At 71.4% G+C, this 102,434-nt stretch carries 82 protein-coding genes (1 of these 82 cut by a window edge); 38 read left to right on the forward strand and 44 right to left on the reverse strand.

All coding sequences use genetic code 11. The features are described 5' to 3' along the window. The 5 genes from AWX74_RS17040 to AWX74_RS17060 form a co-directional block, all read right to left on the reverse strand. A protein-coding gene (locus tag AWX74_RS17040) for an Hsp70 family protein (protein WP_091277765.1) crosses the window boundary here: on the reverse strand, window positions 1–1,487 show its 5' portion. It extends 1,015 nt beyond the left edge of the window; the window shows 1,487 of its 2,502 coding nt (coding positions 1–1,487); its start codon is at window positions 1,485–1,487; its stop codon lies beyond the left edge, outside the window. Next, window positions 1,484–2,074 (reverse strand): hypothetical protein, encoded by a 591-nt coding sequence (locus tag AWX74_RS17045; RefSeq protein WP_091277768.1) that lies wholly within the window; start codon window positions 2,072–2,074, stop codon window positions 1,484–1,486. Before AWX74_RS17045 ends, AWX74_RS17040 begins: the two co-directional genes overlap by 4 nt. Next, window positions 2,067–3,725: a hypothetical protein gene (locus tag AWX74_RS40770; RefSeq protein ID WP_091277769.1), complete on the reverse strand. Its 1,659-nt coding sequence runs from the start codon at window positions 3,723–3,725 to the stop codon at window positions 2,067–2,069. The genes AWX74_RS17045 and AWX74_RS40770 overlap by 8 nt, the downstream gene beginning before the upstream one ends. 4 nt (window positions 3,726–3,729) lie before the next feature. Next, the gene (locus tag AWX74_RS17055) at window positions 3,730–4,794 is read right to left on the reverse strand and encodes a serine/threonine-protein kinase (protein ID WP_091277770.1); all 1,065 of its coding nucleotides are present in this window, start codon (window positions 4,792–4,794) and stop codon (window positions 3,730–3,732) included. 226 nt (window positions 4,795–5,020) lie between these two features. Continuing rightward, on the reverse strand, window positions 5,021–5,728 hold the full coding sequence (locus tag AWX74_RS17060; RefSeq protein ID WP_091277772.1) for a hypothetical protein: 708 nt from the start codon (window positions 5,726–5,728) through the stop codon (window positions 5,021–5,023). 230 nt (window positions 5,729–5,958) lie between these two features. Here AWX74_RS17060 and AWX74_RS40040 point away from each other — a divergent pair, with 230 nt between their 5' ends. Next, window positions 5,959–7,815, forward strand: a complete 1,857-nt coding sequence (locus tag AWX74_RS40040; RefSeq protein ID WP_091277773.1) for a serine/threonine-protein kinase — start codon at window positions 5,959–5,961, stop codon at window positions 7,813–7,815. 22 nt (window positions 7,816–7,837) lie between these two features. On the opposite strand, the gene AWX74_RS17070 is transcribed toward AWX74_RS40040, so the two are convergent. The 3 genes from AWX74_RS17070 to AWX74_RS17080 form a co-directional block, all read right to left on the reverse strand. Then, window positions 7,838–8,836 carry an NAD(P)-dependent oxidoreductase gene (locus AWX74_RS17070; RefSeq protein WP_242666278.1) on the reverse strand — a complete coding sequence of 333 codons (999 nt, stop codon included), beginning with the start codon at window positions 8,834–8,836 and terminating at the stop codon, window positions 7,838–7,840. Window positions 8,837–8,978: 142 nt separating this feature from the next. Then, entirely contained in the window at window positions 8,979–9,236 is a 258-nt protein-coding gene (locus AWX74_RS17075) for an acyl carrier protein (RefSeq protein WP_076824793.1), read from the reverse strand. 14 nt (window positions 9,237–9,250) lie between these two features. Beyond that, window positions 9,251–10,063, reverse strand: a complete 813-nt coding sequence (locus tag AWX74_RS17080; RefSeq protein ID WP_091277775.1) for a ferritin-like domain-containing protein — start codon at window positions 10,061–10,063, stop codon at window positions 9,251–9,253. Window positions 10,064–10,311: 248 nt separating this feature from the next. Between AWX74_RS17080 and AWX74_RS17085 the strand changes: the two genes are divergently transcribed. After that, on the forward strand, window positions 10,312–11,886 hold the full coding sequence (locus AWX74_RS17085) for a long-chain-fatty-acid--CoA ligase (RefSeq protein WP_091277777.1): 1,575 nt from the start codon (window positions 10,312–10,314) through the stop codon (window positions 11,884–11,886). Window positions 11,887–12,003: 117 nt separating this feature from the next. On the opposite strand, the gene AWX74_RS17090 is transcribed toward AWX74_RS17085, so the two are convergent. Then, window positions 12,004–13,626: an esterase-like activity of phytase family protein gene (locus AWX74_RS17090; protein WP_242666279.1), complete on the reverse strand. Its 1,623-nt coding sequence runs from the start codon at window positions 13,624–13,626 to the stop codon at window positions 12,004–12,006. A 759-nt stretch (window positions 13,627–14,385) separates the two neighbouring features. Between AWX74_RS17090 and AWX74_RS17095 the strand changes: the two genes are divergently transcribed. The 5 genes from AWX74_RS17095 (at window position 14,386) to AWX74_RS17115 (ending at window position 21,010) form a co-directional block, all read left to right on the forward strand. Then, window positions 14,386–15,735 (forward strand): ABC transporter substrate-binding protein, encoded by a 1,350-nt coding sequence (locus AWX74_RS17095; RefSeq protein ID WP_054567696.1) that lies wholly within the window; start codon window positions 14,386–14,388, stop codon window positions 15,733–15,735. Window positions 15,736–16,082: 347 nt separating this feature from the next. Then, window positions 16,083–18,029: a PhoX family protein gene (locus tag AWX74_RS17100; protein WP_091277781.1), complete on the forward strand. Its 1,947-nt coding sequence runs from the start codon at window positions 16,083–16,085 to the stop codon at window positions 18,027–18,029. Window positions 18,030–18,256: 227 nt separating this feature from the next. Then, window positions 18,257–18,559, forward strand: a complete 303-nt coding sequence (locus AWX74_RS17105; RefSeq protein WP_091277784.1) for a putative quinol monooxygenase — start codon at window positions 18,257–18,259, stop codon at window positions 18,557–18,559. A 63-nt stretch (window positions 18,560–18,622) separates the two neighbouring features. After that, window positions 18,623–19,375, forward strand: a complete 753-nt coding sequence (locus AWX74_RS17110; RefSeq protein ID WP_091277785.1) for a helix-turn-helix domain-containing protein — start codon at window positions 18,623–18,625, stop codon at window positions 19,373–19,375. A gap of 324 nt (window positions 19,376–19,699) precedes the next feature. Beyond that, window positions 19,700–21,010, forward strand: a complete 1,311-nt coding sequence (locus AWX74_RS17115; RefSeq protein ID WP_226930831.1) for a beta-ketoacyl-[acyl-carrier-protein] synthase family protein — start codon at window positions 19,700–19,702, stop codon at window positions 21,008–21,010. Between the two features lie 10 nt (window positions 21,011–21,020). Here the strand turns inward: AWX74_RS17115 and AWX74_RS17120 are convergent, their stop codons facing one another. From AWX74_RS17120 to AWX74_RS17145, 6 genes are all read right to left on the reverse strand, one after another. After that, complete coding sequence (locus AWX74_RS17120; protein WP_091277787.1) at window positions 21,021–21,812, reverse strand: TetR/AcrR family transcriptional regulator; 792 nt, start codon at window positions 21,810–21,812, stop codon at window positions 21,021–21,023. A 19-nt stretch (window positions 21,813–21,831) separates the two neighbouring features. Then, on the reverse strand, window positions 21,832–22,974 hold the full coding sequence (locus AWX74_RS17125; RefSeq protein WP_091277788.1) for an RNA-guided endonuclease InsQ/TnpB family protein: 1,143 nt from the start codon (window positions 22,972–22,974) through the stop codon (window positions 21,832–21,834). A gap of 156 nt (window positions 22,975–23,130) precedes the next feature. After that, entirely contained in the window at window positions 23,131–24,099 is a 969-nt protein-coding gene (locus AWX74_RS17130; RefSeq protein WP_091277790.1) for an ABC transporter ATP-binding protein, read from the reverse strand. Between the two features lie 363 nt (window positions 24,100–24,462). Then, complete coding sequence (locus AWX74_RS17135) at window positions 24,463–25,230, reverse strand: SDR family NAD(P)-dependent oxidoreductase (RefSeq protein WP_091277792.1); 768 nt, start codon at window positions 25,228–25,230, stop codon at window positions 24,463–24,465. A 6-nt stretch (window positions 25,231–25,236) separates the two neighbouring features. Next, window positions 25,237–26,268: a phosphotransferase family protein gene (locus AWX74_RS17140; protein ID WP_091277794.1), complete on the reverse strand. Its 1,032-nt coding sequence runs from the start codon at window positions 26,266–26,268 to the stop codon at window positions 25,237–25,239. Beyond that, window positions 26,265–27,548 (reverse strand): acyl-CoA dehydrogenase family protein, encoded by a 1,284-nt coding sequence (locus AWX74_RS17145; protein ID WP_091277797.1) that lies wholly within the window; start codon window positions 27,546–27,548, stop codon window positions 26,265–26,267. Before AWX74_RS17145 ends, AWX74_RS17140 begins: the two co-directional genes overlap by 4 nt. Window positions 27,549–28,249: 701 nt before the next feature. Between AWX74_RS17145 and AWX74_RS17150 the strand changes: the two genes are divergently transcribed. From AWX74_RS17150 to AWX74_RS17160, 3 genes are all read left to right on the forward strand, one after another. Continuing rightward, window positions 28,250–29,395, forward strand: coding sequence for an acyl-CoA synthetase family protein (locus AWX74_RS17150; RefSeq protein WP_091277799.1), 1,146 nt, complete (start codon window positions 28,250–28,252; stop codon window positions 29,393–29,395). Then, window positions 29,395–30,810, forward strand: coding sequence for an aldehyde dehydrogenase family protein (locus AWX74_RS17155; protein ID WP_091277801.1), 1,416 nt, complete (start codon window positions 29,395–29,397; stop codon window positions 30,808–30,810). The genes AWX74_RS17150 and AWX74_RS17155 overlap by 1 nt, the downstream gene beginning before the upstream one ends. Before the next feature lie 226 nt (window positions 30,811–31,036). Then, complete coding sequence (locus tag AWX74_RS17160) at window positions 31,037–31,618, forward strand: TetR/AcrR family transcriptional regulator (RefSeq protein ID WP_006538301.1); 582 nt, start codon at window positions 31,037–31,039, stop codon at window positions 31,616–31,618. Between the two features lie 892 nt (window positions 31,619–32,510). Here AWX74_RS17160 and AWX74_RS17165 read toward each other — a convergent pair. Next, complete coding sequence (locus tag AWX74_RS17165) at window positions 32,511–33,725, reverse strand: CaiB/BaiF CoA transferase family protein (protein ID WP_091277804.1); 1,215 nt, start codon at window positions 33,723–33,725, stop codon at window positions 32,511–32,513. A 244-nt stretch (window positions 33,726–33,969) separates the two neighbouring features. Here AWX74_RS17165 and AWX74_RS17170 point away from each other — a divergent pair, with 244 nt between their 5' ends. The 8 genes from AWX74_RS17170 to AWX74_RS17205 all read left to right on the forward strand — a co-directional run bounded on the left by AWX74_RS17170 (window position 33,970) and on the right by AWX74_RS17205 (window position 41,501). Continuing rightward, on the forward strand, window positions 33,970–35,196 hold the full coding sequence (locus AWX74_RS17170) for an acyl-CoA dehydrogenase family protein (protein WP_091277806.1): 1,227 nt from the start codon (window positions 33,970–33,972) through the stop codon (window positions 35,194–35,196). Further along, the gene (locus AWX74_RS17175) at window positions 35,193–36,473 is read left to right on the forward strand and encodes an acyl-CoA dehydrogenase family protein (RefSeq protein ID WP_091277808.1); all 1,281 of its coding nucleotides are present in this window, start codon (window positions 35,193–35,195) and stop codon (window positions 36,471–36,473) included. The genes AWX74_RS17170 and AWX74_RS17175 overlap by 4 nt, the downstream gene beginning before the upstream one ends. 152 nt (window positions 36,474–36,625) lie before the next feature. Beyond that, window positions 36,626–37,852 carry a cytochrome P450 gene (locus AWX74_RS17180; RefSeq protein ID WP_091277810.1) on the forward strand — a complete coding sequence of 409 codons (1,227 nt, stop codon included), beginning with the start codon at window positions 36,626–36,628 and terminating at the stop codon, window positions 37,850–37,852. A gap of 10 nt (window positions 37,853–37,862) precedes the next feature. Next, the gene (locus AWX74_RS17185; protein ID WP_091277812.1) at window positions 37,863–38,279 is read left to right on the forward strand and encodes a nuclear transport factor 2 family protein; all 417 of its coding nucleotides are present in this window, start codon (window positions 37,863–37,865) and stop codon (window positions 38,277–38,279) included. Continuing rightward, a complete protein-coding gene (locus AWX74_RS17190) occupies window positions 38,279–38,680 on the forward strand; it encodes a nuclear transport factor 2 family protein (RefSeq protein WP_091277814.1) in 402 nt (133 codons plus the stop codon). The genes AWX74_RS17185 and AWX74_RS17190 overlap by 1 nt, the downstream gene beginning before the upstream one ends. Before the next feature lie 143 nt (window positions 38,681–38,823). Beyond that, on the forward strand, window positions 38,824–39,663 hold the full coding sequence (locus AWX74_RS17195) for an LLM class flavin-dependent oxidoreductase (protein WP_242666280.1): 840 nt from the start codon (window positions 38,824–38,826) through the stop codon (window positions 39,661–39,663). A gap of 6 nt (window positions 39,664–39,669) precedes the next feature. Beyond that, window positions 39,670–40,575, forward strand: coding sequence for a MaoC/PaaZ C-terminal domain-containing protein (locus AWX74_RS17200; protein WP_207550348.1), 906 nt, complete (start codon window positions 39,670–39,672; stop codon window positions 40,573–40,575). After that, complete coding sequence (locus AWX74_RS17205) at window positions 40,548–41,501, forward strand: PaaI family thioesterase (protein ID WP_091277816.1); 954 nt, start codon at window positions 40,548–40,550, stop codon at window positions 41,499–41,501. The genes AWX74_RS17200 and AWX74_RS17205 overlap by 28 nt, the downstream gene beginning before the upstream one ends. Window positions 41,502–41,553: 52 nt before the next feature. Here AWX74_RS17205 and AWX74_RS17210 read toward each other — a convergent pair whose 3' ends face one another. From AWX74_RS17210 to AWX74_RS17230, 5 genes are all read right to left on the reverse strand, one after another. Then, window positions 41,554–42,288: an ABC transporter ATP-binding protein gene (locus AWX74_RS17210; protein ID WP_091277818.1), complete on the reverse strand. Its 735-nt coding sequence runs from the start codon at window positions 42,286–42,288 to the stop codon at window positions 41,554–41,556. Continuing rightward, the gene (locus AWX74_RS17215; protein ID WP_091277820.1) at window positions 42,285–45,392 is read right to left on the reverse strand and encodes a branched-chain amino acid ABC transporter permease/ATP-binding protein; all 3,108 of its coding nucleotides are present in this window, start codon (window positions 45,390–45,392) and stop codon (window positions 42,285–42,287) included. The genes AWX74_RS17210 and AWX74_RS17215 overlap by 4 nt, the downstream gene beginning before the upstream one ends. 155 nt (window positions 45,393–45,547) lie before the next feature. Then, window positions 45,548–46,831 (reverse strand): ABC transporter substrate-binding protein, encoded by a 1,284-nt coding sequence (locus tag AWX74_RS17220; RefSeq protein WP_091277822.1) that lies wholly within the window; start codon window positions 46,829–46,831, stop codon window positions 45,548–45,550. A gap of 847 nt (window positions 46,832–47,678) precedes the next feature. Beyond that, window positions 47,679–48,701 (reverse strand): aldo/keto reductase, encoded by a 1,023-nt coding sequence (locus AWX74_RS17225; protein ID WP_091277824.1) that lies wholly within the window; start codon window positions 48,699–48,701, stop codon window positions 47,679–47,681. A 125-nt stretch (window positions 48,702–48,826) separates the two neighbouring features. Continuing rightward, a complete protein-coding gene (locus tag AWX74_RS17230) occupies window positions 48,827–49,471 on the reverse strand; it encodes a TetR/AcrR family transcriptional regulator (RefSeq protein WP_091277826.1) in 645 nt (214 codons plus the stop codon). A 211-nt stretch (window positions 49,472–49,682) separates the two neighbouring features. Between AWX74_RS17230 and AWX74_RS17235 the strand changes: the two genes are divergently transcribed. Then, window positions 49,683–50,546 carry a thioesterase family protein gene (locus tag AWX74_RS17235; RefSeq protein WP_091277828.1) on the forward strand — a complete coding sequence of 288 codons (864 nt, stop codon included), beginning with the start codon at window positions 49,683–49,685 and terminating at the stop codon, window positions 50,544–50,546. Between the two features lie 51 nt (window positions 50,547–50,597). On the opposite strand, the gene AWX74_RS17240 is transcribed toward AWX74_RS17235, so the two are convergent. From AWX74_RS17240 to AWX74_RS17260, 5 genes are all read right to left on the reverse strand, one after another. Next, entirely contained in the window at window positions 50,598–52,397 is a 1,800-nt protein-coding gene (locus AWX74_RS17240) for a cholesterol oxidase substrate-binding domain-containing protein (RefSeq protein WP_091277830.1), read from the reverse strand. A gap of 281 nt (window positions 52,398–52,678) precedes the next feature. Beyond that, window positions 52,679–53,482 (reverse strand): SGNH/GDSL hydrolase family protein, encoded by an 804-nt coding sequence (locus AWX74_RS40045; RefSeq protein ID WP_165615666.1) that lies wholly within the window; start codon window positions 53,480–53,482, stop codon window positions 52,679–52,681. Window positions 53,483–53,856: 374 nt separating this feature from the next. Further along, window positions 53,857–55,854 (reverse strand): TolB family protein, encoded by a 1,998-nt coding sequence (locus AWX74_RS17250; protein ID WP_091277832.1) that lies wholly within the window; start codon window positions 55,852–55,854, stop codon window positions 53,857–53,859. Window positions 55,855–56,018: 164 nt separating this feature from the next. Next, window positions 56,019–57,422: a sensor histidine kinase gene (locus AWX74_RS17255; protein ID WP_091277834.1), complete on the reverse strand. Its 1,404-nt coding sequence runs from the start codon at window positions 57,420–57,422 to the stop codon at window positions 56,019–56,021. Further along, a complete protein-coding gene (locus AWX74_RS17260; protein WP_091277836.1) occupies window positions 57,419–58,075 on the reverse strand; it encodes a response regulator transcription factor in 657 nt (218 codons plus the stop codon). The genes AWX74_RS17255 and AWX74_RS17260 overlap by 4 nt, the downstream gene beginning before the upstream one ends. A 213-nt stretch (window positions 58,076–58,288) precedes the next feature. Between AWX74_RS17260 and AWX74_RS17265 the strand changes: the two genes are divergently transcribed. The 3 genes from AWX74_RS17265 (at window position 58,289) to AWX74_RS17275 (ending at window position 61,400) form a co-directional block, all read left to right on the forward strand. After that, window positions 58,289–58,693 carry a nuclear transport factor 2 family protein gene (locus AWX74_RS17265; RefSeq protein ID WP_054567666.1) on the forward strand — a complete coding sequence of 135 codons (405 nt, stop codon included), beginning with the start codon at window positions 58,289–58,291 and terminating at the stop codon, window positions 58,691–58,693. A gap of 307 nt (window positions 58,694–59,000) precedes the next feature. Then, window positions 59,001–60,212: a metal-dependent hydrolase family protein gene (locus AWX74_RS17270; protein ID WP_091277838.1), complete on the forward strand. Its 1,212-nt coding sequence runs from the start codon at window positions 59,001–59,003 to the stop codon at window positions 60,210–60,212. Window positions 60,213–60,401: 189 nt separating this feature from the next. Then, entirely contained in the window at window positions 60,402–61,400 is a 999-nt protein-coding gene (locus AWX74_RS17275) for a 2-hydroxyacid dehydrogenase (RefSeq protein ID WP_091277840.1), read from the forward strand. A 119-nt stretch (window positions 61,401–61,519) separates the two neighbouring features. Here the strand turns inward: AWX74_RS17275 and AWX74_RS17280 are convergent, their stop codons facing one another. The 4 genes from AWX74_RS17280 to AWX74_RS17295 all read right to left on the reverse strand — a co-directional run bounded on the left by AWX74_RS17280 (window position 61,520) and on the right by AWX74_RS17295 (window position 66,438). Then, window positions 61,520–62,842 carry a zf-HC2 domain-containing protein gene (locus AWX74_RS17280; protein WP_242666281.1) on the reverse strand — a complete coding sequence of 441 codons (1,323 nt, stop codon included), beginning with the start codon at window positions 62,840–62,842 and terminating at the stop codon, window positions 61,520–61,522. After that, window positions 62,839–63,471 carry an RNA polymerase sigma factor gene (locus AWX74_RS17285; RefSeq protein WP_226930832.1) on the reverse strand — a complete coding sequence of 211 codons (633 nt, stop codon included), beginning with the start codon at window positions 63,469–63,471 and terminating at the stop codon, window positions 62,839–62,841. Before AWX74_RS17285 ends, AWX74_RS17280 begins: the two co-directional genes overlap by 4 nt. A gap of 67 nt (window positions 63,472–63,538) precedes the next feature. Beyond that, entirely contained in the window at window positions 63,539–65,221 is a 1,683-nt protein-coding gene (locus AWX74_RS17290; RefSeq protein ID WP_091277844.1) for a HoxN/HupN/NixA family nickel/cobalt transporter, read from the reverse strand. Then, the gene (locus AWX74_RS17295) at window positions 65,218–66,438 is read right to left on the reverse strand and encodes a tetratricopeptide repeat protein (RefSeq protein ID WP_242666282.1); all 1,221 of its coding nucleotides are present in this window, start codon (window positions 66,436–66,438) and stop codon (window positions 65,218–65,220) included. The genes AWX74_RS17290 and AWX74_RS17295 overlap by 4 nt, the downstream gene beginning before the upstream one ends. A gap of 434 nt (window positions 66,439–66,872) precedes the next feature. Between AWX74_RS17295 and AWX74_RS17300 the strand changes: the two genes are divergently transcribed. From AWX74_RS17300 to AWX74_RS17310, 3 genes are all read left to right on the forward strand, one after another. After that, window positions 66,873–68,333, forward strand: a complete 1,461-nt coding sequence (locus tag AWX74_RS17300) for a DUF4331 domain-containing protein (RefSeq protein WP_091277847.1) — start codon at window positions 66,873–66,875, stop codon at window positions 68,331–68,333. A 14-nt stretch (window positions 68,334–68,347) separates the two neighbouring features. Further along, the gene (locus tag AWX74_RS17305; RefSeq protein ID WP_091277849.1) at window positions 68,348–68,779 is read left to right on the forward strand and encodes a hypothetical protein; all 432 of its coding nucleotides are present in this window, start codon (window positions 68,348–68,350) and stop codon (window positions 68,777–68,779) included. Window positions 68,780–69,119: 340 nt separating this feature from the next. After that, the gene (locus AWX74_RS17310; protein WP_242666283.1) at window positions 69,120–69,587 is read left to right on the forward strand and encodes a hypothetical protein; all 468 of its coding nucleotides are present in this window, start codon (window positions 69,120–69,122) and stop codon (window positions 69,585–69,587) included. 30 nt (window positions 69,588–69,617) lie between these two features. On the opposite strand, the gene AWX74_RS17315 is transcribed toward AWX74_RS17310, so the two are convergent. Further along, on the reverse strand, window positions 69,618–70,286 hold the full coding sequence (locus AWX74_RS17315) for a histidine phosphatase family protein (protein ID WP_091277853.1): 669 nt from the start codon (window positions 70,284–70,286) through the stop codon (window positions 69,618–69,620). A gap of 634 nt (window positions 70,287–70,920) precedes the next feature. Here AWX74_RS17315 and AWX74_RS17320 point away from each other — a divergent pair. Beyond that, window positions 70,921–72,246, forward strand: coding sequence for an HNH endonuclease signature motif containing protein (locus AWX74_RS17320; protein ID WP_091277855.1), 1,326 nt, complete (start codon window positions 70,921–70,923; stop codon window positions 72,244–72,246). 248 nt (window positions 72,247–72,494) lie between these two features. Here the strand turns inward: AWX74_RS17320 and AWX74_RS17325 are convergent, their stop codons facing one another. Next, window positions 72,495–73,004: a winged helix-turn-helix transcriptional regulator gene (locus tag AWX74_RS17325; RefSeq protein WP_091277856.1), complete on the reverse strand. Its 510-nt coding sequence runs from the start codon at window positions 73,002–73,004 to the stop codon at window positions 72,495–72,497. Window positions 73,005–73,058: 54 nt separating this feature from the next. On the opposite strand from AWX74_RS17325, the gene AWX74_RS17330 reads away from it, so the two are divergent. From AWX74_RS17330 to AWX74_RS17360, 7 genes are all read left to right on the forward strand, one after another. Further along, complete coding sequence (locus AWX74_RS17330; RefSeq protein WP_091277860.1) at window positions 73,059–74,495, forward strand: MFS transporter; 1,437 nt, start codon at window positions 73,059–73,061, stop codon at window positions 74,493–74,495. Between the two features lie 151 nt (window positions 74,496–74,646). Beyond that, window positions 74,647–76,371 (forward strand): N-acyl-D-amino-acid deacylase family protein, encoded by a 1,725-nt coding sequence (locus AWX74_RS17335; RefSeq protein WP_091277861.1) that lies wholly within the window; start codon window positions 74,647–74,649, stop codon window positions 76,369–76,371. Between the two features lie 16 nt (window positions 76,372–76,387). After that, window positions 76,388–77,614: an amidohydrolase family protein gene (locus AWX74_RS17340; protein WP_091277863.1), complete on the forward strand. Its 1,227-nt coding sequence runs from the start codon at window positions 76,388–76,390 to the stop codon at window positions 77,612–77,614. 180 nt (window positions 77,615–77,794) lie between these two features. Further along, window positions 77,795–78,199: a GNAT family N-acetyltransferase gene (locus AWX74_RS17345; RefSeq protein WP_226931673.1), complete on the forward strand. Its 405-nt coding sequence runs from the start codon at window positions 77,795–77,797 to the stop codon at window positions 78,197–78,199. Between the two features lie 383 nt (window positions 78,200–78,582). Continuing rightward, window positions 78,583–79,893, forward strand: coding sequence for an ABC transporter substrate-binding protein (locus AWX74_RS17350; RefSeq protein ID WP_091277934.1), 1,311 nt, complete (start codon window positions 78,583–78,585; stop codon window positions 79,891–79,893). 37 nt (window positions 79,894–79,930) lie between these two features. Continuing rightward, a complete protein-coding gene (locus tag AWX74_RS17355; RefSeq protein ID WP_091277865.1) occupies window positions 79,931–82,849 on the forward strand; it encodes a branched-chain amino acid ABC transporter permease/ATP-binding protein in 2,919 nt (972 codons plus the stop codon). A gap of 5 nt (window positions 82,850–82,854) precedes the next feature. After that, window positions 82,855–83,568 (forward strand): ABC transporter ATP-binding protein, encoded by a 714-nt coding sequence (locus AWX74_RS17360; protein WP_091277936.1) that lies wholly within the window; start codon window positions 82,855–82,857, stop codon window positions 83,566–83,568. Between the two features lie 88 nt (window positions 83,569–83,656). Here AWX74_RS17360 and AWX74_RS17365 read toward each other — a convergent pair whose 3' ends face one another. Continuing rightward, a complete protein-coding gene (locus AWX74_RS17365; protein ID WP_091277867.1) occupies window positions 83,657–84,145 on the reverse strand; it encodes an SRPBCC family protein in 489 nt (162 codons plus the stop codon). A 156-nt stretch (window positions 84,146–84,301) separates the two neighbouring features. Next, on the reverse strand, window positions 84,302–84,895 hold the full coding sequence (locus AWX74_RS17370; RefSeq protein ID WP_165615667.1) for a TetR/AcrR family transcriptional regulator: 594 nt from the start codon (window positions 84,893–84,895) through the stop codon (window positions 84,302–84,304). Between the two features lie 246 nt (window positions 84,896–85,141). Between AWX74_RS17370 and AWX74_RS17375 the strand changes: the two genes are divergently transcribed. Continuing rightward, the gene (locus AWX74_RS17375) at window positions 85,142–85,966 is read left to right on the forward strand and encodes a PaaI family thioesterase (protein ID WP_091277872.1); all 825 of its coding nucleotides are present in this window, start codon (window positions 85,142–85,144) and stop codon (window positions 85,964–85,966) included. A 5-nt stretch (window positions 85,967–85,971) separates the two neighbouring features. Here AWX74_RS17375 and AWX74_RS17380 read toward each other — a convergent pair whose 3' ends face one another. Next, window positions 85,972–87,111 carry a CapA family protein gene (locus AWX74_RS17380; RefSeq protein WP_242666284.1) on the reverse strand — a complete coding sequence of 380 codons (1,140 nt, stop codon included), beginning with the start codon at window positions 87,109–87,111 and terminating at the stop codon, window positions 85,972–85,974. 577 nt (window positions 87,112–87,688) lie between these two features. Between AWX74_RS17380 and AWX74_RS17385 the strand changes: the two genes are divergently transcribed. After that, entirely contained in the window at window positions 87,689–88,444 is a 756-nt protein-coding gene (locus tag AWX74_RS17385; protein WP_091277876.1) for an NPP1 family protein, read from the forward strand. Window positions 88,445–88,487: 43 nt separating this feature from the next. Next, a complete protein-coding gene (locus tag AWX74_RS17390) occupies window positions 88,488–89,156 on the forward strand; it encodes a Maf family protein (RefSeq protein WP_311983543.1) in 669 nt (222 codons plus the stop codon). Between the two features lie 82 nt (window positions 89,157–89,238). Here AWX74_RS17390 and AWX74_RS17395 read toward each other — a convergent pair whose 3' ends face one another. The 4 genes from AWX74_RS17395 to AWX74_RS42060 form a co-directional block, all read right to left on the reverse strand. After that, a complete protein-coding gene (locus AWX74_RS17395; RefSeq protein ID WP_091277880.1) occupies window positions 89,239–90,510 on the reverse strand; it encodes a patatin-like phospholipase family protein in 1,272 nt (423 codons plus the stop codon). Between the two features lie 258 nt (window positions 90,511–90,768). Next, window positions 90,769–91,137, reverse strand: a complete 369-nt coding sequence (locus tag AWX74_RS17400; RefSeq protein ID WP_054567922.1) for an FKBP-type peptidyl-prolyl cis-trans isomerase — start codon at window positions 91,135–91,137, stop codon at window positions 90,769–90,771. A gap of 10 nt (window positions 91,138–91,147) precedes the next feature. Then, the gene (locus tag AWX74_RS17405) at window positions 91,148–91,897 is read right to left on the reverse strand and encodes an HAD family hydrolase (protein ID WP_226930834.1); all 750 of its coding nucleotides are present in this window, start codon (window positions 91,895–91,897) and stop codon (window positions 91,148–91,150) included. A gap of 170 nt (window positions 91,898–92,067) precedes the next feature. Next, window positions 92,068–93,687 (reverse strand): helix-turn-helix domain-containing protein, encoded by a 1,620-nt coding sequence (locus AWX74_RS42060; RefSeq protein ID WP_091277882.1) that lies wholly within the window; start codon window positions 93,685–93,687, stop codon window positions 92,068–92,070. 575 nt (window positions 93,688–94,262) lie between these two features. Here AWX74_RS42060 and AWX74_RS17415 point away from each other — a divergent pair. Further along, window positions 94,263–95,384, forward strand: coding sequence for a winged helix DNA-binding domain-containing protein (locus AWX74_RS17415; RefSeq protein WP_091277885.1), 1,122 nt, complete (start codon window positions 94,263–94,265; stop codon window positions 95,382–95,384). 20 nt (window positions 95,385–95,404) lie between these two features. Here the strand turns inward: AWX74_RS17415 and AWX74_RS17420 are convergent, their stop codons facing one another. From AWX74_RS17420 to AWX74_RS17440, 5 genes are read right to left on the reverse strand one after another with little or no spacing between them, the layout of a single operon-like run. Further along, on the reverse strand, window positions 95,405–95,908 hold the full coding sequence (locus AWX74_RS17420) for an SRPBCC family protein (RefSeq protein ID WP_091277886.1): 504 nt from the start codon (window positions 95,906–95,908) through the stop codon (window positions 95,405–95,407). Between the two features lie 53 nt (window positions 95,909–95,961). After that, window positions 95,962–97,389 carry a flavin monoamine oxidase family protein gene (locus tag AWX74_RS17425; RefSeq protein WP_091277888.1) on the reverse strand — a complete coding sequence of 476 codons (1,428 nt, stop codon included), beginning with the start codon at window positions 97,387–97,389 and terminating at the stop codon, window positions 95,962–95,964. Continuing rightward, entirely contained in the window at window positions 97,386–98,399 is a 1,014-nt protein-coding gene (locus AWX74_RS17430) for a carbohydrate kinase family protein (protein ID WP_091277890.1), read from the reverse strand. The genes AWX74_RS17425 and AWX74_RS17430 overlap by 4 nt, the downstream gene beginning before the upstream one ends. Then, entirely contained in the window at window positions 98,396–99,139 is a 744-nt protein-coding gene (locus tag AWX74_RS17435; RefSeq protein ID WP_226930835.1) for a class II aldolase/adducin family protein, read from the reverse strand. The genes AWX74_RS17430 and AWX74_RS17435 overlap by 4 nt, the downstream gene beginning before the upstream one ends. Next, the gene (locus tag AWX74_RS17440; protein ID WP_091277892.1) at window positions 99,140–101,341 is read right to left on the reverse strand and encodes an MFS transporter; all 2,202 of its coding nucleotides are present in this window, start codon (window positions 101,339–101,341) and stop codon (window positions 99,140–99,142) included. It abuts the gene before it with no gap. A 170-nt stretch (window positions 101,342–101,511) separates the two neighbouring features. Between AWX74_RS17440 and AWX74_RS17445 the strand changes: the two genes are divergently transcribed. Beyond that, a complete protein-coding gene (locus AWX74_RS17445; RefSeq protein WP_207550350.1) occupies window positions 101,512–102,165 on the forward strand; it encodes a TetR/AcrR family transcriptional regulator in 654 nt (217 codons plus the stop codon). The last annotated feature ends 269 nt before the right edge of the window (window positions 102,166–102,434 follow it).

Consider the following 102,434-nt stretch of genomic DNA (forward strand, 5'->3'; position numbering starts at 1 on the left):
CCGGACAGACCCACCCCGATCGAGTGGGTGAGGGTGGCGGCCGGCGCGACGACACCGAGGGTGTAGGTCAGCTCCGAGGGCTGGATCCGCTCCCCGCCGCCGGTCGGGCTCTCCAGCACGATGCTGTAGACGTTGCGGCGCTCGGGCTCGGCGCGCAGCGTGGTGACGAACGAGCCGGTGGCCGGAAGTGTGATCTTCCCGCTGCGCCACGGCGGGCGGGCGTCGGCGTTGACGAGCTCGATGGTGAAGCCCTCCAGGCTCCGTCCGGACGGCCCCCGGACGACCCCGCCCACCAGCGGCGTCGGGTCGGAGCCGATCGGCTTGTACTCGAGGTCGACGGTGAAGGAGACGTCGGGGCGGGTCGGCCCGACCGGCAGGCGCTGCGTTCCGGCGAAGATGGCCGCCCCGCGGGCCACCACGGTCATCGGGTCCTGGCTGACGTCCAGCTCGATGCCGAGGCCCTCGGCGAGGCGCCGACGCAGGTACGGCATGAGGGTGGGGCCGCCGACGAGCAGCACCCGGTCGATCTTCTCCGGCGCGAGCTGGCTCTCGGCCAGCGCGGCGTGGCAGATGTTGACCGCACGGGCGACGAACGGCTCGGTCAGCGCCTCGACGTCCGCGGCGTGCAGCTCGTGGACGAACTCGACCGGGTTCCCGTCCGCGTCGGTGCACAGCGGCGGCTCGCTGATGTCGATCAGCGCCGTGGGTGACGAGGAGAGCTCGATCTTCGCGTTCTCCGCCGCCGCCTTCAGCTTCGCGATCGCCTGGGCCCAGGTCGGCTCACCACGGCCGAAGCCAGGCAGTGAATGCTGCCGGAGCAGCGCCGGAATCAGCAGCTGCTCGACGATGGCCCAGTCGATGAGCTTTCCGCCGAGGAAGTTGTCGCCGCGGTGGTTGACGATGTCGAACTCGCCGTCGCGGATATGCACGATGGACGCGTCGAACGTGCCGCCGCCCAGGTCGAAGACGAGTCGGTAGATGTTGTCCTCGTCGCGCTGGAAGCTGTAGGCGAGGGCGGCCGCGGTCGGTTCCTGCAACAGCGGTGACAGCTCCAGGCCGGCCGCCTCCGCGGCACGCCGGGTGGCGTCGGTCTGGTTCAGCTCGAACGCGGCCGGCACCGTGATGACCGCGGCCCGGATCTCCTCGCCCATCTGCTGTGTCACGTTCGCCCGCAGCGCGCGCAGCACATGCGCGGAAAGCTCCTCCGGGCTCAGCGCGAGGCCGCTGTTGGCGAAGCTCTTCGCCTGGTCGCGCAGCCCCATCCGCAGCTTGAACTCGGCGGCGGCGTTCGCCGGGTCGGACTCGACACGCTCACGTGCCCGGGCACCCACATGAATGCGCCCGGTGCGGTCGGCGAACACCGCCGACGGTGTCGTGTCGTGACCGAAGGCGTTCTTGACGATGCGGGCATCGGTGCCGTCCAGGACCGCGATCGCGCTGTTGGTGGTGCCCAGGTCTATGCCGAAGTCCATCGTCGAGCGCGTCATCGTTCCTCCGGTCCGCTGGAAGGTTCCTCAACAGGGGTGCCGACGACGACCTCACCGGTCTGCACCCGCTGGCCGTGCAGATAGACGGTGGGCCGCAGGGTTTCCAGGACGGTCTCGCCGGTCAGCCCGGTGGTCCGCTGGAACTCCAGGACCTGCAGGTCGAGCCCGGAGTCGTACGGGATGCGGTCGTGGTCCTGGACCTCGACACCCGCCGCGCCGAGGGTGCTCCACAGGGAGTCGAGCTGCCGTTGCAGCCGGCGGGTGTCACCCGACCGGCCCCCCGCCGGGCCGGCACCGGCACCGGCACCGGCCGCGGCCGCGGTCGCGTCGAGACGGCGGCGCAGCCGCCACAGCCCGGTGGCGAGCTCGGCCACCGCCGAAGGTCGCAGCGTGCCCGCGGCAGCCGCACCTTCCGACTGCGCCACGGCGGGTGGCTCCGGTGCCGGCTGCTCGGCGGACGCGGGTCCGTCCTGCAGGGAAGCCCACAGCGCGTCGGCCCATTTCTCCGGAATCGACGGCGGGGCGATGCGGAAGGCACGCGGATGGCGCCACTGGCGCAGACCGTCGGGCCACCGGCTGTCAGACATTGCCAATCCCCAGAGGTTTCTCGCCGCGGTTCCAGCCGCGGGCAGTCAGGTCCTTCAGGACGGGAAAGGAGTCCAGCCGCGCTTTCTCCCGGCGCCCGGCGGGCGCGACCGCGGCGAGCACGTCGACGAGGAGCGCGGCGAAGGCGGCGAACACGGCGAGGGCGATGAAGCCGCCGCCGGAGCCGGGGAAAAGCATGGTGGGAATGCTGATCGCGACCAGGAGGTAGAGGGCGCAGCGCAGCACGGCCGCACCCTGCCGACGCGTGGTCCGGCTCTCGCAGGACGAACAGCGCGGCACCGTGACCTTCGTGTTGCGCCAGCTCACCCGCGGATAGGTCCGGGTGATGTCGCCGTGCATCCAGATCTCCATCGCCGCGGAGACGCCCGGCTCCTTCTCGCAGAACCAGCACGTGAACGACTGCGTGGCCGCCTCCAGGATCCGGCGGTTCTCGGCCAGCCGTTCCCGGACCGTCTCCGACGCCGCGACCCCCTCGGCGCGGACGGTCGCCGCGGACATCCGCTGCTGGTCGCGGACAGAGCTCTCCGTCGGGGGCTCCGGCCGGTCCCGGGCCTGGTCGAACGCGAGCAGGCAGGTCAGGGTCTCGACGGCCACCCGGTCGCGGGTGCGTACCCGTGACGACTCGTCAGCGGGCAGCAGCAGGTCCAGTCGCTCGAGTGCGCCCGTGGACTCGGCGAGGATGCGCTCCGCCTGCGCCAGGCCCTCATTGCGGGTGCCGTTGGCCACCCCCACGGCGCTGTCGCACAGCCGGTCGATCTCGTCGGCCCACGGTGCGCCGGCCGTGCGCAGGGCGGCGCCCAGGGTCTCCTCGGCGTCGCTTCCCAGCCGCGCGCCGCGCATGGCCGCCAGCTGCCGCTCGGCCCGGTCACGCTCGCCGGCGGCGATGGCCTCCGCCGCCAGCCCGGCACCGATCGACAGCAGCGCGGCGGGCAGCCCGGTGCGGATGGTGTCGGCCAGGTCAGGGTCGAGCCGGGCGTCCGCGGCGCGGCGGATACGCTCCTCAAGACCGCTCCATACCTGGTGGTCGCGCAGGACGTCCCCCCAGCGGCGGTAGACCAGGACCCAGTCGGGTGGTTCCGAGCCCGGGGTCAGCTCGGCGTCCAGCGCCTGCAGGTGACCGAGCACCGCGACGTTGTGCAGCGCGTTCGCGGCGTCCGGTGCGGGTACCTGCCGATCACTGTTCTCGGCCGTGGCGGCCCACAACCTGGCCGCCGCATGGGTGTCACCGGCGGCCAGGGCGGCCAGCGCCGGATCCTCGCCGGTGCCGGTGCCGGTGCCGGTGCCGGTGCCGGTGCCGGTGCCGGTGCTGCGGCCGTCGCCGTCGCCGGAGCTGCCGCCGCCGCCAACCGGCCAGAACCAGAAGAACTCGTCGACAAGCCGCTGGCGCGGATCAGCGAGCCGGTCGAGAGCGGCCCGGATGTCCGCACTGGACGGCTCGGGCCGCAGCGGCAGAATGTCCGGTACCGGCAGGGGTGCCCCGGTCTTCTCCAGGATGGCGAGCATGTCCGACTGCCGTCTGATGTCGCGGGCCGTGGCCGACAGCGGGACGCCGGTGAGGCGGAACGCGTTCTGGCGGTAGAGCTGGGCGGACACCCGCCGCAGCGGGGCGAGGTCGGTGCCGTGCGTGGTCATGGCGTCAGCCCCCTGTGTTCTTGCCGGCGGCGATCTCCCCGGCCGGCCCCGGTTCCCGCCCGCGTTGCCGCGGCCGGTCTGCGCGTGGTGTGTCCGCGTGTCGGCTGTCGCGCCCGGTGCCTGTGGGTCCGCTGTCCGTGGGTCCGGTGTCCGCGGGAGGCGGGTCCTTGGGCGGCACATGCCGAGGTGGCCCGTCCTGGCGGGGCGGGTTCTGGCGTGCTGGCCAGGCCTCGAGGTCGGCGAGCATCTCGGCCGCGGACGGGTAGCGCGTCGCGGTGTCGAAGGACAGCGCCCGGACGATGATCGCGTTGAGCAGGTCGTCGACCGCGTACCGCACCTGGTTCGGCGGCACGAGCGCCGTGGTGTCCCAGGCGGCCGTGATCGGATCGCCGGCGGCGCGCCGCGGGTAGGGGAACTCGTCGGTCAGCAGGAGGTAGAACACCGCGCCGAGGGCCCAGACATCGCCCGGCATCGACGCCAGATGGGGGTGCAGCAGTGTTTCCGGCGCCATGAACGCGATGGTTCCCTGCGAGCTGGCCAGCAGCGTCAGCGCGCTGACCTTCCGGGCGAGCCCGAAATCGCTGATCCGGGCCCGGGGCCCGTCCCGGTCGTAGCCGACCAGAATGTTCTGCGGGGTGATGTCGCGGTGGACGATCGGTGGTGATTCCCGATGGGCGACCGCCAGCCCACGGGCGACCTGGCGCATGACGTCGACCGCGACGGGAATGGGCACGAACGCGTCACCGAACGACTGCCGGAAACCGGTCAGTGTGCCGCCGTTGACATATTCCATGGTGAAGTACGCATGGCCGCCGCTGTCCGCCTCGACGGTGTTCGCCTCAAAGACGCGAACGATGTTCGGGTGACCCATCCTGGAGAGCAGCATTGCCTCACCGAGTGCGTCCCGCACCTGCTCCGCGGACATTCCCTCCTGCCGGAACACCTTCATCGCCTGCCGGCCCAGATAGCGGTGCTCGACCCGGTAGACCTCGGCGAAGGCGCCGCGGCCCAGCAGCCGTTCGACGGTGTAGGTATCGCGTATCACCTGCCCGACGCTTAACAGGGCCATACCGCTGTGACCTCCGAGGGCACCACCAGGGTGTTCTTTTCGGCAGGTCGGCGTCGACCGCCGACTTCGGAGAACCTAGATGACGAGCCTGCGGCCGGGTAGTGGAGCGCTACACCCCATGGCCGCACCGGGTCCGGGGGTGGTCCGTGGACCTGTCCGTGCCCTGCGGGCGGCCGCATGGACGGGATCGCCCGGCGTGCGCCCGGCGTGCGGCCGGCGCTCCTGGCTACTGCTGGGCGGGCGGGCCGAGGTCGTCCTCGGTGACCACCCGGTTGAGGATCATCCAGTGGGCCAGAGACTCCCAGTCCGTCAGCTCGGGGACGCCGCGTCGGCTCAGCTCCTGCCGGATGTCGGTGATGACGTTGCGCACATACCTTGGGCTCAGGTTCAGCCGTACGCCGATCTCCTGGTAGGTGGCCGGGCGGGCGTCGCTTCCGCAGCGGGTCAGCAGCGGCCGGCACAGCTCGACGATGATGTCCCGCTGCGCCGGGGTGAGCTGCAGTGGCCCGCCGATCGTCGCTCGGCTTTCGGAAAGCGTGCTGGCGCCGAAGAACCGGCGGTCATAGGTGACGGCGGAGGCGTCGACATGGATGGTGGCGGTCGCCCCACCCTGGCGGGCCAGGACGATGTCGAACTCGGAGAACGGCAGGGATGTGACCGCCGCGCCGGGTTCGATGACCCTGTCCGCTCCGACGGGCGGGCGCAGCGAGAACGGCTTGGACTGGGACTTGTTGTACACCAGGACGCAGTCGTCGAGAACCCGCAGCGAGGCCATGTGCCGTGACAGATAGATGTCATCCGGCAGCTTGATGGTGCAGGCGCTGCTGCGCCCGACCGTGATTTCCGCGCCGCGGCCGGCCCGCCACCGGGTCCCGCCATGTTCGAGTACGACGACGGGCCCTGGCAGCGAACTGCCCATGGCGGCGTTGCTCACCTGCGCGCTCCTGGTCCTCGCCCGGCGGATTCAAATGAAGGAACCGGACCAACTCTAGTCGCCCGCGCGGCCACCCGTCATTGTAACGGGGGCGGTCGGCGTTCGGCAGGGTTAGAAGTACCGTGGTCGGCCGGAGTTGCACCCGGACTTTAGGCGGAAAGACAGGCGCTCCGTGGGTCGCGGGTGGGACGACTGCCGCATGATGTGCTTGTGATGCTCTGGGGCGTTCGATGATGATCGACCGGGCACGGGTGGCCGCTGCCGTGCCCAACTACGTTCTCGGCGAGGATCTCGGTGCGGGCGCGTTCGGGCTGGTGCTGAGGGCCGAGCACCGTCGGATGCGTCGCCCGAGCGCGATCAAGGTGATGCGGGCCCGCGACGCCGGGGGCGAGTGGATCGACTTCGCGGCCGAGGCCCGGCTGCTGGGCAGCCTTGATCATCCGCATGTGGTCCGGGTGTATGACTACGTCGAGGATGACGACCTCCGCCTCGTGGTGATGGAACTGCTGGGCGGAGGCACGCTGAGCCGGCGCCGCAGCCGGCTGACCCCGGAGCAGGCGTGTGCGGTGGGCCTGGCGGTGGCCGCCGCGCTGAGCCACACCCACGACCACAACGTGCTGCACCGCGATGTCAAGGGCGACAACATCCTGTTCGCCGCGGACGGGACGGTGAAGGTCGTCGACTTCGGCATCGCGCGGGTGTTCGAGGGGGCGGCGACCACCGCCAGCAAGGTTGTCGGCACACCGATGCACATGGCTCCCGAACAGATCGAACGTGGGCGCCTGGGCCCGGCGACCGACCTGTACGCGCTGGGCAGCGTCCTCTACCGCCTGCTGACCGGGCGCCCCCCGTTCGACCCCCGGCAGCCGCTGCACGTCCTGTGGCACCAGCAGCTGTCGGCGCCACCCCCGCCCATGCCGGGGGTGGCCGGGCCGGTCGCCGAGGTCGTCCTGCACGCGCTGGCGAAGGATCCGGCCGCCCGGCCGCCGGACGCCGTCACGTTCGCCACCGCGCTCGCCCACGCCGCGACCGAGGCCTATGGCGCGGGCTGGACCGTGCGGGCCGGCCTGCCGCTGCACCTCGACGACGCCGTCCGCCGCGCGGCGGAGGGGACCTCGCTCGGTGGCGTGCGAAGCCCTGGCGCCGCGATCCCGGAGGCCGTGATCCCTGCGGGGGACGAGCCCCCGGCCGCCATCGGTGGCGCCGTCGCCGTCCGCCGTGATGCCGCTGCTGACGGCGCCGACAGCGATCACGGTGATGATGGTGGTGAGGACCGCGGTGTCGGCGCGACGCGGAAGCTGGCACAGGGTGGGAAGCCGGACCTGTGGGACGGTGCGGAGCCCACCGCCCAGGGGCTCGCCCGGCTGAGGGGGACCCTCGGCCCGGACCATCCGGACACCCTGGCGGCGGCGAACAGCCTCGCCGTTCGGCTGAGTGCCCGCGGTGACCACCGGGCCGCCCGCGCGCTGGATGAGGACACGCTGGCGCGGCGCGGCCGGGTGCTCGGGCCCGACCACCCCGACACCCTCACCTCGGCCCACAACCTCGCGGTCGACCTCGCCGAGCTCGGCGACCAGGCCGCCGCCCGCGACCTGTACCGCGAGACGCTTGCCCGGCGCCGCCGGGTGCTCGGGCCCGACCACCCGGACACCCTGGGCACGGCGAACAACCTCGGCATCGTGCTGGGCGCCCTCGGGGACCACCTGGCGGCCTGCGAGCTGGGGGAGGACACCCTCATCCGGCGGCGCCGGGTGCTGGGGGAAAGCCATCCCGACAGCCTGACCTCGGCGTACAACCTCGCTGTCCGGCTCAGCGCCCTCGGGGATCACGAAGCGGCCTGCGAGCTGGGGGAGGACACCTTCACCCGGCGCGGCGCGGTGCTGGGCCCAGGCCACCCGGACACGGTGAAGTCGGCCTACAACCTGGCTGTCTACCTGGGCAGGCTCGGCCGCTACCCGCGGGCGCGGGAGATCGGCGCGGACGTCCTGGCCAGCCGGCTGCGCGCGCTCGGCCCAGAGCATCCCGAGACCCGCGAGGTCGAGGAGGCGCTGCAGTGGTGGGTCGATCAGGAGGCCGCCGGCGGGTGACGCGGACGACTCCCCCGGTGGCTCAGTAGCCGGCGGTGATGTCGACGAGGCCGTGCAGCGGCTCGCCCGCGCGCCAGCGGCGGAGGTTGTCCGAGAAAACATCAAGGCCACGGCTGAAGCCACCTGGAGCCGACCAGGCAACGTGCGGCATGATCCGCACCCGTGGGTCGTGGCGCAGCGGGTGGTCGGCCGGCAGCGGCTCCGGGTGGGTGACGTCCAGGCTGGCGCGGGAGACGACCCCGCTCGCCAGCGCACGGACCAGCGCGTCGGTGTCGACGATCCGCCCCCGGGCGATGTTCACCAGATGCAGGCCGGGCTTCGCGAGGGCGAACGCGGCGTCATCGAGCAGCCGGTTCGTCTGCGGGGTCAGCGCGGCGGCGACCACCAGGTGGTCGGCCTGCCCGAGCAGCTCGGCGAGCGTGTGCACGACCGTCACGCCCGGGACGTCGGAAGGGCGGCCGCTGCGCCGCAGTGCCAGCAGACGGGTCCCGAAGCCGGCCAGGCGGGGTGCCAGGGCCTGGGCGATCGACCCGAAGCCGAGCAGCCCGACGGTGCGGCCAGCCAGCGTGCCCAGCGGCTCGGTGATGTACGGCTCGTTCGTCTCGGCCTCCCAGATGTCCGGGAAGCGCTTCTCGGCGGCGAGGAGCAGGCCGACCGTCAGCTCCGCGATCGCGACGCTGTTCGCGCCTCGGCCGCAGGTCACCGTGCGGCCGGCCAGCCGGTCGAGGGGGAACCCGTCAACGCCCGTCGATACGAAATGCACCCATTCCGCCCGTTCGACGGCATCCAGCGCGGCCGGCGACGGCGAGTTGTTCAGCGACCAGGGCATGACCAGCGACATCAGCGGCCCCGCTGGCGTGGCCGGCAGGGGGTCGCCGCCCAGAATGTCGAGAACCTCGACGTCGGTGCCGAGAGCGGTGCGCAGCGGCTCGACGAACGGTTGCGGCAGCAGTGCCGCGACCACGGCTGCTGCTGCCGGCGGCCGGTCGTCGAGGGGCAGGGCGGGGGACGTCTGGGGCACGAAAACACCCAAACACGCTGGCCGCGTGGGAGCCAACGCCGGCATCGCGTGATCTTCTTCACTTTTCTATCGATAAAATGAAGAAAGCCTACGCCGTGCCGTGCGGAGCGGACCGCACGGCACGACGTCAGGCGGCCGGGTGTCAGACGGTGGCCGTGGCGACCGTCGCGAGCACGATGCGGACGACGTCGTTGATGGAGGCGAGGGTGAAGACGTCCTCGTCCTCGATCTCGATGTCGTAGGCGCGCTCGATGCGGGAGATCATGACGAGGACCTTCATCGAGTCCGCGCCCTCGGCGTTGCGAAGATCAAGGTCTGGGGTGAGCGTGTCGGCCGGCATCCCGAGCTCGCGGGCGACGATGTCCGTGACGGTGCTCAGAACCTCGGATTCGGACGGCATGATCGTCGCTCCGTTCAGGCCGAGAGCTCGGCCATGGCGTGGCGGATGGTCGAGTTGCGGGTGAGGTCCCGGCCCACCGCCGTGCCGAGCATGCGTCGCAGCTTCGCCTGCAGCTTCTCCTGCGCGTCGGGCGGGGAGATCCGCAGGAACACGTCGATCACGTCGTCGACGGTCTCGTGGTCGCGCATCTCCTCGACGCGCTGGTGCTTGTAGACGCCGACCGGGTGGTTCAGCCGCGGGCTGGTCACGTAGAAGTGGATCCTCTCCAGGACCGACTTCAGCTCCTCCGGGTGCTGGGCGAGGCGGCGCTTCAGGTAGAAGAGGAACTCGCGGGCGTGGCCTGCCTCGTCGCGGCTGGCGTTCAGGAAGAGGCCGGCGAGGACGGGCTCCTGCACCCATTCCGCCAGCGCCCGGTAGGCCGTGTTGACGATGATCTCCGAGATGACGTTGGTGGTCAGCGTCGCGCTCGGCGTGATCCCGGCCTCGTACGGCTCGCGCAGCGCCTCGATCTTGTCCTGGTCGATGTGGACACCGACGGCCTTGAGCCAGGCGCGGAACGCGTAGTGGTGCTGCAGCTCCTGGTAGGCCCAGATGGCCACGAAGGCCGAGCAGTCGTAGTCGTCGTGGAACTCGCTGAGGAAGCCGTGCAGCCCGGGAAGGGACGTCGCCTCACCCACGACGACGCCCTTGACGAGGGCCAGGTAAGCCGGCTGGACGAGCTCCTGGTCGATGTTCTCAAGCCCCAGCTCGCAAACCTTCCACTGGAGCCGTTCGTAGTGTTCGAAGACCTCGAAGCTGTGGGACTTCTCGGACGTGGCGGTCGGCATGGATGAACCCTTCGGCGAGCTTCCGCGCGAGCCCCGCGCGGGTTCACCATGGAATGCGCGTCCGATCATCACAACCCTGGATTCGATCTCCCAATCGGCTGATCCGCCCGTGGGGCGGTATCCGCGCGGTGCCACGGACAGCCGCCGCGGTGGCATCGTAGGACCGGATACGGACAACACCGACCACTGATCCGTCCGCTGGTGCGGGCCGTGGTTGATCGAGACCGGCGAGAGGGCGAGGACGAGGCATGGCGAACCTGGCGCAGCTGCTGGAGGACACGGCCGCGACCTACCCGGACCGGGAGGCGCTCGTCCTCGGCCCCGCCCGCGTCACCTATGCCCAGCTGGACGCGGCCGCCAGCCAGGTCGCGAACCTGCTGGTGGCCACCGGCATCCAGCCCGGCGACAAGGTCGCGCTCAGCTGCGTGAACGTGCCGCACTTCACGATCGTCTACTTCGGCATCCTCAAGGCAGGTGCGGCGGTCGTGCCCCTCAACGTGCTGCTGCGGAGCCGGGAGATCGCCTACCACCTCGACGATTCCGACGCCCGCGCGTACTTCTGCTTCCAGGGCACTCCCGAGCTGCCCATCGCGGACGAAGGGTATGCCGGGTTCGTCGAGACGCCCGGCTGTGAGCACTTCTTCGTCATCACGCTCGACCCGGCCGCCGCCTCGCCGGTGCAGGGAACTCCGCAGCGCCCGGTGCGGACCCTCGGGCAGGCCGTCGCCGACCAGCCGGCGACGTTCCGCAGCGTCGAGACCGCGGACGACGACACCGCCGTCATCCTGTACACCTCGGGCACCACCGGCCAGCCCAAGGGAGCGGAGCTGCGCCACCGCAACATGCGTGACAACGCGCTGGTCGCCCGGGATGTGTTCCAGTGTGATCCCGCCCGCCCCGACACCTACCTGTGCGTGCTGCCGCTGTTCCACTCGTTCGGCCAGACGGTCACCCAGAACAGCGCGATCGCGTTCGGGGGGCGCTGCGTGCTGCTGCCTCGGTTCGAGGCGGGCGCGGCGATCCAGATCATGCTGGACGAGCGGGTCACCGTCTTCGCCGGGGTTCCGACGATGTACTGGAGCCTGCTCGACGCGCTTGCGCGGGACCCGTCGATCGACGTCGAGACACTGGCCGGCAACCTGCGCATCGCCATCTCCGGCGGTGCGGCACTGCCGGTCGAGGTGCACCGGCAGTTCGAGAAGCAGTTCGGCGTCACGATCATGGAGGGCTACGGCCTGTCCGAGACGTCCCCGGTCGCCGCGTTCTCGGTGTACGGCCAGCCGCCGCGGGTGGGCTCCATAGGCGTTCCGGTCCGCGGGATCGAGATGAAGCTGCTCGACCCGGCGAGCTGGGACGAGATCACCGAGCCCGAGGGCATCGGCGAGGTCGCCATCCGCGGGCACAACGTGATGAAGGGGTACTACAAGCGGCCCGAGGCGACCGAGCAGGCGCTGCGGGACGGCTGGTTCCGCACCGGTGACCTCGGCCGAAGGGACGCCGACGGCTGGTACTACATCGTCGACCGCTCGAAGGACATGATCCTGCGCAACGGGTTCAACGTCTATCCACGTGAGGTCGAGGAGGTCCTGCTGACCCATCCCGGCGTGTCGCTCGCGGCGGTCATCGGCATCCCGCATCCGAGTCACGGCGAGGAGATCAAGGCCGTCGTCATCCGGGAGAAGGGCGCCACCGTCACCACCGAGGAACTGATCGCGTGGGCGAAGGAGCAGATGGCCTCCTACAAGTACCCGCGTGTCGTGGAGTTCGTGGACGCGTTGCCCATGACCGCGACCGGCAAGATCCTCAAGCGCGAGCTCTCCTGAACGATCGGCACGGGACGCCACGCCTGCGCGCAGGCGCGTGAGCGGAACCGGGTGGGAGCGGAACCGGGTGGGAGCGGAGGCCAGGCGCGGGGTGCAGGGCACCTGACCTCCGCTGGATCAGTGCCGGCCGCCGTTCCTGACGGTGATGGTGACGGTCGCGGTGCTGGTGCCGGCGGGGAGCCTGGTCGTGTCGACCACCAGGAACGCCCCGTCGTCCTGCTGGCCGTTCGGCAGGATCTTGGCCTTCAGCTGGAACGGCGCCGCCGTGTTCGTCACGCCGTTGATACCGAAGTCGTTGTCGTTGGTGATGACGAGCGTCCGCCCGCCGTCGGTCGTCGCGACGCCCTCGACCTTGTCGTGGCCGAAGAAGCCACCGGTCGGGTCGAGGGTGCTGACCAGGCCCGCGACGTCCACATCCAGCTTCTTGCCAACCGGGCGGATGCCGGCCGCGGCCAGCGTCGCCGTCGCCGTCGCGGTGTCGGAGCTGCCGACCGTGGCCTCGATGGTCTTCTGGGCGCTGCCCAGCAGCAGACCGCCCTTGGCCGCGGTGTACACCGCGCCCGGTACTGACGCCTGCGGGCCGACGTCGGTCGCGCCGTCCAGGTCGATCGCGAAGATCTTCTTGACCGCACCGGGCTCGAAGACGCCGTCCCGCTCGGTGACCAGGAACCTCGAGTTGCCGACCGCGGTGATCTCACTGACCGCGCCGACGTTGCGCACCGGGTCGTCCAGCAGGTACAGGTACTCGTGGGTTGCTTTCGTGCGCAGGTTGTAGGTGACGATGCGCAGGGTGGTCACGGTAGCCGGCTTCGGCGTCAGGTCCTTCTGCGCCAGCGCGGACTGCATCATCCCGACGAGCGTCGTGCCGTCCGGCGTGATGGTCAGGCCCTCCATGCCCCGGTTCGGCATCCGGTTGGCGAGCTCCGCGGGCAGCGCGCCGTTGAAGGGGGAGAGGCGCTCGATCGCCTTGCCGTCACGGTCGAAATGCGTGATGTACGGCCCGTACTCGTCGGAGACCCAGAACGTGCCGTCGCGCAGCGCGACCAGGCCTTCGGGGTCGTAGCCGTTCGGATCGGCGGTGAGCGTGTTCCCGTCCAGGTCGAGGATCGTCTCGCCGGTGCTCGCCTCGGTGCTGACCCGCCCGTTGTAGGGCGTGCCGTCGGCGGCGCGCAGCGTGATGGTCCTCTCCAGCACCGCCCTGCCGTCGACGAGCCTGAACTTCCCGATCTTCGGGGCGAAGGACGGCAGCGGCTCGATCTTCACACCGCCCGGGCCGTCGACGTTCGGGCCACGGTCGGTCAGGCCGTAGAACTCGTTCCTGGAGCCGGGCACGGGGTACACGGACGACCCGTAGGCGCCGCCGGAGATGGTGACGCCGCCGATGGTGGCGAGCGGGGCGACCTGTGTCTGGTAGACGCTGACCGCGTCACTGACGGTGTAGCTGAAGCTGTCGGTACCGGTGAAGCCGGCCTTCGGCGTGTAGCTGAAGGAGCCGTCGGCGGCGAGACTCAGCGTTCCGTTCGTGGGCGTGGTGTTCGAAACCAGGGTGACGGGCTCGCCGTTGTCGTTACGAAGGATGCCCCCGGCACGTATCGAGAGCGTCTTTCCGGCCGACACGCTGTAGGTGTCGTTACGAGCCTGCAGCCTTTCGCCGGGACGCGATCCACCCCCGCCGGCCTGGGCGGCACCGGCGACGGCACCGGCGCCGAGCAGTGCGACAGCCAGCGCGCCAGCGGTCACGCTGGTCCGGCTCGGTCGATTCATATGTTCCCCCCCTTGTCGGTCGCGGGCCCGATGGCACGCGCCGTAGAGCTTCTGCCGCCGTGATGGACGCCGGGCATCCCGCAAATGGACCATCCGTAAACCGCGCCTGACATGTCGATGATCGGCAACGGTCTGACCTGCGGTGATTCATCTGTTCCGGCGCGCCCGCGGTGATGGTCCGGTGGCGCTCCGATGCGTTCCCGGTGCGGTTCGGCGGGGCCTCGGGGAGGTGTGGGCGTGACGGCGGCCCGGAGGTGCGCCGCGCGGCCGCGCCGGTCGGTTGTGGCCGGTGTGGCGGTGCACCGGCGCGCCGGTGCCGCGGTGAGGATCTTCGCGGCCTTCCCTGCGGCCGCAGGGAGTCCGCCGGTACCTCTAGATGATTAAGTGTTACTTGCGTCTCATCTAACTCGTCTATAGCCTAAAGCAGTCGACTTGTATGACTGGTGGGGGTGCGTGCGGCGCAGGTCGTGATCCATTTCCCGCATGATTCCGACGAGTGACCAGGGAGCTGTCCCTCGCCTGTCCGCCGTGAACGTCGGGATTCGAGTGTGGAGCCTGCGGCGAGTGAAGTCCGGTCCCGGTCGATGCGCCTGAGCGGCATCGACCCCACGCCGCGCGGGTCGCCTCTCAACCGGAAATGCCGGACGGTCGTGCAGTATACGTCGTGACAAATCCATGGGCTGGTTGCGCTCGGCCGCACTGCTTTCGAGCGCCTGGAACCGAAGGACTGACCACGTGCCTGTGAAGAGGCTTGAACTCCACTTAGGGCGGCTGGTGGCACTGGTCGCCGCGCTGGGCGTCCTGCTCGTCGCATGCTCCAATTCGTCGGGATCGGACTCGACGGAGAACAAGGGCGGCAGCGGCGGAGCGGTGGTCTCGAACAGCGCGCCCGGGGTGACCGCGGACGCGATCAACTTCTCCATGCTTGCCACCAAGAGCAACAACCCGACCGGCGCCTGCATCTACGACTGCTACGCCCAGGGTATCGAGGCCTATTTCGCCTTCCGGAACAGCGAGGGCGGGGTTCACGGCCGCAAGCTCGCGCTGACCGAGAAGATCGATGACCAGCTCGGCCAGAACAAGCAGGGCGCGCTTAAGATCATCAACGACAACAACACCTTCGGCACCTTCAGCGCCGCCCAGCTTCCCCTGGGATGGGGTGACCTGGCGGAGGCCGGTGTTCCGCAGTACGTGTGGGCCATCCAGCCGGCGGCCATGGCCGGCCACGACGACATCTGGGGCAACGCGGGCATCATCTGCCTGGACTGCACGGCACGCTACTACCCGTACGCCGCAACGCTGGTCGGCGCGAAGAAGATCGCGGCGCTGGGCTACGGAGTCTCGGACAGCTCGAAGCGGTGCACCCAGTCGGTGCGCGACTCGATCGAGCTCTACAAGGCGGACACCGGGCAGGAAGTCGTCTACTACAACGAGGGCCTGGCGTTCGGCCTGCCGAACGGAGTCGGCCCCGAGGTGTCGGCGATAAAGCGCGCCGGGGCCGATATGGTCATTACCTGCTTCGACCTGAACGGTCAGAAGACTCTCGCCCAGGAACTGCAGCGCCAGGGCCTCGCGGACGTCAAGCTCCTGCACCCGAACTCCTACGACCAGAAGTTCGTGGAGGAGGCCGGTGACCTGTTCGAGGGCGACATCGTGCAGGTGCAGTTCCGCCCCTTCGAGGCGGACGCCGGTGACAGCGGCCTCGGCGACTTCAAGAAGTGGATGGAGAAGACCGGCGCGGAGATCTCCGAGGTCGCGATGATCGGCTGGATCGACGCCGACATCGCCTACCAGGGAATCCTCAAGGCCGGCCCGTCCTTCACTCGTCAGAGCGTGATCGACGCGACGAACAAGATCACCGATTACACCGCCGACGGTCTGATCGCGCCCATCGACTGGACCCGGATGCACGAGAGCGCGACCCAGGAGGATCCGACGACCCACGGCGCCAAGCAGGAATGCACGAGTTTCGTCCAGATCAAGGGCGGGAAGTTCCAGATGGTCGGTGCGACGAAGGAGAAGCCCTGGGTCTGCTGGTCCAACGCGAACCGCGACTGGGCCGAGCCGACGAAGACCTCCTTCTGAGATCCGCGGAGTAGTTCTCGTCAGACGGGTTCCTCCCCCCTGAGCCACGGGCTGGCAGGCAGCGTTGCCGGCCAGCCCGTCCGCGTCTGGTTCGTCGATGTGCACTTCCCGACGTCGCCGGCGGCGGTCTGGTCCGCCAGGCACGCGCCCGGTCGGCACTCCTCGCGGATCGTGCCGCGACCGGGAAGTCGACCGGGCGCGATCCGACCTATTTTCGACCAGAATGATCTGTGGACCCCTCAACGTTGGCCTGCGGTTCACCCGCGGTTCGTTCACAGGTTCTTCACAGCAACACGGGGGCTTATTAGCGTCGGCGGAGAGCGAGGAAGACTCACGACGGAGGAATTGTGCGCGACACTGATGACGCCGCTTCAAACCCCACCGATAACCCGAGCCTTTCCGACATCATCGCCACCCGGCTGAGCCGTCGGACGCTTGTCGGTGGCGGAATCGCGGCGGTAACCGCGGGATTCCTCGGCGTGGCCGGCGCGGGTGCCGCCGGCGCGAGCGGTCCGGCGGTGGGCCGGCCCGGCGGCGGCATCGGCAGTGGCGGCAGCGGCCACGGGAGTTCCAGGCTGTTGGGCTTCGCCGAGGTGCCGATCAGCACGGCCGACGCCGTCGTGGTGCCGGAGGGCTACACCGTCCAGGTGCTCATTCCCTGGGGAACGCCGCTCGCCAGAAACGGCCCGGCCTGGAAGAAGGACGGCTCGAACTCCGCTGCCGACCAGACGCTCCAGGTCGGAATGCACCATGATGGAATGCATTTCTTCCCGACCGGCCGCGGTTCCGACGCGAACCGTGAGGGCCTGCTGGTCGTGAACCACGAGTATGTCGACCAGAAGCTGCTTTTCCCGGACGGTGACGCGGTGCTCACCCCGGAGAAGGTCGGCAAGGCGCTCGCCGCGCACGGTGTCAGCGTGATCGCCATCCGCCAGCAGGGCGGGAAGTGGACCAACGTCGACTCCCGTTACAACCGTCGGGTCACCGGTGCCACGCCGGTCACCTTCTCCGGCCCGGTCACGCTGCGGCACGCCGAGCTGGCGTCGAACAACGCCGCCCTCGGCACGCTGAACAACTGTGCCAACGGCCACACCCCGTGGGGCACCTACCTCACCTGTGAGGAGAACTGGAACAGCTACTTCGGAACCACCGACACCACCTGGACGCCGAGCGCGGCCCAGTCCCGGTACGGCGTGAGCGCGGCCGGCGGTGGCTACAAGTGGCACACCGCGGACGCCCGTTTCGATGTGGCGAAGAACCCGAAGGAGCTCAACCGCTTCGGCTGGGTTGTCGAGATCGACCCGTTCGCCCCCAAGTCGACCCCGGTGAAGCGCACGGCGCTCGGGCGCATCAAGCACGAGGGCGCGACCGTCGTCGAGCACGACGAGCGGATCGTCGTCTACACCGGGGATGACGAGAACGGCGAGTACCTCTACAAGTTCGTCGGCTCGCAGTCGTGGAAGAAGCTGCGCCGCGAGGGCCGGAGCCCGCTCGACCACGGCACGCTGTACGTCGCCACGTTCGCGGACAACGGCACGGGCACCTGGGTGCCGCTGGTGTTCGGCCAGGGCAGGCTCACCGCCGCGGCCGGCTTCACCGACCAGGCGGACGTCCTGCTGCGCACCCGCCAGGCGGCGGACGCGGTGGGCGCCACCAAGCTCGACCGGCCCGAGTGGGTCACGGTGCACCCCAGGACCGGCGACGTCTTCGTCAGCCTCACCAACGGGACGTCCGGCTCGACGGCCGTGAACCCGCGCAAGACCAACATCTACGGGCACATCCTGCGGTTCCGTGAGAAGAAGGGCAACTGCACCGAGCTGTCCTTCACCTGGGACATCGCGTTCTACGCCGGTGACCCGTCCTATCTGCCCGAGGGCGAGTTCGTGCCGGCGAACCAGCCGCTGTTCGGCTCCCCGGACGGTCTGTGGGTCGACCCGGACGGCCGGCTGTGGATCGAGACCGACGTCTCGAACAGCTCGCAGAACCTCGCCACCCGCAAGTACGACCACATCGGCAACAACCAGATGCTCGCCGCCGACCCCGGCACGGGCGAGATCCGCCGGTTCCTCACCGGCCCGCGCGGCAGCGAGATCACCGGCATCACCGCGACGCCCGACGGGACGTCGCTGTTCGTCAACATCCAGCACCCGGGTGAGGCCACCGCGTTCTTCGGTGAGCCGACGCCGGCGAACCCGCGTGCGGTCAGCAACTGGCCGGACTTCGACCCGGCCGGCCGCCCCCGCGCGGCGACCGTCGTCATCCGCCGCAAGGACGGCAGGAAGATCGGCTCCTGATCCGCCTGAACCGCACTCCGCACTCCGCACTCCGCGCTCAGCGCTCAGCGCTCCCGCAGGCCCACCGGTCGGTTGTCCGTCCGGTGGGCCTGTCGCTGTCGACACCCGCCCGGGTGACCGACCGGAGCGTGAACGCGTCCGTTGGGCGGAGGCCGGCAGCGATGGCAGCGGCTGAGAATCGGTGTGGCACACCCAGCGGTATCGCCGCCCGGATCAGGAGGACATCCGTGTTCATCGCCATCGTCGACTTCAGTACGTCCGTGGATGACCGTCCGGCCGCCCTCGCCGAGCTCGATCACGAGCGGGATGAGGTTCGCGCGATGCCTGGCAACCTGAGCTTCCGGGTGCACGCGTCGCGTGAGGACGAGAACCAGATCACGATTGTGCACGAATGGGATGGGCCGGAGTCGTTCGCGGCCTATCTGGAGTCCGCTTCGTTCGCGCGCATGGGCAACGCGCTACGGCCCATGATGACCGCCGCGCCGGTGAGTCGTCGTTTCGACGCGCGGCTGCTGGAGACGGTCGCCTGACGCGCCCGCCGTCACCGGCGGTTTCCTACGATCGGGCAATGGCAGGCTTCCGGTGACCCGCGAGTGACCCGCGAGGCCTACAGCTTTGTGCGGACGTTCCGGCCGGAGCCGGCGCGTGAGCTCCGGGTGGACCGTCACTATCTGCTCTGCGCCTCCGCCGGCGCCCTGCGGCTCGAGGCGGGAAACCAGTCGTGGCTGCTGCCACCCGCCCGGGCCGCGCTGATCGAGGCGGGTCAGCCGATCACGGTCAGCATCCCGCAGCCGGTCACCAGCGCCTCGGTGCTGTTCGACCGGGGATTCGTCCCGGCGCCGGCGGCGCCGCTGGCGGTGTTCGATCTCAGCCCACTGGCGCGGGCGCTCGTCGCCGAGTGCGGTGCCTGGGGCGAGGGCGACGAGCCGCTCACCGACTACGCCCGGGCGCTGTTCGCGGCGCTCGCCGCGGTGACCTGGCGGCTCGCCACCCAGCCGAGCCCGATGGTCGTGCCGGCCGGGCGTTCGCCGGAGGTACGGCGGGCCCTGCGCCTGACCGGGGAGCGACTGGCCGACGAGGTGCGTTTCGAGGACGTGGCGCACGAGGTCGGTCTCACCCCGAGGTCGCTGGCCCGGAGGTTCGAGACCGAGATCGGCATGAGCTGGCGCGCGGTGCTCCGGCGGCTCCGGGTGATCCGTGCGATCGAACGGCTTGCCGCCGACGACACCTCGGTCACGGCGATCGGCCTCGGCGTGGGCTACGCGTCGCTCTCGGCGTTCAACGCCGCCTTCCGGGAGCTGACCGGCCTCACCCCGACCCAGTACCGGGCCACCTTCCGGCCCTGAACCGAACCGGCCCTGAACCGAACCGGCTGCGGGCGCCCGGCCCCGTTTCGCGCGCGCCGGTCGGATCGCCCGTTCGAAACATCGAATCGATGGCGGGTAGTGAGGCCGGCCCGCGGATGGAACCGGTGCCCGACTCCTATTCTGGGCTCTGGTCGGTCAGCGCATTCGTGGGATGGTCTCCGCCGGGCCGGGCCTGGTTTCCGGTGGACGGCATTTCCTGACCGAACGCGGACAGCTCGGATCGGCTGGCGTTCCGCCGCGACCTTCGTGGCGCGGGAATGCCCGGATGCGAAACGGTCCGAACGCGGGGAAGGAAACCCGGAGATGACGTCCTACAGCCCGCAGGAAATGACGAGCTCCGACGAATCCGAATACTCCGACGACACCGACGGCACCGGGAACCGCGGCCGTGGCGGCGGGGGGCGACAGGTGGTCGTCACCGGGGTCGGGCTGACGACGCCGCTCGGCGGTGACGTGGCCGACTCGTGGGCGGGGGTGCTCGCCGGGCGCAGCGGCGTGCGGGCGCTGACCGCGCCGTGGGCGAGCGAGCTGCCGGTCCGGATCGCCGCGCCGGTCGCCGTCGAGCCTCCGCTTGCCCGGGTCGAGGCCCGCAGCCTGGACCGCGGCCAGCAACTGGCCGTCGTCGCGGCCCGTGAGGCCTGGGCGGACGCGGGCGATCCGGCACTCGAGCCGGAGCGGCTCGCGGTCGTGATCGGCTCCGGGGTCGGGGGCGTCACCACCCTGCTCTCCCAGAGCGACATCTTCCGCGACCGTGGGCACCGGCGGGTCTCCCCGTTCCTGGTTCCGATGATCATGCCGAACGGGCCGGCGTCCGCGGTCGGCCTGGCACTCGGTGCCCGGGCGGGTGTGCACGCGCCGGTCAGCGCCTGCGCGTCCGGTGCCGAGGCGATCGCCTACGCGCTGGACCTCATCCAGCTCGGCCGGGCGGACGTCGTCGTCGCCGGTGGCACCGAGGCGGCGGTCCACCCGCTGCCGCTGACCGGGTTCGCCCAGATGCAGGCGCTGTCGCGGCGCAACGACGATCCGGGGTCGGCGTCACGGCCGTTCGACAAGTCCCGGGACGGCTTCGTGCTCGGCGAGGGCGCGGGGGTGCTCGTGCTCGAGGCCGCCGAGCACGCCGCCGCGCGGGGAGCCAGGGTCCTCGCGACCCTCGGTGGCGCAGGTATCAGCTCCGACGCGCATCACGTCGCCGCTCCCGACCCGACCGGCGCCGGTGCCGCCCGGGCCATCCGGCACGCCCTGACCGCCGCCGGGATCGGCCCGGCCGACGTGGTCCACGTGAACGCGCACGCGTCGGCGACACCGGCCGGCGACGTGGCCGAGAGCCGTGGGCTGCGCGCCGCCCTCGGCCCAGCGCTCGACGGCGTCGCGGTGACCTCGACGAAGTCGATGACCGGTCATCTGCTCGGCGCGTCCGGTGCCGTCGAGGCGGTGTTCGCGGTCCTGTCGCTGCGGGACGGGCTCGCCCCGGCCACCCGCAACCTCACCTCGCTGGACGACGAGATACACCTCGACGTCGTCGCCGTCGACAACAGGCCGCTGCGCCCAGGCGCCGTGCTCTCGACGTCCTTCGGCTTCGGTGGCCACGACGTGTGCCTGGTGTTCGTCCGGTGACGGCGGTGCGTCACCGCCCGCCCGACCGGTGACCTGGCCGGTCCGGCGGGTCGTGGCGGTCGCGGAGATACTGCAGGCCGGCCACGACGAAGTCCAGTTCCAGCTCGAAGGGCTGCGGGACGCCGTCACGCAGGACCCGGCGCAGGTGCGGCACCTGCTCGGCGGGGAGCTCCGCGAGGGCGCGGCGGACCTCGGTGACCGTCGGATGTTCCCCGAAGTGCCTGGCGACCAGAATGTCCTTGGCGTTGGCGAAGACCATCCGGGTCACCAGGTTGAGGGCGATCATGGCGTCGCCCTCGTCGAAGCCGCCGTCGACCAGCCTGTCGACCAACGCCTCGGCCGGCATCAGGACGCCGGCTCCCGGCAGCCGGGTGATCAGCAGCGACAGCGAGGCCTCACGCAGCAGCACGCGCCGGACGCCCCGCGCGTAGACGCGGACGGCGTCACGCCAGTCGCCTGTGGGCAGGGCCAGGTGCTCGAGCTCGTGCGCCAGCGTCTGCGCGGTGATGAGCTCGAGGAGCTCCTCGCGGCCGGACACGTAGTAGCTGACGGCCTTGCGGTCCACGCCGAGCCGGTCCGCGACGGCCTGGATGGTCACGTTCGCGGGGGTGAGGGCGGCGGCCGCGTCGACGACCATCTGCCGGCTGATCCGTGCCGGTCGACCGGCACGGCGCCGGGAGCTCCCCTCCACGACCGCCGGGGTGACGTTCCGCGGCCCGGAGCTGGTGCTGTCCGCCTTGACATCCTCCCCGGTCTGAAGGCCCGGGATGCCCACCCTCGCGGGCGGGTTTTCCTGCTTCATCGACAGATGCCTCCCTGTTCTAGGAACGGGGTGGTCTGACTCCGTCTCCACAGGCTGACACCGTGAGCCCCACGGCCAGAATGTTCCGTGCCGCGTTCACGTCCCGGTCGTGCACCACACCGCAGCGGCAGGCCCACTCCCGGACGTTCAACGGCAGGGATTCGACCTGTGCCCCGCAGGACGAGCAGGTCTTCGAGCTTGGATACCAGCGGTCGACGGCGATGACCTCCCGGCCGTACCAGTCGGCCTTGTACTCCAGCATTCGCCGCAGCTCCGACCACGACGCGTCGGAGATCGCCCGGGCCAGCGAACGATTCCGGACCATGTTCCGGACCGCCAGGTCCTCGATGACCACCGTTTGGTTCTCGCGGATGATCCTCGTGGACAGCTTGTGGAGATGATCGCGGCGCCGGTCGGCGATCCGGCCATGGACCTGGGTGACCCTCCGCCGGGCTTTCGCCCGGTTCGCCGAGCCCTTCGCCTTGCGGGACAGCGCCCGCTGAGCGCGGGCGAGGCGTTCCCGATCCCGCTTCTCGTGCTTCGGGTTGGCGACCTTCTCCCCGGTCGACAGCGTGACCAGCGATGTAACCCCGGCGTCGATCCCCACCCGTCCCGCCGACGCCGGCAGGGTGGAGATGGCCTCCTCGACCAGGATCGAGACGTGGTACTGGCCACGGCTGTTCCGGGACACCGTGACCTGCGACGGCACCGCACCAGCCGGCAACGGACGAGACCACACGATGTCCAACGGCCGGTCCTGCTTCGCCAGCGTGACCCGACCATCCCGGAAGGTGAAACAGTTCCGAAAATAGGTCGCCGAGTCGGTGGTCTTCCCTTTCCTCTTGAAGGTCGGGTAGCCCGCCCGCTTCGCCCAAAAGTTCACATATGCGGCCTGCAGGTGCCGTAGCGTCGCCTGTAGCGGCCCCTTCGACGGCTCGGCCAGCCACAACGTGTCGGGCTCGCGTTTCCACGCCGTGAGTAGCCGATCGGTCTCGGCATGGCCGATCCGGCGCTGTTCCTCGGTCCAGGCGCGGTGCCGTTCGGCCAGCGCACGGTTGTACACATAGCGCACGCAGCCAAAAGTTTTCGCGAGATTCTCTACCTGTTCTGGATTTGGGTAGAAGCGGTACCTGTATGACCGCTTCGCTACCCAATTCCCCATAGCCGGAAGAATACACCGCGGAACCTGACGCGACAGTGGAGGGATGCGCTGACCCCGCGCTGAAGGAGGGGGCCTGCGCACTACCTTTATCGGTCACGATTCTCCCAGGCTTTTCGAGGGGGCGAGGCGCTGTGTGCTCGGTAGGTATGGCGGCCTTTAGGGTCTCCGGCGACGGCTGCGGCCGTCGGGCCGGCGACTTTGGGGAGGCCTCGTCCGTCGCGCGCCCGGCCGGCTCCCAACAGCGCCGCCGCCACCGCCACTGGCCCTGCGACCGCCGCCGTCCGCATGCCGGCGCGGCCTTCCCGTGGTCTGCTGGAACCGCTGCCAGCGCGCCGCCTGATGCGTGGCCGGCGCGATCGGGATCGGATCGGGCCCGGGCCACCGCCACTCGCAGCCGAACCGGGGGACCGGGATGTCACGGCCGCCCTCGCCGCGCTCGGTGATCCGCCCCTGCTCCAGGAAGGCGATGTGATGCGAGATGCGGCGCACCGCGGCGAGATCGGGGGAGAAGAAGACGTAGGCGGTCCCGGTGGATTCCTGGACCTCCATGAGTAGCTCGAGCAGGGCGTGCCCGGCCCGCGGGTCGAGGGCCGAGAGCGGGTCATCGCAGATGATCAGTTCTGGCGAGAGTGTCAGCGCGCGGGCGATCGCGATGCGCTGGCGTTGGTCGCCGCTGAGCTCGCCGGGTAACCGCTGGCCGGCCCCGGCCGGGACGCCGACCTGGTTGAGCAGCTCCCGGACCCGTCGGGCCGCCGCGCCGGCCGGCACGTGCTCGGCGCGCAGCGGTTCGGTGAGCGCCGCCTCGACTGTGGCCGCGGGGTCGAGCGAGCCGTGCGCATCCCGGAACACCGCCTGGATCTTCTCGTCGAGGCGGCGCCGCTGGGGGTGCGAGAGCGCCACGATGTCCCGGCCCTTGAAACGGATGGAGCCGGAGGCGACCGGGGCCTGCCCGAGCACCGCGCGGCCGAGGGTGGTCTTGCCAGCTCCGTGGCTGCCGACGATCCCGAGGCATTCGCCTGGCTGGACCGCGATCGAGACGCCCCGCAGCACGGCCGCCGGGCCGCCGCGATGGTCTTCGGCCGGGTATTCGACGACGAGGTCCTCGATGTCGAGCAGTGCGCTCATCCTTCGGCCTTTCAAGGACGTGGGTCCGCGACTGTCGTGGTGGTCTGTCGGGCATGCTGGTGGCCGGTGCCACGGTGGTGCCCGGAGGCCGCGCCGGGGCGCTGCCTACTTTTTCCCGTCCGGGAAAAAGTAGAGTACCGGTCGGTCGAGGGTCAAGCCCGTGCCGCCGAGCGACCGCGCGCCCTTCCCGTGCCCTGCCGTGTCATGCCGCGCCGCGTTGTGCCGCGGACGTCCAGAAACGACGATCGCCGCGGCTGGGAGAAGCCGCGGCGATGCGTGTGGTGCCCGCCCGCCAGGGGCGTCGTGCTCCGTGCGAGGGGGAGGGCTCCGTGCGAGGGAGAAGGCTCCGTGTGAGGAGAAGGCTCAGTGGCCGGACATCCCTCCGTCGACCGCGAGGGTCGTTCCGGTGATGTAGGAGGCGCCCGGCCCGGCCAGGAAGACCACAGCCGCGTCCAGCTCGCGCTGCTCACCGAGACGGCCCAGCGGGGTCGTGTTCGTGATGAACGTCATCAGCTGGTCCCGGGGGATCTCGTCCGTCATCTCGCTGGCGAAGTAGCCGGGGGCGATGGCGTTGACCCGGATGCCGCGGCGGCCCGACCACTGCTGGGACAGGTCGCGGGTCAGCCCGATCAGCCCGGCCTTGCTCGCGGAGTAGGCCGCCTGCGGCGCGTACGACTTGACCAGGCCGAGCACACTCGCGATGTTGACGATGCTCGACCCCGGCTTCATGACCCGGGCGCAGGCCTGTGCCGCCCAGTAGGCGCCGTTGAGGTTTATGTCGAGCACCCGGCGGAACTCGTCGGGCTGCTCGCGCAGCGCCGGCACCGCGGTGCCGAACCCGGCGTTGTTGATCAGGATGTCGACCCGGCCGAACTCCGCCGTCGCGGCCTCGGCCATCGCGGTGCACTGCTCCGGGCTGGACACGTCGGTGGCGACGGTGAGCGCCCGCCGGCCGGTCTCCCGCACCGATTTCGCCACCACCTCCAGCCGGTCGGCGCGGCGGGCGGCGAGCACGATGTCGGCGCCGGCCTCGGCGAGCGCCCGGGCGAACCCGGCCCCCAGACCGGAGCTCGCGCCGGTGACCACGGCCACCCGGCCGTCCAGCCGGAACAGATCAAGAATTTCGCTCATCGCTCTCTATCGCCTCTCCAGATTGCCACTCAGGGCACGCAGCCCGGCGGCGGCCAGCGGGGCCGTGGCCGCACCGGCGCCCTCGAAGCCGTCACCCCGGGTCACCCCGGCCAGGAACCGCGCGTAGATACCCTCGGCGATCACAGCCACCTTGAAGTAGCCCAGCGCAAGATAGAACGGGAAGTCGCTCAGATCCCGGCCGGTCGTCTCGGCGTACCGGCGCGCCGTCGCCTCGGTGCCCGGCAGCCGCGGGCTCGTCGACGCCGCCGACCCGGCCAGCACGTGGGCGAAGGCCGGATCCGAGTAGACGATGTGCACGCCCAGGTCGGCGAGCGGGTCGCCGAGCGTGGACATCTCCCAGTCGACGACCGCCCGGATGGTCCCGGGGTCCTCCGGTGCCAGGATCACGTTGTCGATGCGGAAGTCGCCGTGCACGATCGACGCGTCGCCTTCGGCCGGCTGGGCCTCGGCGAGCCCGGCGTGCAGGGCGTCGATGTCGGGCAGGTCCCGCGTGTGCACCCGCTGCCACTGGTCGTACCAGCGCCGGATCTGGCGGCCCACATAGCCCTGCGGGCGGCCGAAGTCGCCGAGCCCGACCTTCTCCGGTGCGAGGGCGTGCAGTCGGGCCAGGACGTCCACCAGCGCGTGCGCGCAGCGGTCGATGTCGTCCTGCGCCAGCGCGTGCAACTGCTCCTCGGTGCGGATGACCGGGCCGGCCACGTGCTCGACCAGCGAGAACGGAGCACCGATCACCGCGCCGGAGTCGTGGGCGATCGCCCGCGCCACCGGCACCTCGCTGTCGGAAAGGGCCTCGACCACCCGGTGCTCGCGCAGCACGTCGTGCGCCGACGGGGTGAGTCCGCCCAGCGGCGGACGGCGCAGCACCCACCGGCCCTGCCCATCCGTCAGCAGGTAGGTCAGGTTCGACCGGCCGCCCGCGAGCAGGGTGGCGGTGAGCTCGCCTGTGAATCCGGGTACCCGCTCGGCGAAGAACCGCTCGAGCGCAGGCAGGTCCAGGCCTTCGATCGGGGTGCTCACTGGGCCGGTGCCCCAGCCGGTGCCCCAGCCGGTGCGTCGGCCTGGGTGGCTGCCGTGGCCTGCGCGGATGTCTGGGCCTGCGCTGCTGTCTCGGCCTGCGCGGTCGTGTGCCGCCGCAGCGTGCGCCGCGCGATCGCCCAGCGGTGCGTCTCCGACGGGCCGTCGTAGATGCGGAAGGGCCGCACCTCCCGCAGGAACCGGCTCAGCGCGATGTCGCCGGAGACACCGAGCGCCCCGCAGATCTGCAGGGAGCGGTCGACGACCCGCCACACCGCCTCGGCGCAGAAGGTCTTGGCGATCGCGGTGGACTGCCCGCCCGAGCGGCCCTGGTCGAGCTCCCAGCAGGCCTGCAGGATGAGGCCGCGGGACGCGGCGATGTCGATCTCGCTGTCGGCGATCGCCTGCTGGGTCATGCCGAGGTCGCCGAGCCGGGAGCCGAACAGCTCGCGCTCGGCGGCGCGGCGCACGGCGAGGTCCTGGGCGTGGCGGGCGATGCCGAGCCAGCGCATGCAGTGCGTCATCCGGGCCGGGCCGAGCCGGACCTGGGCGTACTGGAAGCCCTGGTCCACCGCGCCGAGAACGGCTTCGTCGGGCACCTCGCAGTTCTCGAAGAGCATCTCGACGTGCCCGCCGAACAGGCTCTCGTCCAGCGTCTCGATGTGGCGCACGATCTTCATGCCCGGGTTGTCGGCGTCGACGAGGAACATGGTCGCGCCGCCGGCGTCCCCGGGCGTGCCGGAGGTACGGGCCATGCAGATCGCGAAGCCGGCGCCGTCGGCGCCGGTGATGAACCACTTGTGCCCCTGGATGCGCCAGCCGCCGTCGATCCGCTCCGCGCGGGTGGCCAGCGCCCGGGGGTCCGACCCGGCGCCGGGGGCGGGCTCGGTCATCGCGAAGCAGGAGCGGATCTCGCCGGTGGCCAGCGGGCGCAGGTAGCGCTCCTTCTGCTCCTCGGTGGCGACCGCCTCCAGCAGGTGCATGTTGCCCTCGTCGGGGGCGGCGATGTTCAGCGCCAGCGGGCCGAGCAGCGAGTACCCGGCCTCCTCGAACACGGCGGCCCGGCCGCGCATGTCCAGGCCGTGGCCGCCGTACTCGGCGCTGACGTGCGGGGCGAACACGCCCGCGGCGCGTGCGGCGTCCTGCAGCTCGCGGCGCAGGGCCTCCGACGGCACCGCGGAACGGTTCCGCTCCTCGGCCGGGAGCACCACCTCGCGGACGAACTGGGCGGTGCGCCGGGCCAGGTCGGCGACGTGGGGCGGATGGGCGAGATCGACAGCCATCGGACCTCCAGGGTCTGGTCGGTGGGTATCCCGGCAGGCCTGTCTGGCAGCCGACCGCCGGTCGTCAGACAGGCCGTCGCCATCGCCACCGCGTTCATGGTCGACGGGAAGCGTTGGCTAACAGCTATTAGCTGGATCGTAGCGGCGATCTTGTTCCTGTCGCAAGACATGCGGACTGCAAGGCGGGATAACCACTGCGGCCCAGGCGGATCAGGCTATTGAGTGTTAGCGGGAGGCGGTGTGGCCCCGCTCGGCCTGGCCAGCCCAGCCCAGCTCAGCCCGGGGTCGTCCGGCTCGCGTGGGCCTGGGTGGCCAGGGCGTGCCCCCTGCCCTTGTCTCTGCCGCCGGGCGGGCCCGGCGCCGAGTCGCCTGGGATGGCACGGTCGAACGCCCTCGATGCCTGCCGACCCGGCTGTCATGCCAGGAGGCGCGCAGATCGTCGCGGCTTGTTACGCTGGGGAATCCTCGTATTCTCGCCGGGCGATTCCTTCCGTGAATGCGGCCCGGCGATTCGCCTGGATCGCGGTGATGTCGCGGCCGGCGACGGGGGGTGCGTCTGCGGCCGTTGTCAAGGATCCCAGTGTGCGAACGGCTTCATGTGATCGGGCTATTGGATTGCCGGTGCCGGGGTGGCGGGGATTTCGAACACGGAGAGGATTGGTCGTGCCGAGGTTCACGACCGCATGCAGCGGAGGCCATCAATGTTTCCCGCCATTCTCGACCTCACCTCGACACAATTAGCGGCCGCCGAACCCGACGAATACATCCGGGCCCTGATGCGCTGGCATTTCGGGGAGGAGACCGGCAGCCCCTTCTGGCTGCGCCGGGCCCGGTCGCTGGACTTCGACCCGATCGCCGATGTCCGCACCTACGCGGACCTGTCCCTCTTCCCGAACGTCGTCGACGAGTTCCGCGAGGCCGCGGTGGAGGACCTGATCCCGCGCGGCCTGCGCGGCGAGGACCGGGCCGTCGCCGGCGTCTTCGAGAGCGGCGGGACGACCGGGGCTCCGAAGAGGTTCGTGATGTTCGAGAGCTGGGCCGAGTTCGCGCTGGGCTGGGACGAGTTCCACTACTCCGGCCTCGGAACGGCGAACCTGCTGGCGGTCGCGCCGAGCGGGCCGCACATGTTCGGGGACTTCGCGCAGCGGCGGGCCCGCCGCCAGAACGGCCTGAAGTTCACCGTCGACCTCGACCCCCGCTGGATCAAGCAGCTCATCGGCCGGGGAGCCATGGACGAGGTCGAGCGCTACACCGAGCACCTCGTCGACCAGGCGGCGCACATCATGACGACCCAGTCCGTCGGCATTCTCGTCACGACCCCGCCGCTGCTCGAACGGATCGCCCGCCGCGAGGAACTGGTCGAGCGGATCCGTAAGGACGTCCGGTTCATCTGCTGGAGCGGTGCGCACATGGACGCCGACTCGCGGGACATCTTCCGCCGGGAGATCTTCCCCGGCATCCCGCTCAAGGGCCTGTACGGGAGCACCACCGTCCTCGGAATGTCGCGTGAGCGCCCCTGGCAGCACCCGGATGGCCCGGTTGGTCCGGTTGGTCCGGTTGGCCCGGACGGCGCGGCGGAGCTGGACGCCCCGGCCGTGTTCGACCCGCCGAGCCCCTATATCACCTTCCAGGTGGTGGATCCCGAGACCCGTACCGAGGTCGCCGTCGGTGAACGCGGCCAGGTCGTGATGAACCACCTCACCAAGTACGCGCTCATCCCCAACAACCTCGAGCGCGACCTGGCGCGGCGGGTCGATCCGCTGCCGGGCACGCTCGGCTGCGCCGTGTCCGATGTGGCCCCCGTGTCGACCTTCGGCAGCCAGACCGTCATCGAGGGGGTCTACTGATGGGAGCCGTACCCGCCGGCGAGCCGGTGTACATCGACGCGCTCGGCCCCACCGGCCCGGAGCCCTTCCGCGCCCGGGAACGCCGGCCCCTGACCACCCTGGCCGGCGAGCCCGTCGGCGAGATCAGCCAGGTACCGGCGTTGTACGTGCGCCGGGCGATCAGCGCCATGCGCGCCGCCCCGACCACACCGGCCGCCCAGCGGTTCGCCGCGCTGGACAAGGCCGCCGACCTGTTCGAGGGCGCCGCGGTGGCGGGGCTCCATCCCGACGACTACGCGCACCTCGTGTCGCGGGCGTCGGGCGTACCGCTCGGTGTGGTCCGCGCGTCCATCGCCTGGGTCGCGGACGTCCTGCGGACCCAGCGCCGCACGGTGGAGCTCGCGATGCCACGGGGAGTGGTCGCCGACTGGCGTGACCCGGCCACCACGGCGGGCGCGGCGGTCTGGACGCGCCGCGGGGAGGTCTTCGCGGTCCACGCGGCCGGAAACACCCCGGCGGTGCACGGGCTGTGGCCCGAGGCGCTCGCGCTCGGCTACAAGGTGGCGCTGCGGCCGTCGACCCGCGAGCCGTTCACCGCGTTCCGGCTGGTGAGCGCGCTGCGCGACGCCGGGATCCCGCCGGCGACGCTGACCCTGCTGCCTACCGACCACGCCGTCGCGGACGTCATCATCGCGGAGGCCGACCAGGCGATCGTCTACGGCGGGCAGGACGTCGTCGCGAAGTACGAGGCGAACCCGCGCGTTCTCACCCAGGGCCCGGGGCGCTCGAAGATCCTCGTCACCGCCGACGTCGACTGGCGTGAGAAGATCGACATCATCGCCGGTTCTGTCAGCCATCTCGGCGGCACCGCGTGCACCTGCGCCACCGCAGTCCTCGTCGAGGGCGACCCGGAGCCGCTCGCACGGGCGCTCGCCGACCGGCTGAGCCTGATCCCCAGCCTGCCACCGGAGCACCCCGACGCGACCCTGACCGTGCAGCCGACCGACGTGTCCGCCGGGATCGACCGCTACCTGCACACCGTCGCCGGGGACGCCCGGGCGTTGCTCGGCGGCGACACGATCGTGGACGAGCTTCCGTCCGGCGGCTCGGTCCTGCGACCGGCGGTGCACCTCGTCGCCTCGAGCACGGCTCCGCAGCTGGGCGTCGAGCTGCCGTTCCCGTGCGTCTGGGTCGGGCCCTGGCACGAGCGGGACGGCATCGCCCCGCTGCGCGACTCCCTCGTCCTCACCGCGATGACGACGCGGGAGAAGCTCATCGAAGCGCTGCTGAACGAGCCCTCGATCACGAACCTCTACCTCGGCGACAATCCCACGACATGGCTGCGCCCGGGAATCCCCCACGACGGCTACCTCGGGGAGTTCCTCATGCGCACCAAGGCGATGATCCGCTCCGTGCCGGCGGCCGGCAGCCCCTGAGCGAGGCGGGCCGGCGGGCTCCGGCGGCCGCGGGACTTCGCGGCCTCGCCCCCACCGGCCCGCTCAGCCGTCGGCGACGCCCCCGACGCGTCATCGCGGCGTCCGTTGCGCTAACGCCTGTTAGGCCCTCTCGAGGACCCTTCCATCCTGGCCGCAAGCAACTCGCGTATCATCCGGCTGAGTAGCAGTCGAGATCGGCTATTAATCGTTAGCCGCCGGGGGAGATGTGGTCCGGGCCAGTTCGCCGCGTTCCGCGGAGATCCGCGCCGCCGCCCTCGACCTGTTCACCCGCCTCGGCTACGAGGCGACCACGATGGCCGACCTCGGCGCCGCCGTGGGCATGCGCGGGCCCAGCCTCTACAAGCACGTGGCCTCCAAGCAGGACGTCCTGGTGGAGATCATGACGGGAACCATGGAGGCGTTGCTGGCGGCGCACCGGTCCGCGGTGGCCAGCACCGACGACCCGGTGGAGCGGCTGCGGCGGGCGACCGAGGCCCACGTGCGCTACCACGCCAGGCACCGCCAGGAGGCGTTCGTCGGCAACCGCGAGCTGCGCAGCCTCGTCCAGCCGCACCGCGACCGTGTGCTGGGCCTGCGCGCCGAGTACGAGCGGTGCTTCCGGGAGCTGATCGAGGCGGGGGCGCAGGCGGGGCACTTCACGGTCGGCTCCGCGTCGCTGGCCTCGTTCGCGATCCTCGACCTGGGGATGGGCCTCGCCGCCTGGTATCGCGAGGACGGTGAGCTGACGGAGGACGCCGTCGTCTGGCAGTACAGCCAGTTCGCCCTGCGCATCGTCGGCCTGCGGTAGTCACTGGTGGCCTTGGCCGCCGCCTCGAGCCGATACTGTGACCGCCGCCGCCGCATCGGGATTCGGGTTGCTGTTGCTGGCGGGTAGGAGTCGAGGATCCTGGTCGCTGGAGAGCGCGTGGTGAAATTCCGAGAACTGGCGGATCCGGCTCCCGGATATTGACCTGGCGGTCCGCGCCACTCCGTTTCATCGGCCGCGCGGCGACCTGTCAGGAATCCCGCGCTGCCCGCGCGGCGCCAGCAATTCGCCAATAGGTGCAAATGGGGCATGGGGTCGCTTGGTGATCCGCAAGAATTGAGGATTTCGGTTGCTGCTCCTCAATTTTGACACGAAACTGACGTGAGTCGCGGGTCGGGGCTTGATGGGCCAGCCGCGCCGGCCCCCGCCCGCCGGCGCGGCGACACCCGACCGCCACCGCGTCCGCGGCCGCCACCGCGTCCGCGGCCGCCACCGCGTCCGCGGTTGCTATCAGACAAGATCAAGGGATTTTGGTCGTCACAACGACCAAAATCCCTTGATCTTCCCGGCCTCCAACCCCTCCCACTCCCCATAGCCGCCGGGTAGTAGCTGGTAGTGGTCACATCCCGCCAAAGCCCGGCTGGTGCCATCCCGCTGCCCGCTCCCCACCGACCAGAGGACCAGACGACCAGATCCTCAACTCTGACCCGAGAAACCGACGCGAACCGCGGGTCGGGGCCTGATCGGCCAGGTGGGGCGGCCCTGTTCCTCCCTGCATCCGTGGAGGCCGGCGCAGTGGCCTGGCGCCCCTTGCTCGAAAGCAGCGGCAGCGGCAGCCGCGGCGGCGGCAGCGGTGACGGTGACGGTGACGGTGACGGAAGCCCGAAGCTCGGGATTCCGCGGTTGTCGTCGCCGCCCGAGATGACGCCGGTGGCTACGCCACGACGCCCTTGATCTTCAGGTTGAGGATCTCGTCCCAGTCGAGGCCGAGGCTCTGCAGGATCTCGTCGCCGTGCTCGTTCAGGTCGGGGGCGCGGCCGGCGGGCGCGGGCTGCTCGTCGTACTGCACCGGGGCCGCCACCAGCCGGAACGGCGTGCCGGCCGAGGTCTGGACGTCCTGCAGATAGCCGTTGTCCATCGCCTGCGGGTCCGTCGTGATCTCCAGCGTGGTCTGGGAGACCGCCCACTGGCCGCTGAAGTCGCGCAGCGTCTCGCGCCACTGCTCCAGCGTCCGCTGGGCGAACACCTCGGCGAGGATGTCGAAGGCCGCGTCGGTGTTCGCGCTGATCGCCGCGTGGTCGACGAAACGGGGGTCGGTGACCAGGTCGGGGCGGCCCACCAGCGTGCAGAGCTCCGGCCAGTAGCGGGCGGCCTGCAGGCAGGAGAAGACCAGGAACCGGTCGTCGCCGGTCCGGTAGGTCCCGACCAGCGGGTTGCCGGAGCGGCCGGTCGGCGGCTGCCCGAGGGGGCGCTGGAGCTGGTCGGCGAGTGCGATGCCCTGCCCCATCGACCACATGCCCGCCCCCAGCAGGGAGACGTCGACGATCGTCGCCTCCCCGGTGCGCTCCCGGTGGAACAGGGCGCCCATGAGGCCGCCGGCGATGGTCATCGCGCCGATCGAGTCACCGAAGCCGGGGGCCGGTGGGAAGCGGATCTGCTCGTCGCCCTCGTTCATCAGGGCGGCTGCGATGCCGGCGCGGGCCCAGAAGGCGAGGAAGTCGTACGAGCCGCGGTCGGCGTCCGCGCCGCGCTCGCCCTGGCCCGTCCCGCGGGCGTAGATGATGTTCGGGTTGTGGGCGCGGATGTGCTCCACATCGATCTTCAGCTTCGCCCGCACCCTGGGCAGCTTGTTGGTCAGGAAGATGTCGCACGTCGTGGCGAGGCGGTAGAGGATGTCGAGGCCCTCGTCGCTGGTCAGGTCCAGTGCGAGGCTCTTCTTGTGCCGGTTGGAGTGCTCGAGCAGCACGTGGACCGAGCCGGAGACGGGGCTGGTGCCGGTCGAGGCCAGGCCGCGCATCGCGTCGCCGCGCTCGACGTGCTCGATCTTGATGACCTCGGCGCCCCAGTCGGCCAGCAGCGCCGACGCCGCGGGGACGAAGGTGTGCTCCGCCACCTCGAGGACACGAACACCTTTCATCACTGCGGTCATTTCGGTGTTTCCTCCGACGGTGGACGCCCTGTGCCGGCGAAGTGTCCTGTGCCGGCGATGTGGTCTATGCTCACGATGTCCATGTTGACGTCGACATCGATTTTTAGACCCTAGCCGGACGGTGGCGCGGCTGGCAAGATCCGACGATTCTGGACGATGTTCGCCGCTGCCGCCAGGGGGCGACCCCGCGGCCGCGGTCCCGGCAGGCTCGCCGTCGCCGAGATGACCCACCCGGAGGGCATGGATGGAAGTGGGACTCAGTGCTGACCAGGAGCTTCTGGTAAGCACGACCCGGAAGTACCTGCGGGCCAGCGTGCCCCCCGAGGTGCTGCGCGAGCTGCGCGACAGCCCCGTCGGCTACGAGCCGGACTTCTGGCGGACCGGCGCCGAGCTGGGCTGGACGTCGCTGCTCGTCGCCGAGGAGCACGGCGGAGGCAGCGTCAGCGGCGCGGGGCTGCGTGATCTCGCGCTGGTCGCCTACGAGTTCGGCCGCCACGCCGCCCCCGGCCCGCTGCTGACCTCCAACGTCGTCGCGGCGGCCCTGTCGGGCGCGTTGTCGGCGGCCGGCGGCGAGGCGGGCGGCGATGTGCTCGAGCGGATCTGTGCGGGGGAGGCGGTCGCGGCCTGGTGCTTCGGCGAGCCGGTGCCGCACGACGGGCTGGGCGAGGTCACCACGACGGTCCTCGCCGCCGGCTCCGACCTGGTGCTCTCCGGGGTGAAGGCGCCGGTGGAGCACGGAGCCCAGGCGGACTACTTCCTGGTCACGGCACGCGGGGCCGACGGCGGCCTGGCGCAGCTGCTCGTGCCCGCCGACGCGCCCGGCGTGACGGTGACACCGCTGCGCACGCTCGACCTGACCCGCCGGTTCGCGCGGGTGGAGTTCTCCGACGTCCGGCTGCCCGCGGCGGCACTCGTCGGTGACCTGGGCGGGGCGTCCGCGGCCGTCGAGCGGCAGCTGTCGATCGCGCTGGTCATCCAGACCGCCGAGATGGTCGGGGCGATGGACCGGGCGTTCGAGCTGACCGTCGCCTGGGCGGCGGACCGCTACTCGTTCGGCCGGCCACTGGCCTCCTACCAGGCGCTGAAGCACCGCTTCGCCGACCTGAAGATGTGGCTGGAGGCCAGCCACGCCCTCGCCGACGCCGCGGCCGTCGCCGTGCAGGACGACGACGGCCGCGCGGCGGAGCTGGCCAGCGTGGCGAAGGCGTACATCGGGCACTACGGCCCCGAGCTCTGCCAGGACTGCGTCCAGCTGCACGGTGGTATCGGTGTGACCTTCGAGCACGACCTGCACCTCTACCTGCGGCGCACCGTCGTCGGCAGCGCGCTGCTGGGCACGCCGCGCGAACATCGGCTGCGGATCGCCAGCATCCTCGAAGCACGGGGCGGCGAGGCAGGCGCCGGCGAGGCAGGCGCGGGAGAGTCAGGCACGGGTGAGGCCGGCGACGGCGCGCGGGAGGCGGCGGCGTGAGCAGCGACGAGATCGAGTCGGTCGAGGACTTCCGCCTGCGGGCACGCACCTGGCTGCGGGAGAACATGCCGCGCCTCGAAGCGGGCGGCGGCCGGCGGCTCGTTGTGCGGCCCGACGAGGAGGAGCTCGCCGAGGTCGCCGAGGACCGTCGCCTGCAGCGGCTGCTCTTCGACGGCGGGTTCGCCGGGCTGTGCTTCCCGAAGGAGTACGGCGGCCAGGGGCTCACCCCCGCGCATGCCGAGGCGTTCAACGCCGAGCTCGTCGGCTACCGGTATCCGTCGCGGCTGCAGGTGCCGACCATGACGCCGTGCGCGGCGGTGATCGCGGAGTTCGGCACCGAGGAGCAGAAGCGCCGGCACCTGCCTGCGATCCTGCGCGGCGAGGAGCTGTGGATGCAGTTCCTGTCCGAGCCCGGGGCGGGGTCGGACGTCGCCGGGGCGAAGACGAGTGCCGTGCGCGAGGGCGACGAGTGGGTGCTCAACGGCTCCAAGATCTGGACGACGGGCGCCTGGTGGTCCGACTGGGGGCTGTGCCTGGCGCGCACGAACTGGGATGTGCCCAAGCACCGTGGGCTCACCGTGTTCATGCTGCCGATCCACCAGGAGGGCGTCGAGGTCTCCCGGATCGAGATGCTCGACGGCAACAAGGAGTTCTGCCAGGAGTTCCTGACCGACGTCCGGGTGCCTGACAGTGCCCGGATCGGTGCCGTCGACGACGGCTGGACGGTGGCGACCCGCTGGCTGTTCTACGAGCGGTCGTTCAGCTCGTCCCCGTTCGCGTTGCGGCCCGCCGGTGACGTGGAGACGTTCGGCGACCCGGGCACCGGCCTGCTGCAGATCGCCGAGCAGGCCGGGCGCCTGCACGACCCGGCGGCGCGCGAGCTGGTGGGGGAGGCGCACATGCTCCGGACGGCGATGCGTGAGCTCGACGGACGCCTGCACGCCCTCATCGCGACGGGCAGGTCCTCGGACCAGATCGCCGCGGTCGGCCGGCTCATGCACGGCGTCACGATGGGCCGGCTGGCGACGATCGGGTTCGAGCTGGCCGGCGCGAGCGCGGTGGCCGCCGGCGACGACGAGCAGGCCGGCGCGCTGGGGACGAGCTATCTGCTGCGCCAGATCGGCTCGATCGGCGGCGGGACCACGGAGATCGCCCGCAACGTGATCAGCGAACGGGTGCTGGGGATGCCGCGGGAGCTGGCCCTGGACCGCAACGTGCCGTACCGGGAGGTGCGCACGGCCCCCTCCTCCGGAGGCGGGGCGGCGTCCCGCTCCTGACTGCCGCTGGCCGCACCCGCCCGCACCCCTGTTGTTGAACTCGACATCGATGTTAATGTCCGAGATGAGGCGCAGCCGGGAGCGGGCGGGCCGGGAGTCGAAGGGTGCTGCCGTGGTCAGCTGGCCCGGTAGAGGATTGCGAAGGGACCAGCATGGACATCGCGGCCGCGGCCAGTGTCTTCACCGATCCACGGGCGTACGCGGATGACGCGCGGTTCCACGCGGCGGCCGCGCTGCTGCGGCGGGAGTCGCCGGTGCACCTCGTCGAGCACGAGAAGTTCCACCCGTTCTACGCGATCACCAAGCACGAGGACGTCATGTCCATCTCGCGGGCGTCCGACATCTGGCTGAACGCCCCCCGCCCGGCGCTCGGCCCCAAGTCGAAGGACGCCGACCGGGAGAACATTCCGATCCGCTCCCTGGTCCAGATGGACGACCCGGACCACACTGTCTACCGCCACGTGAGCGCGGACTGGTTCAAACCGGCCGGTGTTCGCCGGCTGCGCGACCGCATCGCGGCGCTGGCGAAGCGGTATGTCGACCACATGGCCGACCTGGGCGGTGAATGCGACTTCTTCGTCGACGTCACCTCGCACTATCCGCTTTATGTGATCCTCTCGCTGCTCGGGCTGCCCGAGGAGGACTTCCCGCGGATGCTGAAGCTCACCCAGGAGCTTTTCGGCGCCGACGACGAGGAACTCGCCCGTGACGGCGACAAGCACGCCCAGATGGCCGCGCTGATCGATTTCTTCAACTACTTCCAGGCGCTGATCGCCGAACGCCGCAAGAAGCCGACCGACGACCTCGGCTCGGTCATCGCGAACGCGATGATCCGTGATGTGCAGATCGGTGAGCTGGAAGCCGCCGGCTACTACACCCTGATCGCGACGGCGGGGCACGACACCACCAGCGCGGCGCTCGCCGGCGGGCTGCACGCCATGCTGGAGAATCCCGAGCAGTGGCAGCGTCTGGCCGCGGACCCGTCCCTGGTGCCGACCGCGGTCGACGAGGCCATCCGCTGGGTCTCGCCGGTCAAGCAGTTCATGCGCACCACCACCGAGGACACGGTGGTTCGTGGTGTGCCCATCGCCGCCGGCGAATCGGTGCTGCTCTCCTACCCCTCGGCCAACCGCGACGAGGACGTCTTCGACAACCCGAACACCTTCGACGTCGGCCGGTCCCCGAACCGCCACGTCGCCTTCGGTTTCGGCGCGCACTACTGCCTGGGCACCCACCTGGCCCGGCTGGAGGGCCAGGCGCTCTACGCCGAGCTGAGATCGCGGGTGCGCTCGATCGAGCTCGCCGGGACGCCGGAATACATGGAGGCGTTGTTCGTCGGCGGCCCGAAGCGTGTTCCCATCCGCTACGAGATGGCCTGACCGGACTGACATGAGCGAGATCGCGGAGAACATGGCGGCCTGTATCGACGAGCTCGCGGTCCAGTCGGTGCTGGCCCGCTACTGCCACCGCTGCGACGACGGCGACTTCGCCGGCCTCGTCGACCTGTTCACCCCGGACGGCGTCTTCACCTACGGCGACCGGACGGCGCACGGCCGCGCCGAGCTGCTCGCGTTCTTCCAGGGCACCCAGGGGCGGCCCGACCAGCGCGGCAAACACCTGACGTTCAACCTGGACGTCCGCCCGGACGGAGACACCGCCCGCAGCGTCTCGGACTACGTCTTCCTGCGCACCAGCGCGCACGGCCCGGTCCTCAGGCTCGCCGGGCGGTACCACGACGAGCTGCGCCGGGTCGACGGCCAGTGGCGCATCGCCCGGCGAGACGTGATCAACCTGGAGGTGCCCTGATGCTTCCCTCTCCGGCGGACCAGGTGGCCATCGGCGACCTGCTGGCCAGGTACTGCCTGACCCTCGACCTCGACGACGTCGACGGCTGGGTCGCGCTGTTCACCGAGGACGCCAGCTACCAGGTGTACGGGCGTTCCTTCGACGGCCACGCGGGGCTGCGCAAGATGATGGGCGCGGCACCGGGCGGGCTGCACCTCGGCGGCCCGCCCGTCATCGAGATGGACGGTGCCGACACCGCGCACACCCGGCGCAACCTGCTGTTCGTCGACCGCACCGACGGCGTCTCCCGCAGCGCGGTGTACACCGACGAGCTCGTGCGCACGCCCGAGGGCTGGCGGATCAGGAACACCCGATGCCGCTTCATCACCGCGGACGGCCTCGCCGACCGGCCAGCCCGCTGAACCACGGGCCCGCGCGGCGGGTCATGGAGCACAGTGTGGAGCTGTGACAAGTCCGCGTCGAGTCGGTGGCCGCAGCCCGGCATCGGTCGGCGACGGGCAACGGAGAGGGGTTTCCTGTGCAGTTCCACCTGTACCTACCGCAGATGCGGTTAAGTCCCGCGCAGCTGGTCGAACGCGCCCAGGCGGCCGAAGCCGCCGGCTTCGACGGCATCGCCGGGATGGACCACATGGCGCCACCGCTCGCGGAGGGCCAGCCGATGTTCTCCGCGTCCGTCACGAACACCTGGCTGGCGGCACACACGACCCGGCTGACCGTCGGATCGCTGGTGCTGTGCGACGTCTTCCGCAACCCGGCGCTGCTCGCCCAGGAGTCCGTGTCACTCGACCACCTCTCACGCGGGCGTTACGAACTCGGCCTCGGGACGGGCTCGGTTCCCCGCGAGATCACCTCCTACGGCCTGGCGCTGCCCGAGGGCCGGCTGCGGGTGCGGCGGCTGCGCGAGACGCTGGAGATCCTGCGGGCGCTGTGGACCGGTGAACCGGTCGACTACGACGGGGAGTTCTTCCAGCTGCGCGGTGCCCGGCAGGCGCCGACGCCGCTGGGAAGCATCCCGATCCAGATCGGGGGCGCCGGCCCGAAGACGATGGAGCTGGTCGCCGCGCACGCGGACTGGTGGAACGTCCACATCGGGATCCTCGACAAGCTCGACGAGATGCGCCCACGCGCCGGGCGGGCCCGGGTGTCGATCCAGGAGCGGGTCGCCTTCGTCCCGTCGGAGGACCAGCGCGCGGCGGTGGCGGAGCTGGCGCGGCGGCGCTTCGGCCGGACCGGTGTGGTCGTGGGCGACGCAGAGCAGCTCGTCGAGCATTTCGGCACGCTTTCCGAACGCGGGATCGAGCGCTCCTACACCTGGTTCTGCGACTTCGCGCAGCCGGAGACACTCGCCGCGTTCGGCGAGTCGGTCATCGCGAAGGTGCGCTGACCGCAGGTGAACCTCGACGCGATCGGAACAGTCGCCGGCCCGGTGGAACGGAGCTGGTCCGCCAGGGACACCATGCTCTACGCGGTCGGTGTGGGCGCCGGGTACCCCGACCCCGGCGAGGAGCTCGCGTTCACCACGGAGAACTCCGCCGGCGTGGAACCGCGGGTGCTGCCGACCTTCGCGCTGCTGTTCACCGCGGAGGGCCCGCTGGACCTGGGCGTGGTCGGGCCGCACGACCCGGGAATGGTCGTGCACGGCGAACAGCGCATCGAGTGGTTCGGGCCGCTGCGACCGGACGGGCGGGTGCTGCTCACCGGGCGGATCGTCGACATCCTCGACAAGCGGTCCGGCGCCCTCGTGGTGACCGAGACGACGGCCAGTGATCCCGAGTCGGGCACCGCCGTCGTGCGCACCCGCACCGGGGTCTTCATCCGCGGCGCCGGCGGCTTCGGCACCCGGACGACCGCCGCGGTGCCGGCCGCACCGGCTGTGCCTGTCACGCCGGATGCGCCGCCCGGGCGGGCGCCGGATCACTCGGTGACCTACCAGACCCTGCCCAACCAGGCCCTGCTCTACCGGCTCTCGGGTGACCGCAACCCGCTGCACTCCGATCCGGTGTTCGCGGCCGGCCGCGGCTACGACCGGCCCATCCTGCACGGCCTGTGCACCTACGGATTCACCTGCCGGGCTCTGCTGCGCACGCTCTGCGGCTCCGACTCGAGCCGGCTCCGCTCCATGTACGGCCGCTTCAGCCGGCCCGTCCTCCCCGGCCAGGCGCTCACGATCGACATCTGGGTCGACGGCCCCGATGCCGACGGCGGCCCGGCCACCTCGGCCACCTTCCGGACCAGCGCGGACGGAATGCCCGTCCTGGAGCGCGGCCGGTGCACGTTCACCGCGGCCGGCGCATGACGGCGCCCGGCCTGACCGGAGCCGAGGCGACGGCTCCGCGCTCGTCGGCACTGGCGGACCTCGGGATCCTGATAGAGGAGCAGGGCTCGGTCCTGAAGGCGACCATGCCCGCGGTGGCGAACCTGGCGGTGCCCGGTACCACCGCGATGCGGATCTGCGCGCTCTGCGCGCTGGCCGACACCCAGCTGGGCCTGCTGGCGGTGCGCGAGCTCGGGCCCCGCGTCCCGGTGACGCTCGCACTTGACGTCCACCTGTTCCAGCCGGTGCCGGTCTCACTGCCGCCAGCGCGTGCCGAGGGGCCGGCGGGCGCGGCGGGGTCGGTGGGCGCGGCGGGGCCGGTGAGCATGGTGCACGCGACCGGCCGGGTGGTGAAGGCCGGGCGGGCCGTGCTCGTGACCGCCATCGAGTTCGCCGACGACACCGGCCGTCCCCTGGGCGTCGGGACGGCGCTGTTCATGGTCGCGCCGGACCCGATGCTGCTGATGCCGCCGGGCATGCGCCCCCTCGACCTGTTCGCCACGACGAGTGGGGAGCTGGCACAGCCGTACGCTCAGCGGCTTGGCTGCCGGCGGGTCGGGGCGGGGGTGGCGTCCCTGCCGTTCACCGACGACGTCGTGAACGCCTCGGGGACGCTCAACGGCGGCATCCTGCCGCTCGCCGTCGAGGAGGCGGTGCTGTCAGCGGCACCCGGGTCGTATCTGACCTCGCTGAGCCTGCAGTACCTTCGCCCGGTGCGCCGCGGCCCGGCGGTGGCGCGGGCCGAGGTCCGCGGCGACGTCGGCACCGTCGAGGTGCACGACGCCGGCACCGACGCGCTCGCGGTCGTAGCGACGGCCCGGACGTCGCCCGCCCACACCGTCACGCGAACCTCCGCGGACGCGGCCGGTGCCTCCGCGCCGGCGCCCGAACAACGATCTCGCGGGTAGCCGGCTCCCCGGCCAGCAGGACCGGGAAGCCGGCGGACGCCGCGACCGTGCGTCAGGACGCGGAGGCTCCCGCGACCTCCTCCTGGTGGATGCCGAGGTAGGCGCCTTCCAGGAGCTCGGGGGAGGCGGCCAGTTCCTCGGCCGCCCCCCGCAGCACGATGCGGCCGCGGTTGAGCACGGCGGCGCTGTCGGCGACCTCGAGGGCCAGGTTGACGTGCTGCTCGACCAGGATCACCGCGCATTTGTGGTCGGCGGCGATGGCGCTGACGGTCTTGAACAGATCCTCGACGATCAGGGGCGCGAGACCCATGCTGAGTTCGTCGATGAGCAGCACCCGGGGTTGCTGGACCAGGGCTCGCGCCATCACCAGCATCTGCTGCTCACCGCCGGAGAGGGCCCCCGCGGGCAGGTTCCACCGCTTCTCGAGCGCCGGGAAGGTCTCGAGAAGGCTCTTCGGCTTCGGGCCGTTGCGCCGGGCCGCGACCCGGATGTTCTCCTCGACGGTCAGGGTGGTGAACAGAGCGCGGTTGTCGGGGACGAGAACCACGCCGGCCGCGTTCGCGGCGGCGGGCCGGCCGTTGCGCAGCCGGGTGCCGTCCACGCTGATGGTGCCGCCCTGGGCCGGCAGCAGGCCGGCCAGGGTCAGCAGCAGCGTGGTCTTGCCGGCGCCGTTCGGCCCTAGCAGGGCCAGCACGCTGCCTTCCTCGACGGTGAGATCGACGTTGCGGAACGCGGTGGCGCTGCCGCGGCCGCCGCTGAGGTCGGTGCATTCCAGCCGGGTGCTCACTTCGTCACCGCCGAAGAGGTCGTCACGGTCGCAGAGGTGGTCGTGGCCGCGGCGGCTGCCGCGGACGCCGTCAGCGGCTCGGCGATCTCCGGTGCCGCCGGGTCCTGGGGCGTCGCGGGGGCGGCGGGTGCCGTCGCGTCCACTGGTGTTGCCGGGTCCGGTGCTGTCGGGTCCGCCGGTGGCGCCGGGTCGGCCGGTGGCGCCAGATCGGTCGGTGCCACCGGGTCGGCCGCAGGTGCCGGGTCGGCCGGTGCCGCCTCCGTCGCCGGGGGCTCGTCGGCCAGGGCGTCGTGCACGGAGCCGAGGTAGGCGTCGGCGACGGCACGGTTCGCGCGGATCGCGGCCGGGTCTCCCTCGGCGATGACCTTGCCGAAGTCGAGGACGTAGATGTAGTCGCAGACGGACAGCACGAGCGAGACGTCGTGGTCCACGAGGATCACGCCGACTCCGGTGGCGCTGATGGAGCGGATGCGTTCACCGAGCCAGACCGACTCGGTGGTGTCCAGGCCGGCGGCGGGTTCGTCCAGGAGCAGGGCCTTAGGCCCGGTGGCGCACGCCCGGGCGATCGAGACCAGCTGCCGTTCGCCCTGGCTGAGCTCGCCGGCGTGCCGGCCGGCCCGGTCGGCCAGCCCGACCAGGTCGAGCGCGGAGGCCAGGGCACGGTGGCGTTCGTCGCCGCTGGCGCCGAACAGGGCCGCGCTGACGTTCTCCTCGACGGTGAGGTCGTCGTAGAGCTCCAGGGACTGGAACGTGCGGGCCAGGCCGCGGCGCACCCGGCTGTGCGTGGGCAGCCCCTCGATCTGGGTGCCGGCGAGCCTGACAGTGCCGTCGGCCCGGGTGAAACCGGTCGTCGCGTCGATCACGCTGGTCTTGCCCGCGCCGTTCGGCCCGATGAGGCCGACGATCTGGCCGGCGCTCACCCGCAGCGAGACCTCGGACACCGCCGTCACACCGCCGTAGCGGACGGTCAGCCCGTCGACCTCGAGCACCAGGCCTGCCGGCGCCACCTGCGCGGTCGGCTTCGCCGGGTCGGCCTCCACGGCCGTGCCGGGCTTGGCCAGCCCCGCCAGCACCACCGTCTCGGCGGAGGGCTCGGCCGTTTCAGCCGGTGTGCTCAGTTCGCCCGCTGCCGGCGCCGCGGCCTGCTTCGCAGGGCTGTGGCCGAAGCGGCGGCGGCGTAGTCGATCCAGCCGGTCGGCGAGGTCGTGACCGCCGCTGGCGAATCCTTCGGGGTGGCCGATGAGGGCGACGAGCAGGAGGACGCCGGTGATGACGGGGAACCAGTCACCGAGGTGGACCCAGCGGTCCATCGCGATGAAGGTGATGCCGGTCGAGGCCATCACACCGGCGAGGATGCCGCCGTAGACGGAGGTGACTCCGGCGAGGTAGGCGGTGGAGAGCAGGGAGAGCCCACCGAGCGCGGTGAACGAGGCGAAGGTGACGGTGTTGAGCCGGTAGGCCAGCAGGCTGCCGCCGAGGCCGGCGATGAACGACGCGATCGCGAAGCTGGCGACCTTGACCGCGACGACGTTGATCCCGATGCCGGCGGCGGACTGCTCGTTGGCGCGGACGGCGAGCATGGCCGAGCCGAGCGCGCTGGTCCGGAGCTTGGCGACGCCGAAGGCCACCGCGACCAGCACGGCCAGGCACAGCAGGCCGAAGGGAAGGCGTGGGAAGGCGTGGCCGGTGCCGACGCTGAGGTCGAGGCCGAACAGCTTCGGCTGGGTGACCTGGGCGCCGTCGCTGTCGACGATGTCGGTGTTACGGAACCACACGGCCTCGATCGTGTAGGCCAGCGCGAGGGTGACGATGCCGAGCGTCAGGCCTTTGAGTCGCAGGGCGGGCAGACCGATCACCACACCGAGGACGGTGGCCGCGAGGGCCGCGAGCAGCGGTGCGAACGGGAACGGGACGTGCCAGCTCTGGGTCAGGCCGCTCAGCGTGAACGCGGCACTGCCGGCGAGCGCCAGCTGGGCGAGCGAGACCTGGCCGGCGTAGCCCGTCACGACGACGAGCGACAGGCCGATGATCGCGGCGATGAAGGTGCCGATGACCGCGGCCCGCCAGGTTCCGGTGGTGACCAGCAGGCCGAGCACACCGAGGGCGGTGCCGGACAGTGTCGGCAGCGTCAGGGACCGCGGCCGGGGCGCCCGGCCCAGCGGCTGGCGGAGCAGGCCGCCGCGGACCGTCAGGCCCCGTCCGGTGATCAGCAGTGCGACCAGGATGACGACCAGCGGGATGAGTTCCGACGAGCCGGTCTTCGGCAGCCAGGAGACGTCCTCGGAGACCAGGGACTGGGCTTCGGCCTGGAGCATGCCGATCACGATGCCGGCCGCGACCGTCGGGATGAGGTTCTTGAACCCGCCGACCACGGCGGCGGCCAGCGCCGGCACGACGAACAGCGTGTACGTGGTCGGGGACAGTGGGCTCAGCGGCGCGATGAGGATGCCGGCGGCACCGGCGGTCACCCCGCTGATCATCCAGTTGAACAGGGCGATCCGGTCCGGTGAGACGCCGCTGACGTAGGCGCCGGTCTGGGACTCCGCGACCGCCCTGGTGAGCAGGCCGAACCGGGTGAAGCGGTAGACCGCGGTCAGCACCAGGGTCAGGACCACCACGGCGACGACCAGGTAGAAGCGGTCCGACAGGAGCTTCGCGTCGCCGAACTCCCATCGCTCCGCGGGGAAGATCGCGCTGACGCTGACGGGAGAGGTACCGAGCCGGATCGCCATCGTCGACTGGATGACGACCAGGACGCCGAGGGAGGCCACCGCCCGGGCGAGTGGGGGTGCCTCACGCAACGGCCGGAAGACCGCCAGGTACAGGATCGCGCCCAGCAGGGCCCCGAGCAGCAGGGAGAGCGCGGCCGCCGGGGCCAGCGGCCAGGATCCGCCGATGTCGACCGACTCGGGCAGGCCGGGTAACAGGACGAGCAGCTGCCCGTCACGTAAGAAGGCGTAGGAGTAGGCGACGTAGAGCGCCACGGCTCCGGTCGCGAAGTTGATGACTCCCGAGCTCCGATAGGTGAGCACGAGGGCCAGGCCCAACGCCGCGTACACCCCGCCGTTTCCCAGGCCGAGAAGCAGCGAACCTATATGTTCCATCACGATCTCCCGGCATCTTCCGGATCAGTTCTGCGAGCCGTCAGGCTGGTACGGCCCCGCCCACGTGTCAACGCCTGACGGAGCGGTCGAACCGGCCGTCGAGGGGGCACCTCGACGACCGGTTCGTTTGCTGGATCATCTCATCGGTTCGAGATCTAGGAGTTTCCTCGCACCGTGTACGCCGTCGGCTCACCCTTGCCGTCGAGCTCGGTCGTCAGCCCACCCTTCACACAGGCGGCCGGGGTCTCCGGGTAGGCCTTGCCGCCGCACTGGAACTTCAGCCCGCCGGCGCCCGGCAGTTCCTTCTCCGGCATCGCCTTGATGGCCGCGGTGACCGTCGCCGGGGTGATCTCACCGGTGATGTCCTCGAGGGACGCCGCGAGGCCGGCGAACGTCACGAACATGCCCCGGCCCGCGGACGAGTCGGGCTCGATGTCCTTCCCGTAGGTATCGACCACCGAGTTGTAGAGAAGGCTGGACGGATCGTCTCCGCCGACCGGGACGGAGGCACCGATGGTCATCCCCTCCAGCGCGTCTCCCGGCACCGCCTTGCGGGTGGCGTCGGTGATGCACTGCGAGATGGCGCTGACCTTGCCGTCGTACCCGACGGACCGCAGACCGTTGATCGCGCTGATGCAGAACGAGTCGTTGCCGATGATGAACACCAGCCCGGACTCGTTGCTCACGACGCTCTGCATCTGCGGCGTCATGTCGGCGGTGCCCGGAGCGATGCGGATCAGCTGGTACTCGAGACCCGCCTTCTTCATCAGGCCGGGTGCGACCTCCTCCGCGCTGTGCAGCGCGGCCGGCACGTCGATGACCACCGTCGTGACCTTCTTGATGCCCTCGTCCTTCGCCAGGCTGATGGGCAGGTTCAGCACCGCGAAGTTCGGGTCGCCCACGGTGAAGCTCGTGGGGTCGGACAGGATCGACGGGCTGCCGGCGCCGAAGAACATCGTCGGGATGTCCGCGTCGGACAACGGCTTCCAGACAGCCTCGGCGACGGCGGACTCGCCGACCGCGACCGCGACGACGTTCTTCTCGACCAGCTGGTTGCCGCAGTCGGTGCCCTTGGCCGGGTCCGCCTGGGTCTCGCAGGTCACCACCTCGACGGGCCGGCCGCCGATGCCCCCGCGGTGCTCGTTCAGGTACTTGGCGGTGGCGTCAGCGACGGCGAACTGCACGGAGTTGTCGATGCCGGCGGACTTGCCGTCCGAGACGATGCCGATCTTGACGGGCTCGCCCGCGGCCTTGTCGACCGGGCCGAGCGCGCCCGCGGCCGCGCTCGCGTCCGCCGGGCTGGGCGTGGTCTCCTCGTCCGAGCCGCAGGCGGCGACGAACAGGAGCGCGGCTAACGGGGCGGCTAAGCCCGCCCGCACCAACCGCCGCCGCGCCCCTCTCTGTGTCGGCCGGCCGCCGGGGGCCACCGTGTGCTGCATATACCTCTCCTCAAAGTCGTCGGAACCGCCGCACCATGGAGCATGAGAAATACATACCTGTGGGGGACCGGCCGGTCTCACAAGCCCGCATTCAGATTGGCTGAACATTGTCCGGGGCGAAGGTGGGCACATGCTCCCAACTTTTGACGTGGGCGTCAACGTGTCGGTCGCGCGCGACGAATACCCAGGTGTTGGAACTCGCCGAGGGTGCCTCCGACAGGAGGTCCCGGTCGCCTCCAGCGGCCCGCAACACCCGCCCAGGGGGCCGAGATGGTATCTGCACCGGCGGTGTCGACATGGCCCGGCCGGGCGGACATCGAGACTTTGCGCCATGAACCCGCCCCTGGTGTGGAACGGGTTTCAGGTCTTCCGGCGGACCGGGCCTCCCGGCCCGAGAGCGCTTTACTGTTTTTGGCGGACGCACAGATCTTTGGCGTACGCACGGTCGCGTCCGGGTGCGAAAGGCAGGCACCTTTGTGCTCCCGCACAAGGTCCGCCCCCCGTATCCGCCGCCGCGGTTCGCGCGGATCCGCGTGCCACGAGGACGGCCGGCGAACACGCGGCCCCGGTGCGGGCACGGCGCGCGGGCACGGGTGCGGGTGCGGCGTGCGGGCACGGGTGCGGGTGCGGCGTGCGGGAGGGGAACGCGGGGTGCGGGTGTGGCACGCGGGGCGCGAATGACCGCCCGCGTCCTGCCGGGGGACACCGGTACCACCGCTGTCCGCCCCGGCAGGAGTACTGCATGCCGGCGGGTGTCGCTATGCCGGCGGGCGTCGCTCGTCAGCCGCGACGCGGCTCGGTGTCGGTCACCTCGGTGTCGGTCAGCGACTCCGGCCGACGGTGACGGTCAGCGGCGGCGCAGCGCGGAGTCGGCGAGGGCCGGCGGGACGTAGCCGGCGTCCTCCGGGTTGACGTTGACGCCGGGCGGGACGATCTCGTCGATCCGGTCCAGGGTCGCGGTGTCCAGGGTGATGTCGGCGGCGGTGAGCTGGCTTTCCAGGTGATCCATCGTGCGCGGGCCGATGATCGCCGAGGTCACCGCCGGATGGCGCAGCACGAACGCCAGCGCCAGCTCGATCAGGCTGATGCCGACCTCGGCGGCGAGGTCCCCGAAGGCGATCGCGGCCTCGACCTTGCGCTGGTTCGCCGGGACGGACAGATCGAACCGGCCCGGCACCCGCGCTGTCCGCGTGCTCGTGACCTCACCGCCGTCGCGGGTGTAGCGCCCGGAGAGGAAGCCGCCGGCGAGCGGGCTCCACGGCAGCACCCCGAGCCCGTACCGCTGCGCCACCGGCAGCAGGTCGGCCTCGATGCCGCGCACCAGCAGCGAGTACGGCGGCTGCTCGGTGACGAACCGCTCGCGGTTGCGGCGCTCGGCGACCCACTGCGCCTCGACGACCTCGTGCGCGGGGAACGTCGAACTGCCGAAGTAGCGGATCTTGCCGGCCCGGACCAGGTCGGTCAGCGCGCTGAGCGTCTCGTCGATGTCGGTCGACGGGTCGGGGCGGTGCACCTGGTAGAGGTCGATCCAGTCGGTGCCGAGGCGCCGCAGGCTGTTCTCCACCTCGGTGACGATCCAGCGCCGCGACAGCCCGCGCTGGTTGGTGTCCGGCCCCATCGGCATGAACAGCTTGGTCGCGAGCACCACGTCGTCGCGGCGGCCGGCGAGTGCCTTGCCGACGATCTGCTCCGACTCGCCGTTCGAGTAGATGTCGGCGGTGTCGATGAAGTTGACCCCGGCGTCGAGCGCCCGGTGGATGATCTTTGCGGAGTCGTCGTGGTCCTGGTTGCCCCAGGCGCCGAACATCATCGCGCCCAGGCAGAGTGGGGAGACCCGCACGCCGGTGCGGCCAAGTACTCGGTAGTCCATGTCGACGAGCTTTCGCCGTTGATCAACAGGGCGCAATCCCTCTGGTGAAAATTTCACCATGTCGATCGGGAAATGCCAGTTATCGGAGTTCGTCGCTCTCTGGCACCGCTCGGCGATTCGCCGAGCTACGGGGCGGCGCTCGGAGTAACCGTGCCGAGCAGGTGGTCGAGGTGATCGAGGATGCCTGCGCGCACGTCCCGGTAGGGCTCGATGCCGCCGGCGGCCCGGCAGAGCAGGACCGCGCCCTCGACCGCCGCCACGGTCATCGCGGCGAAGCGGGCTGCGCGTGCGGTGTCGACCCCATAGCTGGTGAGGCAGCCGGCGATCGCCGCCCGCCACCGGTCGAAGGCGTCGTTGGCGACAGCGCGCAGCGTGCCGTCGGTGTCCTCGGCGCTCAGGGCGACCGCGGCCACCGGGCACCCGGCCGGCCCACCGCCGCCGATCAGGATCTGCTCGGCGAGGTCGAGCACGGCGCGGACGGCGTCGCCGGGCGCGGCGTCGGCGCAGGCGGCCTCGATGTGCTGCGCGACCCGGTCGCCAGCCCACCGTGCGGCGTCCACCCCGATCTGGGTCTTGCCGCCGGGGAAGTGGTGGTAGATCGCACCACGGGCGGCGTGGGCGCGGGCCACGACATCGCGGCACCCGGTGCCGTCGTAGCCGCGTTCGCGGAACAGCTCCGCCGCCGCCACGACCATTCGCGCCCTGGTGTCCCGGCGGCCGGCGGGAGGTGCGCCGCCGCTGCCGACCGGCTGCCCCGTGCGGTCTGCCATCCGTTCCGTCCTCTCCGGCCTCTCCGGTCCGCGAGCGTGTGGCTGGCTGGGCCCCGGCCGACGCCGACGATCCGTCGCCTCTCGCGGGTGCCCCGCGGCGCAGTGGCGCCATTCCAGCTTGACTAGGACAAGCGTCCTCGGCAAGCTCTAGGACAACTGTCCTAGAACCTGCTTCGTCCTCATCGGACGGACGTGGCCATCGAGGTGATCCGTGAACACGTCGGACCAGGCCTTCTTCCTCCCCGTCGGCACGCTGCCCGCCGGAGCCGGAGCCGGAGCCGGCGCTGACTCCGCGGGCGCGGCGGTCCTGCGCGCGACCCCCACGAGCCATGGCCCCTGGTCGGATCGGCAGCAACACGGCGGGGCGACCAGCGCCGTGCTCACCCGGGCCCTCGAACAGGCAGCGGACGAGGCCGGCCTGGTGGGCGGCCACCTGGCCAGGATCGCGGTCGACTTCCTGGCACCCGTCCCCGTCGGGGACGTCCAGGTCAGGGCGGCAGTGGTTCGGCCCGGCCGGAAGGTGGCGCTGCTGCGGGCCGAGGTGGGCGATGGCAAGCGGACCTGGGCGAGCGCCCAGGCCTGGTGGCGACGGGTCGCCCCGGGAACCGTGCCGGATCTCGGCCTCACCCAGCTCGAGCCCCTGCCGGCACCCGAGACGGTGCCTTCGGCCATCCCGGACAGTGACATCGCCCGGTTCCTCGCCCGCGGCTACATCGCCGCCGTGGACTGGCGTCCCGTGGACGGGCACGTCGTCGAACCCGGCCCGTGCACGGTCTGGGCTCGTCCGCAGGTCCCGCTGGTGGCCGGGGAGACCATCAGCCCGACCCAGCTGACGATGCTCCTCGCCGACGCGGGCAGCGGGGTGAGCGCCGTGCTCGACCCCCGCACCCACCTGTTCACGAACGTCGACCTCGTCGCCAGCCTGCTGCGCCAGCCCGAGGGCGAGTGGATCAGCATGCGCGCGACGACCATGGTCGACAACGCCGGCGGCGGCACCACCACGACCGTGCTCGGAGACGTGAAAGGAACGTTCGGCCAGACGCTGCACACCCTGTTCGTCGCACCGCACGGCTGAGTACGCCGCACCATGCGGCCGACGCCGGACCGCACGGCTGGCGCCTTCCCGCTATGGGAGGAGGCCGTCGAGCAGGGGGCTGGTGAAGATGCGGTGTGGGTCGCAGGAGTTGAGCGTGCTGCGGGCGGTGTCCCAGTTGTCGGTGGCGGGCTGGCCGGCGCGGTAGGCGTTGGGGATGGTCGTGCCGATCGTCGGGCCGTCGGCCCAGGCGGCCGCGGTGGTGTAGGCCCAGCCCTTCGACCATTCGGGGCGCACGGCGGCGTAGTTCCCGCTGAAGTTGCCGAAGATCCAGGCCTCCACCTCGCGGAAGAACTGGTTTGAGTAGGGCGTGCCGGGCACCGTGAGAATGTCGAGCCAGACGGCCACATCCCAGTCGGAGTGGTCCGCCCGTGGCCGGACCGCGGACAGCTGTGGTGAACCGGCCGAGGTGACCCCGACATCGCCGGTGGCGTCCAGCCCGGTGACCCGGATCTCCACCGGGCCGTTCATGGGATAACGCCCCTGATCCTGGTAGGCCGTGAGCCGGGACCGGTAGTACGTGCAGAACTCGTTGACCACCCGCTGTATGTTCGCGCGGCTGGTGAGAACGGCGTAGCCGTTCGCGGTGACCCGCAGCGTCGTCGGGCGCACGTACAACAGCAGGTTCTTCGACCAGCCCCAGATGTCATAGGTCGCGGTCGTGATGAGGCCGGTGCCGACGAGCGCGATCTGGGTCTGCCCGAACGTCGGCGTGAGTGACCCGTTTCCACCGATGATCTGCGCGATCAGGTCGGTGGCCTGCTTCGGCAGACTGTCGGAGAACCCGTAGTTGTAAGGGCTGTTGACCTGGCGGGAGAAGAACGGCTTCGACGGGCTGCGGCTCCAGACCTTGAGCCACGGATTGTCGGTGAACGGGAACCAGATGGCCTCGACCCGGCCGGCGCTCTCCGCGTAGCTGGCGAACGTCCGCGTCGCCCCGGAGCCGGGAGCGGCGAACAGCTGCGTCCACGGGATGTCGAACCAGCTCTGGCAGCGTAACCGCTGGTTGGCCCCGACCTGCAGCACGACCTCGGTGAGGAACGCCCGGCCAAGGTGGGTGAGGAACGCCTTCGACGCCGCCTCGGAGCGGCTGAAGGTGCGCAGCGCGTACGCGTTCGCCGACGAATCCCAGACGACCGCGGTGAACGAGACGATCAGATTGCTCAGCGAGCCGTAGGTCGTGCCCGGCACCGGGGTCTCGCCGGTGGCCGGAATGGCTGTGCCATGGCCACCGATGGCCAGCACGCCGCCGACGGTCAGATCTCCGGGCGCGGGGGTGGCGGTCAGGCCGTAGCCGGCGGTCTCCAGCCGGGTGAGCAGGGTTTCCATGGTCACACCGGTCTGGGTGCGCACAGTGGCGGGGGAACCGGCGGCGACGGTGACGGCGGTGAGATGCTCGGTGGTGTCCACGAGGACGACACCGGCTCCCTGCGAGCCGGCGGGCAGGATCAGCGGCGACCAGTTGTGGCCGCTGCCCCGGGCGCGGATGCGGTAGCCGTTGGCATGGGCCCAGTTGGCGATGGTGACGACGTCCGCCGGGGAGGCCGGTGCCGCGGTCCACACGTCATCGACGGCGATCTCGCCGGACCAGTTCTCGTAGGCCTGCCGGTAAAGCGGTATCGCGGCGGGGAAGTCCGGCGGGGTCGGGGTCGCTGCGGCGGCGGCGGAGATCCGGGACAGCGGTGTCCAACCCGCGAGGCCGGCCGCCGCGGCGGCGAGCACCGACCGGCGCGACGTCTTCCTGGCCCGCGGGGCTGCCGCGGGCTCCGCCGCCGGCCCGAATTCGGCCACGTGGTCCTCATGGTCCTCGTGCGCAACATGACGCGATTCCATCGCAGGCTCCCTTTGCATGCGGACGAAATGAGGCGTGTCGATGCGCCGACACGCCGTCCGAATATCTGCTGGCCATGGGAAATGGTCGCGTTGCCAGTGTTCCGAGTGTAAGGAATGTGGTCAAAGAAAACCAGGGTGAAGTAGTGGGTGAGGGTAAATCGACGGCCGCCCGCAGTGGTGTTTCGGTGGTGACCGATCCGGCCGAATTCTTAACTTGATGTGGAGTGGCAGTAAATGTCTGGTATGCCGGGCTCCGGGCGGCGGCGACGCTGCGGATGTGCTCAGCCGATGAGGGAACGGACCAGTGGGGTGTAGCCGTTGGCGTAACCCGCACGGGTGGGGTGGTAGGACTCGCCGAGGGCCGAAATCACCAGGCCGTTGGTGAAAGGCGTGCTGGCGCATACATCGTGCCCGGCCCAGGCGGGATTCGGGTTCCCGTAGACGAACCCGGCGGCCTGGGCCCGGTCCGCCAGGACTGCGTCGAGGTTGTCCACCAGGTTGTTGAGGGCGGCCTGCTTCGCAACGGTCACCCCGGGCGCCGCGGAGCACGTACGGTCCGCGAACGGCCGTGGATATCCGAGCACGACGACGGTGGCGGACGGCGCCTTCGACCTGATGGCCGCGAACGTGGTGTCGAGCTTCGCCGGAAGCTCGCCGGTGATCCGTGCGTTCGAGGTGTCGACCGTGGACGTGCAGTCGGAAAGCGTGCAACTGCGCACCAGGTCGCCGAACCCGATGTCGTTTCCGCCGATGGTGATGGTGACGTACTTCGTCTCCGGGGTGAGGGCGTTCACCTGTGAGTCGGTCACGTCCGAGGTGACCGCCCCGCCACACGCGGCGAGGGTGAGCTCGGTGCCGGGCCGCTGACTGGCGACGAGAGAGGGGTAGGAATAGGTGCTGCGGGCGCAGTCGGCGTCGAGATCGCTGCTTCCCGCTCCACTGCCCGAGGAGTAGGAGTCCCCGAGGGCCACGTACCGGTCAGGCGTCGCGGCCTGGGCGGGAGCGGTGCTCACGGACCCCGAGAACGCCGCGACGAGGGTGGTGACGGCGGGCGCGAGCACACGCCGACGAAAGAAGTTCTCCACGTTTTCCCTTCGTCCTGGTGATGCCTGGTGATGCCTGGCGAAAGGAAAATCCAGCGTGCGGGTGCGGGGACGGGGCCTCAGCGCGAGACCGATGGCCCCGGACCGGCTGTCGTCAGCCCCCGCGGTGGCGGCGTCGAGGCGCCGTCGGCCGTCTGTTCCGGAGCACGCGACCAGCCCGCTCCGACCGACGGCTCGCCCGGTAGATCGTATGCGAGCGCGACGCCTGCCGGACCGGTGCCGTCGCCGCCGAGAGCGCGCCGTCGCCGCGGTCGGTGACCCGGCCGGCGGCGCGCCGGTGCCGTGGCGTACCGGCCGCCCACCGGCGCGGCGGCGGGGGGAGGGGCCCGCCGCCGCGCCTCGTGGTGGGGCCGCCGCTACGTGCGGTTCGCCGGCTGCCGGTAGGCCTTGCCGTCGATGGTGGTCGTCAGGGTGCCGGTCGCCTCGAAGATGTTGGTCAGGACGTCGATCGTCAGGTGGAACCCGTCCGGGCTGCTCTTCTTCGTGTTGGTCGTCGTGGTCCCGTCCTTCGCCCGGACGGTCTGGGTCAGGTCGGAGAACCAGTCGACCTTCGACGTCGTCAACGCCGGGACGGTCACCGTCACCTTCTCGGTGCCGTTGAGGGTGCTGACACCGTCGTTGGTGAAGTCGGTGTAGGCCACGGCGACGGTCTCGACCGCGACCTTGTCTGCGCTCTCGGTGACCTCGACCTTCGCCGAGCCGCCCCTGGCGCCGGTGACGGTGTAGGTGCCCGCCGGCACGTGCGGCCGGCTCGGGATCGCGCTGCCCGGGACGTACTTCACGCCCCACGGGACGTCGTCCGAGATCGGCGCCACCTTCGGCGCCGGCGCGGGCCCGCGGCTGGTCAGCTCGGCGATCATCATCCGGTACGTGCGGCCGCCCTGAGCGGTGGACGTCTCGCACGGCAGCGGGTTCTCGCCGCCGCAGGCGGGGGAGGTGGCCAACGCCTGCCAGTAGACGATGGCCGTGCCGTCGGGCGACCACCTCGGGTCGGCCATGCCGTTCCAGTTCGGGTCGTTCACGCTGCCCGGGCTGCCGTCACCCGCGGCGTTGATCCGCTGGCCCTGGTAGTCGCCGCGGTCGCCGTAGCGGTCGATGAGGATCGGCTGGAAGAACCGCCGCATCCCGTTGTTGCGGGTGGACGAGGTCGCGCTGGTGGTGACCATGTCGGTGATCGGCGGGACGTCCCGCATGGCCGCCAGGAACATCTGCCGGTCGGAGCCGCGGGTGTCCATCGCGACCGTCCAGTTGCCGTCGGGGGAGAGGTCGATCGGGTCGACGTACTCCGGGTTCGCGGTCAGGCGGCGTACCTTGCCCGTGGTCAGGTCGGCGGCGAAGACGTCGATGTTGGACGACTCCTCGGGATACCCGATGTAGGTGACCTCCTTCCCGTCGGCGCTGAAACCACGCAGCTCGCCGACGGACAGCGCGTCGCGGTCGTAGACCAGCGTGGCGGGGTCCGAGGCGTCGACGGACATCGGCTGGGTGTCGGCCGGGTCGAAAAGCCGGGTCACTTTGACGACGTCGTAGCGCGGCGCCAGCGGTGTGCCGGTGGTCGGGGCCGGGTCGAACTCCAGCCGCCCCAGGTAGGCGAACTGGCCGAACCGGCCGTTGCCGATCGTGAAGCTGCTGAACCCGAGGTGGACGTCATCCGGGTGGATGCGCAGCTCGCGCAGGCTCCCGCCCTTGCCGGAGCCGTCCGCGGTGTTCTCCCACCGGATCGGGTAGATGTGGGTCTCGGCCGGGGTGCACGCCTCGTCGGCGAGCGGATGCTCCCCGCAGTCGAGGATGTTGGTGCCGAACAGCACGCGCTTTCCGTCGCGGAAGGGCTGCGGGTAGTCCATCGCCTGGTTGGTGCTCACCGCGTTCGCCGCCGGCACACCGCAGGTGAGGCATTTCCACGCGTCACCGCCCGCGAAGGTCTTCCCGTCCGTCCGCACGATGATCAGCTGGCTGCCGCTGTAGACGCTCGCGGGATCGGGCGCGGCGGGCGCGCCGGCGAAGGTGACCCGGGCGGTGACGCTTTTCCCGTCCGGCAGATAGCCGCCGGACTGGAAGCCGCCGCGCCCGGCGAGACAGCCCGTGTGATGCGGGTTCACGGCTGCCGTGCAGGCGCCCGGATCATCGCTGGGCGCGACCGGTGGAAGCGGCAGTTCGCGCACGGAAATCGGCTCGGCCCTGGGCGGCGCGGGAATCCCGCCGGTCGCGTTCCCGGTGGCGGCCGGTTTTCCCGGCTCGTCCGGCTTCGAATCCGAACAGGCCGGAACGGCGAGCAGGATCGCGGCCAGCCCCAGTGGTAACCACCGCGACCATCGCCTTCGTGGTCCCGGTGATATGGACGTCGCTTTCGGCATCGGCGCGCTCCTTGGAGAAAACGCCCTGCGCACCCGGGGGAGTCACGGCGGGGACGGCCCACGGACTCCGATGTCGCCAACGCGAGTGGTACGGCCCCCGCCGTCCTCCAGCCGGTCTGGCAGGACTACTGGACGGAATCGGCGGAAACCTACCGAGCGCCGTGTTAGCTGGGCGTTAGCTCGCCGCTCGCCGCCTGGCCGGCCATGGCGAGGGCGGACGGCCGGGCGCTGGCAGCGGACGGGAGCCGGACGAGGGCTGTCACCTCGCCGGGGCCGCGGCTCCAGGTGATGGTCCCGCCGTGTGCCTGCAGGACCGCGTTGACGATGGACAGCCCCGTACCCGCCGGCCCGGGCACGGCAGCCGGCTCCCCAGCGGGGAGGGCAGCCGGCGTGCCTGCGCCGTCCAGGGCGGGTTCGGCGGCCTGGGTGCGCTCGGCGTCTTGGGCGGGCCCGGCGTCTTGGGCGGGCTCGGTGTCCTGGGTTGGCTCGGCGACCGAGTTGGCGATGCGAAGGCACACGACGGCGGAGTCGGGGCCGCCGGTGCCGGTGCCGGTGCTGAGGGCGGGGGCGGCCGCGTCGATGCCAGGGTCCGTGAACTGTTCTCCGTGCGCTGTGCCGACGCTGACCCGGACCCAGCCGTCGGGCCGGTTGTGCCGCGCGCTGTTGTCGAGCAGGTTGCGCACGAGGCTTTCCAGCAGCGCACGGTCGCATTCGACGTCCGCGCTGTGCAGGTCGACGTCCAGGCGCAGCCGGGAGAAGGCCGGCGCCTCCACGACCCGGCCCAGGACGTTGCCGACCAGCTCGTCGAGCGCGAACCGTGACGTCTCCAGCGCCTGCGGGTCGGTGCGGGAGAGCACGAGCAGCCGTGACACGAGCCGTTCGCCGCGGTCGACGGCGTCGGAGACGGCCCGCAGCCGGGCGGTGACGTCGGGGTCGGCCGTGTCGTCGAGCAGCATCGCGATCTCGGTCCTGCTGGTGGCCAGCGGTGTGCGCAGCTCATGGGCGACCTGGGAGGCGAACCGGCGTTGCGCGTCGAACGCGACCGCGAGCCGGTCGAGCATCGCGTCGAAGGTGTCGGCCAGCTCCTTGATCTCGTCGTTCGGGCCGGTGGCCGCCACCCTGTCCCCGAGGTCCGACGCGGATGCCGACCGGGCGCGGGCGGTCATCTTCCGGATCGGCCGCAGGATGCCGCCGGCCAGCGCCCAGGCCGCCCCCACCGCGCCGACGAGCACCACCAGCAGGCCCACGAACGACCAGCGCCGCGCGCTCGCGAGTGCCTCGTCGAGCGGGCGCTGCTGGATCGCGCGGCCCACGTCACCGACTGTCCGGCCATCCGGCAGGGGCTGTTCGTCGAACCGGGAGGCGAAAAGGTCCTCCGGATGCTGGCGAATGTATTCGACCACGGTGGGCCGCGAAATGTTCAGCTCCTCCAGCAGGGAACTGTTGAACGAGTACACCGACGGATACCTGACGTTTCTCAGCACGATCGTGTTGACCACCAACGTGAAGGATCCGGCGACGACCAGCGCGATCGAGATCATAACGGTGATACGGATTCTGAACGTCATGAGAGGTGGTACCCCGCTGCCGGAATGGTCATGACGACGGGCGGATCCCCGAGTTTGCGGCGCAGGGTCAGGACGGTGACGCGGACCGCGTTGCTGAACGCGTCGAGCCGGTCGTCCCACACGCTCTCCATCAGCTGCTCCGCGCTGAGCACGGCGCCGTCGGCGAGCATCAGCGTCTCGAGCAGTGCGAACTCGCGGTTTGTCAGCCGCAGGTCGCGGTCCCCGCGCAGAGCTGTTCGCCGGGCGGAGTCCAGGGTGATGTCCCGCCATCGCAGCACCGGTGGTGCGGCACGGTGGGCACGTCGGCCGAGTGCCCGGATCCGCGCCACCAGCTCCCGCATGTCGAACGGCTTCGGGAGATAGTCATCCGCCCCGAGCATGAGCCCCTCGACCCGCTCGGAGACGTCGTCCGACGCCGTCAGCATGAGAATGCGCGCCGGCCGCCGCTCACCCACGATCCGCTCGCAGACGGTGTCGCCGGGCAGACCGGGGAGGTTGCGGTCGAGAACCACGATCTCGTAGTCGACGAGCGCGATCCGGTCGAGCGCGCCCTCGCCGTCATGGACCACGTCGACGGCGAAACGCTCCCGGCGCAGGCCGCGCGCCACCGCGTCGGCCAGCGGCGCGTCGTCCTCCACGAGCAGTAACCGCATCGTCCCTCCCTGACCTGGCCTCCGTCCGCGTCGCCGTCCCGCGATGCTGCGGACGCTGCGATGGTGCCAGGGCCGACCGTGCCGGCGCCGATGGGCCGGGCCAGTTCGTGCGCCCATGACCGTGATGGGCGATCCTGCTCCGGTGCCCGGCGCGGCCAGGGGAGGCGATCCGACGGCTCTCCGTGGCCGGTGCCCCCCGACGGAGAGGTGCCCATGGACGACATCGAACAGATCAGGCAGCTCAAGGCCCGGTACTGCCGATTGCTCGACACCAAGAGCTGGGACGAGTTCCGCGCGCTGTTCACCGACGACGCGGTGCTGGACTCGACCGACTCCGGCGGTGACGTCATCACCGGTGCCGACGCGTTCCTGGAGTTCCTGCGGCCGGCGCTGTCCGAGAGTGTGACCGTGCACCACTGCCACACTCCGGAGATCGCGGTGACCGCGCCGTCCACGGCGACCGGCATCTGGGCGATGGAGGACCGCATCCGCTTCCCGGACGGCTCCGAGCTGATCGGCTTCGGGCACTACCACGAGACGTACGAGAAGGCCGACGGAGCCTGGCGGATCAGGTCGCAGAAGCTGACCCGCCTGCGGATGGACTTCACGAAGCCCTGACTCGCCGCGGACCGGGCAGTACCGCCGGGGCCCGGGTGACCCGGTGACGGGGCCGGGCCCGGTGGTCCGGTGGCCGCCGGCAGCGGGGTGCTCGGGCGGCGCTGCTGCCCGGGCGGCCGGGCATCCCGCCGAGGTAGGACTTTCGTCCGGTGCCAAGGTGTGAAAATCTGATGCTCTCAAGCTGAGAACCTGGTTTCTGCTGGCGGTGGCGCTGTGGTGCGGCCGCGGGGTCGGCCGGCGACGAGGCGCGACGGCGCTGCGACGAGGCAGCACCGCGACGACGAGGCACTGCGACGAGGAGGACGCGATGTTGACGCTCAAGGCCGCTGGCCTGCTCGATGTCGACACCGGGGAGATCATCCGGCCCGGGATCGTGAAGATCGAGGGCGAGCGGATCGTCGGCCTCGGCGGCAGGCCGGAGGGCGAGGTCCTGGACCTCGGTGACCTGACCCTGCTGCCCGGCTTGATGGACATGGAGCTCAACCTGCTGATGGGCGGGCCCGGTGAGCACCAGCTCACCAGCCAGACGCGGGACGACCCGCCGACCCGGATGATGCGGGCCACCCAGAACGCCCGCCGTACCCTGCGGGCCGGCTTCACCACGGTCCGCAACCTGGGCCTGTTCTGCAAGACCGGCGGCTACCTGCTCGACGTGGCGCTGAAGAACGCGATCGACGTCGGCTGGATCGACGGCCCGCGCATCGTCCCCGCCGGTCACGCCATCACGCCGACCGGCGGCCACCTCGACCCGACGATGTTCGGCAAGTTCGCGCCGCACATTCTGCAGCTGAGCGTCGAGGAGGGCCTGGCGAACGGGGTGGAGGAGATCCGCAAGGCCGTCCGCCACCAGATCAAGCACGGCGCCGAGGTCATCAAGATGTGCGGTTCCGGTGGGGCGATGTCCCACTCGGGACCATCCGGCGCACGGCACTACTCCGACGAGGAGGTGCGGGCGATCACCGACGAGGCGCACCGGCGTGGGCTGCGGGTCGCGGCGCACACCCACGGCTCGGTCGCCGTCCGCCAGATGGTCGAGTGCGGTGTCGACTGCATCGAGCACGCCTTCATGATCGACGATGACACGATCAACCTGCTGGTCAAGGAGGGCACCTGGGTCGTCGCGACGCAGGCGCTGATCGACGGCATGCCGGTGCTGCAGAGCGCGGAGCCGGAGATCCAGGCCAAGGCGGCGCTGATCTTCCCGAAGGCCAAGATCTCGATCCGCAACGCGATCGAGGCCGGGGTGAAGATCGCGGTCGGCAGTGACGCGCCGGCGATCCCGCACGGGAAGAACGCCCTGGAGCTGGTCGCGCTGGTCGACCGCGGGATGACCCCGCTGCAGGCGATCCAGGCGGCGACGATCGTGGGCGCGGACCTGATCGACGTCACCGACCGCGGGCGCCTGGCCGAGGGCCTGCTCGCGGACATCATCGGCGTGGCGGGCAACCCGCTGGAGGACATCAACGTGCTGCGCCGGGTGCCGTTCGTGATGAAGGGCGGCAAGCAGTTCATCTACTGACCCGCCACGGATAGCCCGCCGACCGGTCACCAGCCGCCCGCTGATCCGTCACGGACCGTCCGCTGACCCGCCAACGGGTCGCCACCCGCCGCGCGGCCGCCGCCGTCGACCTGCCCGAACCCGCCTGGACTAGGGTTCGTCGCGAACGGAGGAATCCGTGGCGGCGGGTGGACGAAGGCGGGATGCCAGATGCGGGTGGCGGTTTTCTCGGCCAAGGACTACGACCGCCGTTTCCTCGGCGCGGCCCGGCCGGCGGGCATCGACCTGGACTTTCTCGAACACCGCCTCACCGCGCGTACGGCCGGCCTCGCCCGGGGGTTCGACGCGGTCTGCGTGTTCGTCGAGGACGACGTCTCGGCCCCGGTGCTCGACGCGCTGGCCGCGGGCGGAATCCGGCTGGTCGTGCTGCGATCGGCCGGCTATGACAACGTGGACCTCGCCCATGCCGGGGTGGTCGGTGTCACCGTCGCGCGGGTTCCCGCCTACAGCCCGCACGCGGTGGCGGAACACGCGGTCGCGCTCATCCTGGCCCTGAACCGGCACCTGTGCCGGGCCTACAACCGGGTCCGGGAGTACAACTTCGCGCTGACCGGCCTGCTCGGCTTCGACCTGCACGGCCGCACCGTCGGCGTGGTCGGCACCGGCGAGATCGGCACGGTCTTCACCCGCATCATGACCGGCTTCGGGTGCCGCGTGCTCGCGCACGACATCCGGGTGAACCCGGTCTGCGCCGAGCTGGGAGCCGAGTACGTCGACCTCGACCGGCTGCTGGCCGACGCGGACATCATCTCGCTGCACTGCCCGCTCACCCAGGACACCCACCACTTCCTGGACTCCGCCGCGCTGGCGCGGACGAAACCGGGCGTGATGGTGATCAACACCAGCCGCGGCGGGCTGCTCGACACCGGCGCGGTCGTCGCGGCCCTCAAGAAGGGCCGGATCGGCGCACTCGGCATCGACGTCTACGAGGAGGAGAGCGCGCTGTTCTTCGAGGACCGCTCCGAGCACGGAGCGTTCGACGACGACGTGTTCGCGCGGCTGCTCACCTTTCCGAACGTGCTGGTGACCGGCCATCAGGGCTTCTTCACCGTGGACGCCCTCACCCGCATCGCCGAGGTGACGATGGCCAACCTCAGCGGTTTCGCCGCCGGTACCGGCCCCGTACACCCGGTGACCCTCGTCGGCTGACCCGAGCCGTCCCGTTCGGGAACGGTCCTTGGATCGGAGCGGTCCGGATCAGGGCGCCGTCCCAGACCGGGTGGCGGCCTCAACCCGGGTGGCGGTCCCCGCCGGGGAGGCGGCCCGGATCAGGGGCGGGCGAGGCTGGGAGCCAGCGCGAGCAGGCCGGCGGCGAGCCGCTCGTCGCCCTCGACCCGGGCGGTGACCGCGCTCGCGGGCCTGCGATCGCCGACGAGCAGGCAGAACTCGACGATCTCGACGGTCAGGGTGCCCGAGGCCGGGCGCGGATCGGCTGGTACCGCGCGCGGATCGGATCGGGCCTGGTGTACCTGTGCGCCGTCCGGCCCGAGTGACCAGGTGCCGCCGCCTCGCCCCGTCAACGTCACCGTGAGCGTCCCTTCCGGCGGGGGCACGGTCGCTGCGGCTGTCGCGGCTGCCCAGGGCACGGACAGCAGACGCAGGGCGAGATCGGCCATCGCGTGCAGGTCGTCCGCGCCGGGGTTCGGCACCGTGATTCCCGCGGCCGCGGCGATGTCCCGGGTGTGAATCCACGTCTCGAACGCGCGGGAGGTCAGATGATCGCCGGGCGCGGCCGTCCAGCCATCGACCGTCACGGTGAGGGGCGCCTGGCTCCGTTCGGCCCGTTCGGTGGCGGCGCAGAGCTGTTCCGCCTGCTCGTACCAGCGTTGCCGCACCTTCTCGACCGGCCAGTCCCGGGCGGCGTCCAGGACGATGCCGGTCCGGGTCAGGGCGTCCTCCCGCACGTCCTGCACGTAGTGCGCGTTTCCGTCCTCGGCATGTTCGTCCCTGCCGCCTGCGGCGTCGTGCGCCCCGGTGGGGGCGGGTCGGGCGCCTGGGGGGACGAGGGCGGCCAGCAGCAGGCCGTCGACGGCGTGGAGGTGCAGCACGAGCTCACGGACCGACCAGCCGGTCGCGGTGGGCAGGTGCCAGTGCTTCGCCTCGAGCTCGATCAGCAGCCGGTCCAGCGCGCCGACCCGGTTGCCATAGCAGGGGACGCCCGCGGCGCCGACCAGCCCCGGCCGGTGCCCCGGCTCTGTCGAGGCCGCTCCCGGCATACGCGCACCCGGCGCCGCCTGGCGGGCCCCGGGCGCGGCCGGGCGGACCGCGAGCGCTGCGGCGAGGATGGCGGCGAGCGAGCCAGGGCCGTCGGCCGGCGGGGCGAGGTGGCCCTCCGACGCGCCCGGCAGCCCCGGGGCCCGCGGTGCCGGGGCCTGCCGCGCCGGGGCCTGCCGCGCCCGGGTCTGCCGTGCCGGGGCCTGTGGGGCTCCCGGGAGGAGGGCCGCGGCGTCGGTGGAGCAGGCCGCGCAGCTGCCGAGGTGCTTCTCGACGGCGTCGGCCTCGGCCGGGGTGCAGCTGCCCAGCAGGTAGGCGCCCAACAGGTCGCCCACACAGGTGCCGGACGTCCGCGCGACCGGCGGTTCGATCGTCACGGTGCTACTCCCTGATGGGTAAGGGTACGGGCGAGGGTGGCGAGAGCGGCGCGCATCCGCGACTTCGCGGTCCCCTCGGGGATCGCGAGCTTGGTCGCGATGTCACGGTAGGTCAGCTCTGTGTAGTACGCCAGCTCCACGACCTCACGCTGTTTCGGTGGCAGCGCGGCCACGGCGGCCCGCACCGCGTCCGTGTCCTCGCGGGCGAGCAGGTCGTCATCGGGCGCGGCCTCGTCGACGTGCTGGACGAGGCCACGGGCGGCCCGTTCGGTGGTGCGCCGAGAGGACTCCCGGCGCACCCAGTCGACGGCCCGTCGGTGTGCCAGCACGGCGAGCCAGGTGCGCAGCCCACCCCGGTTCGGATCGAACCGGAGCGGATGCTGCCAGAAGGTGACCAGCACCTCCTGCAGGACGTCTCGGGCGGCGTCGGCGTCACCGGTGACCCGTACGGCGACGGCGAGCAGGTAGTGGGCATGCCGCTGGTGCACCTCGGCGAGCGCGGCCGGATCACCGGAGACCACCCGACCGTGCAGGTCGACGATGTCGTGGTCGGGGTGGCGAGTGGGCGTGGGCGCCGAGCCCCTGTGCGGCCGGTCGGCCGCCCTGTCCGGGCTGTGCACGATGGGCATGGTAGCGCACACACTCCGCATCATCCGGTCCCGCTCGCCCGATCTCGTCGCTCGCCGTACCCTCTGCTCACGCAATGACCTGGACGCCGGCGCGCAGGGCCACCGTCGCGCCGACGACGACGATCAGTGCGGCGCTCGCCACCGGAGCCCAGTACAGGCCCGCGGTAAGCCCCGGAGCCGCGGCGCGCACCCGGCGCAGCAGGGGGACGAGCGTGCGGTCGAGCAGGAAACCCGCCCCGATCAGGGTCAGCGCCATGCCCGCGCCGTAGGCGAGGACGAGCAGAAGCCCGAACCACGCCCGTCCCAGCGCGACCGCACCGAGCAGTACGACGATCGCCGACGGCGTCGGCACCATCCCGCCGGCGAATCCGGCGGCGAGCAGGCTCCGCAGCTGCGACCCGTCGGCCGCCGGATGTGGATGTGTATGCCAGCGCCCCCCGTGCCCGTGCCCGTGCCCGTGCCCGTGCGTGTGCGTGTGTCCGTGTCCGTGTCCGTTTGCGCCGCTGTGGCTGTGGCGATGGTGGGTGTGAGCGGGGGCCAGGGCCTGGTGGTCCAGGCCCGCTACCGACGGGCTGAGCAGCCCGGATGCGCCGGCGAGCCTCGATCGCAGCAGGCTCGCGCCGATCCCGGCTATCAGCAGGCCGCTCGCGACGCCGAGCCAGGGATATATCCGCTCCGGAGCGAAGCCACTCGACGCTGACAGCACGATCGCGAGGATCAGCACACCGCAGGTATGGGTGAGCGTCACCGCCGTCGCGGTGGCGGCCAGCTGCCGCCCGGTCACCGAGCCGCCGACGATCCGGGCCGCCATGACCGTCTTGCCATGCCCCGGGGCGAACGCATGGGCGGTGCCCAGCACGAATGCGGCGAGCAGGGCGAGCAGGGCCACCCCGACGGTGAGCGAATCCCGCCTGACCAGGCCGTCGACCCAGCCGGTGAGGCCGTCATCCCCGCCCTGTGCCCGCCGCGCCTGTTCGGCCGCACCGGTTCCGGGTGTGCCGGTTCCCGGTGCACCGGCGCCGGCCGCGGGGCCCGTCAGCGGGTCCGTTGCCGCGGGCCCGCCGGGACGCACGGTCAGGGTGGCGCTGGTGACGTCCGACGGCCCGCGCAGAGGATCGTCCGGGTATCGGGTGAGCAGATCGGTGGGCGAGCGGTCGGGCACGTCCGAGGCGAGCAGCGTCGTGCCGTCCCCGACGGCGACCGTCTCCCGCCAGCCGATCCGGTCGGTGTAGGCGGCCAGCCGGAACTGGACCTCGCCCACCGGACCACCGGTCGGGGCGGAGTACCGGCAGACCAGTCGCATCGTCGCGAGCCCGCCGGACCCGGGCGGGAACGTCACCGAGCCTCCGGCGCCGACGAGCGGGCTGACCTGGCTGTCGAGCACGAGCCTGGTCTGCCTGGACGTCCGGGCGCATTCGGCCTCCTGCCAGCGTGCGGGGCCCAGGGCGTCCACATCGGGCCGCAGCTGCGCGGTCGGGATCTCGGCGAAGTCGACGACCACGTCGACGTGAACCGTCTCGACGCCGACCCGCAGCACACTGGCGCTGTTGACCGTGAAGTTGCCCAGCGGATGCGCGGACGCGGCGCCGCTGCCCGCCAGTACCAGCGCGACCACAGCCGTGGCGAGGGCGGCCGCCCGGCGCGGCCAGGTCCAGGTCCAGGCCCAGGCCCAGGTCCGGGTCCGGGTCCGGGAGCGGTGACGGGGATGGGGACGGATCCAGGTCCGGGTCGGGGCCTCGGCGCGGGTCATCGGGTGCCGCCTTCGAGGGAGGTGAGCAGGGTGCGTGCCCGGGGCACATGCAGCGGCGAGAAATGCGGGTCGGTCTCCAACGCCGTGCGCAGGTCGCTGATCGCGGCGTCGGTCTGCCCGAGCGCCGCCCGCACGACGCCACGGTGGTAGAGGAACAGCGCCCGACGCAGGCCGAGTCCGAGTGCCGAGTCCGCGCTGGCCAGGGCCTCGTCGTCCCGCCCGAGCCGGTGCAGCACCCAGCCGCGGGCGTCGTCGACGAACACACCGGCCCGTCGCGGCTCCGTGCCAAGGCCCGTGTCGGGCGCGGTGCTGGGGGCCGGTGGCGCCAGCGCCGTCCACGCGGTGGCCGGCTCGCCGTGGTCGGCCTCGAACAGGGCCAGCTCGACGTCCACCTCGACGCCCTGGGCGCGCAGCAGCGCCGCGGTCGAGCGCACCAGGTCGTACTGGCGCCGCGCCTCGTCCATCCGGCCGGCCGCTTCGAGCAGCTCGCCGTGCTCGGCGACGATCCACGGCTGTGGGCTGCGGGTGGTGGCGACGCGGTAGTCGGCCAGCGCGGCCTCGATCTCACCGCGGGCGGCGGCGACCCGGGCACGGCCGACGAGAAGCTGCACCGACGACGGGTCCTGGACGAGCCCGCGCCGGTAGGCGTCGGCCGCGCCGTCGAGATCGCCGCGGTTGCGGGCCAGCTCTCCGAGGTGGAAGCAGGCGAACGCGGCGTCGGCCGGGGATGTCGCGTCGGCGATGACCCGCCGCAGCGTCTCGGCCGCGGGCTCCGGCTGCCCACGCAGCTCGTACGCGTAGGCGACCCGGGCCAGCGACGCCACATCGGGACGCAGATCGACCGCGGTCTGTGCCGCCGGCCAGGCCTCGGGGTAGCGCCCGAGCTCGACGAGGGCGTCGAACCGCACCCCGTGAGCTGTCGCGTTGAACGGATTGACGGCGATGGCGGCGTCCGCGGCGCGCAGCGCGCCGGGGAAGTCGTGACGCGCGGCGGCGAGCGCGGCCCGCCCGGCGAGCGCGGTGTCGTTGCCCTCGGGCCGCAGTGCCAGCGAGCGGGCGAAGGCGCTCTCGGCCCGCGGGTAGGACGTCGGGTCGCCGGTGCGTCGGGCCAGCTCGACGTAGGCGAGGCCGAGCTCGGCCCAGGCCGGCCAGTCGCCGGGCACCCGGCCCAGCCGGTCCTGCAGGCGTGCGACGGAAGCGTCCTGCGTACCTGTCACCGCTCGGGCTGTTCTGGATGCCCCGGCTGCTCGGTGATTCGGCGGTGCGGAGCCGGTGCCTTCGCCCGCCTGTGTGCCCGCCGTCCCGCCGATCGCGGTCAGGGCCCCCGCCGTCAGGACGACTGCCGTCAGGACAACCGCACAGACCACGCCGGTGAGCCTCAACGCCCTGCTCGGCCCCGCCCTTTTCGCAGCCCTTGTTCCGCGCCACCACCACATGGCCGTCCTCCCCGCGTCCGCGTCCGCCGTCCAGGCGCCAGGCGGTACAGCCAGGCGTCCAGCAGCGGTTCGGCGCCGTCAGGCCCGCGGACCGGTGCGGGCGGCGACCAAAAACGTCGGGTAGCCGACACGATCCGCGCGGTCTCCACCGCCGAACCACCGGCGTTGATCGGACCGGCGCTCAGGACCGGTCCCGCGATCCCCCAGGGGGAAGCATGAGCAGGCAGAAGGCTGCCCGCGCCGGCGCAGGTGTCCGCCATCCGCGGCGGGCGCGGCTGTTCCGGCGGCGCCGTGGCGTCGTCGGCGTGGCCGCGCTCGTCGTCGGCGCCACGGCCGCCGCGCTGGTGGTCCCACCGATCGCCGCCGAGGCGTCGAGCCATCGGGAGGCCCCGCTGATCAGCGGCGACCCGGCGGTCGACAACACCGACACCTACGCCTTCGTCAGCCCCGACGACCCGAACACGGTGACGCTCGTCGCCAACTGGCTGCCCTTCCAGGAACCGGCTGGCGGGCCGAACTTCTACCCGTTCTCCACCGATGCCCGGTACGACATCAACGTCGACAACAACGGTGACGCGAAGCCCGACATCACCTACCGCTGGACCTTCGCCAGCAGCTACCGCAACCAGAACACGTTCCTCTACAACACCGGACCGGTGACCTCCCTCGACGACCCGGACCTGAACTTCCGCCAGACCTACCGGCTGGAACGGATCAGCGGCGGGAAGTCCACGGTGGTCGCCGACAAGGTGCCGGTCGCGCCGTCGTATGTCGGCAACGCGTCGATGCCGGACTACCTCGCGCTGCGCACGGCGTCGCTCACCCCGCTACCGGGCGGCGGCAAGACGTTCGCCGGGCAGGCCGACGACCCGTTCTTCCTGGACCTGAGGGTGTTCGACCTGCTGTACGGGGGCAACCTCTCCGAGGTCGGCCAGGACAGCCTCGCCGGGTTCAACGTGAACTCGATCGTGCTGCAGGTGCCGAAGGCCGATCTCGCGCTCAGGGGCGACCCGGCGCGGAACCCGGTGATCGGAGTGTGGAGCAGCACCCAGCGGCGCAGCGCCTCGTTGTACGGGCCGACCGACGGCTCCGGCCAGCAGCTGGCCTTCGGTGGCTGGTCGCAGGTCTCGCGGCTCGGCGCGCCGCTGGTCAACGAGGTGGTCGTGCCGCTGGGGCAGAAGGACCGGTTCAACGCCTCCACCCCGGCCCGCGACGCCCAGTTCCTGAAGTTCGTCACCGACCCCGAGCTGCCGAAGCTCATCCAGGCGATCTACAAGATCCCCGCGCCACCGACGCCGCGCAACGATCTGGTCGCGGTCTTCCTGACCGGTGTCAGCAAGGACAACCTCGGTGTCGACCTGAACGCTCACGCGCTGAACGCCGATGCCGACCGGGCGACGATCGCACCGTCGGAACAGCTGCGGCTGAACATGTCCATCCCGCCGACCGCGACGCCGAACCGGCTTGGCGTCCTCGGCGGTGACACGGCGGGCTACCCGAACGGCCGCCGGCTCGGTGACGACGTCGTCGACATCTCGCTGCAGGCTGTGGAAGGCGCTCTGCTGCCGAAGCCGCCGGCCGCGGTCACCGGCCTCGGTGACGGTGTCGACGGGCCCGACGTGCGCTTCCGGGGCTGGTTCCCCTACGTCGGCCTGCCCACCTCGGGCTCGAGCTGACGGGCGGCGACGACATGCGCGCAATCCCGCGCGGCGGCCACCGCGGCGGCCACGCATCCTTACTCGCCGCCGTCCTCGCTCTCGGCGTCGTCGTCGCCGGAACGACCGCCTGCTCGGATGACGGCCCACCGCCGCTGCCCGAGGCCGGTGCGTTCGCCGCCGGCGTCTGCCGGGACCTGGCTCCGGACCTGATCGAGACGCTGCGGCTCACCCAGTCGGCGCCCGGCGCCGCGGACGGGATCGCGACGCTCGCCCGCGACCTCGTGCCGTCCCAGGAGAAGCTCTACAACCAGATCGGGGCCGCGGGGGAGTACGCCGGCGATCTGGAGCGGGTCACCACCGCGGTCGGTTTCCTTCGGCTGCGGGTGGACGCCGGAACCTACGAACCGGCCCTGCTCACGGAGGTGACGACGAGCACCCGGCAGCTGGTGGAGCGCTGTACCTGACCGGCGGTCACAGGCACTCGGCAGAGCCACTGGTCCCCCGTTTCGCCGCTGCGGCGGGACGGGGAACCAGTCGATCCCAGGCCCTGGGAACATCGGCCAGGGCGCCGGCGTGTTGTCGAGAAGCGGACAGAAGGCGCGCAAATCCGGCATCCATCCCGTGGTGGTCGCTAGGGTCGTCACTGTGAGTGGTCGGGGATCTCTTGGTCTGTCCAGCAGTATCGGTCTGTCCAGCAGGCTTGGTCTGTCCAGCAGGCTTGGCCTGGCGGTAGTCGCGTGTGTCGCCTTCGCGGGATGCTCCGGGGAATCCGACCGGGAAACCGCGCCGGACGCCCGCGCGACGGTGTCGAACGCGCCCGACGCGAGCGCGACCGGCGAGGCGGCGCCAACGCCGTCGCCGGCGCCGCAGGCTCTTCCGCCGTCACCACTGCCGACCACGGCCTACCCGCCGTTGCCCGGCTTCGGTACGGCGCACGATTTCGGCAGCGTGACGGCTGTCTCCGGCACCGACGCCGCCGGTGGTGCCACGCTGACTCTCGACCGGTTGGCCTACATCCACTGCACACCGCAGCCGAACCAGCTGGAGGAGTGCCTCGACGGTTACCGCGTCGAGCCGGTGGACGCGGGCCGGCGCCAGTACCCGGTGGCATCGACCGTCAAGGTCACCCTGGTCGTGCAACCCGAGATGTACCGGGACGGCACGCTCGCCGACCTGCGGGCGTTCGTCGCCGAACGGCCGTCCAACCTGATGCTCCTGCGCCTCGACGAGGCGGGCCGGGTCGTCGCCGTCGGCCAGCCCTGGGTGCCCTGACCTGGCCGAGGGCTGAGTACCCACCGGCGCTCAGCTGCGGAGCTCCCTGCTGGGACGGATCAGGTGGAAGCCGCTGACAGCTCCGTGCAGAACGAGCGACCACCTGGTGTCCCCGGCCGAGGACCACCGAAGGGACCACCACGTCAGCGAGGCGTGGGCGACGGAGAAGCCGAACGGCATGCGCACGGTCGGCGGGATGCCCAGGTGGAGCCGATGGGCCGCCTCCACCGTCTCGCCGTGCGCGATGACGAGGACACGCTGGCCCTCGTGCCGGGCGATCATCTCCTGCAGGCAACCGCCGGCCCGGGTGAGGAACTGGCTCCAGCTCTCCGACCCCGGGGCGAAGGGCTCCTCGGGCCGGTCGGAGGGATGGCCGCCGAACTCGGCGATGATGTCGGCCCACGGTCGGCCGTCCGCCTCGCCGTGATCGGGCCCCGTCAGCCGTGGCTCGATCCGCACCGGCAGCGTGAGCTCGTCGCTGACGGCCTGCGTGGTCTCCCTGACCCGCAACCGGGGTGATGCGTAGAGGGCGTCGATGGGGCGGTCGTCGTGCAGCGGCCGCAGGGCCCTGGCGAGGTCCGCCGCCTGGGTGCGGCCGCGCTGTGTCAGGCCGGTGCAGCCCAGGTCGCCGCCGGCGATCCAAGCGATGTTGCAGTGCGCCTCGCCGTGCCGCACCAGCAGCAAATCTGTGTCGGGCACGCATGTACTCCTGTGGGCTTCGGTGGCAGTACCAGTGAGTTTGACTCATGGCGGCCAGCCAGGTCCTGGGATTCGTGGGAATGATCCAGAGAAGCGCCGAGTCGTGATCGGGATAATCGGACCGATCGTGGCTCGTCGGGAGCGTGAAGCCGGAGGTCCGGTGTGGGGGAATTGTTGTGCAGGCCCACCGCGCATCTGGGTTGACATCGCGGCGGCGAGTCGTGGTGAATTTGTCGTCATTCCCGCCCGATTTCGACCTGGCGGATAGCTCGTGCCCACGGTGACCGATTTCTGTAAATGTCTGTCGAGACATCCTGTGCTGTTGGCCGTGGAAATCGTCTAAAGAAGTCGCGCGACATCGAATTCGATTGATGATTCGGGAAGTTGTTGGTGTCGACGGTGGCGGTGCGCGTTCGTGGGCCAGTCGGGGGGCGGATCATTCTTCTGGTCGGTGTGAGAATTCGAGGTTGGCCGCTGGAGGTCGGGTTGTCAAGGCGGTCGAAGTGGCGGTGGAACTCGTTGTGTCCTCCCTCTTCTGGTGCGGTCAACCCGCCTGATTCTGGGGCTAGCATCGCCGTTGTGATCGAACGTCCGTTCGATTGGGTGGAGCGTGATCAGAGCGGAGGTCAGTGCCATGGCTGCCAGCGCACCGTCGGCCGTACTCGACCCGACCAGCCTGTCCTCGGTGTCTGATGCGGGTGGGGAGGAGGAGATGCCGGCCGAGCATCAGGTGTTCGAGGGCTGGCTGAAGGAACGGTTGGACAGGTTGGGGGTGGCGGTGGCAGGGATCGCGGTGGCGCAGGCAGAGGCCATCCGGGTTCAGGCAGAGCTGGCTGCGGCCCGGCCGCCGGCGGGCTATGACCGGCTCGACCTGTTCGATTCGGCGGTGGCGGGTGAGGTAGCGGGGGTGATGCGGATCTCGACCGGGTCGGCGGAGTGGCATCTGGATTTCGCGGATCAGGTCTGCCGTCGCCTGCCTGCGGGGTTGGGGGCGCTGGCGGCGGGGGTGTTGGATCTGCCCCGCCTGAAGGCGTTGGAGCATGCGACCGCTGTGCTGGACGACGCCGATCTGGCTGGTCGGGTCGCGGAGCATGTACTCGCGAAGGGGCCGCGGGCGCATCGGGCGGCGTTCACGGCGGCGTGTCGCCGGGCGGTCATTCGGCTTGATCCCGAGGGCGCGGCGAAGCGGAGGGAGGAGCGGTGTCGAGAGCGGCGGGTGTGGGTGGCGCCGGAGGAGGACGGGATGGCGGTGCTGGGGGCGTTCCTGGCCGCGGAGGATGCGCTGGCGTGCCGGGCACGGATTGATGAGGTCGCCGACCGAAATCCTGCCGGGAAGGAGAAGGCGGATGGTCGGAGTCGGGATGAGATCCGCGCGGACACCCTCGTTGATCTGATCATGGGCCGTTGTGGGCAGCCGGGACCCGTCGGCGCGCTGGGCGCGGACGTGCAGGTGATCGTCCCGATCGGGACGCTGCTCGGGCTGGACGGGGAGCCGGGTGAGCTGGCCGGGTACGGCCCGATCCCGGCGGCGGTAGCGCGGGAGATCGCATTGCGGCCGGGGTCGACATGGCGGCGGATGCTGACGGATCCGCGGGGCCATCTGGTGGAGTTGGGGGAGCGGCGGTATCCGAGTCCGGCGCAGAGGCGTCATGCGCAGGCGCGGAATCCGTGTTGTGTGTTCCCTCATTGCACGAGGCGGGCGTGGCGTTGCGAGCTGGACCATACCCGGCCGTACGCATCCGGTGGGAAGACGCTGGTGGAGAATCTGGGCCCGCTCTGTAAGAGGCACCATCGAGTGCGTCATCACGGTCGGTGGCGGGTGACTCAGCCGCGGCCGGGCGTCTTCCGGTGGACGAGTCCGACCGGCCGGCGGTCCGAGGTGCGTCCACATTCATATCTCGACCGGGATTGCGCCACCGTCGATCGCGCTGATCGCGGTGAAAGCGACCGGTCGTGGTGAAGGGGACGATCGCCGGCCAGGGGTCGGGCCGATGAAAAGGGCGTCACTGCCGGGTGCGTGGATCCGGTATCGGCTACTGAGCAGAAACCTGCATGCCTTCCACGCTGACGTTGTTCATCGACTACCCGTCACAGTGGCGATGGCGTGTGGGCTGAGTCGCTGAACGGGATATGTTTTTGGCGTCGCGGAACCGTCATTGGGGTTCTGGGACCGTGCGTCAGGCGCCGCGCTTCTGACGGTCACACGGATCACCTGTGCGCCGAGTCGTTGTCGGTGGTCGGGTGAGAGCGGGTCGAGGCGATGATGCCGTCGTGGTCGCCGGGGCCGGCGATCGCCCGTAGGTCGCGCGGGCCGACCGGCTCCCCGCACTGTGAGCAGGTCAGGGCGGTGTGCATGATCTCCCCGCAGCCGGTGTGCCGCAGCTGCAGCGGAGGTCCGTCTGGTGCCGCGTACTGGTCGCCCCACTCCCGCATGGCGGTCAGGACGGGCCACAGCGCGCGGCCCTTGTCGGTCAGCCGGTAGTCGTACCGCACCGGATGGTCCTGGTAGGGCATCCGGGCCAGCACCCCTGCCTCGACGAGCCCCGCGAGGCGTTGGTTGAGCACGTTGCGGGAGATCCCGAGCCGCCGCTGGAACTCGTCGAAGCGGGTCACGCCGAGGAAGGCGTCCCGGACGATCAGCATCGTCCACCACTCGCCGATGACCTCGAGGCACTGCGCGACGGAGCAGTGCATGTCGGCGAAGCTCTTGCGCTCCATGTCCTCACGCTAGTGGGTTGCTTGATAGAACTGCAAACCCCTACGGTGAGTCCTATGACAGAACTCATGGTGGGGCGGCGGCGCGGCGCGTCGTCGGGCCGGATCGCTCCTCGCCGGGGCGCCGCGGCGTCCGGGCGCGAGGTGCTGCTGATCGTGTGCGCCGGCGTGGTGCTGGTGAACCTCGACCTGTTCGTGGTCAATGTGGCCCTGCCGCAGATCGCCCGCGACCTCGGCGAACGTGACCTCGGCACGCTGTCCTGGGTGCTGAACGGGTACGCCGTGGTCTACGCGGCGCTGTTGGTCTTCTTCGGCCGCCTCGCCGACCGGTACCGGCGCGACCTCGGTTTCCTGCTCGGCGTCGCGGTGTTCACGGTGGCCTCGGCCGCCTGCGCCGCGGCAACCAGCGTCGCGATGCTGATCGGTTTCCGGCTGCTGCAGGCCGTCGGCGCCGCGCTGGTCACCCCGACCTCGCTGGGCCTGGTGCTCGCGGCTCATTCCGCCGAGCGCCGCCAGGGCGCGGTCCGCGCCTGGACCGCTGTCGGCGGCATGGCGGCGGCGGTCGGCCCGGTGGTCGGCGGCCTGCTCGTCGCCGCGAGCTGGCGCTGGACGTTCCTGGTGAACATCCCGATCGGCGTCGCGGCCCTCGCGGTCGGCTACCGCAGGCTGCCGCATCTGGCCGGCCAGCCGACAGAACGCCCCGACGCGCTCGGCGTGCTGCTGGCGACGGGGGGAGTGGGGCTGCTGACCGCCGGGCTCGTGCGCGGCGGTGACTGGGGCTGGTCGTCGCCGCCGCTGCTCGCCACCCTGCTCGGCGGCGCGGTGCTGGTGGCGCTGTTCGCGGCGCACTGCGCGGCGAGTCGGAACCCGCTGGTCGCGCCGGCGCTGTTCACGAACCGAGCCTTCACCGGTGCATCGGCGGTGGCGGTCCTGTTCTCGGCGTCCTTCGCCGGGATGCTGCTGTCGATCGTGCTCTGGGTGCAGGGGTACTGGGGCTGGTCGGCGCTGCGCGCGGGCCTGGCGATCGCCCCGGGGCCGCTGATGGTCCCGCTGGTGTCCTTCGGTGTCGCCGGTGCCCTGATCGCGCGCTTCGGGCCGGCGGTCGTCATGGCTTCCGGCAGCGCCGTGTTCGGCGCAGGACTGGCCTGGTGGGCGCTGGCGATCACCGTTGAGCCGAACTACGTCTCCGGCATGCTCGGCGGCATGATCCTCACCGGGGTCGGTGTCGGCCTGACGCTGCCGACCCTGATGGCCGCCGCGGCCGCGTCGCTGCCGCCGCAGGCGTTCGCAACCGGGTCCGCCGTCGTCAACATGATCCGCCAGATCGGTTTCGTGCTGGGAGTGGCCGTCATCATCGCCGTGATCGGTGGGTCGTCCGCTGGCGCGGGCGTGCCGCTGGGTGTCTTCCGGAACGCGTGGTGGGTGGCCGCCGCGCTCGCCTTCGCCGGCATCGTTCCCACAGTCCTGCTGGCGCGCATTCGTCCGCGACCATAGCGCCACCATCCGCGCCAGTATTGACACTGCTGAGTGCCACATACGACACTCCTCGATGCCCATTGTGTCGGGTGTCACGGAAGGTGGCAGCGGGTGGTGTTGCCTCCGGCTCGGCCCGGGCGAGATCGCATCCGAGGGAGGCGCTGAGGCAATGTCCTTATATGATCTTGTGATCAAGGGTGGGACCGTCATCGACGGCCTGCAGACCCCGCGTTACCGGGCTGATGTCGCCATCAGGGGCGGCCAGGTCGTGCAGATCGGTCGGGTGAGCGCGTCGGACGGCGCCGAGGTCGTCGACGCGTCCGGCAAGGTCGTGGCGCCCGGGTTCGTCGACCTGCACACCCACTACGACAGCCAGGTCTTCTGGGACCCGTGGTGCACGATGTCCGGCTGGCACGGCGTGACGAGCGTCGTGATCGGCAACTGCGGCTTCGGGTTCGCGCCCTGCAAGCCGGCCGACCGCGAGCGGGCGATGCTGAGCCTGTCGCGCAACGAGGCCGTCCCGATGGAGACGATGCGGGTCGGGATGCCGTGGGACTGGGAGACGTTCCCCGAGTTCCTCGACAGCGTCGACCGCACGCCCAAGGGCGTGAACGTGATGTCGTTCGTGCCGCTTTCGCCGCTCTACGGCTACGTCGTCGGCCTGGACGAGGCCAAGTCCCGGACGGTGACCGACGATGAGCTGGCCCGGATGTGTGCGCTGCTCGTCCAGGCGATGGAGGCTGGCGCCTGCGGGCTGAGCGCCCAGATCCTCGGCGAGGTCGGCAACGTCCAGCTCGACTACGACGGCACCCCGATGGTCACCGACCTGATGAGCGAGCGGGAGGTGCGCGCGTTCTGCCGGGCGCTGGGCTCGCTGGGCCGCGGCGTCGCCCAGGTCACCTCCCCGCTGGAGACGGCGGCCTTCATGGCCCGCGAGAGCGGCCGGCCGATCATCTGGAACGCGCTGCTCGCCGACGGCGCCCTCAACCAGCACGGCGGCCAGATGATCACGCACCGGGACGCGCTGAAGCGGCTCGCCGAGCTCAACGAGGACGAGGGCGTACGCGTCTTCGCGCAGGCGTTGACCACCAACTTCGCCTCCGAGTTCACGTTCGAGGAGTACAACCTCGCCGACGCCATCCCCTGCTGGAAGGAGGCGCTGCTCGGCACGGTCGAGGAGAAGCGGGTCAAGCTGTCCGACCCGGCCCGGCGGGCGGCGATGAAGGAGGTCCACGAGCAGCGGGGCGGCCTCTTCGGCGCCGGCTACCCGCTCAACGACATCAAGGTGCACTGGATCTCCAGCGACGTCTCCCGCGCCCGCCACCTCAAGGACACCTACGAGGGCTACACCGTCGGCGAGATCGCCGCCCGGGAGGGCAAGCACCCCATCGACGCCATGCTCGACGTCGCCGTCGCCGGTGAGCTGCGGGTCGGGTTCGCGACGCCGCTGCTGGAGACGCCGCCCGAGTCCATGCGGGAGATCGCCAACGCGCCCGTCGCGCTGCCCGGCGTCAGCGACGGCGGCGCGCACACGAAGTTCGTCACCACAGCGCGCTACCCCAGCGAGCTGCTCGGCCTGTGGGTGCGCGAGCACGGGATCATGTCGCTGGAGCAGGCGCACTGGCGGCTGTCGGCCTACCCGGCCGCCGCCGCCGGGCTGAAGGGCCGGGGTTTCCTCGCCGAGGGGGCGCCGGCCGACGTGATCGTCTACGACCCGCAGACCGTGGACAGCCTGCCCGCCGAGAGGGTGTGGGACTACCCGGCCGGCGAATGGCGCCTCATCCAGAAGGCCGTCGGCTACGACCGGATCATCGTCAACGGAAGGACGACGTTCGTCGACGGTGAATGCACCGAGGAAACACCGGGCCGGCTGCTCCGCCACGGCACGGACTGAAAGCGGGATGACAGTCATGGCAGCTGGCACCGGCTCATCGGGTATAGACACGGTTTTCGACGCCGACAACCACTACTGGGAGTCGAGCGACGCCTTCACCCGCCACCGCGACCCGCGGTTCGCCGACCGTGGCCTACGTGTGGTCGAGGTCGACGGCACCCCACGCTATTTTCTCGGTGATCGCGCGCACCCCATCCTGCCCGGCCCGGGAGATGCGCATCCGCGACCGCGCCCGGGCGCGTTGTTCGACTACTTCAGCGGGCGTTCGGACAAGGGCTCGATCGGCCACGAGCTTTCCTGCGAGGTGCCCGCCGAGCATCCGGAGTGGTTCGACCGTGACGCCAGGCTGGCCTGTATGGACGCCCAGGGCGTCGAGGCGGTCTGGATGTTCCCGTCCCACGCCGTGTGCATCGAGGGGCCGATGCAGCCGGACATCGAGGGCGCGCTGGAGGTGCTTCGCGCCTTCAACCGCTGGGTCGACGACGACTGGGGCTTCGCATACAAGAACCGGATCTTCGGCGCGCCCTTCCTGTCGCTGTCCGATCCGGATGGCGCCGTCGCCGAGCTGGAATGGGCACTGGAACGCGGCGCGCGGGTGGTCAGCATTCGCAACGGCCCGGCCTTCACCCCGGACGGCACGATCTCGCCGGCGGATCCCGTCTTCGATCCGTTCTGGGCCCGGGTGCAGGAGGCGGGCATCGTCGTAGCGCCGCACCTCGGCTATGACGAGGGCTATCGCGAGGTGGAGATGGCCGTCGCGCGGGCCTGGGGCTACCGGGCCGCCGAGCGAACCGGGGACACCAACGCGCTCACCGTGAGCGAGCCGTTCGTGCAGATGCTGATGAAGCACCGCCTCGTGCACGACTTCGCCGCGGCACTGGTCACCCATGGGCTTTTCGAGCGCCATCCCGGGCTGCGCTTCGCCTTCATCGAAAGCGGCGGAATCTGGGTCGGCCCGCTGCTGCACGGGTTGGAACTGCTCGCCGCGCAGCACCCCGGAACGTTCCGCACCTCGCCGGTCGACCAGTTCATCGAGCACTGCTGGGTCGCTCCGTTCGTGGAGGACCGGGTCGAGGACCTGGCCGCCCACCTCCCGGTCGAACGGATCCTGTTCGGCTCGGACTGGCCGCATGCCGAGGGCCTGCGCGAGCCCAGGGACTTCCTCGCGGGACTGGCCGGGTTCTCTCCGCAGGCGCAGCGGCGAATCATGGTGGACAACGCCCGTGAGCTGACCTTGCCCTGAGCCTCCGTGAACGTCACCGGACGGTCGTCGCGTCGTGCACGACAGACGCGCCCGGGGCCGGTGTTCCCCGGATGCGCGGCGGCCCGCCGCCGCGCATCCGGGAGACCTACGCTGCTGGATGGGAACGAATCGCGTTCAGGACGGGTGGGATCGGTGAGGATAGAACCGGCGGACGATGCCATGTTCCGTGAACGCGACGCCTGGCGTTATGACCCGCCCTACGACTTCTATGACAGCGACGGACTGCCCGTGAAGAATCCGGAGCTGTTCTTCGCCGTGCGCGAGGAGCGGGGAGGTCTCGCCGGCTTCTACTTCTTCGAGCCGTGTGGCGACGCGTTGTTCTATGGGCTCGGCCTGCGGCCGGACCTCACCGGTCGCGGGCTTGGCGAGCGGTTCGTCCGCGCTGGGCTGGCGTTCGCCGAGCCCATCCACGGCCGGCGCCGCGTCGTGCTCCACGTCGCGGCCTTCAACGAACGCGCCGTCCGCGTGTACCGGCGCGCCGGTTTCGTCGAGACGGGTCGGCATTCCGAGGCCTTCGACGGTTACGGTCCCGTCGAGTTCGTCGACATGGAAAAGCCTGGCTGATCACCCACCGGGCTCGGGGCTGTGCCGGGCAGGGCTGTCGCAGGGCAGGGCTGTCGCCGGGCGGGGGTGACCCGCCCGGCGTGAACGGCCTGGGGTGAACGGCCGGGGTCCGTCGCATCCCTGGATTGCTCATGGGCAAAAAGTCAATATCGAACTCGATATTGACTTTGATGAAACCCGCTGTCACGATCGGTCTCCCAGGCGGCGGGGACGACGTTCGATGTCGCTGACCTGGACCTTCTGGAGATCCGAGGCCGGCCACGCGGCTGTGTCGACGCGGTGTCGATGCGTGGGCCGAGTGCATCCCGACGTCCCGACGTCCCGACCGACCCCGCGCATCCCGACCGACTGCGCGCAATTCGACCGACAGTGGAGTGGCGACCATGCAGCGAACCCAGCACTCGTCCGAACCGAGCCCGCGTCGGCGGCGCCGAAGCCGTGGGGTCCACGCACGGGGGGCTGTCGCGGCCCTGTCGGCCCTGACGCTGCTGCTGGTCGCCGGCTGCGGCGGCGGCGACAGCGACAAGCCCGCCGCTGCCGACGCCGCCGGCAGCGGCACCGCTGCCGCCGGCTTACTCGGGCCGGCGGATCCGGCCTCCGGCGCACCGGTGCGCATCGGGCTCATCTCCGATGGCAAGGGCCCCGTCTCCGACCTGTCCATCGAAGGCGACGTCGCAAACGCGACCGTGAAGTACCTCAACGAGCACCGCGGCGGGCTCGCCGGCCGGCCGATCGAGCTCGTCGAGTGCGACGCGCTGGCCGACCCGGCCAAGGGCACCGACTGCGCGAACCGGATGGTCGAGGAGGACGTCGCCGCCGTGCTGGTCGGCTCCTCGTCCGTCGCCGAGGCCATCTGGGAGCCCCTGCACGAGGCCCGCATGCCGGTGATGCTCGCCTACGCGGCCGGAGCACCGCTCAAGGACACCGAGTCGACGTTCGCGCTGACCGACACGTCCTACACGATCAACGCGCTCGTCCAGCTCGCGAAGAGCCAGGGCGTGAAGAAGGTGACGATCGTCGCCATCGACGTGCCGTCCACGATGGTCGTCCTGCGCGCGTCCGCACCGAAGTTCAATGCCGTGGGCATCGAGCTGGAGTCCGTCCCGGTCCCGCCGGGAACCGCGGACATGACACCTCAGATGCAGGGCGTCGCCGACGGCAAGCCCGGGCTCGTGCAGATCGTCGGGAACGACGCCTTCTGCATCGCGGCGCTGAACGGCCTGCGCGCGGTCGCCTACGACGGAGCCATCACCCCGATCTCCAACTGCATGTCCGACAAGACCCGTAAGGCCGTGCCGGGCGACTTCCTCGAGGGCGCGGTCGTCCCTGCGATGGCGCCGATCGGTGCCGACAACCCGTCCACCCAGCTGTACAACACGGTCGCGACGACCTACGGCAAGGGCATCGACACCGGACGCATCGCCGGGATGAACATGTTCATGGAGGTCGCCGCGTTCGAGGCCGCGGCCGACGGCGTCACCGGGGACATCACCGGCGATTCGATCATCAAGGCGATCCGGGCGATGCCGGAGACGGAGCTGCCCGCCGGCGGCGGCCTGAAGTTCCGGTGCAACAGCAAGGCCTTCCCGTCGCTGCCCGCGGTGTGCGTGCGCGGCTGGTTGACCACGACGCTGGATGGCTCGGGCCACGCCACCGAGTACAAGTCCGTCAACGCCACGCCGATCGAGAGCTGAGCCGACCCGCGCCCAGGACGCCGATCAGGAGATCGCCATGGATCATCTCGGTTCACTGCTGCTCGGGCTCGGTAACGGAGGGGTGTACGCGGCGCTCGCCCTGGCGCTGGTCCTCACCTATCGCAGCTCGGGGGTCATCAACTTCGCGACCGGGGCGGTGGCCTCCTACGTCGCCTACTCCTACGCGGCCCTGCGGGACGGGCAGCTGCTGGTGCTGCTCCCCGGCCTGCCGACCTACGCCGAACTGGGCGGGCCGCTGGGGCTTGCCCCGGCGCTGGTGATCGCGCTGCTCATCGGCGGGTTGCTGGGCGCGGTGCTCTACGTGCTGGTGTTCCGGCCGCTGCGGGAGGCACCGCCGCTGGCCCGGGCGGTGGCCTCGCTCGGCGTCCTGGTGGTCCTCCAGTCGCTGCTGGCGATCCGGGTCGGCACCGCGCCGGTGTCGGTGGGCAACATCTTCCCGTCCGAGCGGTGGGAGATCGGGTCGCTGCTGATCCTGTCCGACCGGCTGTACCTCGCGGTGACGGTGGTGGCGCTCGCCGTCGCCCTGTGGGCTGCCTTTCGCTTCACCCGGTTCGGCCTGCTGACCAGGGCCGCCGCCGAGTCGCAGACCGGTGCGTTCGTCAGCGGGGTGAAGCCGGACCAGCTGGCACTGTACAACTGGATGATCAGCGGTGTGGTCGCCGGAGCCGCCGGGATCCTGATCGCGCCGCTGAGCCCGCTGGCACCGAGCACGTACACCCTGTTCGTCGTGCCGGCACTGGCGGCGGCCGTGGTCGGCGGTTTCCAGAACCTGCTGCCCACGGTGGCCGCCGGGCTGGCGGTGGGAATGCTGCAGTCCGAGGCGACCAGTCTGGCCGGCGACCACTCCTGGCTGCCGAGGACCGGCTCCTCGGAGCTGGTGCCACTGATCGTGATCATGGTGGCGTTGCTGGCCACCGGCCGGGCGATGCCGATCCGCGGCGGGCTCGTCCGCCAGTCGCTCGGCCGGGCACCGCGGCCACGCTCGCTGACCATGCCCACCGTGGTCGGCACCGCGATCGCGGTGGTCGCGCTGCTGGCGACCGACGGCACCTGGCGGGCCGCGGTGATCGGCACCTTCATCGCCGCGATCATCGGCCTGTCACTGGTCGTGGTGACCGGCTACGCCGGGCAGGTCTCCCTCGCCCAGTTGGCGCTCGCCGGCGCCGCCGCGTTCACGCTGTCCGGGCTGACCCAGAGCTGGCATGTGCCGTTCCCGTTCGCGCCGCTGCTCGCGGCCCTGTTCGCGGCGGGGCTCGGCGTCGTCATCGGGCTGCCGGCGCTGCGGCTGCGCGGGCTGACCCTGGGCATCGTCACGCTCGCACTGGCCTACGCGATGGAGGCCGTCTGGTTCCGCAACACCGACATCGTCGACGCCGAGGGCGCCCGGGTCACCCAGCCGTCGCTGTTCGGCCTCGACCTCGGGATCGGCAGTGGGAAGGCCTTCCCCCGGATCGAGTTCGGCCTGCTGTGCCTGGCCGTGCTGGTGGCGGTCTGCTGGGGGGTGGCCAGGCTGCGGATGAGCGCGCTCGGCTCGGCCATGCTCGCCGTGCGCGCCAACGAGCGCTCCGCGGCGGGAATCGGCGTGAACGTGGTGCGGATCAAGGTGATCAGCTTCGCGCTGGCCTCCTTCATCGCCGGTCTCGGCGGCGCGCTGCTGGCCTACCGCCGCGGCGTCGTCACCTACGACTCGTTCACCGCGATCGGCGGCCTGACTCTGCTGGCCACCGCCTACCTGGCCGGTGTCACGTCGGTCTACGGCGGGATCACCGCGGGCATCACCGCCGGGACGGGCATCGTCTTCATCGCGTTCGACCGGTGGGTGCACGTCGGGGACTGGTTCTCCGTGCTGTCCGGGCTGGCCGTGATCGCCGTCCTCATCGGTCACCCCGAAGGCGTCGCCAGTGGCGGCCACGACCTCGCCGACCGTCTCGCCGAACGCCGCGCCCGGCGCCGCCCGGACGGCAGCCCGCCGACGGCTGTGACGCCGGGGACCGCGGGGACGCCGGCTGCGCCCGTGACATCCCCGGCGTCCGAGGAGACCCCATCGACGACCGCCGTGAAGCCGGAGACAACCGTGGAGCCGGAGACAGTGGTTCGCCGGGACACACGGCCGCTGCTCGTCGACGGCCTGACCGTCCGCTACGGCGGGATGACGGCGGTGTCGGACGTCTCGATGCGTGTCGAACCCGGGAAGATCGTCGGACTGATCGGCCCCAACGGCGCGGGCAAGACCAGCGTCATCGACGCCATCACCGGCTTCACCCGGGCCACCGGAACCGTCCGCCTGGGTGAGGCGCGCCTCGACACCGAGCCGACCCACCGCAGGATCCATCAGGGCCTCGGACGCACCTTCCAGTCCCTGGAACTCCACGACGACCTGACCGTCGCCGAGAACGTCAGCGCCGCCCTGTACGGCGTCCGCGGTGAACGGCGCCATCGCGCCCTGGCGGACGCGCTCGCCCTGGTCGGCCTCACGGACCGGGCGCAGCGCCCGGCCGGCGAGCTCAGCCACGGTGAACGACAGCTCGTGTCGATCGCCCGGGCCTGTGCGGCGCAGCCCGAGGTCCTGCTGCTCGACGAGCCGGCCGCCGGCCTCGACACGACCGAGTCGGCCTGGCTCGGCGCGAAGGTCCGCTCCATCGCCCGGACCGGTGTCGGCGTTCTCCTCGTCGACCACGACGTGGCCCTGGTGCTCGGCGTCTGCGACCACATCTACGTGCTCGACTTCGGGAAGGTCATCGCCGAGGGCGACCCGGCGGCGATCCGCGCCGACCGGGCCGTCGCCGACGCCTACCTCGGCACCGTCCACGACTCGGACGCACCGCATGCGCCGGACACAACCGTCGCGTCGACCACAGCCGGGCCAGCCGCGGCAGACGGGGCAGGCGGGCCTGCCGGGCCGGCGGAGGCCGAGGCCGCGGCGGTGGGGCGGTGACCACGATGCTCAGCTGTTCCGGGCTTGCCGGTGGCCGCGGCGCGACCACCGTGTTCCGCGACATCGACCTCACCGTGGACGCGGGCTCCGTGCTCGCCCTGCTCGGGCCGAACGGTGCCGGCAAGACGACGTTGCTGCTGACCCTTGCCGGCCTGCTGCCGGTCAAGGGCGGCACGGTCAGCCTCGACGGAAAGCCGCTGCGCGGTGGGCGGCCGAACGTCGCCAACGCGGCCGGTGTCGTGCTCGTCCCGGACAACCGATGCCTGTTCAACACGCTCACCGTCGAGGAGAACCTCCGCGTCGCGACACGCCGCGGCGGGCCCGAACCGAAGGCGATGCTGGAGATCTTCCCGGACCTCGAGAAACGCTGGAGCATCCCGGCGGGGGCGCTTTCCGGCGGCGAGCAGCAGATGCTGGCGCTGGCGCGGGCGCTGATCCAGCAGCCGAAGGTCCTGCTCGTGGACGAGCTCAGCATGGGTCTGGCGCCGCTGGTGGTCGCGGCCCTGTTCCGGACCGTCCGGCGGATCGCCGACGAGCACGGCTGCGCGGTGCTGCTCGTCGAGCAGCATGTCGACCTCGCGCTCGGCGTCGCGACCCAGGCGGCCGTCCTGCGCCGGGGCGAGGTCGTGCTCAGCGGCCCGGCGGCGGAACTGGCCGGGGACTCGGGGCGCCTCGAACAGGCCTACTTCGGGGCCCCCGAGCCGGCGCCCAGCCGGTGAGCGGGCCGGGCCGCCGGGGCGTTGTCAGGCTGAGCTGGTGATGAGGTTGCTGCGCTGACGACGAAGTGGAGAGCCGTCCGGGTGCGGGTCAGCCCGCGGACTGCGGACGGCTCTCCACCGTGCGCGCCAGAATGCCCAGGGTCGCGCGCAGCGCCGCCTCCGGAATGACCGGGAAGACGCCGGCTCCTCGGTAGGCGTCGTCGATCTGGCTCCAGTCGTAGTAGGAGGTCACCGCCGCCCCGATCTCGCTGGGCGCGAGCCGGTAGCCGTAGAGGTGGCGCAGCGGCGGGTCGATCAGCCCGCTGATCGTCCATTCGATCAGGGCGTCCCGTTCGAACCGGGTGATCGTCACCGTGACGTCGTACTTTCCGAGCGGATAGTCGTTGAGGGATTCCCGGTCCATGTGGACGACGAAGTGGTCGCCGACCCCCGCCACCGGGTCGCCCTCCGCCGACTGCAGCATGCCCGAGCTGTCGATCGCGACATGCCCCCGCGGATCGCACAGCACGGAGAAGACCTGCGCGGGTGATGCGGCGATCTGGCGCGTCACCTCGAAACGTTCGGTTTCCTCGCTCATTTTCTCCTCGTCACTCCTGGTCGATGCACAGCGGCCGGGCGCGGTCCGCCACCACGGATATACCGGGAATCCCGGCCACGCGCCGAACCGGTGTCTGGTTTCCTGTCACCTGCCGCATGGTCAGGCGGTGAGCCGGCGTCGAGCGGTGAGCCGGCGTCAGGCGGTGAGCTGGCGGAGCGTGGTGAGGATGGCCTCGTAGGCCAGCGCGCTCGCGGTCTGCCAGTCCCGCCGGGCGTCGGTGACGACAGCAGCCGTGAAATGCGAGCTGAGATGGGCGCTGACGGTCGTGACCAGCTTCGCGGGCGGATCCTGGCCGCCGCCGCTCGCCTGCCAGAGCGTCTGGGTGATCTCGCTGATCCGGGAGTGCCACTGGTGGAGCAGGTCGGCCTGCACGGCCGCGAGGTCCGGCGGCAGTTCGGACCGTGACGCCAGCTCCCAGTAGCCGGGGCCGATCGAGTCGTTCATCCGGTGGGCCGCCTCGCAGGTCGCTCGCAGCCAGTGCTCGGTGCCCCCCTCGTACGCGGGCAGCTCCCGCAGGTAGGCGTCCATCGCCGTGCGGAAGCCGCTGGCGATGAGCTTCTCGCGGGTGCCGAAGAGACGGAACAGGGTGCGGCGGCTGACGCCGGAGGCCTCGGCCAGCTGGTCCATCGTCGCGTCGAGACTGTTCTCGATGACGAAGCGCCGGGCAGCCGTGAGCACATGGTCAAGCGCGGCCTGCCGCTTGGCCTCGGCGAGCGGCCGTTCAGTCACGGTCATTCATCCACGCTAGCTCCCGACACTTATCGGTGCCATTGCTGGCACTGGTGAATGTCAAGATTTGTTGTGCCGTTTGGCCGTGTTGCCGGGCCGAGTGGGCACCGTCTCGCGGTCGGTCCCGTCGGCGGGGCCCGGTCGCCCACCGAAGGGTCGCTTGCGGGTGAGCAGTGGCGGGTGCGACGGTGGGCGGAGCAAGCGACTGTCGATCGGCCGCCTTTCACGGCCTGCGGGGGAATCGCCATGACATCGACTGCGCCCGCGGGGCCCGCTGACCCGGCGCCCGACGAGGCCGGCACCGGCACCGACGTCGGGCCGCGGCGCCACATCGTCGCAGAGCTCGGCATGCAGACGTCCGGTGAGGGCACGACGCGGCGCGGCCAGGCGGAGGTCAGGCCCGAGGTGTGCCTGCCGGGAACCTCGCTGCTGCGGACGTCCGTGCTCGCGACCTGGGCGGACGTCCTGGCCGGCTCGGTGGCCGCGCAGGCGAGGTACCCACGCATCTCGGTCACGCTGGAGCTGGAGGTGCAGGTCCGCCGCACGCCGCGGGTCGGTGACCGGGTGGAGGCCGTGGCCACCGCGATCAAGATCGGTCAGACCGTGACGGTGTGCGAGACCCGCTTCTTCGACGGTCGCACCGGGGAGCTGGCGGCGCTGTCGTACGCGTCGTTCGTCGTCTCGCCGAACCCGGCGCACGTCTTCCCGGCCGGATTCCCGAAACTGAGCCCGGCCAGCACCGTGCTGACCGAGCCGCTCGCCGACCGTGTCGGCCGCACGGTCACCAAGCCCGGTGAGATCGAGATGCCGCGCCGGCTGGACGGGCTGAACTCCTCGGGCGCGATCCAGGGCGGCCTGGTGGCCTTCGCAGCCGAGGAGGCGGTGCTGTCGCTGCTCGACGAGCCGGCCGACCTGTGCTCCCTGAACGTCCGCTACCTGCGCCCGATCTCCACCGGGCCGGCGCGTGCCACCGCCCGTCTCCACGGCGGTTTCGCCGACGTGGAGATCACCGACGCCGGGACGGGCAAGCTCACCACCCTCGTGACCGCCCGGCTCCCCACCCCGGACTGACTGACTCACCCCGGTGGCGATGTCCGCAGCCGTAGTTCGAGCCGGTCGATCAGGGGGTCTCGCGGTGGCCCCGCGAAGCGGGTGCCGAAGCCGCCGCTGATCCGCTCGAGGAGCGTACGAAGCCAGACGGTGTCCGCGTGCTCCGCGTGCTCCAGGCGCATCCGCCGCGCACGCAGGGGAACAATCCGCAGCCCTGCCAGGCTCGTGTCGCTCGTGTCGCTCGCGTCGACGTCGAAGGAGACGAAATAGGCCAGCCGCAGATCGTCCCGGTACTGCTCGTAACCCGTGATGCCCTCGTAGTCATTGACGAAGTCGCCGCAGCCGTAGAGGACGAGCCTGTCCCGGTACACCTCGACCGGACGCGGATGGTGCGACGAGTGCCCGTGCACGATGTCCACACCGCCGTCGATCAGTCGGTGCGCGAAGCCGATCTGCTCGTCGCTCACACCGTAGCCCCAGTTGGATCCCCAGTGGATGGACGCGACCACGAGGTCGGCGGGGTGCTTCACCCGCCGGACGCGGGCGGTGACCTCGGCCGCGGCGGCCTCCGAGAAGTCGGGGACGACGTCGACACCAGGCCGGGCCGCTGTCGCGGCCCACGTCGGCGGAACGCCACTGGAGGGCGTGCCGAGGGAGAAGACCACCACCCGCTGGCCCGCGCCGATCCCCACCGCGGCAGGGCGATGTGCCTCGTCGAGACGGACTCCGGCTCCCGCCACTGTCAGCCCGGTCGCGGACAGCGCGTCGAGGGTCTCGACGAGTCCCGCCCGGCCGAAGTCGAGCACATGGTTGTTCGCCAGTGCGCACACGTCAGGCCGGGCAGCGGCCAGGCAGGGCAGGTTCGCCGGGTTCATTCGATAGTGGACCAGCTTGCTCGGGTCCGCGTCGTCGCACCGGGTGATGCTCGTTTCGAGGTTCACCACCCGCACGTCGGGCCGGACCTCGTCGAACACGGACAGCGCCTCGCCCCAGGGCCAGCCGAAGCCGACCGGACGGGTGACCGGGCCGTTCGCCGCCTCCGCCATTCCCACGTAGGTGCGGGCATCACGGACCAACGGTTCCGAAAGGTGCGGGTCGCCCGGATGCGGCAGGATCTGGTCCACGCCGCGGCCGAGCATCACGTCGCCGCACAGAAACAACGTCACCCGCCGTCGTCGGCGGGTCTGCCGTGGAGACACGGCCAACACCTCACCTGGCCACATCGTCCGTGACCTTCGACCGAACGAATTTCAGTTTTCGGGATCAAGGCGCAAAAATGCGATGCCGGCCTGCCTTCTCCCGCGATTTCCACCCGGTCCGGCTGGGAAAGGAATCGCCCGTTCCCTCACGGTAGCCGTGCCGGGCCGCCGGTGCTCGCCCGCGGCCGGCCGGGCGATCCCTGGATGCGGTGACGGTCACGTGGTGGCCGGCCAGGCGGCTCCCCGGCCCGTGGCCTCGGCCGCGAGGATGCTTCCGCCAGCTCATCGGTAATCTTCCGTACGCGATTCGTTCCCGTGTTCTTCGGCTGGTGTCGGTGGCCCGGCCATGAATTCGGTGCGGTGCCGCCCGGGAAAGCGGATCGAGGCTCTCCGGCGGTGCTCCGACCTGCGGCATTCCAATATTCTCCCGCGCTTCATCATGGCGAAATGTTTTGCGTCTCCGGCGGCTGATGGTTGATCAGAGAATGGGTGCCGCACGCCTACCCGACCGCCTGACCCGTGCCGCGGTCGACCAGGAGGAGAAGTGTCGAGAAAGAGAAGGCGGCTGAGGATCACGTTTGTCCTCGGCTGCGCCGCCGCGCTGGTGGGCTTCCTCGGTGGTGTCGCGCTGGCGGCCCCACCGGCGGCGCTGCCTGCCAATGCCGATTCCTTCGAGCAGACCTTCCAGCCGGCCTATGACTACGACACCGACGGCTGCTACCCCACTCCCGCGATCGGTCCGACCGGAGTGCTCAACGGCGGGCTCAACCCGTCGGGTGCGCTCAACGGGCAGTGCCACGACACGAGTGACCTCGACAACACCAACGGCTATTCGCGGTACAAGTGCAACAACGGCTGGTGCGCGATCATCTACGGGCTCTACTTCGAGAAGGACCAGGCCACCGTAGGGGGCCACCGGCACGACTGGGAACACGTCGTCGTGTGGGTGCAGAACAACCAGGCGCAGTATGTCTCCACCTCGGCACACGGCAACTTCAACATCTACCCGAGCAGCCAGATCCGCTGGGAGGGCACACACCCGAAGATCGTCTACCACAAGGACGGTCTGAGCACGCACTGCTTCCGTCCCGCGAACTCGGGCGACGAGCCGCCGGAGAACGCCTACCACACCTGGCAGTATCCCGACCTGGTCGGCTGGAACGGCTACCCGGCCGGCATCCGTGACACCCTGTCCGGGGCCAACTGGGGCAGCGCCGTGTTCGGCCTGAAGGACGGCAACTTCAACAACCACCTCGCGTTGGCGAAGCCGGCAGGAATAGCCTTCGACCCCAACACCTGACCGTTTCGCGGCCCGAGGCGGGGCGGCCGGTAGCGTGGGCGCCGTGGCTGGCTACCGGATCATCCTTGCCTCGGGATCGCCGCGCCGTCGCGAGATCATGACGAGGATGGGGCTCGCCTTCACCGTCGTCACCAGCGGCGTGGACGAGACGGTCGAGAGCTACGACGATCCGCCCGACTTCGCCCTGCAACTCGCGCGCCGCAAGGCACTGGCAGTCGCAGCTACCGGGGCAGTCGCAGCTACCGGGGCAGCCGCGGGTATGGAGGCAGCCGCGGGGACGGCAGCGGGCTTCGCGCGGGACGCGCTGGTCATCGGCTGCGACACGATCGTCGAGCTCGACGGGAACATCCTCGGCAAGCCGACGGACGAGCAGGACGCCACGCGGATGCTACGAGCCCTGCGCGGCCGCACGCACCGGGTCATCACGGCCGTGGTGGTGGTGCACGATGAGTCCGGCACCGACCTGGGCCGGAGCACGACCACCGCGGTGACCATGCGCGACTTCGGCGACGACGAGCTTGCCGCCTACGTCGCCTCCGGCGAGCCGTTCGACAAGGCGGGCAGCTACGCGATCCAGGGCGCCGGCGGTGCGTTGGTGGCGCACTACGACGGTGCCTACGACAACGTCGTCGGCCTCCCCGCGGACGTCGTCGCCGCACTGCTGCGCGACGCCACCGCCGCCGCCTCGTCACACCGGCCCTCAGCTGGCTGAAGGCGGGCACCGGCGGCACCTTCTGAAGCGGCAGACCGGGGAACCATTCCGCCGGCTCTCCACGCCCCCGGGGAGAGCAGTGCTATTCCTGCGACTTCTTCGTGCCGCCGGTGCTTCTGGTGCTTCGCGTGCCTGTTGTGCCGGGTCCGGCGGGAGCGCGTTTACCGCCTGCGCGGCGGGTCTGGGCGGCGGGTTTGGCACCGGTGGCGGACGTCGTCGTGTGGGCCGACGTCGCGGAGCGCGGAGCCTTCGCGGCGGCGGCGGCTTTCGCGGCTGTGGATTCCTTCGCGGTGAGGGAGGCCGTCGCCGCGGCTGACGTGGCGGCGTCCGCCGCGGCGGTGGCCTCCTGCCCGCGCAGGGCGGGATCAAGGAGGAACGCGGCGGCAGCCGCCTGGCCGCGGTGAAGCAGCATCTGCCGCCCGGCCGCGCTGAGCCCGAAGTCGGTGATGCCGACGCCCGAGGTATCGATCTCCATCGTCCGGTAGCGCACCCCGAACCGATCCATGTGGGTCTGGTCGTGCCCGACGAGGGCGGTGGCGACGACGGCCTTCAGCAGATCCAGGGGCGCCGGGGTCGGGAGAATGCGCAACAGCGGCGAAAGGTCCCCGAGCCCTCCGGGCAGGTCGGGGAACAGGCTGACCCCGATGGTGGGCCAGCGGGCGGGCTGCCCGTCCGTCCGGTCGAAGATGTCGATGGGGAAGTTCGACAGCAAGCCGCCGTCCACGATCGTGGACGTAATGCCCTCCAGCGGATTGTGCAGGGTGCACGGTTCGAAGTAGAACGGGATCGACGCCGACATGCGCACGGCGTCGGCGACGAGCTGGGTGTCCGGGTCGAGCCCGAGGCGGGGGTAGTCCCACGGCAGGCGCAGCAGGCGGCCGTGGGTGACGTCGGTGGCCATCACCACCAGCCGGTAGCGGTGCTCGGCCGGCAGGTTCGGGTCGGCGCCGGAATCGCGTCGGCGCAACTGGCCGAACGTGGTCACCCCGAGCCGGTCGAGCTCCTGGTACATCCAGCCGTGCAGGTAGTCGCCCTGGTAGGCCCCGCTGCGAGTGGCGAGGCCCAGGCTCTCGCTGATGCCCGGCAGCCAGGGCGGCATCCGGTCGGGGACCCGGGCGAGGTCCAGCCGGTCGATGGCGGACCGCAGGCCCGCGCTGTCCGCCCCGGCGGCGACGAGTGCGGCCCCCACGGCACCGACGGAGGTACCGGCCGCCCGTTCGAACGTGTAGCCGGCTTCGAGCAGGTGCATCACCGCCCCGGCCGTCGCCAGGCCTTTCACCCCGCCGCCCTCAAGGACGAGATCGGCTCGGAGCGCCGCCTGCGAGGGCGACGACGACCGCGATGCACTGGGCACGTCCGGCCAGCCTCCCTCGAGTCGCTCCCGCCGGGCGGCGGGGCGACGGCCGCGGCTGGCCGGCCGGCCGGTGCCGTCCGGGGGCGTTCGGCGGCAGCCCGGACGGCTGCCGTTTCCCGCTCCCGCGGACGATGTCGCCCCCGGGCTCCCGAGGCAAGGCGCGGCCCGTTCCCGCGTTTGCGCCACGCACCCGCGCAACGGTGTGCGGCGCGGACGGAACCCGGCGAGAACGGGCCGGCGGGACGAATGCCCGGCGCGTCAGTTGACGCTGAGCAGGTCCACCACGAAGACGAGGGTCTCGTTGGGCTTGATCTGGCCGCCGGCGCCCCGGGCGCCGTAACCGAGGTGCGGGGGAATGACGAGCTGGCGGCGGCCGCCGACCTTCATTCCCTGCACGCCCTGATCCCAGCCGGAGATCACCTGGCCGGCACCGAGCCGGAAGCGGAAGGGCTGACCGCGGTTGTACGAGGCGTCGAACTCCTCACCCGAGCTGTGCGCGACGCCGACGTAGTGGACGGAGACCGTCTGCCCCGCGGTGGCCTCGGCGCCGGTGCCCTCGGTGATGTCCTGGACGACCAGGTCGGTCGGCGGGGTCGGGTCGACGAAATCGATTTCGGGCTTCTCCATAAGCCCCACCCTAGTGAGCGACCCGACGTGCACCCGCGACCGAGGTCGGCGGTGCGGTCGGCGCGGCCCGCGACGTGGTCGGTGCGGTCGGTGCGGCGGGCGGGAGGCCGAGCACGTGCCGCAGATGCGGGGCGGTGAGATCCCCGACGGTGAGGTGGGAGGCCAGGACGAGCTGCGGGCGCCCGGGCACGCCGATGACGAACATGCCGGCGGCGCGGGCGGCGTCGACCCCGGGAGGCGAGTCCTCGATGGCGATGCTGCGTGCCGGCGGGGCGCCGAGCGCGGCGCAGGCCCGCAGATAGATGTCGGGATGGGGCTTGGGCTGGTCGGTGTCCTCCCCGCCGAGGACGGCGGAGAAGGCGTCAGTCAGGCCGGCGCCGGCCAGATGCTGGTGGACGAGGTCGCGGGGGGCACTGGAGGCGACGGCCAGCGGGTAGCCGAGCGCGGCGAGCTCGCGAACCAGGTGGACGGCACCCAGACGGGCGGGCGCGCCGGCGGCGAGCTCGGCGGTGACGAGGTCGAGGATGTCGCCGATCAGCCTGCTGCCGTGGTGGTCAGGGAAACCGAGCGCGGCGGTGAGGACGCGGCCGACTACGGACAGCGGCTGGCCGATGAGCGTGTCGTGATGGTCGGGGGTGAAGACGCGGTCATGGTGGCCGAACAGGGTGGTATAGGCCCGGTGCCAGCAGATCTCGCTGTCGACCAGGGTTCCGTCGCAGTCGAACACGACGGCGGACGGCGGCTGCGTCGGTGGCGTCAACGCGCTCTCCTCCATGCCGGTTGGTGCTGGGCCGGTGGGTGCTGGCCGGACGGACGCCGCGGGCGCCGTCCCCGCGGACCGTAGCCGGAGGGTCCGACATTCCCGGGAAACCGGCAAGGCCGCCGACGGGTGCGCCGCGCCGTGGCACGTCGCCGGATCGGCGTCCCGGTTCAGGGCACCGACCAGAGCCGGGTGGTGCGGTCGATGCCCGCGCTGGCGAGCGTGTGGCCGCCGGGAGCGAACCGCACCGACAGCACCCAGCCGTTGTGGCCGGTCAGCGGATGGCCCAGCGGCTTCGGGTGGGCTGGGTCGGAGACGTCCCACAGTCGGATCGCCGCGTCGAAGCCTCCGGTGGCCAGGGTCCGGCCGTCGGGGGAGTAGGCGAGGGACCAGATCCGGTTGGCGTGCCCGCGCAGCGGACCGGCGAGCAGGCGCGGCCGCGCGGCGTCGTCGAGGTTCCACAGCTGGACGGAGCCGTCGGCCTCGCCGACGGCGAGCACCCGGCTGGCCGCGGCGGGTGGCCGGCCGTCGGCGGTGCGCGCCGGGCCGTCGGTGGTGGGCGCGGGCCTGCGCGGAGCGAACGCCACGGCGTAGGCGGGTGTGGGCGTCGCGGGCCCCGGCGGCAGCCTGCGCGGCGCGTGCCGGTCGGAGACATCCCAGAGCAGGATCGTGTCGCCGTTGCCGCCACCGGCCAGGATCCGGTCGTCGGGGGAGAAGGCCACCGAGGTGACATACGTGGTGTCACCGGAGAGCTGGGCGGTCTGGCGTGGGGCGCCGCTGCCCGACAGGTCCCACAGCCGGATCGTCCGGTCGTCGCTGCCGGTGGCGAGGGTGCGCCCGTCGGTGGAGAACACCACCGACCAGACGGGTTTCGTGTGCCCGGCGAGCGCCTGCCCCGCCGATGCCGGCTTCCTGCGGTCGGTGACGTCCCAGAGCCACACGTCGCCCTGCCAGTCGCCGCCCGCGAGGGTCCGCCCGTCGGGGGAGAAGGCGACCGTGGTGACACCCGCCTGTGGCCCGGTCAGTTCCAGCGCGAGGCGCCGGGGCGACGCCCGGTCGGTGACGTCCCACAGCGCCACCTCGCCGTCCCGGTTGCTGGTGGCCATCAGCTGCCCGTCCGCGGAGAACACCGCGGACAACGCCCAGTCGCCGCCCGCGGTCAGCGGACGCCCGAGCTGCTGTGCGGCAGGCCCGGCCACCGCTGCTTCCTGGTCGGGCAGGGCCGTCACCACCACGGCCGCGCAGGCTGTGCCGAGAAACAGCAGGACGGCCGCGAGCGCGGCACCACGTCGCCGACGCCGCGGGCCCGGCCCGAGCCCCAGCACCGTCCGCAGGCTCCGGCGACCGCGGCCCGCCGGGGGAGCGGACGCCCCAGGCATGGCCGCCCCGTGCGCGGGTGCCTCGTGCGCAGGCGGCTCGTGGGCAGGCGGCTCAGGCGCAGGCGGCTCGGGTGGAGCGTCGGGCCCGGACGGATTCCCGGCGGGCCGCTCCGGGGCGCTCGCGGGCTTGCCGTCATCCAGGGGAGCGCCGGCCGGCTCGGTGCGTGAAGGAGGCGCTTTGGCGCCTTCCCAGAGCCGGAACAGCCGAGCGATCTCCTCGTTGTCCGCACCGCACAACCGTGCGATGCGTTCCAGCGTTCCGAACTCCACCGGAATCGTCCGGCCGGTGCAGTAGCGGTGCACGGTGGACTTGCTCGCGTTGACCCTCCGGCCGATCCATTCGTAGTTGTGGCCGCTGCGCTGCTTCAGCTCCGACAGGAGTGCGCCCAGCTCCTCGGAGTGTTTTGCCATCCGGACTGGCCTCCCAGCAAATGCGCACGGTGTCGAACGGTGGACATCCTGTTACCGTCGGGTCGCGTCAGTGACGGACCACGTCCCACACCGCCAAGATTACCGCAGGTCAGCACGGGTCGGCCGTCCCATCCCGCGACTCCTCCCCGAACGCGTTGTCAGGTGCGCCGCGCGGCTGACAGAATTTCGGGCGGGCACCGGTGGCCAGCACATCCGAGGGTGTCCCGAAGGAATTCCAGAACGTGTGATGTGAAGTGTGGGAAATCCACCTCGGCCCGCGGAGGAATTGGCGCGAGGGAATTTGGTACCGGCCGGCGCGAAGAAGTCGAGAAAGAATACCGTGAAACGGCTCGCGCCAGGCACCGGCCATGCGGAGCCACGGCCGTGGCCACCCGGCCGGACGGCCGGCGCACGCCCGGCCCGACCGTCCGGCCGGGCACACCCGCGCCCGGGTGCCGGGTGCCCCAGGCCTGTGGTCATGCCATCGGGGGGTGGCATGACCGCGGACCCGGGGCACCCGGACCGTCGCCTCGTGGGAGCCCGAACTGTCGGCGGTGCCTCCTATCGTGGCGGGCATGGTCGACGAGGTGGCACGGGCGGAGGTGCTGGCGTTCCGGGCGCACGCCCAGCAGCTGGATGGCGCGGCGATCGCGCCGGGCGGCGCGGCCGTGCTCGACTTCGGCGTTCAGGACACCGGGCCCGACGGTGGGCGGTGGGCGCTGGCGATCCGAGGCGCCGGGGCCACCGCCGGCCCCGTCCCCGGCCCCGGTGGCGGTGGCGGTGAGCTGGCGACGGTGTGGACGCTGCGCGGCGCGCCGCATCTCCACCGTCGAGAGGATCTGCCCACCGTGGCCGCGGCCACCGCGCCGTACTCGGAGGCCGACGCCGCGAAACGGATCTTCGATGCGGCGCGGCCGCTGCGCGCCGCCGGCATCAGTCCACTCGCCGCGTTGGACTCCGTCGCGGCGGCGATGCGCGGGCTGGTCACCGGTCCGATGGCCAAAGGCGAGGTGTCGGCTCGGCTGGCTGAGCTGATGGGCCCGCCGTACCTGCGCTTCTGCCGGCCCTGTCAGGCCACCCACCTGTACGAGCAGCCGTTCCGGCTCGCGGCGCTGCGCGCGGGCCTGGAGCTGGTGCCCGGTACCTCGCCGCCGGTGCTGCGGCCGATCCCCGGGCTCACCCCGGCTGCAACGGTGCCCGCGCGGTTCGACGTGATCCGGGGCTATCTGCGTTTTCTGGGCCCGGCGGCACCGAAGCAGGTGGCGGAGTTCCTCGACGCTCCGGTGAAGGAGATCCGAGCCCGCTGGCCCGCCGACGCCGTCGAGGTGTGCGTCGAGGGCGAGGCTCGGTGGATCCTCGCCGAGGACAGGGATCGCCTGGGGCACGGTGCTGTCACCGCGACCCGGCTGCTGGGGCCCTATGACCTCTTCCTGCAGGCTCGGGACAGGGCGTTGCTCGTCGGCGACCAGGCACGGGCGAAGGCCCTGTGGCCGGTGCTCGGCCGGCCCGGCGCCGTGCTCGTCGGCGGAGAGGTCGCCGGCCTGTGGCGCCCGCGGCAGACCGCCGGGAAGCTGCGGCTGAACCTGACGATGTGGCGCCCGCTCACCCAGGCCCTGCGCGCCTCGATCGACGCTCAGGCCGAGCGGCTCGCCGCCTTCCGGCAGGTGCGGCTCGTCGGCGTGGAGGCCGTGGACTGATCAGCCGTCGTGCCCACTGATCAGCCGTCGTGCCCTGCGTGCTCGTCGCCCTCGGCGGTGATCAGGTCCTCCAGGGCGCGCATGGACGTCTGGAAGGAGCGGCGCAGGCCGGGCTGTTGCAGGCGGTCGATGAGCCGGCCGATCGGGCCGAGGCCAGGTCGGTAGCGCACCGTGTAGGTCAGCCTGGTGCCCAGGCCGTCGCCGACCGGGACGGGTTCGACGTCGAACACGTTGGTCATGTCGTGCATCGGCGCGAAACCGGTGCCGGTGTCGACCCTCCGCCGGGGTGGGTCGAGCTCGCGGACCGTCCAGGTCGATCGGGTCGTCAGCGGGCCGACAGTGCGGTTGCGTTCGGAGTAGGTGCGCCCGACCGTCGCCTCGCCATGGTGGTCGGTGACCTCCAGAACTCCGGCGACCCATTCCGCGTACCGGCCGGTGGCGCTGAGGACCTCCCAGACCCGCTCCGCCGGAACCGCGAGCACGGCCGTCTCGCTGACCTCACTGACCTCGCTCGCCTCACTCATCTCGTTGCTCCTCGCGGTTGCTGGGCGGTTGGCGGTGTCGCACGTGATCCCGGTCAGTCCGTGGCGGCGAGGATCGCCTGGGCGGTGTCCCGGCCCGAGCGCACCGCGCCGTCCATGTAGCCGTTCCAGTAGTCGGCGTGTTCGGCGCCGGCGAAGTGGACCCGGCCGAACGGCCGGTCCCGCCAGGGCCCGAACGCGGTCAGCACTCCCGGGGCGGCGACCGCGGTGGGGCCGCCGAGGGTCCACGGCTCGGCCGTCCAGTCCTGCTCGAAGTAGGACCGGGGCCGCAGCGCCCGCCGGCCGACGACCTGCGCGAACGCGCGCAGCACGGCGCCGCGGCGCTCACGGGCCGGCCGGTGCGCCCACGCCCGCCACTGCGGGCCGCCGAGAAACCCCATCAGCACCCCCGGGCCGCCGCCCTCGCCGGGCGGGGAGTTGTCGAACATCGAGCAGACCGTCGACCCGGCGCGGAACACCCCCTGGCCGCTGAGCCCGTCGGCCCGCCAGAACGGCTCGTCGTACACGGCCTCGCACTTCGCCAGCGCTCCGAAGGACAGCCGTTGGAACAGGGCGTCCTGCTGCGGTGGCAGCCGCGGGGACCAGGCGAGCCGCGAGGCGAGCACCGGCGGGGTCGCGACCACGGCGTGCCGAGCCGTCCACGTGCCGCGCTCCGAGCGCACGGTGACCGACCGGTCGCCCTGCTCGATGCCACGTACCGGTGTGCCGAGCCGCACCCGCCCGTCGAGCCGTTCGGCCAGGCGCAGCGCCAGCAGCTGGGAGCCGCCGTGGAAGCGCAGCTCCTGGGCGCCGCCCGCCCCGGCGATGCCCCGGTCGATAGTGCCGGGGTTGCGCTCGTCGCCCATGCCGGCGATGTAGTGGAGGCTGAACAGCAGCGACGCCTCGGCCGCCGTCCCGCCGTAGGCCGAGCCGAGGAAGACGTCGACCAGCTCCAGCCCGCCGGTGCCGGCCGTGACCCGCCGCAGCCAGGTCGCGAAGGTCATCGCGTCGAAGCGCCGGGCGCGGCGGGCCGTCCACGGCGCGTCGATCGGCACCGTGCGGGCCAGCTGGTTCATCCGGGCCATCGCGAGCCCGAGGCCGGGCAGCGCCAGCGGGTCCGGCGGGATGTCGCCGCCGAACCGGCGAGCCCGGCCACGGTGGACGTACACGCTGGCCCCGTGGGCGTAGGCGGGGAATGTCGCGACGCCGAGATCGGCGGCCAGGCCCAGCACCTGGTTCTGGGTGGGCCCGACGAACTGCCCGCCGGCCTCGACGACCTGCCCGTCGCCGAGATCGTGGTTGAGCAGGCGCCCGCCGACCCGGTCACGGGCCTCCAGCACGACGACGTCGCGGCCCGCGGCCCTCAGCGCGTCCGCCGCCGTCAGCCCGGCGAGGCCGGCGCCGATCACGGCGACGTCGACCCTTCTCGGCAGGCTGACCGCAGGCCCGCCCACGACAGTCCCGGCGGTTGTATCGCTGCTCATGGCCGCACCGCGTCCACACCGCCCGGGAGCGCCGCACCGTCGGGGAGCGCCACGGTGGCGGCGGTCGCGGCGAACTCCTCGACGGTGCGCAGGTCGAACTCACCGTGGTCGGTGCCGAGACCGCCCGCGGTGAACGCCGCGCTCGCGCAGCCGAACACGGCGGCCTCCCGCGGCGCCCGGCCGAGCGCGAGCGCGCGCAGGAAGCCGGCGGAGAACGAGTCGCCGCAGCCGGACGTGTCGACGACGTCGACCGCGAACGCGGGGACGCGGTGCACCTCGTCGGCGGTGACGACGACGGCTCCGGCGGCACCCGCGGTGGCCGCCACGCAGCCCACGCCGCGGGCGAGCAGCGCCCGGCAGGCGGCGACGAGATCGGGCTCGCCGGTCCAGCCGAGGACCTGCTCGTCGTTGGGCAGCAGGTAGTCGACGTGCCCAAGAGCGCCCGCGATCCAGTCGAGCATGCCGGGGTCGGCGGGAGCCAGCGAGTCCAGCGAGGTCGTCACGCCGTGCTCGCGGGCGAAGGCGAGGATCCGGCCGGCGGCCTCCCCACCCATGAACTCCGGCCCGCCCAGATGCAGGTGGGTGGCGGCGGCGATGGCGTCCCACGGCGCGTCGTCCGGGCCGTACGTGCCGTTGGCGCCGATCACATGGAACGCCGGCCGCGATCCGTCAGGGCGGATCGGCAGCACGCTGGCGGACGTCTGCGCCCCGTCGCGCCGCACGATCAGTGACGTGTCCACCCCGGCGCGGCCCAGCAGTGCGAGCAACTGGTCCCCGATCGGGTCGGTGCCGACGGCGCCGGCGCTGCGCACCCGCGCGCCCAGCCGGGCGAGCACCAGCGCGGTGCCCCCGGCGGGGCCGGCGGCGGACACCCTGATCTGGTCGACCAGCAGCCCGTCCTGCCCGGCGGGAATGCCGTCGACCGGGCGCACGAGCGTGTCGAGCACATGCGCGCCGAGCGCCACGACGTTCATCTCGCGCGGTGCGTCCAGCTCGGATGTCGCGGTCATCGTGGTGGACGCTCCTCGGCTGCGGTGGGATGTGCTGCGGTGGGATGTGCGGATCGGGTGGTGTCTGCGGATCGGGTGGTGTCTGGGGATCGGGTGGTGCCGTAGCCGCGCTGCGTCGCGGCGTTGATCACCGCCAGCTGCGCGTCGGTGTCCAGGGCCTTCGGGGTGCCGATCGCCGCGGCGCGCCAGTACAGCTCGCAGGCCCATTCGAGCAGCTCGGTCTGCTCGACGGCGCCGGGCAGGGTGGCGGCATGGGTGACCGCGCCGTGGTTGGCCATCAGCGCGGCGGCCCGTCCGTCCAGGGCCGCCAGGACGGCCTCGGCCAGCTCCGGCGTGCCGAACGTGGCGTAGGGCGCCACCCGCACGCTGCCGCCGAGCAGCAGCATCTGGTAGTGCACGCAGGGAACCTCGTCGACGACCAGGCCGACGGCGGTGCTGAGCGGCGCGTGGGTGTGCACGACGGCGCCGGGGTCGTAGCGGCGGTAGATGCCCAGGTGCAGCGCGAGCTCCGAGGTCGGGGCGAGGTCGCCGTGCACGATCCGGCCCTCGAGGTCGACGACGCTGACCTGCTCGGGGGTCAGCTCCTCGAACCGGGCCCCGGTCGCGGTGATCGCGACCTGCCGCGCGCCGACGCGCAGGCTCACGTTGCCCGCGGTGCCGACGACCAGGCCGCGGGCGGCCAGGCTCCGGCAGGACGCCGCGATCTCGGCCCGGGCGGCCTCGACAGCCGTCGACGACATCTAACCCTCCTCCTGCGGCTGCTGCGCCGGCGGATCCTGCACCGTCGCCGGTGTGCCGGTGGTCGCGACCGGCGCCGCGGTGGCGGTGAGGCGGGCGAGCTCGCTGTCGACGGTGGCCCGGTGCTCGGCCGCGATGCGGCGCGCGGTCCGCGGCCGCCAGGCCCCGACCATCAGGAAGATCATGGGAATGAACACGACCTCGCCGGCGACCGCGATCCAGAAGTAGGTCTGCCACTGGCCCGGCGCGTCCTCGGCGGCCTGCTGCACCCGCGGGCCCTGCTTCTCGAGGTAGCGCAGGACGTCCTGCACCGTCGGGTTCTCCAGCACGGTGCCGTACTCGTCGAGGAAGGCGAGGTCGGCGGCGGGCACCGCCGACAGCGCCGTCAGATCGTCGGCGGACCTCAGCACCGCGACGCCGTCGGAGACCAGGAAGCGCAGGTCGTCGCCGGGCAGTGCGAGCAGGGCGGTCAGCCGGACCTGCGCCTGCTCCGGGGTGACGCGCAGAACGGTGGTGAGCTGGTCTGCGGCCTTCGCCAGCACGGCGGGGTCGACGGGGCCGGTGGAGCCGGCAGGTCCGGCGACCAGCGCCTGGCGGGTCGCCGGGTCGAGTGCCCGCAGCGCGGCGGTCTCGTCGACGTGCGACTCGCTGAGGAGAACCGCCCGTACCACATCGTCGACGCTGCGCCCGGACAGCTCTCCGACGGCGCCGGCCTGGACCATCAGATCGTCCGGCTTCGCGGTGAGCGCCTCCTGGGTGGCCCGGCTCAGCGCGCCCGCGGTCGTGATCTCCGCCTGGTAGCGCTCGGCCAGCGTCTGCGCCCGGTCGACGATGCCGGGATCGGCGGCGACCGCCCTGACCACGGCGTTCTGCGTCGCGTCCAGGCGCGGGTCGGTGCCCGCCACGATCGCCTGGACCGCCGGTCCGTCCTGCACCAGCGGGTTGACGGTGGTGACGACATACGGGAGAAGGAACGTCGACAGGGTCACCACGGTGCGGATCGTCAGCCCCCACACCGACAGCCCGGTCGCGGTGAGCGCCGGGTTGCGCCGCTCCACCGTCTCGGTGAACCCGGCCATCCACGGCCCGAACGCCAGCCCCAGCGAAAGCCCGAGCGGGACGAGGATCGCGACGAACGTGTAGTAGCTCGTCCCGGACTGCCCGGTTCGGTCGATCAGCAGCAGCGTGGTGACGATCGCGCCGAGGGCCCCGACGAGCATGAACGGCTTGCGCACACCGAGCCGGTCCGAGCACAGGCCGATCAGGATCAGCGCCACGGTCTGGGTTCCCCACATCCAGTTCCCGAGCGCGTTGGCCTGCGAGGTGGAGAAGCCGAAGACGGTCTGGAAGAAGATCGGGAAGAAGCCGACCGCGACGAAGTAGATGAACAGGAACACGCTGATCGCGATCGCCGAGCCGACAATGTCGACGTGCAGCATCTGGCGGTAGGGGCGGCGCAGCGCCGCGTCGACGTCCAGCCCGCGGGCCCGCGCCTCGACCAGCGCGCGGTCGCGCTCAGTCACGAGCACCTGGTCGCGCAGCGTCGGTGCGAGCTCCCGCAGGAACAGCAGCGACAGGACGAACACGGCGAGCCCGACGAGTCCGGCGATCACGTACTGGTCCTGCCAGTCGTGGATCTCGTCGGCGGTGTTGCTCACCACGGCGCTGGTGACGAGGCTGCCGGCGACGGGGCCGATCGTCCAGAACCCCATCGCGGTGGCGCGCCCCACCTGGGGGCTGAAGTCCCGGACGAGGGCGGCCGTCGCGACGAGCACGGTGCCCTCGAACGCGCCGAGCAGCGTGTAGCAGACCGCGACCGCCCACGCGCCGCTGGCGAGAGGGAAACCGACCAGGCAGGTCAGCGCGCACAGCAGCACCCCGACGGTCACCACGTTCGCACGCCCGTAGCGGTCACAGACCCCGGCGGCGACCGACGTCAGCGCGCTCGCGAGCGCCGAGACGACGTTGATGTTGACGAAGAAGCGGAACGACATCCCGGTGCTCTGCAGCACCTGCTCGCTGACGCCGCTGATCAGGTAGTACTGGTAATAGAACAAGATCGTCGTCAGGACGGCGATCGACAGGTAGGTCAGCCGGGCCCGCGGGGCGGGGAAGTGGGCCAGCTCGCGCCGCCACAGGCGGGCGACCCCGGTGGCCGGGTCGTCGGAGCGGGGCGACCGGCCGGTGTACGTCGCAGTGCTCATCGCGCGTCCTGTCGGTGGTGGTCCGTCCCGGGCTGGGCCTCGCCGGAACGATGCGCGGGACATTAACCTGAAAGTGATTCACCTTCAAGTACGTCATTCGGTGCGACCGGGACATCGGTCGCGACCGGACACGCAGGGCACGCGACAGGACATCAGGAGGCGACACGGCGATGACGGCACCCGACGGCGAGGCCCTCGCCACGGCACGGCTCCCCTCGCTGCGCACGACACCGCAGCAGGCCCGCGGCCGGGCGAAACTGGCCCGGATGCTCGCTGCCGCCGACCAGATCATGGCCACCGAAGGCGCCGACGCGGTCACCACCACCAGGCTCGCCGCCGAGGCCGGTATCTCCGTCGGCACCGTGTACCGCTACCTGCCGCACCGCGGCGCCGTCATCGAGGCGCTGGCCCAGCACTACCTCGGCCTGCTCGAGGCCCAGCTCGAAGCCCTGATCGGCGCGTTCGAAGCTGGCGAGTGGGGGCGGGCGGACCTCGTCGGCGACGCCGTCGACGCCTTCGCCGACTTCTACCGCACCCACCCGGGGTTCCGTGCACTGTGGTTCGGCCGGCACCTGACCGCCGAGACCCGCGATCTCGACCGCGCGCACAAGCAGGCCATGGCCAGCCGGCTCGCCGTCCTCGTCGCGCAGGTGACCGGCCTCGACGGCGACGACCTGCCGCGGGTGAGCCAGGTGCTGCAGCTGGCGACCGACGCCGTCATCCAGGAGGCGTTCCGTGTCGACCCCCGGGGCGACGGGACGCTGCTCGGGCAGCTGAAAACCATGCTCCGCGGCTACGTCGCGGCCCTCGACACCACCGGATAGGCCGCCGGCCTGGTCCTCGGGCTTGGCCGGCCTGTCACACGCATGCGCGAAGGGCGGGACCGGTGATAGCTGGGCGCGGGGTGGTTCCGCGGAACCGCTCCACGCGTCGGCGGCGGTCGCCGTCCGGAGCACCATCCGCGGCCAGTGGTGTGCCGTGGTCGTGTCAGGGTTGTGAGAACTGTCGGTGGTCGGTGTGACGATGCGCGGGTCCGATAGAGCGACGACACCCCTGGCCCGGTGATCCTCATGATCGACACTTCTGCTGCTGC

Origin of the sequence: Parafrankia irregularis (assembly GCF_001536285.1) — a bacterium.
GTDB classification, from domain to species: domain Bacteria; phylum Actinomycetota; class Actinomycetes; order Frankiales; family Frankiaceae; genus Parafrankia; species Parafrankia irregularis.

Excerpts from the sequence above, each read along its gene's own strand:
- AWX74_RS17300 (WP_091277847.1), top strand. The coding sequence starts at position 66,873 with ATGAGCAGGCAGAAGGCTGCCCGCGCCGGCGCAGGTGTCCGCCATCCG.
- AWX74_RS17430 (WP_091277890.1), bottom strand. The coding sequence starts at position 98,399 with ATGACCGCGACATCCGAGCTGGACGCACCGCGCGAGATGAACGTCGTG.
- AWX74_RS42060 (WP_091277882.1), bottom strand. The coding sequence starts at position 93,687 with ATGGCAAAACACTCCGAGGAGCTGGGCGCACTCCTGTCGGAGCTGAAG.
- AWX74_RS17080 (WP_091277775.1), bottom strand. The coding sequence starts at position 10,063 with ATGCCGACCGCCACGTCCGAGAAGTCCCACAGCTTCGAGGTCTTCGAA.
- AWX74_RS17375 (WP_091277872.1), top strand. The coding sequence starts at position 85,142 with ATGACATCGACTGCGCCCGCGGGGCCCGCTGACCCGGCGCCCGACGAG.
- AWX74_RS17415 (WP_091277885.1), top strand. The coding sequence starts at position 94,263 with ATGGTCGACGAGGTGGCACGGGCGGAGGTGCTGGCGTTCCGGGCGCAC.
- AWX74_RS17085 (WP_091277777.1), top strand. The coding sequence starts at position 10,312 with ATGGCGAACCTGGCGCAGCTGCTGGAGGACACGGCCGCGACCTACCCG.
- AWX74_RS17230 (WP_091277826.1), bottom strand. The coding sequence starts at position 49,471 with ATGGCAGACCGCACGGGGCAGCCGGTCGGCAGCGGCGGCGCACCTCCC.
- AWX74_RS17360 (WP_091277936.1), top strand. The coding sequence starts at position 82,855 with ATGCTCAGCTGTTCCGGGCTTGCCGGTGGCCGCGGCGCGACCACCGTG.
- AWX74_RS17195 (WP_242666280.1), top strand. The coding sequence starts at position 38,824 with ATGCGGTTAAGTCCCGCGCAGCTGGTCGAACGCGCCCAGGCGGCCGAA.
- AWX74_RS17435 (WP_226930835.1), bottom strand. The coding sequence starts at position 99,139 with ATGTCGTCGACGGCTGTCGAGGCCGCCCGGGCCGAGATCGCGGCGTCC.
- AWX74_RS17150 (WP_091277799.1), top strand. The coding sequence starts at position 28,250 with ATGTTTCCCGCCATTCTCGACCTCACCTCGACACAATTAGCGGCCGCC.
- AWX74_RS17275 (WP_091277840.1), top strand. The coding sequence starts at position 60,402 with ATGCGGGTGGCGGTTTTCTCGGCCAAGGACTACGACCGCCGTTTCCTC.
- AWX74_RS17220 (WP_091277822.1), bottom strand. The coding sequence starts at position 46,831 with ATGCAGCACACGGTGGCCCCCGGCGGCCGGCCGACACAGAGAGGGGCG.
- AWX74_RS17115 (WP_226930831.1), top strand. The coding sequence starts at position 19,700 with ATGACGTCCTACAGCCCGCAGGAAATGACGAGCTCCGACGAATCCGAA.
- AWX74_RS17250 (WP_091277832.1), bottom strand. The coding sequence starts at position 55,854 with ATGCCGAAAGCGACGTCCATATCACCGGGACCACGAAGGCGATGGTCG.
- AWX74_RS17170 (WP_091277806.1), top strand. The coding sequence starts at position 33,970 with ATGGAAGTGGGACTCAGTGCTGACCAGGAGCTTCTGGTAAGCACGACC.
- AWX74_RS17350 (WP_091277934.1), top strand. The coding sequence starts at position 78,583 with ATGCAGCGAACCCAGCACTCGTCCGAACCGAGCCCGCGTCGGCGGCGC.
- AWX74_RS17365 (WP_091277867.1), bottom strand. The coding sequence starts at position 84,145 with ATGAGCGAGGAAACCGAACGTTTCGAGGTGACGCGCCAGATCGCCGCA.
- AWX74_RS17215 (WP_091277820.1), bottom strand. The coding sequence starts at position 45,392 with ATGGAACATATAGGTTCGCTGCTTCTCGGCCTGGGAAACGGCGGGGTG.
- AWX74_RS17305 (WP_091277849.1), top strand. The coding sequence starts at position 68,348 with ATGCGCGCAATCCCGCGCGGCGGCCACCGCGGCGGCCACGCATCCTTA.
- AWX74_RS17075 (WP_076824793.1), bottom strand. The coding sequence starts at position 9,236 with ATGCCGTCCGAATCCGAGGTTCTGAGCACCGTCACGGACATCGTCGCC.
- AWX74_RS17445 (WP_207550350.1), top strand. The coding sequence starts at position 101,512 with ATGACGGCACCCGACGGCGAGGCCCTCGCCACGGCACGGCTCCCCTCG.
- AWX74_RS40770 (WP_091277769.1), bottom strand. The coding sequence starts at position 3,725 with ATGACCACGCACGGCACCGACCTCGCCCCGCTGCGGCGGGTGTCCGCC.
- AWX74_RS17440 (WP_091277892.1), bottom strand. The coding sequence starts at position 101,341 with ATGAGCACTGCGACGTACACCGGCCGGTCGCCCCGCTCCGACGACCCG.
- AWX74_RS17155 (WP_091277801.1), top strand. The coding sequence starts at position 29,395 with ATGGGAGCCGTACCCGCCGGCGAGCCGGTGTACATCGACGCGCTCGGC.
- AWX74_RS17045 (WP_091277768.1), bottom strand. The coding sequence starts at position 2,074 with ATGTCTGACAGCCGGTGGCCCGACGGTCTGCGCCAGTGGCGCCATCCG.
- AWX74_RS17145 (WP_091277797.1), bottom strand. The coding sequence starts at position 27,548 with ATGGCTGTCGATCTCGCCCATCCGCCCCACGTCGCCGACCTGGCCCGG.
- AWX74_RS17190 (WP_091277814.1), top strand. The coding sequence starts at position 38,279 with ATGCTTCCCTCTCCGGCGGACCAGGTGGCCATCGGCGACCTGCTGGCC.
- AWX74_RS17135 (WP_091277792.1), bottom strand. The coding sequence starts at position 25,230 with ATGAGCGAAATTCTTGATCTGTTCCGGCTGGACGGCCGGGTGGCCGTG.
- AWX74_RS40040 (WP_091277773.1), top strand. The coding sequence starts at position 5,959 with ATGATGATCGACCGGGCACGGGTGGCCGCTGCCGTGCCCAACTACGTT.
- AWX74_RS17330 (WP_091277860.1), top strand. The coding sequence starts at position 73,059 with ATGACAGAACTCATGGTGGGGCGGCGGCGCGGCGCGTCGTCGGGCCGG.
- AWX74_RS17055 (WP_091277770.1), bottom strand. The coding sequence starts at position 4,794 with ATGGCCCTGTTAAGCGTCGGGCAGGTGATACGCGATACCTACACCGTC.
- AWX74_RS17345 (WP_226931673.1), top strand. The coding sequence starts at position 77,795 with ATGTTCCGTGAACGCGACGCCTGGCGTTATGACCCGCCCTACGACTTC.
- AWX74_RS17420 (WP_091277886.1), bottom strand. The coding sequence starts at position 95,908 with ATGAGTGAGGCGAGCGAGGTCAGTGAGGTCAGCGAGACGGCCGTGCTC.
- AWX74_RS17335 (WP_091277861.1), top strand. The coding sequence starts at position 74,647 with ATGTCCTTATATGATCTTGTGATCAAGGGTGGGACCGTCATCGACGGC.
- AWX74_RS17400 (WP_054567922.1), bottom strand. The coding sequence starts at position 91,137 with ATGGAGAAGCCCGAAATCGATTTCGTCGACCCGACCCCGCCGACCGAC.
- AWX74_RS17320 (WP_091277855.1), top strand. The coding sequence starts at position 70,921 with ATGGCTGCCAGCGCACCGTCGGCCGTACTCGACCCGACCAGCCTGTCC.
- AWX74_RS17225 (WP_091277824.1), bottom strand. The coding sequence starts at position 48,701 with ATGGACTACCGAGTACTTGGCCGCACCGGCGTGCGGGTCTCCCCACTC.
- AWX74_RS17260 (WP_091277836.1), bottom strand. The coding sequence starts at position 58,075 with ATGCGGTTACTGCTCGTGGAGGACGACGCGCCGCTGGCCGACGCGGTG.
- AWX74_RS17240 (WP_091277830.1), bottom strand. The coding sequence starts at position 52,397 with ATGGAATCGCGTCATGTTGCGCACGAGGACCATGAGGACCACGTGGCC.
- AWX74_RS17255 (WP_091277834.1), bottom strand. The coding sequence starts at position 57,422 with ATGACGTTCAGAATCCGTATCACCGTTATGATCTCGATCGCGCTGGTC.
- AWX74_RS17185 (WP_091277812.1), top strand. The coding sequence starts at position 37,863 with ATGAGCGAGATCGCGGAGAACATGGCGGCCTGTATCGACGAGCTCGCG.
- AWX74_RS17265 (WP_054567666.1), top strand. The coding sequence starts at position 58,289 with ATGGACGACATCGAACAGATCAGGCAGCTCAAGGCCCGGTACTGCCGA.
- AWX74_RS17165 (WP_091277804.1), bottom strand. The coding sequence starts at position 33,725 with ATGACCGCAGTGATGAAAGGTGTTCGTGTCCTCGAGGTGGCGGAGCAC.
- AWX74_RS17325 (WP_091277856.1), bottom strand. The coding sequence starts at position 73,004 with ATGGAGCGCAAGAGCTTCGCCGACATGCACTGCTCCGTCGCGCAGTGC.
- AWX74_RS17270 (WP_091277838.1), top strand. The coding sequence starts at position 59,001 with ATGTTGACGCTCAAGGCCGCTGGCCTGCTCGATGTCGACACCGGGGAG.
- AWX74_RS17120 (WP_091277787.1), bottom strand. The coding sequence starts at position 21,812 with ATGAAGCAGGAAAACCCGCCCGCGAGGGTGGGCATCCCGGGCCTTCAG.
- AWX74_RS17285 (WP_226930832.1), bottom strand. The coding sequence starts at position 63,471 with ATGCCCATCGTGCACAGCCCGGACAGGGCGGCCGACCGGCCGCACAGG.
- AWX74_RS17290 (WP_091277844.1), bottom strand. The coding sequence starts at position 65,221 with ATGACCCGCGCCGAGGCCCCGACCCGGACCTGGATCCGTCCCCATCCC.
- AWX74_RS17180 (WP_091277810.1), top strand. The coding sequence starts at position 36,626 with ATGGACATCGCGGCCGCGGCCAGTGTCTTCACCGATCCACGGGCGTAC.
- AWX74_RS17355 (WP_091277865.1), top strand. The coding sequence starts at position 79,931 with ATGGATCATCTCGGTTCACTGCTGCTCGGGCTCGGTAACGGAGGGGTG.
- AWX74_RS17130 (WP_091277790.1), bottom strand. The coding sequence starts at position 24,099 with ATGAGCGCACTGCTCGACATCGAGGACCTCGTCGTCGAATACCCGGCC.
- AWX74_RS17125 (WP_091277788.1), bottom strand. The coding sequence starts at position 22,974 with ATGGGGAATTGGGTAGCGAAGCGGTCATACAGGTACCGCTTCTACCCA.
- AWX74_RS17425 (WP_091277888.1), bottom strand. The coding sequence starts at position 97,389 with ATGAGCAGCGATACAACCGCCGGGACTGTCGTGGGCGGGCCTGCGGTC.
- AWX74_RS17340 (WP_091277863.1), top strand. The coding sequence starts at position 76,388 with ATGGCAGCTGGCACCGGCTCATCGGGTATAGACACGGTTTTCGACGCC.